The sequence below is a fragment of the Flavobacterium restrictum genome (assembly GCF_007097245.1).
Taxonomy (GTDB): domain Bacteria; phylum Bacteroidota; class Bacteroidia; order Flavobacteriales; family Flavobacteriaceae; genus Flavobacterium; species Flavobacterium restrictum.
Genome location: NZ_VJZT01000011.1, coordinates 1 through 115,343 on the forward strand (window position 1 = coordinate 1; position 115,343 = coordinate 115,343).

107 protein-coding genes and 1 other RNA gene (1 of these 108 running past the window's edge) are annotated in these 115,343 nt (G+C 35.3%); 36 read left to right on the top strand and 72 right to left on the bottom strand.

Features of this window, described 5'->3' with window-relative positions; all coding sequences use genetic code 11:
• Window positions 1-518: 518 nt before the first annotated feature.
• Window positions 519-1,562, bottom strand: coding sequence for a tyrosine-type recombinase/integrase (locus FNW21_RS10850; RefSeq protein ID WP_144256767.1), 1,044 nt, complete (start codon window positions 1,560-1,562; stop codon window positions 519-521).
• Window positions 1,563-1,659: 97 nt separating this feature from the next.
• Here FNW21_RS10850 and FNW21_RS10855 point away from each other — a divergent pair, with 97 nt between their 5' ends.
• A complete protein-coding gene (locus tag FNW21_RS10855) occupies window positions 1,660-2,100 on the top strand; it encodes a hypothetical protein (protein WP_144256768.1) in 441 nt (146 codons plus the stop codon).
• A gap of 104 nt (window positions 2,101-2,204) precedes the next feature.
• Here the strand turns inward: FNW21_RS10855 and FNW21_RS10860 are convergent, their stop codons facing one another.
• The 4 genes from FNW21_RS10860 to FNW21_RS10875 all read right to left on the bottom strand — a co-directional run bounded on the left by FNW21_RS10860 (window position 2,205) and on the right by FNW21_RS10875 (window position 6,714).
• A complete protein-coding gene (locus FNW21_RS10860) occupies window positions 2,205-3,299 on the bottom strand; it encodes an ABC transporter permease (RefSeq protein WP_317129300.1) in 1,095 nt (364 codons plus the stop codon).
• A 68-nt stretch (window positions 3,300-3,367) separates the two neighbouring features.
• Window positions 3,368-4,321: an HlyD family secretion protein gene (locus FNW21_RS10865; RefSeq protein WP_144256770.1), complete on the bottom strand. Its 954-nt coding sequence runs from the start codon at window positions 4,319-4,321 to the stop codon at window positions 3,368-3,370.
• A gap of 67 nt (window positions 4,322-4,388) precedes the next feature.
• Window positions 4,389-5,777 carry a TolC family protein gene (locus tag FNW21_RS10870; RefSeq protein ID WP_144256771.1) on the bottom strand — a complete coding sequence of 463 codons (1,389 nt, stop codon included), beginning with the start codon at window positions 5,775-5,777 and terminating at the stop codon, window positions 4,389-4,391.
• 109 nt (window positions 5,778-5,886) lie between these two features.
• Window positions 5,887-6,714 carry a DUF5692 family protein gene (locus FNW21_RS10875; protein WP_144256772.1) on the bottom strand — a complete coding sequence of 276 codons (828 nt, stop codon included), beginning with the start codon at window positions 6,712-6,714 and terminating at the stop codon, window positions 5,887-5,889.
• A 405-nt stretch (window positions 6,715-7,119) separates the two neighbouring features.
• On the opposite strand from FNW21_RS10875, the gene FNW21_RS10880 reads away from it, so the two are divergent.
• From FNW21_RS10880 to FNW21_RS10890, 3 genes are all read left to right on the top strand, one after another.
• Window positions 7,120-8,274, top strand: a complete 1,155-nt coding sequence (locus tag FNW21_RS10880) for a porin (protein ID WP_144256773.1) — start codon at window positions 7,120-7,122, stop codon at window positions 8,272-8,274.
• 25 nt (window positions 8,275-8,299) lie between these two features.
• On the top strand, window positions 8,300-9,730 hold the full coding sequence (locus FNW21_RS10885; protein ID WP_144256774.1) for an anion permease: 1,431 nt from the start codon (window positions 8,300-8,302) through the stop codon (window positions 9,728-9,730).
• Between the two features lie 253 nt (window positions 9,731-9,983).
• Window positions 9,984-10,649, top strand: a complete 666-nt coding sequence (locus FNW21_RS10890) for an alpha/beta hydrolase (protein WP_144256775.1) — start codon at window positions 9,984-9,986, stop codon at window positions 10,647-10,649.
• Between the two features lie 9 nt (window positions 10,650-10,658).
• Here the strand turns inward: FNW21_RS10890 and lptB are convergent, their stop codons facing one another.
• The 4 genes from lptB to FNW21_RS10910 are packed head-to-tail and all read right to left on the bottom strand — an operon-like array spanning window position 10,659 to window position 13,585.
• A complete protein-coding gene (lptB, locus tag FNW21_RS10895; protein ID WP_144256776.1) occupies window positions 10,659-11,399 on the bottom strand; it encodes an LPS export ABC transporter ATP-binding protein in 741 nt (246 codons plus the stop codon).
• A gap of 50 nt (window positions 11,400-11,449) precedes the next feature.
• On the bottom strand, window positions 11,450-11,812 hold the full coding sequence (locus FNW21_RS10900) for a carboxymuconolactone decarboxylase family protein (RefSeq protein WP_144256777.1): 363 nt from the start codon (window positions 11,810-11,812) through the stop codon (window positions 11,450-11,452).
• Complete coding sequence (tatC, locus tag FNW21_RS10905; RefSeq protein WP_144256778.1) at window positions 11,805-12,620, bottom strand: twin-arginine translocase subunit TatC; 816 nt, start codon at window positions 12,618-12,620, stop codon at window positions 11,805-11,807. The genes FNW21_RS10900 and tatC overlap by 8 nt, the downstream gene beginning before the upstream one ends.
• Window positions 12,620-13,585 (bottom strand): KpsF/GutQ family sugar-phosphate isomerase, encoded by a 966-nt coding sequence (locus FNW21_RS10910; RefSeq protein ID WP_185963924.1) that lies wholly within the window; start codon window positions 13,583-13,585, stop codon window positions 12,620-12,622. Before FNW21_RS10910 ends, tatC begins: the two co-directional genes overlap by 1 nt.
• An 85-nt stretch (window positions 13,586-13,670) precedes the next feature.
• Here FNW21_RS10910 and recQ point away from each other — a divergent pair, with 85 nt between their 5' ends.
• Window positions 13,671-15,866, top strand: coding sequence for a DNA helicase RecQ (gene recQ / locus FNW21_RS10915; RefSeq protein WP_144256779.1), 2,196 nt, complete (start codon window positions 13,671-13,673; stop codon window positions 15,864-15,866).
• A gap of 115 nt (window positions 15,867-15,981) precedes the next feature.
• Here the strand turns inward: recQ and FNW21_RS10920 are convergent, their stop codons facing one another.
• Window positions 15,982-16,275 (bottom strand): hypothetical protein, encoded by a 294-nt coding sequence (locus tag FNW21_RS10920; protein WP_144256780.1) that lies wholly within the window; start codon window positions 16,273-16,275, stop codon window positions 15,982-15,984.
• Window positions 16,276-16,446: 171 nt separating this feature from the next.
• Here FNW21_RS10920 and FNW21_RS10925 point away from each other — a divergent pair, with 171 nt between their 5' ends.
• Entirely contained in the window at window positions 16,447-18,009 is a 1,563-nt protein-coding gene (locus tag FNW21_RS10925; RefSeq protein ID WP_144256781.1) for an NAD(P)/FAD-dependent oxidoreductase, read from the top strand.
• Window positions 18,010-18,014: 5 nt separating this feature from the next.
• Here FNW21_RS10925 and FNW21_RS10930 read toward each other — a convergent pair whose 3' ends face one another.
• From FNW21_RS10930 to msrB, 4 genes are all read right to left on the bottom strand, one after another.
• Window positions 18,015-19,112 (bottom strand): glycoside hydrolase family 130 protein, encoded by a 1,098-nt coding sequence (locus FNW21_RS10930; RefSeq protein WP_144256782.1) that lies wholly within the window; start codon window positions 19,110-19,112, stop codon window positions 18,015-18,017.
• 51 nt (window positions 19,113-19,163) lie between these two features.
• Window positions 19,164-19,643 (bottom strand): nuclear transport factor 2 family protein, encoded by a 480-nt coding sequence (locus FNW21_RS10935; RefSeq protein WP_144256783.1) that lies wholly within the window; start codon window positions 19,641-19,643, stop codon window positions 19,164-19,166.
• Window positions 19,644-19,815: 172 nt separating this feature from the next.
• The gene (gene msrA, locus FNW21_RS10940) at window positions 19,816-20,439 is read right to left on the bottom strand and encodes a peptide-methionine (S)-S-oxide reductase MsrA (protein ID WP_144256784.1); all 624 of its coding nucleotides are present in this window, start codon (window positions 20,437-20,439) and stop codon (window positions 19,816-19,818) included.
• A 1-nt stretch (window position 20,440) separates the two neighbouring features.
• Window positions 20,441-21,001, bottom strand: coding sequence for a peptide-methionine (R)-S-oxide reductase MsrB (msrB, locus tag FNW21_RS10945; RefSeq protein ID WP_144256785.1), 561 nt, complete (start codon window positions 20,999-21,001; stop codon window positions 20,441-20,443).
• Between the two features lie 216 nt (window positions 21,002-21,217).
• Here msrB and FNW21_RS10950 point away from each other — a divergent pair, with 216 nt between their 5' ends.
• Window positions 21,218-21,775: a DUF4494 domain-containing protein gene (locus FNW21_RS10950; protein ID WP_144256786.1), complete on the top strand. Its 558-nt coding sequence runs from the start codon at window positions 21,218-21,220 to the stop codon at window positions 21,773-21,775.
• Between the two features lie 341 nt (window positions 21,776-22,116).
• Here FNW21_RS10950 and FNW21_RS10955 read toward each other — a convergent pair whose 3' ends face one another.
• The 21 genes from FNW21_RS10955 to FNW21_RS11055 all read right to left on the bottom strand — a co-directional run bounded on the left by FNW21_RS10955 (window position 22,117) and on the right by FNW21_RS11055 (window position 38,354).
• Window positions 22,117-22,611 (bottom strand): SRPBCC family protein, encoded by a 495-nt coding sequence (locus FNW21_RS10955; RefSeq protein ID WP_144256787.1) that lies wholly within the window; start codon window positions 22,609-22,611, stop codon window positions 22,117-22,119.
• Window positions 22,608-22,928 (bottom strand): ArsR/SmtB family transcription factor, encoded by a 321-nt coding sequence (locus FNW21_RS10960; protein WP_144256788.1) that lies wholly within the window; start codon window positions 22,926-22,928, stop codon window positions 22,608-22,610. Before FNW21_RS10960 ends, FNW21_RS10955 begins: the two co-directional genes overlap by 4 nt.
• A gap of 468 nt (window positions 22,929-23,396) precedes the next feature.
• Window positions 23,397-24,350 carry a Fic family protein gene (locus FNW21_RS10965; protein ID WP_144256789.1) on the bottom strand — a complete coding sequence of 318 codons (954 nt, stop codon included), beginning with the start codon at window positions 24,348-24,350 and terminating at the stop codon, window positions 23,397-23,399.
• A 399-nt stretch (window positions 24,351-24,749) separates the two neighbouring features.
• On the bottom strand, window positions 24,750-25,007 hold the full coding sequence (locus FNW21_RS10970; protein ID WP_144256790.1) for a Txe/YoeB family addiction module toxin: 258 nt from the start codon (window positions 25,005-25,007) through the stop codon (window positions 24,750-24,752).
• A gap of 1 nt (window position 25,008) precedes the next feature.
• On the bottom strand, window positions 25,009-25,263 hold the full coding sequence (locus FNW21_RS10975; protein WP_144256791.1) for a type II toxin-antitoxin system Phd/YefM family antitoxin: 255 nt from the start codon (window positions 25,261-25,263) through the stop codon (window positions 25,009-25,011).
• Window positions 25,264-25,475: 212 nt separating this feature from the next.
• Window positions 25,476-26,147, bottom strand: a complete 672-nt coding sequence (locus tag FNW21_RS10980; protein WP_144256792.1) for a hypothetical protein — start codon at window positions 26,145-26,147, stop codon at window positions 25,476-25,478.
• A gap of 165 nt (window positions 26,148-26,312) precedes the next feature.
• Entirely contained in the window at window positions 26,313-26,618 is a 306-nt protein-coding gene (locus tag FNW21_RS10985; protein ID WP_144256793.1) for a hypothetical protein, read from the bottom strand.
• A gap of 14 nt (window positions 26,619-26,632) precedes the next feature.
• A complete protein-coding gene (locus FNW21_RS10990) occupies window positions 26,633-26,992 on the bottom strand; it encodes a hypothetical protein (protein ID WP_144256794.1) in 360 nt (119 codons plus the stop codon).
• Window positions 26,993-27,214: 222 nt separating this feature from the next.
• The gene (trpA, locus tag FNW21_RS10995) at window positions 27,215-27,976 is read right to left on the bottom strand and encodes a tryptophan synthase subunit alpha (RefSeq protein WP_144256795.1); all 762 of its coding nucleotides are present in this window, start codon (window positions 27,974-27,976) and stop codon (window positions 27,215-27,217) included.
• Between the two features lie 56 nt (window positions 27,977-28,032).
• Window positions 28,033-28,353: a gamma-glutamylcyclotransferase family protein gene (locus FNW21_RS11000; RefSeq protein WP_144256796.1), complete on the bottom strand. Its 321-nt coding sequence runs from the start codon at window positions 28,351-28,353 to the stop codon at window positions 28,033-28,035.
• A 179-nt stretch (window positions 28,354-28,532) separates the two neighbouring features.
• Window positions 28,533-29,714, bottom strand: coding sequence for a tryptophan synthase subunit beta (gene trpB, locus FNW21_RS11005; protein ID WP_144256797.1), 1,182 nt, complete (start codon window positions 29,712-29,714; stop codon window positions 28,533-28,535).
• Between the two features lie 81 nt (window positions 29,715-29,795).
• Window positions 29,796-30,452, bottom strand: a complete 657-nt coding sequence (locus tag FNW21_RS11010; RefSeq protein WP_144256798.1) for a phosphoribosylanthranilate isomerase — start codon at window positions 30,450-30,452, stop codon at window positions 29,796-29,798.
• 74 nt (window positions 30,453-30,526) lie between these two features.
• Window positions 30,527-31,309 (bottom strand): indole-3-glycerol phosphate synthase TrpC, encoded by a 783-nt coding sequence (gene trpC, locus FNW21_RS11015; protein ID WP_144256799.1) that lies wholly within the window; start codon window positions 31,307-31,309, stop codon window positions 30,527-30,529.
• Window positions 31,310-31,323: 14 nt separating this feature from the next.
• On the bottom strand, window positions 31,324-32,682 hold the full coding sequence (locus FNW21_RS11020) for a Fic family protein (protein WP_144256800.1): 1,359 nt from the start codon (window positions 32,680-32,682) through the stop codon (window positions 31,324-31,326).
• 58 nt (window positions 32,683-32,740) lie between these two features.
• Window positions 32,741-33,733, bottom strand: coding sequence for an anthranilate phosphoribosyltransferase (trpD, locus tag FNW21_RS11025; protein WP_144256801.1), 993 nt, complete (start codon window positions 33,731-33,733; stop codon window positions 32,741-32,743).
• Window positions 33,734-33,798: 65 nt separating this feature from the next.
• Window positions 33,799-34,209 carry a GNAT family N-acetyltransferase gene (locus FNW21_RS11030; RefSeq protein WP_144256802.1) on the bottom strand — a complete coding sequence of 137 codons (411 nt, stop codon included), beginning with the start codon at window positions 34,207-34,209 and terminating at the stop codon, window positions 33,799-33,801.
• Window positions 34,210-34,265: 56 nt separating this feature from the next.
• Complete coding sequence (locus FNW21_RS11035) at window positions 34,266-34,832, bottom strand: anthranilate synthase component II (RefSeq protein WP_144256803.1); 567 nt, start codon at window positions 34,830-34,832, stop codon at window positions 34,266-34,268.
• 49 nt (window positions 34,833-34,881) lie between these two features.
• Window positions 34,882-36,282 (bottom strand): anthranilate synthase component I family protein, encoded by a 1,401-nt coding sequence (locus tag FNW21_RS11040; RefSeq protein WP_144256804.1) that lies wholly within the window; start codon window positions 36,280-36,282, stop codon window positions 34,882-34,884.
• A 366-nt stretch (window positions 36,283-36,648) separates the two neighbouring features.
• Window positions 36,649-37,212, bottom strand: a complete 564-nt coding sequence (locus FNW21_RS11045; protein ID WP_144256805.1) for a YceI family protein — start codon at window positions 37,210-37,212, stop codon at window positions 36,649-36,651.
• A 42-nt stretch (window positions 37,213-37,254) separates the two neighbouring features.
• Window positions 37,255-37,887 (bottom strand): NAD(P)H-dependent oxidoreductase, encoded by a 633-nt coding sequence (locus FNW21_RS11050; protein WP_144256806.1) that lies wholly within the window; start codon window positions 37,885-37,887, stop codon window positions 37,255-37,257.
• Between the two features lie 11 nt (window positions 37,888-37,898).
• A complete protein-coding gene (locus tag FNW21_RS11055) occupies window positions 37,899-38,354 on the bottom strand; it encodes a MarR family winged helix-turn-helix transcriptional regulator (RefSeq protein ID WP_144256807.1) in 456 nt (151 codons plus the stop codon).
• Between the two features lie 331 nt (window positions 38,355-38,685).
• Here FNW21_RS11055 and FNW21_RS11060 point away from each other — a divergent pair, with 331 nt between their 5' ends.
• Window positions 38,686-40,788 carry a PAS domain-containing hybrid sensor histidine kinase/response regulator gene (locus FNW21_RS11060; RefSeq protein WP_144256808.1) on the top strand — a complete coding sequence of 701 codons (2,103 nt, stop codon included), beginning with the start codon at window positions 38,686-38,688 and terminating at the stop codon, window positions 40,786-40,788.
• 69 nt (window positions 40,789-40,857) lie between these two features.
• On the opposite strand, the gene trxA is transcribed toward FNW21_RS11060, so the two are convergent.
• The 5 genes from trxA to FNW21_RS11085 all read right to left on the bottom strand — a co-directional run bounded on the left by trxA (window position 40,858) and on the right by FNW21_RS11085 (window position 44,458).
• On the bottom strand, window positions 40,858-41,157 hold the full coding sequence (trxA, locus tag FNW21_RS11065; protein ID WP_144256809.1) for a thioredoxin: 300 nt from the start codon (window positions 41,155-41,157) through the stop codon (window positions 40,858-40,860).
• A gap of 70 nt (window positions 41,158-41,227) precedes the next feature.
• Window positions 41,228-41,410, bottom strand: a complete 183-nt coding sequence (locus tag FNW21_RS11070) for a YgaP family membrane protein (protein ID WP_144256886.1) — start codon at window positions 41,408-41,410, stop codon at window positions 41,228-41,230.
• Window positions 41,411-41,474: 64 nt separating this feature from the next.
• Window positions 41,475-42,890 (bottom strand): MBL fold metallo-hydrolase, encoded by a 1,416-nt coding sequence (locus FNW21_RS11075; RefSeq protein ID WP_144256810.1) that lies wholly within the window; start codon window positions 42,888-42,890, stop codon window positions 41,475-41,477.
• Between the two features lie 77 nt (window positions 42,891-42,967).
• Window positions 42,968-43,753 carry a sulfite exporter TauE/SafE family protein gene (locus FNW21_RS11080; RefSeq protein ID WP_144256811.1) on the bottom strand — a complete coding sequence of 262 codons (786 nt, stop codon included), beginning with the start codon at window positions 43,751-43,753 and terminating at the stop codon, window positions 42,968-42,970.
• Between the two features lie 75 nt (window positions 43,754-43,828).
• Window positions 43,829-44,458: a Crp/Fnr family transcriptional regulator gene (locus tag FNW21_RS11085; protein WP_144256812.1), complete on the bottom strand. Its 630-nt coding sequence runs from the start codon at window positions 44,456-44,458 to the stop codon at window positions 43,829-43,831.
• Between the two features lie 521 nt (window positions 44,459-44,979).
• Between FNW21_RS11085 and FNW21_RS11090 the strand changes: the two genes are divergently transcribed.
• The 4 genes from FNW21_RS11090 to FNW21_RS11105 all read left to right on the top strand — a co-directional run bounded on the left by FNW21_RS11090 (window position 44,980) and on the right by FNW21_RS11105 (window position 54,477).
• A complete protein-coding gene (locus FNW21_RS11090; RefSeq protein ID WP_144256813.1) occupies window positions 44,980-45,294 on the top strand; it encodes a rhodanese-like domain-containing protein in 315 nt (104 codons plus the stop codon).
• Window positions 45,295-45,361: 67 nt separating this feature from the next.
• Window positions 45,362-46,942 carry an NADP-dependent glyceraldehyde-3-phosphate dehydrogenase gene (locus FNW21_RS11095; protein ID WP_144256814.1) on the top strand — a complete coding sequence of 527 codons (1,581 nt, stop codon included), beginning with the start codon at window positions 45,362-45,364 and terminating at the stop codon, window positions 46,940-46,942.
• 398 nt (window positions 46,943-47,340) lie between these two features.
• Entirely contained in the window at window positions 47,341-53,472 is a 6,132-nt protein-coding gene (locus tag FNW21_RS11100; protein ID WP_144256815.1) for a PKD domain-containing protein, read from the top strand.
• Between the two features lie 9 nt (window positions 53,473-53,481).
• Window positions 53,482-54,477, top strand: a complete 996-nt coding sequence (locus FNW21_RS11105; protein WP_144256816.1) for a PorP/SprF family type IX secretion system membrane protein — start codon at window positions 53,482-53,484, stop codon at window positions 54,475-54,477.
• Window positions 54,478-54,565: 88 nt separating this feature from the next.
• On the opposite strand, the gene ssrA is transcribed toward FNW21_RS11105, so the two are convergent.
• Both ssrA and FNW21_RS11115 read right to left on the bottom strand, forming a co-directional pair.
• Window positions 54,566-54,962: a transfer-messenger RNA gene (gene ssrA / locus FNW21_RS11110) on the bottom strand.
• A gap of 69 nt (window positions 54,963-55,031) precedes the next feature.
• Complete coding sequence (locus FNW21_RS11115; protein ID WP_144256817.1) at window positions 55,032-56,231, bottom strand: serine hydrolase domain-containing protein; 1,200 nt, start codon at window positions 56,229-56,231, stop codon at window positions 55,032-55,034.
• A gap of 243 nt (window positions 56,232-56,474) precedes the next feature.
• Here FNW21_RS11115 and FNW21_RS11120 point away from each other — a divergent pair, with 243 nt between their 5' ends.
• The 3 genes from FNW21_RS11120 (at window position 56,475) to FNW21_RS11130 (ending at window position 61,178) form a co-directional block, all read left to right on the top strand.
• Complete coding sequence (locus FNW21_RS11120) at window positions 56,475-57,701, top strand: NAD(P)-dependent oxidoreductase (protein WP_144256818.1); 1,227 nt, start codon at window positions 56,475-56,477, stop codon at window positions 57,699-57,701.
• A 368-nt stretch (window positions 57,702-58,069) separates the two neighbouring features.
• A complete protein-coding gene (lpxD, locus tag FNW21_RS11125) occupies window positions 58,070-59,068 on the top strand; it encodes a UDP-3-O-(3-hydroxymyristoyl)glucosamine N-acyltransferase (RefSeq protein WP_144256819.1) in 999 nt (332 codons plus the stop codon).
• 481 nt (window positions 59,069-59,549) lie between these two features.
• Window positions 59,550-61,178, top strand: coding sequence for an acyl-CoA carboxylase subunit beta (locus tag FNW21_RS11130; protein ID WP_144256820.1), 1,629 nt, complete (start codon window positions 59,550-59,552; stop codon window positions 61,176-61,178).
• Window positions 61,179-61,823: 645 nt separating this feature from the next.
• Here the strand turns inward: FNW21_RS11130 and FNW21_RS11135 are convergent.
• Window positions 61,824-62,873: an AMP-binding protein gene (locus tag FNW21_RS11135; protein ID WP_144256821.1), complete on the bottom strand. Its 1,050-nt coding sequence runs from the start codon at window positions 62,871-62,873 to the stop codon at window positions 61,824-61,826.
• A 38-nt stretch (window positions 62,874-62,911) separates the two neighbouring features.
• Window positions 62,912-63,826, bottom strand: a complete 915-nt coding sequence (locus FNW21_RS11140; RefSeq protein WP_144256822.1) for a CPBP family intramembrane glutamic endopeptidase — start codon at window positions 63,824-63,826, stop codon at window positions 62,912-62,914.
• A 104-nt stretch (window positions 63,827-63,930) separates the two neighbouring features.
• Here FNW21_RS11140 and FNW21_RS11145 point away from each other — a divergent pair, with 104 nt between their 5' ends.
• Window positions 63,931-64,275, top strand: coding sequence for an ArsC/Spx/MgsR family protein (locus FNW21_RS11145; RefSeq protein ID WP_144256823.1), 345 nt, complete (start codon window positions 63,931-63,933; stop codon window positions 64,273-64,275).
• A gap of 92 nt (window positions 64,276-64,367) precedes the next feature.
• On the top strand, window positions 64,368-66,836 hold the full coding sequence (locus tag FNW21_RS11150) for an outer membrane beta-barrel family protein (protein ID WP_144256824.1): 2,469 nt from the start codon (window positions 64,368-64,370) through the stop codon (window positions 66,834-66,836).
• 65 nt (window positions 66,837-66,901) lie between these two features.
• On the opposite strand, the gene FNW21_RS11155 is transcribed toward FNW21_RS11150, so the two are convergent.
• Entirely contained in the window at window positions 66,902-67,072 is a 171-nt protein-coding gene (locus tag FNW21_RS11155) for a hypothetical protein (RefSeq protein ID WP_144256825.1), read from the bottom strand.
• A 109-nt stretch (window positions 67,073-67,181) separates the two neighbouring features.
• A protein-coding gene (prfB, locus tag FNW21_RS11160) for a peptide chain release factor 2 (protein ID WP_144256826.1) occupies window positions 67,182-68,280 on the bottom strand; the annotation gives its coding sequence in 2 pieces (ribosomal slippage) (window positions 67,182-68,216 and window positions 68,218-68,280; 1,098 coding nt in all).
• A gap of 88 nt (window positions 68,281-68,368) precedes the next feature.
• Here prfB and FNW21_RS11165 point away from each other — a divergent pair.
• The gene (locus FNW21_RS11165; protein WP_144256827.1) at window positions 68,369-69,394 is read left to right on the top strand and encodes a threonine aldolase family protein; all 1,026 of its coding nucleotides are present in this window, start codon (window positions 68,369-68,371) and stop codon (window positions 69,392-69,394) included.
• Between the two features lie 70 nt (window positions 69,395-69,464).
• Here the strand turns inward: FNW21_RS11165 and FNW21_RS11170 are convergent, their stop codons facing one another.
• Window positions 69,465-69,785, bottom strand: coding sequence for a YbaB/EbfC family nucleoid-associated protein (locus FNW21_RS11170; RefSeq protein ID WP_144256828.1), 321 nt, complete (start codon window positions 69,783-69,785; stop codon window positions 69,465-69,467).
• A 62-nt stretch (window positions 69,786-69,847) separates the two neighbouring features.
• On the opposite strand from FNW21_RS11170, the gene FNW21_RS11175 reads away from it, so the two are divergent.
• On the top strand, window positions 69,848-71,983 hold the full coding sequence (locus tag FNW21_RS11175; RefSeq protein ID WP_144256829.1) for a S9 family peptidase: 2,136 nt from the start codon (window positions 69,848-69,850) through the stop codon (window positions 71,981-71,983).
• 72 nt (window positions 71,984-72,055) lie between these two features.
• Window positions 72,056-73,096: a PLP-dependent cysteine synthase family protein gene (locus tag FNW21_RS11180; protein WP_144256830.1), complete on the top strand. Its 1,041-nt coding sequence runs from the start codon at window positions 72,056-72,058 to the stop codon at window positions 73,094-73,096.
• Between the two features lie 206 nt (window positions 73,097-73,302).
• On the opposite strand, the gene FNW21_RS11185 is transcribed toward FNW21_RS11180, so the two are convergent.
• Window positions 73,303-73,968 carry a spermidine synthase gene (locus FNW21_RS11185; protein ID WP_144256831.1) on the bottom strand — a complete coding sequence of 222 codons (666 nt, stop codon included), beginning with the start codon at window positions 73,966-73,968 and terminating at the stop codon, window positions 73,303-73,305.
• A 64-nt stretch (window positions 73,969-74,032) separates the two neighbouring features.
• On the opposite strand from FNW21_RS11185, the gene FNW21_RS11190 reads away from it, so the two are divergent.
• Window positions 74,033-74,584 (top strand): 1-acyl-sn-glycerol-3-phosphate acyltransferase, encoded by a 552-nt coding sequence (locus tag FNW21_RS11190; protein ID WP_144256832.1) that lies wholly within the window; start codon window positions 74,033-74,035, stop codon window positions 74,582-74,584.
• A 4-nt stretch (window positions 74,585-74,588) separates the two neighbouring features.
• Here FNW21_RS11190 and FNW21_RS11195 read toward each other — a convergent pair whose 3' ends face one another.
• Complete coding sequence (locus FNW21_RS11195) at window positions 74,589-75,068, bottom strand: helix-turn-helix domain-containing protein (RefSeq protein WP_144256833.1); 480 nt, start codon at window positions 75,066-75,068, stop codon at window positions 74,589-74,591.
• A 312-nt stretch (window positions 75,069-75,380) separates the two neighbouring features.
• Here FNW21_RS11195 and FNW21_RS11200 point away from each other — a divergent pair, with 312 nt between their 5' ends.
• The 4 genes from FNW21_RS11200 (at window position 75,381) to FNW21_RS11215 (ending at window position 80,388) form a co-directional block, all read left to right on the top strand.
• Complete coding sequence (locus FNW21_RS11200; RefSeq protein ID WP_144256834.1) at window positions 75,381-76,535, top strand: M14 family metallopeptidase; 1,155 nt, start codon at window positions 75,381-75,383, stop codon at window positions 76,533-76,535.
• A gap of 77 nt (window positions 76,536-76,612) precedes the next feature.
• Window positions 76,613-77,092, top strand: coding sequence for an Lrp/AsnC family transcriptional regulator (locus FNW21_RS11205; protein WP_024981770.1), 480 nt, complete (start codon window positions 76,613-76,615; stop codon window positions 77,090-77,092).
• A gap of 99 nt (window positions 77,093-77,191) precedes the next feature.
• The gene (locus FNW21_RS11210) at window positions 77,192-79,777 is read left to right on the top strand and encodes a phosphoenolpyruvate carboxylase (RefSeq protein WP_144256835.1); all 2,586 of its coding nucleotides are present in this window, start codon (window positions 77,192-77,194) and stop codon (window positions 79,775-79,777) included.
• Window positions 79,778-79,872: 95 nt separating this feature from the next.
• Entirely contained in the window at window positions 79,873-80,388 is a 516-nt protein-coding gene (locus FNW21_RS11215; RefSeq protein ID WP_144256836.1) for a DinB family protein, read from the top strand.
• Window positions 80,389-80,528: 140 nt separating this feature from the next.
• Here FNW21_RS11215 and FNW21_RS11220 read toward each other — a convergent pair whose 3' ends face one another.
• The 4 genes from FNW21_RS11220 to FNW21_RS11235 are packed head-to-tail and all read right to left on the bottom strand — an operon-like array spanning window position 80,529 to window position 82,617.
• Window positions 80,529-81,332 carry an NIPSNAP family protein gene (locus FNW21_RS11220; RefSeq protein ID WP_144256837.1) on the bottom strand — a complete coding sequence of 268 codons (804 nt, stop codon included), beginning with the start codon at window positions 81,330-81,332 and terminating at the stop codon, window positions 80,529-80,531.
• A 17-nt stretch (window positions 81,333-81,349) separates the two neighbouring features.
• A complete protein-coding gene (locus FNW21_RS11225) occupies window positions 81,350-81,718 on the bottom strand; it encodes a VOC family protein (protein WP_144256838.1) in 369 nt (122 codons plus the stop codon).
• 49 nt (window positions 81,719-81,767) lie between these two features.
• Window positions 81,768-82,187 carry a MauE/DoxX family redox-associated membrane protein gene (locus tag FNW21_RS11230; RefSeq protein ID WP_144256839.1) on the bottom strand — a complete coding sequence of 140 codons (420 nt, stop codon included), beginning with the start codon at window positions 82,185-82,187 and terminating at the stop codon, window positions 81,768-81,770.
• 4 nt (window positions 82,188-82,191) lie between these two features.
• On the bottom strand, window positions 82,192-82,617 hold the full coding sequence (locus tag FNW21_RS11235) for a GNAT family N-acetyltransferase (RefSeq protein ID WP_144256840.1): 426 nt from the start codon (window positions 82,615-82,617) through the stop codon (window positions 82,192-82,194).
• A gap of 571 nt (window positions 82,618-83,188) precedes the next feature.
• Between FNW21_RS11235 and FNW21_RS11240 the strand changes: the two genes are divergently transcribed.
• Complete coding sequence (locus FNW21_RS11240) at window positions 83,189-83,416, top strand: VF530 family protein (RefSeq protein WP_144256841.1); 228 nt, start codon at window positions 83,189-83,191, stop codon at window positions 83,414-83,416.
• Here FNW21_RS11240 and FNW21_RS11245 read toward each other — a convergent pair.
• From FNW21_RS11245 to FNW21_RS11255, 3 genes are all read right to left on the bottom strand, one after another.
• Window positions 83,409-83,960 carry a DUF3575 domain-containing protein gene (locus FNW21_RS11245; protein WP_144256842.1) on the bottom strand — a complete coding sequence of 184 codons (552 nt, stop codon included), beginning with the start codon at window positions 83,958-83,960 and terminating at the stop codon, window positions 83,409-83,411. The genes FNW21_RS11240 and FNW21_RS11245 overlap by 8 nt on opposite strands.
• 118 nt (window positions 83,961-84,078) lie before the next feature.
• Window positions 84,079-84,630 carry a GNAT family N-acetyltransferase gene (locus FNW21_RS11250; RefSeq protein ID WP_144256843.1) on the bottom strand — a complete coding sequence of 184 codons (552 nt, stop codon included), beginning with the start codon at window positions 84,628-84,630 and terminating at the stop codon, window positions 84,079-84,081.
• A gap of 19 nt (window positions 84,631-84,649) precedes the next feature.
• The gene (locus FNW21_RS11255; protein WP_144256844.1) at window positions 84,650-85,501 is read right to left on the bottom strand and encodes an aldose 1-epimerase family protein; all 852 of its coding nucleotides are present in this window, start codon (window positions 85,499-85,501) and stop codon (window positions 84,650-84,652) included.
• Between the two features lie 171 nt (window positions 85,502-85,672).
• Between FNW21_RS11255 and FNW21_RS11260 the strand changes: the two genes are divergently transcribed.
• Window positions 85,673-87,919, top strand: a complete 2,247-nt coding sequence (locus tag FNW21_RS11260) for a M1 family metallopeptidase (RefSeq protein ID WP_144256845.1) — start codon at window positions 85,673-85,675, stop codon at window positions 87,917-87,919.
• Between the two features lie 69 nt (window positions 87,920-87,988).
• Here FNW21_RS11260 and FNW21_RS11265 read toward each other — a convergent pair whose 3' ends face one another.
• Window positions 87,989-89,029: an agmatine deiminase family protein gene (locus FNW21_RS11265; protein WP_144256846.1), complete on the bottom strand. Its 1,041-nt coding sequence runs from the start codon at window positions 89,027-89,029 to the stop codon at window positions 87,989-87,991.
• A 243-nt stretch (window positions 89,030-89,272) separates the two neighbouring features.
• Here FNW21_RS11265 and FNW21_RS11270 point away from each other — a divergent pair, with 243 nt between their 5' ends.
• The 3 genes from FNW21_RS11270 to FNW21_RS11280 all read left to right on the top strand — a co-directional run bounded on the left by FNW21_RS11270 (window position 89,273) and on the right by FNW21_RS11280 (window position 90,730).
• Window positions 89,273-89,869 (top strand): SusC/RagA family TonB-linked outer membrane protein, encoded by a 597-nt coding sequence (locus tag FNW21_RS11270; RefSeq protein WP_144256847.1) that lies wholly within the window; start codon window positions 89,273-89,275, stop codon window positions 89,867-89,869.
• A gap of 185 nt (window positions 89,870-90,054) precedes the next feature.
• Complete coding sequence (locus FNW21_RS11275; protein WP_144256848.1) at window positions 90,055-90,405, top strand: type II toxin-antitoxin system RelE/ParE family toxin; 351 nt, start codon at window positions 90,055-90,057, stop codon at window positions 90,403-90,405.
• On the top strand, window positions 90,395-90,730 hold the full coding sequence (locus FNW21_RS11280; protein WP_144256849.1) for a helix-turn-helix domain-containing protein: 336 nt from the start codon (window positions 90,395-90,397) through the stop codon (window positions 90,728-90,730). The genes FNW21_RS11275 and FNW21_RS11280 overlap by 11 nt, the downstream gene beginning before the upstream one ends.
• 106 nt (window positions 90,731-90,836) lie before the next feature.
• Here FNW21_RS11280 and FNW21_RS11285 read toward each other — a convergent pair whose 3' ends face one another.
• The 5 genes from FNW21_RS11285 to FNW21_RS11305 all read right to left on the bottom strand — a co-directional run bounded on the left by FNW21_RS11285 (window position 90,837) and on the right by FNW21_RS11305 (window position 96,798).
• Entirely contained in the window at window positions 90,837-91,724 is an 888-nt protein-coding gene (locus FNW21_RS11285) for a carbon-nitrogen hydrolase (protein WP_144256850.1), read from the bottom strand.
• A gap of 138 nt (window positions 91,725-91,862) precedes the next feature.
• Complete coding sequence (locus FNW21_RS11290; protein ID WP_144256851.1) at window positions 91,863-93,350, bottom strand: MFS transporter; 1,488 nt, start codon at window positions 93,348-93,350, stop codon at window positions 91,863-91,865.
• Window positions 93,351-93,492: 142 nt separating this feature from the next.
• Complete coding sequence (locus FNW21_RS11295) at window positions 93,493-94,152, bottom strand: response regulator (protein ID WP_144256852.1); 660 nt, start codon at window positions 94,150-94,152, stop codon at window positions 93,493-93,495.
• Between the two features lie 237 nt (window positions 94,153-94,389).
• The gene (locus FNW21_RS11300) at window positions 94,390-96,198 is read right to left on the bottom strand and encodes a sensor histidine kinase (RefSeq protein WP_144256853.1); all 1,809 of its coding nucleotides are present in this window, start codon (window positions 96,196-96,198) and stop codon (window positions 94,390-94,392) included.
• 12 nt (window positions 96,199-96,210) lie between these two features.
• The gene (locus tag FNW21_RS11305) at window positions 96,211-96,798 is read right to left on the bottom strand and encodes a DUF4202 domain-containing protein (protein ID WP_144256854.1); all 588 of its coding nucleotides are present in this window, start codon (window positions 96,796-96,798) and stop codon (window positions 96,211-96,213) included.
• Between the two features lie 247 nt (window positions 96,799-97,045).
• On the opposite strand from FNW21_RS11305, the gene FNW21_RS11310 reads away from it, so the two are divergent.
• Complete coding sequence (locus FNW21_RS11310; protein ID WP_144256855.1) at window positions 97,046-97,204, top strand: helix-turn-helix domain-containing protein; 159 nt, start codon at window positions 97,046-97,048, stop codon at window positions 97,202-97,204.
• Between the two features lie 75 nt (window positions 97,205-97,279).
• Here the strand turns inward: FNW21_RS11310 and nirD are convergent, their stop codons facing one another.
• From nirD to FNW21_RS11325, 3 genes are all read right to left on the bottom strand, one after another.
• Window positions 97,280-97,657: a nitrite reductase small subunit NirD gene (gene nirD, locus FNW21_RS11315; RefSeq protein WP_144256856.1), complete on the bottom strand. Its 378-nt coding sequence runs from the start codon at window positions 97,655-97,657 to the stop codon at window positions 97,280-97,282.
• A gap of 140 nt (window positions 97,658-97,797) precedes the next feature.
• The gene (gene nirB / locus FNW21_RS11320) at window positions 97,798-100,302 is read right to left on the bottom strand and encodes a nitrite reductase large subunit NirB (protein WP_144256857.1); all 2,505 of its coding nucleotides are present in this window, start codon (window positions 100,300-100,302) and stop codon (window positions 97,798-97,800) included.
• 602 nt (window positions 100,303-100,904) lie between these two features.
• The gene (locus FNW21_RS11325; RefSeq protein ID WP_144256858.1) at window positions 100,905-102,551 is read right to left on the bottom strand and encodes a reverse transcriptase domain-containing protein; all 1,647 of its coding nucleotides are present in this window, start codon (window positions 102,549-102,551) and stop codon (window positions 100,905-100,907) included.
• Window positions 102,552-102,926: 375 nt separating this feature from the next.
• Here FNW21_RS11325 and FNW21_RS11330 point away from each other — a divergent pair, with 375 nt between their 5' ends.
• From FNW21_RS11330 to FNW21_RS11340, 3 genes are all read left to right on the top strand, one after another.
• A complete protein-coding gene (locus FNW21_RS11330) occupies window positions 102,927-104,171 on the top strand; it encodes a hypothetical protein (RefSeq protein ID WP_144256859.1) in 1,245 nt (414 codons plus the stop codon).
• Window positions 104,172-104,319: 148 nt separating this feature from the next.
• Window positions 104,320-104,607 carry a nucleotidyltransferase family protein gene (locus tag FNW21_RS11335; protein ID WP_144256860.1) on the top strand — a complete coding sequence of 96 codons (288 nt, stop codon included), beginning with the start codon at window positions 104,320-104,322 and terminating at the stop codon, window positions 104,605-104,607.
• Window positions 104,597-104,941: a HepT-like ribonuclease domain-containing protein gene (locus FNW21_RS11340; RefSeq protein WP_144256861.1), complete on the top strand. Its 345-nt coding sequence runs from the start codon at window positions 104,597-104,599 to the stop codon at window positions 104,939-104,941. The genes FNW21_RS11335 and FNW21_RS11340 overlap by 11 nt, the downstream gene beginning before the upstream one ends.
• Window positions 104,942-105,058: 117 nt before the next feature.
• Here the strand turns inward: FNW21_RS11340 and clpB are convergent, their stop codons facing one another.
• On the bottom strand, window positions 105,059-107,665 hold the full coding sequence (gene clpB / locus FNW21_RS11345; RefSeq protein WP_144256862.1) for an ATP-dependent chaperone ClpB: 2,607 nt from the start codon (window positions 107,663-107,665) through the stop codon (window positions 105,059-105,061).
• A 151-nt stretch (window positions 107,666-107,816) separates the two neighbouring features.
• Here clpB and ytxJ point away from each other — a divergent pair, with 151 nt between their 5' ends.
• Both ytxJ and FNW21_RS11355 read left to right on the top strand, forming a co-directional pair.
• A complete protein-coding gene (gene ytxJ / locus FNW21_RS11350) occupies window positions 107,817-108,206 on the top strand; it encodes a bacillithiol system redox-active protein YtxJ (protein WP_144256863.1) in 390 nt (129 codons plus the stop codon).
• Between the two features lie 87 nt (window positions 108,207-108,293).
• On the top strand, window positions 108,294-109,883 hold the full coding sequence (locus FNW21_RS11355; protein ID WP_144256864.1) for an energy transducer TonB: 1,590 nt from the start codon (window positions 108,294-108,296) through the stop codon (window positions 109,881-109,883).
• Window positions 109,884-109,961: 78 nt separating this feature from the next.
• Here the strand turns inward: FNW21_RS11355 and argH are convergent, their stop codons facing one another.
• The 6 genes from argH to proB all read right to left on the bottom strand — a co-directional run.
• Window positions 109,962-111,242, bottom strand: a complete 1,281-nt coding sequence (gene argH / locus FNW21_RS11360) for an argininosuccinate lyase (RefSeq protein WP_144256865.1) — start codon at window positions 111,240-111,242, stop codon at window positions 109,962-109,964.
• A 52-nt stretch (window positions 111,243-111,294) separates the two neighbouring features.
• Window positions 111,295-112,365, bottom strand: a complete 1,071-nt coding sequence (locus tag FNW21_RS11365) for a M20 family metallo-hydrolase (protein WP_144256866.1) — start codon at window positions 112,363-112,365, stop codon at window positions 111,295-111,297.
• Window positions 112,366-112,462: 97 nt separating this feature from the next.
• On the bottom strand, window positions 112,463-113,248 hold the full coding sequence (argB, locus tag FNW21_RS11370; protein WP_144256867.1) for an acetylglutamate kinase: 786 nt from the start codon (window positions 113,246-113,248) through the stop codon (window positions 112,463-112,465).
• Window positions 113,238-114,188 carry an N-acetylornithine carbamoyltransferase gene (locus FNW21_RS11375; protein WP_144256868.1) on the bottom strand — a complete coding sequence of 317 codons (951 nt, stop codon included), beginning with the start codon at window positions 114,186-114,188 and terminating at the stop codon, window positions 113,238-113,240. The genes argB and FNW21_RS11375 overlap by 11 nt, the downstream gene beginning before the upstream one ends.
• Before the next feature lie 435 nt (window positions 114,189-114,623).
• Window positions 114,624-115,061, bottom strand: a complete 438-nt coding sequence (locus FNW21_RS11380) for a GxxExxY protein (protein WP_317129301.1) — start codon at window positions 115,059-115,061, stop codon at window positions 114,624-114,626.
• 62 nt (window positions 115,062-115,123) lie between these two features.
• A protein-coding gene (gene proB / locus FNW21_RS11385; protein ID WP_144256869.1) for a glutamate 5-kinase crosses the window boundary here: on the bottom strand, window positions 115,124-115,343 show its 3' portion. 542 nt of this gene lie beyond the right edge of the window; the window shows 220 of its 762 coding nt (coding positions 543-762); its start codon lies off the right edge, out of view; it ends in the stop codon at window positions 115,124-115,126.

Genomic DNA, 115,343 nt, shown 5'->3' on the forward strand with positions numbered 1-115,343 from the left:
TTTTCCATTAAGCCAAATCCCCAAATTGCTTGTAGCGTGTGTTACTGGAGGCTTGTTTTTGTCGAAATTACGATTAAACCGCAAATTTTCACGCTTCCATGGCAAAACCCAACTTTGACGTTTGTGATTTTCGGTTCGTAATTTCAATGCATACTTTCAATTATTTACTTTTCGCTTTAAAATTCTGCGCAAAAAAAGTCAAATTTCTGCTCGAGGATTCCAATTTTCACGCTTCCACGTTTCAAGTTCAACTTTTCAAGTCTGTGTTAGCAAATTCCAATTTTAACGCTTCGGTTTTTCAAGTTTCTGACGGCACAATCCAATTTTCACGCTTCTGCTTATAAACTTCTTGCGGAATCAATGCTTATTTTCTAATTGTTTTTATCTGCGTAATTTCGGCACAAGTCTCCAGTAACTAGTATACACCCCTGACAACATCCGACATATCAACCCAAAATTGGGTCGCTTTGTCTGACAAGTGTCAGTGTTTATTTCTTTTCAAATATAAGATATTTATTTCATAAATCATCAAAAGGACTTTTTATTTGTTGAATACTTTTGGTGCTTACATGCGTGTAAATTTCGGTGGTCTTGCTGCTGCAGTGCCCTAATAGTTCTTGGATATACCTTAAATCAGTGCCGCTTTCTAGTAAATGCGTGGCGAAGCTGTGGCGCAACCAATGCAAACTAACGGGTTTGGTGATACCCACTTTTTTGATCGCTTTTTTCAGTACGCTTTGTAAACTTTTTTCGGAGTAGGGCTCTCCCGGAATTACGCCTTCAAATAAATAGTTGGTTGGTTTAAAGGCGGTGTAATATACGCGAAGCATATCTAAAATTTTAGGAGATAAAGGTGCAATTCGGTCTTTTTTGCCTTTGCCATTTTTAAGCAATACAATATTTCTTTTGGAATCGATAAGAACGGGTTGCAATGCCAATAATTCGCCGCAGCGCAAGCCACAACTGTAAATCAAGGAAAGCATCATTTTGTGTTTGATGTTGCTGTGGGCATTCAAAATCATTTTTATTTCTTCCTTGCTCAATACATTAGGCAACAGTTTGGCTCTTTTGGGACGGTGTATTTTGTCAATATCAATTTTCTTTTCGTGTATGGTTTTAAAAAATAATTTGATGGCGTTAACAATTTGGTTTTGGTAGGAAGCCGATAGCTTATTTTTCAAAATATACTCATTATTGTACAAAATGACATCCTCATTGGTAATTTCGGAGATTGGTTTTTCGCGGTAAAAGAACAAGAACGATCTCAAACCTTCGCTATAGGTAGTAATCGTGCTTTCGCTATAGCGTTTGGAGCGCAGCCATTGCTTGAATTTTTCTATATTTAGAATAGCTTCCTCTGATGGAAGGGTGTGGGGTAGTGGTGCGATTTTGAACCGAATTCGGTTTTCTAGCGTATCTGGAAGGTGCCAAGCGACCAAGGATTGACTCCAGCGGGAATCGTCTAGTTTTTTGATACGCGTTATTAAGTCGGCATTTTTATCAAAATAAACGGCGATTCGGCTTTCTTTTTTGTGGTTGATTATTTGGGCATCCCATTTCATAAGCACTGATTTTGTGCCCCTAATATAAGAAAATTGTATCAAATAATAAAATACTTACTTTTGAATAAACTTTACGAACTTTGTTTAAAAATTGATTATGAAAATAAATTTAAAAAGTGGCATCGATAAACTCCTTTTTGGGATGAAACAAAATGATGTAATTGCACTTTATGGCAAACCCAATCGCAATTATAAGGACGAGGACAACAATGTTATTTTCTCTTATAATAGCTTAAAAATGCGTTTGACATTTTATCAGGAAGAAGAATTAAAGTTAGGTTACATCGTAGCTTCTAGTCTGGATTTGGAGTTGTTTGGGAATACCATCATCAATAAAAAAATTGCCGATGTCAAAAAAGAGGTTGCTCCCAAAGGCATAACCAAGTTCACACAAGAAGAGTTTGATACCTTTGAAAACTATTTTAACGAAGAAAATTGGTTTATTCTGCAAACGGAATTCGACGAAGTGGTAAAATTTGAATTGGGTGCTACCATCAATCAAAAAGATGAATTTGACTGGAAATTTGGTAAAAAATAATCCAATTTCTATAAAAAAAAACCGACAAATCTACTGCTGTTTGTCGGTTTTTTTAGGTTTAAAAGAGTGGAATAGTGTTCCTGTTTTTGAATAATTGCTGTCGATTATATTTCGTTTTTCAACACTTGTTTTTTCTTGAAATACAACGCAATATACGCCATTACGGCACAAACACTTCCTATAATAATCATGCTTTGTATGGGCGCTTTGGTTTGTGATAAGGTTCCGTTTTCTATAATTAATATTCTAAAAGCATTCAGGAAATGAGTCAGCGGAATCACATTGGCAACGCCCTGAACCCAACTGGGCATTTGGCTCAAGGGCCAACTAAAACCACTTAATATAAAACTAGGCGTGGCAATAACCATCAAAATTTCGGTGGCTTTGAGCTGACTTGGAATCAAAATACTTACTAATATTCCTATAAAAGAGACCGATAGTACAAAGACACCCGCCACAAAAGTGAGTTCTGGTAAATTATCGAAAAATGGGATTCGGAAATAAAAAGTAAACATCCAGTACAGCAACCAAACCCCAAAACTCATAATTAGATAGGGGATTATTTTGATACTCATCATTTGTAGAATCGAAGGCGATTTATCGACTAAAATTTTGAAGGTTCCATTTTCGAATTCAGAGGCAAACGACAAGGCTAATGCTAATAACATCACTTGTTGCAACACCGCCGATAATACGCCAGGCCACAAATAATACAAATAATTGCTGCTGCGATTGTTCTTTTTGACAACTGTAGTTTTAAAGGGTTCAAATTGCGACGCGAGCAGTTTTTCTGGAACGCCTTGCTTGCGTAAAGTTTCCATTTGAACGCCTACTTTTAAGGTTCCCAAACAAGCCAAAATAGCATTCGACGAAAAGTTAGCTGTCAAAATATTGGCGGTATTTACTATGGTTATGATTTCGGGATAGCGTTTGGTGAGTACCATTTTTTGAAAATCCTTTGGAATAATGACAATGCAATTGGCATCGTTGTCAATAGCAATTTTTGCGAGGTTATTTTTGTCGTACAAAACGGTTTTGATGGTCAGGACTTCGTTGTCGTTGAACATTTCGATGGCCTTGGCGCTCATTTCAGATTGATCCATATCGACTACAATAATGGGTAAATCCGTTGCTTTTCCTTTGCTGTATACATAGCCCAAAAGTACGGCGTAGAGTAGTGGTGCGCCTATAAAAAGCATTCGTAAGATTTTATTTTGCCAAAATAATTGGAATTCTCTTTTTAAGAGTGAAAAGAAATTTCGCATAATTATAAGGATAAAGTGACTGTTGTTTTGGTAATCAAATCTTTGGTTTCGCTTATGTTTAGCGGCGTTACGCGCACTTCGAACAAGCTTTCTTGCAATTCATAGTCAGGATAAGCGGTGGCAATGTTGCCGTAAGCACCCAATTGTTTGATGGTGGTTATTTTTCCTTTTATTTTGGTGTTCGAGTTTGGAATGCTCACCGTGATTTCTTGTCCTTTTTTGAACCCTTTCAACTGACTTTCTTGTAGCGTGAATCGAAAGTAGGTACTGTTGCTAATGTAACCGTTAAAAAGCGTGTACCCTGGCAACGCCAATTCACCTAAATTGAGCGTAATGGTTTCGATGCTCATGTCTTGAGGCGCAATTACATAGCGTTCTTTATTGGCGGTTTCTACTTCTTGCAAGGCGCCATACGCTCTGTCTTGTTGTCCCAAAGCCATCGTTTGTTGTTCGGTTCGAGCGCCTTTTCTAGCTTCGTCTAGTTCGGCTTGAACGGCATTGTATTGGGCGAGTGCGCCTTGGTATTTGGCAAAAGTTTCGTCATACATTTGTTGGGATACCAGCGAATCTTTGAGCATATTACCCAATCGCTTGATGGATTTTTGTGCAAATTCGTATTGCTCTTTTAGTCCTGTTTGTTTGGCTTCTAGCTGTTTGATTTGGTTAGCTGTAGCCCCTTTCAACGCCATCGAATACTGGGCTTTGGCACTAATAACGGCACCTTCGGCTTGACTCTTTTTGGCATCTACTTCAGGAATATCGAGTACGGCAAGTGTGTCTCCTTTTTGGACCAAATCGCCTTCTTTGACCAATAATTGTATGATTTTACCAGGTACTTTACTCACAATGGCCAGTTGCTCGTTTTCTACTTTTCCTTGCAAAATGTTTTCGTTTTTGGGTTTTTCACAACTGATAAGCAAAAATAAAAAGGACAGTATAAGGATTGTTTTTTTCATGTTTTTTGGTGTTTGTTCTTTTTTATAAAATGCCACTGCCTTTTGCAAAAAAGGATACATTACTAGATTATTTATTTAATTTTTTGGATAATTCTCCCGTTGCAATAATGGTTTCAATGGCTGCTAAACGTTGCTCGATTAGGGTATTTACTTTGGCAACAGCCGCTTTAAACGAATCATTTTCGGCTTCCAACCGCTCGGAAATGGTGATGAGTCCTTCTTTGTATTGCTTTACAGCCAAATTCAAATTGTTTGCCGCCACTTTTTCTTGTTGGGCTGTGATGGCTATTTTTTGATTTAAAACGGTATAATTAACATAATTGTTTTCTAGTAATAATTCCAATTTTTCTTTGGTATCATCAATTTGGTTTTGGACTTGTTCAATGTTGATCTTGGCTTCGTGTACTTTGTGTTCTCTCTCAAAACCCGCAAAAACTTCCCATTTTAATCCCGCTCCAATAACCCAATTGTTGCTTATGGTAAGCTCGTTTAATCCTAAATACAAGGCTTCGTTGATGCCTGTAATGACTTGTGTCGTGGCTTTGGCATTAAATAAACTCGAATAGGTTACGCCACCAAATGCGCCTAAAGTAGGTAAAAAAGTTCCTTTTTCTTTTTTTAATAAAAATTCGTATGCCGATTTAAAGGATTCCAAAGCTTTGATTTCTTGCTTGTTATCAGTGCTTAATTTTTGATCCGAAATAAGATAGGGTTCTAGAGTGTAGCTCACTTGGTCAATTTCGGATTGTTGGTATCCTGTTAAATATTCTAATTTTTTATAGACGAGTTTTCGCTTTCCTTCTAACTCGATTCCTTTGGATTCCAGTTCTAATGTTGCCAGTTTAATTTTGTCCCGATCATACGGAATGGCGAGTCCTTGCTCCACGGCTTTGGTTACGCGTTTGGTTTCGGTATTCAAGCGATTGTTGCTGTCGTGCAAGAGTTTTTCGATGGCATTTAGCAGTGCTAATTGGTCAAAAGTGTTAATGACTTCTTTGATAATTCCATCTTTTTCGGATTCTTTCAAGTATTCGGTTCCTTTTGTTTTTTCTTGTACGGCTTTGGCTGCATTTGGGATTTGGAAACCACTAAAAAGTACGGCTTTTGCAATCACACTTCCGTTGAATAAATTGCCGTAATTGCCAAAGGATGTTTTGCCGTCAAAAGGCGGAATATTAGGAATTGCAGGCAGTTGCGAGGCGGGTAAGTTAACCGAAAGTTTGTTGTCAAAATACGAATAGACAGCACTTGCCTCGATGCTTGGAATGTATTTGTTCCAGAGTCCTTTTTCCTGTAAATACAGTTTTTCTATTTCCAGCTCTTTATTTTTTATAGAACTACTCTTAATTATTGCTTTATTTATGGCTTCTTCAAGGCTAGTGGAAACTACAATTTGAGAAAAAGAATGGGAAAGCGTTAATCCAAAAGTGAGTATAAAAAGTATTCTTTTATTCATAAGAATTTTTTTAATTTTTGTGTTAAAAACACCAATTGGTAGGAGACGAATTTATGAAAAAAAAAGAATATTCCTTAAAATATTCTTTTTTAATTTTTCAAATTCATTATTAATTAACATGTATTTCTTGACCAAAACCAAAACGTTTCTCTTTAATCATTTTAGAGAAATGAATCCAAGCAAAAGCAGCATTGGCACCAAAACTGATTAGGCCTACAACGAGCATCATTGTTTCGTTATTAGACGGCATTATATACGTGTTTGGGTTGTCTACATAATAATTGAATGTGAATAAATACATCATCCAAGCGCTCAATGTAATGGCACGAGCCTGAAGCCAAGTCCCTTTTTTGATAAATAAGGCAGGAACGGTACACGAAAATAAAACGGCTACGTTATAAAAGGTATGTTGTGGCACACAAAAATAGATGTAAGCAAAGTTCCAAATATCATACGCAATGATCCAAAACACCAGCATATCAGGCCAAATCATGTCTTTTATGTTGTCCTTGGTTACATTGATGCCAACCCAACCCGAGATAGTTACAATAGAAAGTAGGCCTGCAACACCATTAAGATAATGCCAAATGCCACCGTTTTGTCCGCCAAGTTCAAAATCTCTAGCGACTGCTTCAAGAATGTTTACGGCAAGTATTAAGGCCGGAAAAATAAGTAGGTTTTTGTTTTCGCCCCATTTAGTATAACGAATTACTATAAAAATTAGTACGCCCGCAATCGCCGAATATAATTTGGCGGTATGAAACCAAGTATTGATGGTTGCATCAGGATGATCCGCTGCGGTAGGCCAAATGGTGAACGTTAATATACCCGCAATACCTACAAAAACAATAAGCGAAAGCCATTTGGATCTCCTAAATACCTCGTTGAGGATTAAAAGTCCAAGAAAAATTCCTATTACGTGAATAACTTTTTCCATAAAATTGATTTTTGGGTTTGTATTTTTATGATTTATTTATGTTAAAATTATAAATTTTATTAACTAGTTAGATTAAACAATTGTTAAGTTTTTATATTTTTTAATAAAAAGACATAAATTTTATATTTTTATGCTATAATTTTTTTGTTTTTTTAATAAAAATTTAAAGGATTGCGAGCGATTTTGATTGGTTTTATCTAACACAAACGATGTGTTAGGGTTATAATTTTTTAATCAGATTTTTTTTATTTGTTTATTCATTAAAAATTTATTTTATTTGTTTGGTCAAATTCGAAAGAGGACATTATAATGGAGTTCGTTTCTTTTGTTTTTGAAAAGCAATTTGGGGTTTGGCGAAGTTTTTTGGTTTCCATTTTCAAACAAAATTCTAAATACATTACTTTCATGAAAAAAATTAGTAGACTCTTTTTTAGCAAATTACTCTTTGCTATTTTTTTAGTTCCAGCACTTCTTTCTGCTCAAAACGAAATTGATACGGTTAAGAAAAAAGAAGTAAAATACCCGCAGTTTCAGTTCAAAGGACTTTTTCAAGCTCGTTATTTAGTAGGTCTCAACAACGATGTCGATTTATTAGGAGTACATCATGCCAATGCCGATGCTTTTTCGAGCAACTCATTTGATATCAAACGAATGCGAACCCAAGTAAAAGCGGCTATTGGGCCACATACCGAAGTCGTAGCCTTGATTAATCTCGCCGAGTTTAAAACGGATCCTAAAAATAAAGTTTTAGAAAATGCGTATATAAAATACACCTTCAACAAGCATATTGGGTTGACTTTGGGACAATTTAGGCCTTGGTTTGGGATTGAAGAGACCTACCCAATTGATATCATTAAATCATTGGATTTTTCGAATCAATATTATGAATTTGGAAAAAATGGCTGGTCTAGTTTTCAAATAGGAGCTACGGTAACGGGTGTTTTTGATATCAATAAAATTCCTGTAACCTACGCGCTTTCGGCCTTAAATGGCAATGGTCGCAACCAAGAAACGGATAAGGACAATGGCAAGCAATATATGTCTCGATTTGTTTTTGGTTTGTCTAAAAAGAACAATGTCAACTTTGGACTCAACGGTGGAATAGGGGAGGTTCAAAACCGAAAAGTCTATGCCGTGGGTCTCGATTTGACTACAGATGTAAAATTATCCGATTTGTTTTTTGTAGACATGCAACTGGAGGCGAAGCAAGCTACGAATCATAATTTGTATTTTACTATTCCTACAGCCAATAGAACCGCCCAAGTCAATGATTACTTGATGCGCGGTTTTTATTTTTTGCCCAACTTTAGGTATCAAATCAATTACAAAAAATTGACTTCGATAGAATTTTCTTGTCGGTATGAATATCTAGACACTAATTTCAGGTTGGATTCTAATGTGAAACAGAGCCTTGTTCCTATGGTAGGATTAGAATTTCTTAAGGATTATGGCGCCCGAATTCAAATGGGGGTACAAATAGATCGATTTGATAAAAACGTTCCCAATACGGCCAATTACAACAAAGAATTGTTTGTTTTACAAGTTCAAAGTAGATTATAAATTGTTATTTTAATTCCTAATTTTTATGAAAGAAGTCAGTACTATCCGCGTATTAATTACCCTAGCTGTTGGATTATTAATTTGGTTTATTCCGCCACCAACAGGCGTAGTTCCAGAAGCGTGGCATTTATTTGCAATTTTTGTCGCCACAATTTTGGGTATCATTCTCAAAGCAGCTCCTATGGGAACGATGTGCATGATGGCTATTTCTGTTACGGCTTTTTCTCAAGTTTTAGCCCCAGGTGAGGCAGGAAAGTCCATTACGCTAGCCTTAAAAGGATTTGGTGACAAAGTGATTTGGCTCATAGGGATTTCTTTTTTCATAGCAAGAGGTTTTATAAAAACGGGATTAGGCAACCGAATTGCTTTTTTGTTTATCCGAATTTTTGGCAAAAGTTCCCTAGGATTAGCCTACGGTTTGGGACTTGCTGATTTGTGTTTAGCCCCCGCTATTCCTAGTAATACCGCTAGAGGAGGAGGGATTATTTATCCTATTATGAAATCGATGGCGATTAGTTTTGGTTCGGAACCTGATAAGCCCGAAACACATCGCAAATTGGGTTCTTTTTTGACATTGAACAGCTACAATATGAATTTGATTGCTTCCTCGATGTTTTTGACAGGAACAGCAAGTAATCCCATGTGTCAAAAGTTTGCTGCCGATTTAGGAATAAAAATCACTTGGATGTCGTGGGCAGTTGCTGCGATTGTTCCGGGTTTAGTCGCTTTTTTTGTCATTCCATTAGTTTTATACAAAATATACCCACCAGAATTAAAGAAAACTGCCGATGCACCCGAAATGGCCAATCAAAAATTGAAGGAAATGGGACCTATTTCTAAAAACGAATGGCTGATGCTTTTGGCATTTGTTATTTTGTTAATCCTCTGGATAACAGGCGATATTTTCTCTATTGATGCTACAACAACCGCATTTATTGGTTTGGTGTTGTTATTGCTCACTTCGGTTTTGACATGGGAAGATGTAAAATCCGAGAAAGGAGCTTGGGACACGATAATTTGGTTTTCGGTTTTGGTAATGATGGCCAGTTCGCTGAACGAATTGGGTTTTATAAGTTGGTTTAGCGGATTGATCAAAGCTCAAATTGGCGGATTGAGTTGGCAAATTGCATTTCCCATAATTGTAGTAGTATACTTTTTTAGTCATTACCTTTTTGCAAGCGCCACAGCTCACGTGGCGGCCATGTATGCGGCGTTACTTGGAGTTGGTGTTTCACTAGGAATTCCTGGTTTACTATTAGCCTTTATGCTTGGTTTTGTGGGTTCATTGTACGGAACACTAACTCATTATGGGCATGGTCCTGCACCCGTTTTTTTTGGGAGTGGTTATGTAGATTTAAAAAGTTGGTGGTTAAAAGGACTCGTAACCGGACTCGTTCTATTAGTAATTTATATGGTTATAGGCGGATTTTGGATGGGGATAATTGGGTATTACTAGTTTTTTTAGTACCCTAATTATCGTTGATATAGTAGGCTGGTTTTTAGGAGTTGGTGTGGAATGAATGTTCAAAATAGTGTAAAGCGAATTAGGAGTTTGAAAATAATTACTTGAAAACACAAGTAGCCGACCAAGGATTTGTGAATAGATTCAAGGCAAAGTTGATTTTGTACGTAAAAGAATTCGGTTAAGTCCAAAAAATAAAGCTAATTTAGTCCCAAACTTTTGTTCCAACACTGCATTACCTTTAAAAATGAATACAATTCCTGTTTATTTCATGCCCGGATTAGCGGCAAGTTCTTCTATTTTTGAAAGAATTTTGCTTCCCGAGTTGCAGTTTAAAATGATTTTTTTAGAATGGGAAATCCCTCTAGAAACCGAGTCGTTATCCGACTATGCCAAAAGGATTTCGGCTAAAATTACGCTTGAAAATCCAGTATTAATTGGCGTTTCTTTTGGAGGTATTCTGGTTCAAGAAATAGCAAAATGGATTCCTGTTCGAAAAGTAATTATTATTTCGAGTGTCAAAAGTAATTTAGAATTTCCACTCCGAATGAAAATTGCCAAAACGACCAAAGCCTACAAGTTGATACCGCTGCATTTGATTTTGAATATAGAGAATTTAGCTAAATTTTCTTTTGGTAAAAAAGTAAATAAACGACTTCGATTGTACGAAAAATTTCTTTCTGTTAGGGATATTCGCTATTTAGACTGGGCTGTGGAGCAAGTAATTCTTTGGGATAGAGAGGTTGTAGACCCCAATGTTATTCATATTCATGGCGATTTAGACGATGTTTTTCCTATCAAAAACATTTCCAATTGTATGGTTGTAAAAGGGGGTACGCACATTATGATTTTAAATAAATACAAATGGCTCAACGAAAACGTGCCAAAAATAATTTTGGAACAACACGCTTAAACGAACTTTTTAAAACAATAATTTCTTTTTGCGCAATTCAAAATTTTGACCCAAATACACTCGACGTACCATTTCATCTTCTACTAATTCTTCGGGTATGCCGGCTTTTAGGATGCCACCTTCAAACATGAGGTAGGTTTTATCAGTAATAGCCAGTGTTTCTTGCACATTGTGATCCGTGATAAGGATGCCAATATTTTTGTTTTTTAGCTGTGCTACAATGCGCTGAATGTCTTCTACAGCCACGGGATCTACTCCGGCAAAGGGTTCGTCTAATAAAATAAATTTAGGATCTGTGGCCAAACAACGTGCAATTTCGGTACGACGGCGTTCTCCACCAGATAATAAATCTCCGCGGTTGGTTCGTATGTGTTCTAAACTAAATTCGGCTATTAAACTTTCCATTTTGGCAATTTGGGCTTCTTTAGAAAGTTTGGTTAATTGTAGGACACTCAAAATATTATCTTCGATACTTAATTTTCTAAAAACCGATGCTTCTTGTGCTAGATACCCCACACCTTGCTGGGCTCTTTTGTACATAGGATATTCGGTAATGTCTAAATCATCTAAATAAATATGACCAGAATTGGGTTTTACTAAACCAACAATCATATAAAAAGAAGTTGTTTTACCAGCACCATTTGGTCCCAAAAGTCCCACAATTTCGCCTTGGTTCACTTCTACCGAAATGCCTTTTACCACACTGCGACCTTTATAGGTTTTTACAAGATTTTCTGCTCTTAATTTCATTATTTGGGTTGTTTATGCTGGACTATTTAGTTGTAAAAAGGGTTCGAGAATTACAATTCCTCGGTGGTAGTTTGGTTTTCCAATGCTTCCCAAAATTCATAAGCTCTTCGCAAATGGGGTACTACAATTGTTCCGCCTACCAAAGTGGCAATTCCCATGGCTTCCATCATTTCTTCTTTGGTAATTCCTTCTTTAAAACTAGTTTCAAGATGGTATTTTACACAATCATCGCAGCGCAATACCGCCGATGCTACTAATCCCAATAGTTCTTTTGTTTTTACGTCTAATGCTCCTGCGGCATACGCATTGGTGTCTAAATTGAAAATGCGTTTCACAATTTTGTTATTGTCCGCCAAGAGTTTTTCGTTCATTTTAGAACGGTATTCATTGAATTCGGTTACGATATTAGGCATTTTTTTTGTTTTTAGATTTATAAACAAGCATAGATATAAAGATACTTACTTCGTAAATAAGCAGCATGGGTATAGCAACAATGGTTTGACTTACTACATCAGGAGGCGTTACTATTGCGGCCACAATCAAGATGATGACAACGGCATATTTCCAGTATGTTCTTAAAAAAGAAGGCGTTACCAACCCTAATTTGGTTAAAAAATAAATAATTATAGGCAATTCAAAAAACAAACCGCTGGCGAGGATACTCGTTTTTACCATTCCCATATAGGAGTCGAGTGTAAATTGATTTTTGACTACATCACTCACGGAGAAGGTAGCCACAAAATTTACTGACATGGGGATAACTACATAATAACCAAATAAAACGCCTAAAAAGAAAAGGAGCGAGGAGGTAAAAATAAAGACTTTGGCATTTTTCTTTTCCTTTTCATACAAAGCGGGGCCTATGAATTTCCAAATTTCCCATAAGATATAAGGAAAACTCAAGATAAAACCCGCCAAGACGCACATCCAAACAAAAATGTTGACTTGGCCTTCCATTTCGGTGTTTTGAATGATAAAATTCATTTCGGTGATGCAAATGCTATCGGCAAAACCCAATTGATGTGATAATTCACAAAAATATTGGTAGGTAAAAAAAGTGGGTCTTGTGGGGCCTAAAATAATGACGTCAAATAAATAGTCACTAATAAAATAGGTGGCACACGCCATAATAATAATGGCTGTTGTACTGCGAACTAAAAGCCATCTTAACTCTTCGAGATGGTCTAAAAACGACATTTCGTTTAAATTTTTTGCTGCCATTATACGATTCCCTCTTTTAAAATATCATGTAAATGTAGCACTCCTTTGTAGTTTCCGTTGTCTACAACGACTAATTGTGTAATCGAAAAATCTTCCATAATATTAAATGCGTCAATTACCATCGCATCGGATGCAATAAGTTTAGGGTTTTTGGTCATGATATCTTTGGCGGTCAAATCCATAAAAGTATCGCGGTCGTTGAGCATTCGTCGGATATCACCATCAGTAATGATACCAATTACTTTCTCGTTCTCGACTACAGCAGTAACGCCAAGTCTTTTTTCCGAAATTTCGAAAATCACCTTTTTTATAGGAGCATCTGGCGCTACCATGGGTTTCAAGGAGTTTTCTAGCATGTCGATTACACGAAGTAATAATTTTTTGCCTAGTGCGCCACCGGGATGGTACTTGGCAAAATCTTCGGGTTTGAAATCATTCATTTCCATCAAACAAATAGCGAGTGCATCTCCCATCACTAATTGGGCAGTTGTACTATTGGTAGGAGCCAAATTCATAGGGCACGACTCGGAAACTACGGTGGTATTGAGGACAAAATGGGCACCTTTGGCCAAAAACGAAGTCATATTTCCAGTCATGGCAATCAAAGTATTTCCAAAACGGGTCAACAGTGGCACCAAAACTTTAATTTCGGGGCTGTTGCCACTTTTTGAAATGCAAATAATGACATCATCGTCCTGAATCATTCCTAAATCACCATGTATAGCCTCCGAAGCATGCAAAAAAAGTGCTGGTGTTCCGGTTGAATTGAAGGTGGCTACCATCTTTTGAGCGATAATAGCACTTTTTCCAATCCCAGTTACAACGACTCTTCCTTTAGAATTGTAAATGGATTGCGTTGCGGCTACAAAACTCGCATCGATGAAATCAGTAAGTTTTGCAATCGATTCACTTTCGGATACAATCGTTTTTTTGGCAAGTGCCATTATATTTTCGTTGGTTATCAAAACAGAATGTTTAAAATTTGTAAGTGTAAAAGAAATTAGTATCTTTATGAAGTGCAAATTTATACAAAATACCATATAATCAAGAATGAATTCAAACGAAATTGACATACACAAAGAATTAAAAAAGTATTTTGGCTTCAGCCAATTTAAAGGCTTACAAGAACAAGTTATAAAAAGCCTACTCGACAAGCAAAACACGTTTGTGATTATGCCTACGGGTGGCGGGAAATCGCTTTGTTACCAGTTGCCAGCTTTGATTTTAGAGGGAACTGCTATTGTGGTCTCGCCTTTGATTGCATTGATGAAAAACCAAGTTGATGCCATCCGAAGCTTGTCATCGGAGAACGGTATTGCCCATGTTTTGAATTCCTCACTGAACAAAGCCGAAATTGCCCAAGTAAAAAAGGATATTACCTCTGGATTGACCAAGCTATTATATGTAGCTCCAGAATCCTTGACCAAGGAGGAGTATGTACAATTTCTTCAAAATGTACCCATATCTTTTGTCGCTATTGATGAAGCGCATTGCATCTCGGAATGGGGACATGATTTTAGACCTGAATATCGAAATTTAAAAAGCATTATTCATCAATTGGGTGACGTCCCTATTATTGGCCTTACTGCAACTGCTACGCCAAAAGTACAAGAAGATATTCTCAAAAATCTAGACATGGCGGATGCTACTACTTTTAAAGCGTCCTTTAACAGACCAAATTTGTACTATGAAGTGCGTACCAAAACCAAGAATATTGAGTCAGATATTATTCGTTTTATAAAACAACACAAAGGAAAATCAGGTATTATTTATTGTTTAAGCCGCAAGAAAGTAGAGGCCGTAGCCGAAGTCTTGCAGGTTAACGGCATTAGTGCTGTCCCATATCATGCCGGTTTAGATGCCAAAACGCGAGCAAAACACCAGGATATGTTCCTCATGGAAGATGTAGATGTGGTGGTGGCAACCATTGCTTTTGGGATGGGAATTGACAAACCCGATGTGCGTTTTGTGATTCACCATGATATTCCAAAATCATTAGAAAGTTATTATCAAGAAACGGGGCGTGGCGGTCGTGATGGTGGCGAAGGGCATTGTCTAGCTTATTATTCCTATAAAGATGTCGAAAAATTAGAAAAATTTTTATCTGGAAAACCAGTCGCGGAACAAGAAATAGGATTTGCCTTATTGCAAGAAGTTGTCGCTTATGCCGAAACGTCAATGTCACGGCGTAAATTTTTACTGCATTATTTTGGAGAAGAATTTAGCAGCGAAACTGGCGAAGGAGCTGATATGGACGACAATGTTCGCAATCCAAAAACCAAAGTCGAAGCCCAAGATCAAGTGGTCAAATTGTTGAGCGTTGTTCGGGATACCAAGCACATTTACAAATCCAAAGAATTAGTTTTTACCTTAATAGGTCGCGTCAATGCTGTTATAAAAGCGCACAAAACAGATTCTCAAACCTTTTTTGGCTCTGGTGCAGATCATGACGAAAAATATTGGATGGCCTTGTTGCGACAAGTACTGGTTGATGGTTTTTTGTCCAAAGATATTGAAACCTATGGCATTGTAAAAATCACCAAAAAAGGATTGGCATTTATCAAAAAACCTGAATCCTTCCTGATGTCCGAAGATCATGAATACAACGAATCCGAAGATGAAGCCATAGTTACGGCCGCAAAATCAACAGGAACTGCTGACGAAGCTTTGATGGGAATGTTGCGTGATTTACGAAAAAAAGTAGCCAAAAAATTAGGGGTACCTCCATTTGTCGTTTTTCAGGATCCATCGCTCGAGGATATGGCTTTGAAATATCCTATTTCATTAGAGGAATTAACCAATATTCATGGTGTTGGGGAAGGGAAAGCCAAGAAATATGGTAAAGAATTTGTCGATTTAATACAACGTTATGTAGAAGAGAATGACATCATTCGCCCAGAGGATTTGGTGGTCAAATCGACAGGTGTCAATTCGATAAATAAACTATATATCATTCAAAATATCGACCGTAAATTGTCATTAGACGATATCGCTTCCGCAAAAGGGTTAACGATGGACGCTTTAATCAAAGAAATGGAGCAAATTGTATATTCGGGCACCAAGCTCAATATTAAATATTGGGTTGATGAACTCCTGGATGATGATCAACAAGAAGAAATTCACGATTATTTCATGGAATCCCATTCGGATAATATTGAAGAAGCACTCAAGGAATTTGATGGCGATTATGATATTGATGAGTTGCGATTAATGCGAATCAAATTTATTAGCGAAGTGGCCAATTAATATCCTCCTAAATCTCATGGAGGAATTGAAAAACAGGATAAATTTCAGGTAATTACCAAAAAAACTTCGTTTACGAAGTTTTTTTGGGTTTTGAGAATCTGCTACTCTAATTTTTCTAGGCTTCCTCACTTTTGGGGAGAGTTGGGCAGGGGAATACTTCTCCTCGATGTGGTTTCAAAGCATCTCGCACCAGAATCATATTTTCTTGGGTAACCACCATAAAAGCGATGGCGTACATGTCATTTTTGATTTCAAAACCAGTTATATTCAACTCTAATTTTTCGATTGCAATGTATTCTTTGAGATGAATTTCGTGATGTTCCGCAATTTTTGCAGCGACAGGTCCACGAAAGTCCCAAATTAGTTTTATTTTTTTGATTGTTTCGTTTTGGCTTATAGATTCAGGCATTTTTTATCTTGATTGGAATGTTGAATGAATTAAAAACACAAAGATACGAAGTCTGATTTAAAAATGGATTTCCTATTTAGTTACAAGTTTCACTTCAAAATACTACTTTTGCATAGCTGATTTGGTTTTTCGAACGAACGAATAGCACAATCAACGCATAAATTGTATCAAATGCCTCAAGAACTCCTTTTACAAGTCACTCCAGAAATAGCTTCTAGCGAATCGCTACTCAAAGACCATTTGTGCAAACAAATTAAAGTGAATAGCAATGAAATCCAACATGTTTTGGTTTTAAAACGCTCGATAGATGCTCGTCAAAAAGCAATCAAAATCAATTTGAAAGTGGCTATTTATTTAAAAGGGGAACCTTTTCAGGAAACGAAAATTCAACTTCCAGAGTATAAAAACGTTGCAAATTCTCAAGAAGTACTTGTTATAGGAGCTGGGCCTGCTGGACTTTTTGCTGCATTGCAATTGATAGAATTAGGTTTAAAACCAATAGTTGTTGAACGTGGAAAAGACGTTCGTGGTCGTCGTCGCGATTTGAAATCCATCAATGTGGATCATCTAGTCGATAAAGATTCTAATTATTGTTTTGGCGAAGGTGGCGCGGGAACCTACTCTGACGGAAAATTATACACGCGTTCCAAAAAACGGGGCGATGTCACTAGGATTCTCGAATTGTTAGTCGCTTTTGGCGCATCGGAGGATATTCTTGTTGAAGCACATCCGCATATTGGAACGAATAAATTGCCGCAAATTATTCAGGATATTCGGGAAAAAATTATCGAATGTGGTGGAATTGTTTTGTTCGAAACGCGTTTGACTGATATTATCATAAAAAATAACGAAGTACAAGGTATAGTTACTCAAAATGGAGATACAATTACTGCTTCAAAAATAATTCTTGCAACTGGACATTCTGCTCGTGATATCTTTGAATTATTAGACAGAAAAAAAGTTTTTATCGAAGCCAAACCTTTTGCCTTGGGCGTAAGAGCTGAACATCCGCAGTCGTTAATTGATAGCATTCAGTACAATTGTGATTACCGTGGATCGCTACTTCCGCCAGCACCTTATTCAATTGTAAAACAGGTAAATGGTCGTGGTATGTATTCCTTTTGTATGTGTCCCGGAGGTGTAATTGCTCCTTGCGCCACGAGTCCCGGCGAAGTGGTTACAAATGGTTGGTCGCCTTCTAAACGGGATCAAGCCACTGCAAATTCGGGGATTGTAATTGAATTAAAACTGGAGGATTTTGCTCCTTTTGCTAAATTTGGTGCTTTGGCAGGAATGGAATTTCAAAAAAGCATAGAGCAAAAAGCATGGCAGTTAGCAGGTCAATCGCAAAAAGTGCCTGCACAGCGAATGGTCGATTTTACACAAAATAAAGTTTCATCCGAAATTCCGAAAACATCCTATGTTCCCGGAACTACATCGGTAGAAATGGGACAGGTTTTCCCCGGTTTTTTAACTCAAATTTTGCGAGAAGGTTTTACCGAATTTGGAAAATCCATGCGGGGTTATTTGACTAACGAGGCAATTTTGCATGCGCCAGAATCAAGAACTTCCTCCCCGGTACGCATTCCAAGAGATGCTTTTACATACGAACATCTTCATGTAAAAGGCTTGTATCCATGTGGAGAAGGTGCGGGTTATGCTGGAGGAATTATCTCGGCGGCTATTGATGGCGAGAAATGTGCCCAAATGATTGCGGCGGTTTTGAAATGTTAATTTTTCTAGTTTTCCGCTTTTACGGCTACAGCAATTTTAGAATCGGCTGTTCCGTAATACAAAAGCCATTTGTTTTTGAAATAAACCAATCCTTCAACAAAACAAACTTCATTGACCTCGCCTGATTTCTCGTACGGTTTATCAGGATGTATAAAATTAGTTTTGAGTCGGTTGATGAGTTTGTATGGATTTTCTTTGTCAAAAAGTGCTTGTCCCGCCGCATACGTATATTTAGGAAGTTTTGGGTCGTTATAATTTAGTGCATTGCTGCCGTTATAAATAAGGAGAATTCCATTTTCTTGAAGCAAAGCAAATGGCCCAGGCTCTACCAAACGGCTATCAAAATACCCCATTCGTGGGTGTAAAACGGTAATCATTTTTTGATTTTCTTCATTTACGGCAACTTTCCAATGGATTAAATCAACCGATGTCGCCATATTCAAATCCGAATCGCCAAAGTACATCCAATAAAGTCCTTTTATTTTTGTTGCAATGATTCGATTGTTGCTTACTTTACCCACAATAGCACCCGATTTTGACCATAAATCTTTGTATTTCTCGTCTTTTGCAACCAAACCCTGTTTTACCCAAGTTTTTAAATCTTTGGAACTGGCCAAACACAATCGAGCTGTTTTTCCATCATACGAAGTATAGGTCATAATATACGTTCCATCAGGGCTTTCTATAACTCTAGGATCTTCAACGCCACCTTTCCATTCGTATTGTTGCATAGCATCAACATCAGGAAAGAATATTGGTGCGGGTAATTTTCTAAAATGGAGTCCATCCTCGCTTACGGCCAATCCTAATCGGGAGGTCATTTCGTGATCTTGTGCTCTATAAATTAAGTAAACTTTGCCGTCTTTTATAATTGCCGATGGGTTGAGCACATTGCGCTCTTCCCAATGAACTACTTTATGACTTACAGGGCAATTAAAAATTTGATTGGAATCTGGAGCCAAAATAGGATTGATGCTATCCACTTTTTCAAAATCTAGCATAGCCCAATTTTGGGATGATTTGGATATTGATGTAACTACGGTATTGTTTTTTTTGCAACTAATAGAAAGCAAAATCAAAAAAATCAGTATTGTGTTTTTCATGGCGACAGAAGATTCGTTTAAAAGATTATTTTTTTGGTTTTAATACTAAAATTAATGGTCGTAACTGATGACTCTGGAAATTTTCCATTGGTTATTGACTTTTTTCCAAATCATTAGAAACTTGAAAGTACCTAATTCTTCTTTTCCATTTTCGATATGTCGAAATTCATGAATTCCTATTTCAATGGCGCCAAAATCTTTTATCGGATGCACTTCTAGCGTTCCTTTGACTAATTTTCGAGTAAGTTTGTTAACGTTTCCAAACATAGTCTCGAAATTTTTAAAAACAGTTTCATACGAAAGTAATCCGCCATTGTCTTGATACCATTCTAAATCTTCGGTAAATAATGCCTTGAATTTTTTGAAATCTTTAGTATTGAAATCTTCAAATACCACTTGATCCATTTGTTCAATTTCCGAATACAATTTTACCGTTGTAGGTGCTACTTTTTTTTCTTGTGCATCTACAGAATAGGCAAACATTACTAAAAGAACTAGAATAAATGGAACGCTATTTTTGGGAAATTTCATGACATTTTTTTAGTGTAAGGCTAATGTAATTGTTTTTATTCGATAATTGTGTTCAAAACCACCATTCCTTTTAATCCCGATCTTGATATAATTGGTTAATAATAAATAAGTAGCATATTTTTAAAATAAAAAAACCGCTCATTTTCAGAAGCGGTTTCATTTGAGTAGTTTATTATTTCTTTTTTAAACGATCCTTAAATAGTTTTTCGAATTTTTCTATTTTAGGCTGAATTACCATTTGACAATACGGTTGGTATTTATTGTTTTGATAATAATTTTGATGGTAATCCTCGGCTTTGTAAAATTGCGTTAACGGTTCTAGGGAAGTGACAATGGGAGCATCGTAAACCTTTGCTTTTTTTAAAGAAAAAATTATGTCTTGTGCCGCTTTTTTCTGTGTTTCGTTTTTATAAAAAATTGCCGATCGGTATTGTGTGCCACTATCCGCACCTTGACGGTTTAAAGTGGTGGGGTCATGAACGGTAAAAAACACTTTGAAAATTTCGTCCAGACTGGTTGTATTTGGGTCATACGTAATTTGAACCGCTTCGGCGGCTCCCGTATTTCCAGTACAAACTTCCTCATAAGTTGGGTTTTTTACTTTGCTTCCTGTAAACCCTGAAACAGCTGATTGTACTCCTTTTAGATTTTCGTAAACCGCCTCAACGCACCAATAGCAGCCACCGGCAAGTGTTATGGTTTCTAGGGATGTAGTTTTTGGAGTGTTTTTAGATTCTTTTTGTTGGGCAAATATTCCAGTACTTGCCAGTAAAATAAGGGCGATTATTTTTTTCATTTTAGTTGGTTTTAGTATCAGGTTCAAAATCCAAAGCGATAGAATTCATACAATATCTTTTTCCAGTAGGAGCAGGACCATCGTCAAAAAGATGTCCTAAATGCCCGCCACATCTGCCACAAAGTGCTTCGATTCGTTCCATTCCTAGCGAATTATCGGTTTTGTAGACTACGCTTTTTTTATTTTCTTGTTCAAAAAAACTGGGCCAACCACAACTGCTGGCAAATTTGGCTCCTGAACGGAAAAGGGTATTGCCACAAGCGGCACAATAATAGGTTCCTTTCTCGTCCGTGTTCCAATATTTTCCGGTAAAAGGGCGTTCGGTATCGGCATGTCGAGAGACTTCGTAAACCGCTTCGGGCAGTATTTTTTTCCATTCGGCGTCGGTCAAATTCAGTTTGGTTTGATCCGTGTGGGAATAGTAAGGATTGTTGGGCTTGCTGTTGTTTTCCATTGTAGCGGCTTGTTTAGTTGCATTAGTTGTCGTTGTTGTTTGTCCACATGCCGTTAGCATAACGAGTGGAATCATAAAGAGGAAGTGGAGTAGCGTTATTTTTTTCATGATTTTATTTTTATAATTCAAAGGTATGTATTCTGTTTTTTCCTAAATGTCGTGCACTTTACAATTGTAATTTATTTAACTATTGTTAGTTACGTTAAGAATTGTTTTTTGGTTTTCAAAAACGTTAAAATTGGGATTTAGCATTATTATTTGCAGGATAAAAATGCTTTTTTTATTCTCTAAAATCTATCTTTGGCATCCTTAAAAAAAATAACGATGAGCACAACTTGGTACGAATGCAAAGTAAAATATAGAAAAACCGACGATACTGGAAAACAAAAGGTCACCACAGAACCGTATTTGGTCGATGCCTTATCTTACACCGAAGCCGAAAAGAGAATTAACGAAGAAATGGCGACTTACATTAGCGAAGAATTTAAAATCACGAATATAAAAGTGGCCAATTTTAGTGAGATTCATCCCTTTGAAAATGCCGATCGCTGGTTTAAATCTAAAGTTTCGTTACTCGCCTATGACGAAGAAAGTGGCAAAGAACGCAAGACCAATATGTATATTTTATTGCAAGCCAATGATATAAAAGAGGCTTATGACAACACCGTTCAAGTCATGAAGGGCACGATGGGCGATTATAGTATTCCTGCTATTGCCGAATCACCAATTTTGGATGTTTTTCCTTATTTTTCGGGAGAAGAAGGGGAGCTGGAACAACTAGAAAAATTCAATGCACTTAAAGCCTCTGTGCCCGAAATTGCGTCTCCAGAAATAGAAGATACCACGGAATTTGATGCCGAGATTGTGGCGGAGTATAATTAATTAATTCCAACAATACTTAACGAAAAATTGCTTTTTGTTACAAAGAAACCCTTTCTGTCTAATTGTAGATTTGAAAGGGTTTCTTGTGTAGACACTTTGCGGTATCTGGATGTTTTTTGAGGCTTTGTTGGCTTGATAGTGTAGGTTTTAAAAACCTGACAGATGTAGATGAAAATTCCGTTTGATTATCAATTAAATATAAGCAAAATACCCTACGAAAATTCGATTTTTTGTATTTTAAAAAGCACCATAATACAAGAATTTACGGCTATAAAGAACGTTTTTAAACAAAAATGAATCAGCTATCCAGTCATTAACTATCTCGAAAACGAAAATCATTTTTAGGATACAGTTGTTAAAAGTGCTTCTAGATAGTTGAGCGTCATGGTAAAACCGCCTTGAAAACCCATTTCGATCATTTTCTCTAAACGGGCAAGCGACTCATTATAAATAGTGATTTTGACTGTTGTTATGCCGTTTTGTTCGCTAAAATGGTATTCCCATTGCGAACCAGGTAATTCAGGATTCTCGTCCTTGTCTGCAAAGGAATTCAACATTTTGAAATTGGTTTTTGAACTAATCGAAGTGAATTCTTGTATTGACCAATGCTCTTGTCCTTCTGGGCTGACCATGGCGTAAAATCTTTTTCCGCCCACTTCAAAATTCATGTATTTAGTTTTGGATGCCCAAGGTTTAGGTGCCCACCATTTATCTAGAATTTCTTGTTGGGTAAACGCATCCCAAACCACCGAAAGTTCCGCAGCGAATGCCTTGTTTATGAATACCGTTTTGGCTGTTTTGTCTACGGTAAAATCAAATTGCAACTTGTTTTTCATATTTTCTGATTTTTAAGAGTTACTAATACGTTATCCAATTGGTTAAATCGCGTTTCCCAAATTTTTCTGTATTGGGATAACCAAACATCTATTTCTTTCATTTTTTCAATTTGAAGCGAATAATAAATGGCTCTACCTTGTTGCTCTTGCTGGACTAACTCACATTCCGTCAAAATTTTGAGGTGTTTAGAAACGGCTTGTCTGGTGGTGTCAAAATGGGCAGCCAATGCGTTAGGTGTCATTGCTTGTATAGCAATAAGTGCAATAATTGCCCTACGGGTAGGATCAGCAATGGCTTGAAATACATCTCTTCTCATTTTGGAATATCTATATATGAAACTAATTGGTTGCAAATATATGCGCAACTTTTTGGTTTCGCAATTATTTTATGATTATTTTAATTGTATAGTAGTATTTTTTTGTGAAGGTTTGTTTTTGTTGTCTTGGGATGGGAGGTAACTCGGAAACTTGTACCAGCTAATTAAGAGATTTAGAAACAGGTTTTTACCTGTACTCAAAGTGGAATATAACATTGGCAAAACGGCACACCACAAAATCTCGCAAAATCGTATCTAAAGATTTTAATTAACGAAATTCGATAAAAATACTGTTGCCGAAATTGTAATGATATGCAGAATTGATAGGAAGTCTGGAGACTTGGTAGCGTACAGTTGCGACTTTATAAACGCTACTTTTTCTATTACTGCTAAACGTAGTTGTGTAAAATATGATTTCCATTAATACAAAGCGAGTAATTTTATAAAACGACTCTTGGCAACAGTAATTTATTTTATGATATATCTGGTTTTATTTAGATTTCCAATACTTTCAAATAGTTGTAATTCTATCCCTTTTTTAAGATCTCTACTTGCCGTTGCTGATGATATATCTTTAAAAATATTCATATACTCTTTTCTAGTAAACGCTGTTAAGCCAAGTTTTATGAAGTAATCTAATCGATCAACATCTTTTAAAATTCTATTGTTATAGTTGAGCAAACTTACTAAAGATTTGTTTATTACATCAAGCATGTATTCAATAAAAAATGTTGATTTTCCTGATTTATCACTTAACGAAAGTGATTTATAGTATTCATCTTGAGTTTGACTAATTAAAGTTTCGAAAGGAAGAAATTCAAATACTGGATATTCGTTCATGAGTATTAAAGTTTGCCATAATCTCCCCATTCTGCCATTACCATCTAGAAAAGGATGAATAAACTCCATTTCATAATGAAATACGCAACTTTTGATTAATGTTAATTCATCAGAATCTTTCAAATAGTGGAATAAATTTTTCATTTGATAGGGAACATTTTCAAAAGGCGGTGCCATGTGCTCCATTTTAGTTCCTTTAACTATTCCAACACTTTGCTTTCTGTATTTTCCAGCATTTTCAATTAATCCATTCATTAATTCGGAATGCGCTTTTAAAAAACTCACATCCGAATAAAATTTAAATTCATTTAGTTTGTCATAAACTGTAATTGCGTTTATTACTTCCAGCACCTCTTTTTTTGGACCAATTATCCTTTTGTTCTCTATTAATGCAGTGATTTGCTCTTCTGTCAAGGTATTCCCTTCGATTTGCAAAGAGGAATGAATTGTTTTTATTCTATTTTGTTTTCGTAATTTTGGGGATTGTTTATTTAGATAATTAGCATTTACTTCACCAAGTTTTTGTGAAATTGAAGTAATCAATTTTAAAATTTCCGAAGTAATGTCATAAGGTGGTTTCATTGATACTATCATTTGATAGTATCAAAAGTAGTTTTTTATCTCTAAATGTCCAAATAGTAGTGTTGGGATTGCTCTCGTTATTAGATGTTATGGCGGGTGTAAGGAAGCCTTAAATTTAGGTTACTGACAAATCTTCCAAATACAAAACTAACTTTCCATTAAGCCAATTGCCCAAATCCTTTGTAGTATCTATGTAAAAGCATAACTTAAAGTTACTAAAAACGAAGATTATGCCATTACAAGATGACTTATTAAAACCAAAGATATTCATTGGCTTAGATATTCACAAAAAAAGCTAGACAGTTTCGATTCAAACTGATTTATTTTTTCACAGAACGTATTTGATGCCTTCTGTTGCCGAGGATTTATTTCAATATTTGGCTGTTAGCGGTATTAATATTAGTCGTAATGATGTCTACATTTCAAAATTTGAATTTCATCATCGATAAACCTGTAAATTAATCTATGTTCATCATCAATTCTTCTTGACCAAAATCCAGCATACTTGTGTTTCAATGGTTCTGGCTTTCCTATTCCTTCAAAAGGATTTCTTGAAATATCTTTGAGTAGTTCATTTATTTTTTTAACTTTATTCTTGTCAATTTTTTGCCAATACAAATAATCTTCCCAAGATTCATCAACAAATACATATTTCATTTTATTCCTCAATTAAGTCTTTAGAAAATGACTTACCATTTTTAAATTTATCTACAGCAGAATCTAACCTACTTTCGTTAGTTCTGTTTGATAATTCATAATTTGTTGCAATTAGTGAATTATATTCTGCAAGTGAAATAACAACAATTCCTGAATCTTTTCCACGATTTATGATTAGAGTTTCAAAATTTATTGCCACTCTATCAAAGTAAGATTTAATATCTTTTCTGAAATCTGAAATATTTGTTACTACCATAATTATTATAATTTGTACAAATATATGTACAATATTTTTATTTTATGCAATATTCGTCAAAATATTACTGCCAACGTTCTCAGGCTTTTACGAGGTTGCGGACTAAAGAAGCCGAAACTTTCGGTTAAACACTAAACTCAAAGATACAAAACCAACTTTAAATTAAGCCTAAAACCCGCAATCTTGCAAAACCTGTGTTGGCAGATGGTTTTTTATTCTTTTTTGTTTCTGTTTTTTGTTCCAAAATATCCAGCCCAAAGTGAAAGTATTGGAGCAATTACAGCAATCAATTTTAAAGGCGGTATTCCTTTTCCTTTATATATTCCATAAATAACAATTATGACTACTGAAATTGTCATTATTATAAGAAATGGATAAATCCAAACTCTTTCAAAAAAAGTTTTTTTTCTAATTATAGTTATTTCGTTTACTTCTTTAAAATTCTGAATTTTAGTTTCTAAATCACCAGTAAATTCATCAAATTCTTTTGTATTGCAAAAATTTGAATTTGAGTACATTTTGAATTTTTCGCCATTCAAAAGTTTTATCTGTAATAATGTGCCATTGTAAACTTGAACTAAATAATTTTCAATTTGTTTAAATTCTATTTCTTTGATTTCATTGTCTAGCACAATTTTTACTTTTTCATTTTCTAATTTTGCTGAACCTGAATTTTTAATTTTTTTACGATTAAGCCAAAAAATAAAAAAAGGAATTCCAAAACATAAAATTAGAAACGTTGCAAAAAAAATCATTTTAGGTAAATGAATAAATTTTGCAATTCCAAGTATTCCAATGAAAGATAACATGAAAAAACCAAAACATATTATGAATAATTTAGTTGCAAATTTTTGATTAGAATATTCAAATTTATATTCTTGCATAATTTTAGTTTTCTTTAGTTTTCTTTGGCTCAAAATCTCTGCCAACGTCCCCGCGCTACAAGCAGTTTGGGACTAAATTAAGCCCATTATTCGGATTTGCCAAATCTTCCAAATACAAAACCAATTTCAAATTAAGCCAATTGCCCAAATTGCTTGTAGCGTGTGTTAGTGGCTGTTTTTATTTTTCCGTTTTATCTTTTCAATTTGAGACTTTTCCACATTGTCTAATTCTGGTGTTGCGCTTATTCTTGACAAAAAATTAATTGTTCCAGTTGTTTTAAACTTTTTTGTTGCCAAAACAATTCCAATAATTAAACCAATAACTGCAATCAAAATTCCAATTAGCGTTCCAGTTAGATTAGGAAACTTATGGTAAATTCCAAAACCGAATGCAATTCCAATTAAAGTTGGCGAGAGCACAATTTGTATCCAACCAACAATTTCTGTTATTTTATCAAGTATTTTAAACATCTCATTTATATTTATTAACCTTGACGAACTTTTATGTCAGTTACAATTCGTTTTGAATTTAGAATGATTGTTAAAAGTCCTGTATTAATCCCAGTTCCAGTATAACCCAAAGAATATGTTAATTCAGAGTTATTATTATCAATTGGTTTTCCCAATAACTTTATAATTTCAGATTCAGATTTGCCGATAAGCTCATGATTATTTCGCAAACTATTCATCATATCCCAACGTAAAGTCCAATTTTCTTCTGCGTTCAAATCAGAATTTTTCCACTTTTCGCTATTGAATTTCTCACCAGATATTCTTCCTCTTAAAGAAAATGCAATGATTAAAATAACGATAAAAGAGATTGATGTTTTATAAATAGTTTTCATTTCTGTTTCTGATTTTTTGGCAAAATAGCCACTAACTCCTAGATTAATCTGTCAAAATCATCCAAAGCCGCCCTTTTTAGGCTAACTACGTATGACAATACCAAATACAACCACCTCCGAAATATATAAAAATAATCTTATAATTAATTTAAAGTTTAGTAAATAAAAAAGCGGCGTTTAAAATACCTTTAAACGCCGCTTTGGTTTGATTACAAAAAGATATTATCGAATCGCTTCCACAAACTCCCCAATACTTCCAACTCCATTATTCGTAAGGTTTTGTATAAAAGCGCTGCCTATGATAGCGCCTTTGGCAAATTGTGTGGCTTGGTTGAAGGTTTCTTGATTGCTGATTCCAAAACCAATGATTTGCGGATTTTTGAGGTTCATAGCTGCTATGCGCTTGAAATAAGTTTCCTGCGTGCTACCAAAACCCGATTGCGAGCCCGTAACACTTGCAGAACTAACCATATAAATAAATCCATCCGAAACGCTGTCAATAAAATGAATACGCTCGTTTGAGGTTTGTGGCGTTATCAGGAAGATGTTTTTGAGTCCGTATTGTTCGAAAGTAGCTTTGAATTCCTCGGCATAAACACCAACAGGTAGATCGGGAATGATTAATCCATCGATACCAATTTCGGCACATTTCTGGCAGAATTTTTCTATTCCGTATTGCAACATTGGGTTGAAATAGCCCATGATTACCAGCGGTATGGCAACCGTTTTTCGGATATCTTTTAGTTGGTCAAACAACACTTGGGTGGTCATGCCGTTATGCAGGGCTTGGGTGGAACTTTCTTGAATCGTGGGTCCATCGGCTAATGGATCGCTAAATGGCAATCCAATTTCGATCATGTCGACCCCGTTTTTTTCTAAATCTTGGATGATTTGTACCGTATCATTCAAACTGGGATATCCTGCTGAAAAATAGATGGAAAGTATTTTTTTGTTTTCTTGTAGTTTTTGGTTGATGCGATTCATTGGGTATGTTTTATCAGGTTTTAAGCTGTTTTTTTGACGTTGTAATTGTATTGATTTTAGGTTGCTACACTATACACCCACACAATATCGTTGGATTGTAAATGTACTTCTATGCGTTTGTAATGCAATCCTTCGTATAAATCGGCTTGGCGGAGATCATTTGAAGTGATTTCGTAAAGGATGCCGCTAATGGTATCATTTGGATCGTTGGTCTCCACGATGATGGGGTAGTGGGTAATTCCAAATTCTTCTTCAATTTGAATTTCATTTAGCACATAACCAATGAGTGTTTCGGGTGTTCCTTGCAGGATGCGTCCAAAAATATTTTCCTGAATGTCTTCGTTTTGCAAGGTGCCGTAGGTGAATAATTTTTGCATAGTTTCTATTTTTTTTGAAAGTGTCAACCGTTCCTAATTCCTATTTTCGTGTGCGTTAGGGATGGCAGTGGAGCTCTTTTTTAGTTATTGCCGCGGGCTTAAACCTGCGGTAATGGATAAAAAAAGCGGGAACGTACAGCCCGACCCGACCTTTTCGGGAGGGTAACGCCCCAATTAGGTTACAATTTGAAATAATCGATATAGGTATTGAGGTCTTTGTCGCCACGACCGGAAAGATTGATGACTACAATGTCGTCTTTCTTGAATTTCATTTCGTCTAGCACGGCAAAGGCATGGGCACTTTCGATGGCGGGAATGAGGCCTTCCATTTTGGATAATTTCAAGCCCCAATTCATGGCTTGCTCATCCGTTATGGAAATGAATTGTGCTCTACCCGTTTCGAATAAATTGGCGTGCATGGGACCTACACCCGGGTAATCCAATCCTGCGGAAATGGAGTACGGCTCGGTGATTTGACCGTCTAGAGATTGCATCAAGAGGGTTTTGCTGCCGTGAATAACGCCTACTTTTCCTAGTGCAGAAGTGGCGGCACTTTCGCCCGAATCTACGCCTAAACCTGCGGCTTCGACAGCGATAATTTTCACGTCTTTTTCGTCCAAAAAGTGGTAGTAAGCTCCTGCGGCGTTGCTCCCGCCACCCACGCAAGCAATAACATAATCAGGGTTTTCACGGCCTTCTTTTTGTAATAATTGCTCTTTGATTTCCTTTGAAATAACGCTTTGAAAACGCGCTACCATATCCGGATAGGGGTGTGGTCCTACTACGGAACCAATTATGTAATAGGTGTCTACGGGGTTGTTGATCCAGTCCCGAATGGCCTCGTTAGTGGCGTCTTTTAAGGTTTTTGACCCTGAAAGTGCTGGACGAACTTCGGCTCCCAACATTTTCATTCGAGCCACATTGGGTGCTTGTCGCTTGATGTCGATTTCGCCCATGTACACGATGCATTGCAAGCCCATCAAGGCGCATACGGTAGCGGTTGCAACACCGTGTTGACCTGCGCCAGTTTCGGCAATGATGCGGGTTTTGCCCAAGCGTTTGGCAAGCAAAATTTGCCCTATAGTATTGTTGACTTTGTGCGCACCTGTGTGGCATAAATCTTCTCGTTTGAGGTAGACTTTGGTATTGTATTTTTCGGATAATCGGGTGGCAAAATACAAAGGTGTTGGTCTACCTACATAGTCTTTGAGCAGTGCCTCAAATTCTTCTTGGAATTCAGGTTCGGCGGTGACTTTTAAGTATTGTTGGCGTAATTCTTCTACATTTGGGTAAAGCATTTCGGGGATGTAGGCACCACCAAATTGTCCGTAATATCCTTTTTCGTTGACGTTGTATGACATTTTTTTATTTTTTTTATTTTAGACGTTGCAATGCAACGTCTTTATTTTGAATTTTTATTTTAGACAATAATTCAACGTTTTTTATTTTAGACGTTGCAATGCAACGTCTCTACATAATTGTACGTTTTTTAATCCGGGTTCTATTTCAAATTTACTATTTACATCGATGGCATAAATGGGTAATTTTTTTATTGACACGTTGCAATTGGTAGATACGTTGCATTGCAACGTCTCTACCAATTTTTTTATTTCCTCGATTCCAATGCCTCCGCTCAAAAAAAACGGTTTGGTTGATGGATAATTTTCTAAAACTTTCCAGTCGAAAGTGGTTCCGTTGCCTCCAGGTAATTTTCCTTTGGTATCAAAAAGAAAAAAATCACAAACCGATTCAAATGGTTTTAGTATCGTAAAGTCAAAGGTATCCAAAATTGAAAATACTTTTATGATTTCAATTCGGTTTGGTATACTTTTTTTTAATTTTTCGCAAAACGCAACCGATTCAGCTCCATGAAGTTGAACGGCTTGTAAATCGTGTTTTTCAATTTTTTCTAGAATTTCTTCAACAGTTGCATTGACAAAAACGCCTACTTTTTGGATTGATTTTGGCAATTCTGGAATGATTCCGTCAAAATAGCGTGCCGATTTCTCCCAAAATATAAAGCCCATATAATCGGGTAGGAGCGCGCCTACTTCGAGAATATTATCGGGGTATTTCATGCCGCAGATTTTGAGTTTCATTTTGTTTGTTTTTTAGCCACAGATTTTCACAGATTTTCACAGATTTGATTTGCGTTAATTGGTAAAAGTCGTGTTTAAATTAATTTTGAAATAAATTCGGTTGCCGCTTTTCCCGCATTATCGGTTTTCATAAAGTTTTCACCAATCAAAAATCCTTGGTAACCGTAGGATTTTAGTTCATTGATGGCTTCGATAGAACTGATGCCACTTTCGGAAACTTTTACAAAATCATTTGGAATTTGGTCAGCCAATTGTTTACTGAAATCCAAGCTGACTTCAAATGTTTTTAGGTTGCGGTTGTTCACCCCAATCATATCTAAAGTTGGCATGATTGATTTTTGCAATTCTTCGAGATTATGCACTTCGAGCAACACTTCCAATCCTAAACCTTTGGCAAATTCTGATAAGGATTTGATTTCCTCCCGAGTTAAAACCGCGGCGATTAGCAAAATCAAATCGGCTCCGTGTGCTTTGGCTTCTAGGATTTGGTATTCATCAACAATGAATTCTTTTCGTAAAAGCGGAATAGTTACTGAAGCTCTTGCCAATAATAAATCGTCCAATGAACCGCCAAAATACTTTCCATCCGTTAAAACCGAAATTCCGCAAGCTCCGGCATTTTCGTACCCTTTTACCACTTCTTCTACCGTGAAACTATAATTAATTTCGGCTTTAGATGGCGAACGGCGTTTGTGTTCGGCGATGATTCCAGAGTGGCTATTTCGTAAATTTTGACTTAATGAAATGGTCTTTTTTCCAAAAAATACCGAAGCTTCCAATTGTGAAACAGGAATGATTGATTTCTTGAGAATGACTTCTCTTTTTTTGTCGATTATGATTCTATCGAGTATGTTCATTTTGTTTTTTAAAATTATTGAATATCATTTTTGATATTATTAATTATATTTTTTCCTAAATCTTTTTTTACTTTTTCAATCTCTTCTTTATGAGGAAATTCGTTGTAGGCAAAATTGGTTTTCCAAATTTCAAGATGATTGACTGAAAGTTTCAAATTGTAACTTGTTGTTTCAAACGAAAGAGAAAAATTTATTTCATAGATAGTATTGTTTTTTGCCTTTTTTAAACCATATTTCAAATGATTCCATTCTACTTTATAAATATCATTTTCATAAATCTCGTGTCCAAATATTGTAATTTCTTTAGGTTTAGTAGATTTTTCAAACGGATTGAATATCGGTAATATTGATTTTGTAGGATATATTTCGCTTTGACGATTAACCAAATGTTTTGTTTTACTTTCACTAAATAAATCATCAAATTGATTTATAATAATAGATAATGGCTGCCAAACGTCGGTATTTATAAATTGGAATATATCATAAATGTTTATTGGAGATTTTGTGAATATTTCACCTTCAAGTTGTCGTTTTAACAAACTAATTTCTTTTTGCAAATCATCCTCTTCTTCAATATCAATATCCTGAATAGCCTTTAAAACTAATTGTTCTGAACGTTCAATTAATCCTGCACAATATTCAAAAAACAACTCTTTAGAACCTCCGTATCCTTGAATATCGCTGATGTAGTTGTAATAAATGGCACGGTCTTTTTCATTAATCCAAAACGGATTATATCCTAAAGAAATAAGAATTAGATTAGTTAATATTCTGGCTGTTCTACCATTTCCATCATAAAATGGATGAATGTCTAAATAGTCCAAATGAAATTCCATTGCAACATCAATTGGATGCGGTGCATTTTTTTTATTGGCATTAATAGCATCAATAGAAGCATTGGTTTTGTTTAAAAGAGCGTGAATTTTCTCTGGAACTTCTTCAGGAGCAACAAACAAATATTTTTCTCCTTTAGAATTAATGATTTCGTTAGCTTGCTCTTTCCACTGTCCAATTTTATTTTTCCTCTCTGGATTTTCTTCGTGCATAATACCAGAATGGATTTCTTTAATCCTTTTTTCTGAAAGCCTTAATTCTCCCTTTCCAATGCGTAAAATTTCAGCAATCACTTGATCGTGACCTTGCATTTCCAAAACGTCTTTTAATGGTTTGTCATTAACTGTAAGATTCCCAACCATTACACTACGAGTTTCTTCAATAGTAAGTGTATTACCTTCCATACTGTTGGAATTAAAATTCCATTCTAGTCTGAATTTGTAATTTATTTTCTTTTTTTGTTCAATAGTGAGTTCGCCAAAAGCAGCAACTTTAGCTTTTATAGCATCTATTGTGTCTTTTATCTTTTCGTAACTCATTATCTTTTGTTTAAAGGTTTATTTTACTTAAATTTTAAAGTTAATTAATTCCGAAACTTTATTTACTTAATTCCTGTAATTTGTTCAAAGCTACGAGTCCTTTTCCGGATAGTAAACTTTCTTGCGCTATTTGAAATCCTTCTAAAGTCGAGCATCCATTTACCGTTGCAATTGCCATTGCGGCATTGGCACAAACCACATTATTCTGGGCTTCAGTTCCTTTTCCCGATATGATATTCAAGAACATTTGAGCCGATTCATCTATAGTTTTTCCACCTTCGATTTCGCTTTGAAGCAATTGTCCAACTCCAAAATCTGCTGGTTTTAGTACGCCTTCCATTCTTTTGGTTATGGTTTTGGTCGGGCCAGTCAGCGATACTTCGTCATAACCGTCCAATGAATGCAAAATGGTGAAATTTACATCGGTATTTTGATACAAATACGCATACATTCTGGCGAGTTCCAAATTGAAAACGCCTACCAATTGGTTTTTAGGAAAGGACGGATTAATCATTGGCCCGAGCATATTAAAAAAAGTTCTTACACCTAATTCTTTTCTAATTGGACCTACGTTTTTCATGGCAGGATGAAATAATGGGGCGTGTAAAATACAAATACTAGCCTGATCCATACACTTTTCCAGAAAATTAGCATCGTTACTAAATTTTACACCCAGTTTTTCCATCACATTACTGGAACCTGAAATAGACGAAACCCCATAATTACCATGTTTTGCCACTTTTATTCCTGCTCCAGCCGCTACAAACGACGCTAAAGTCGAAATATTGAAAGTATCCTTGCCATCGCCACCCGTTCCGCATAAATCGATGGTGTTGTAGGCGGATAAGTTCACCCGAATGCACAATTCCAACAAAGCTTCTCTAAAACCAAAAAGTTCGTCAATGCTAATACTTCTCATCATGTAAACGGTCAAAAATGAAGCAATTTGACTTGGGTTATAACTTCCGTTGGAGATATTGACCAATACATTTTTGGCCTCTTCCTTGGAAAGTTGCTCGTGATTGATTAATCTATTTAATATTGTTTTCATTTTTATTGTTTGTATTACGGTAGAGACGTTGCATAGCAACGTCTCTACCGCACGTTTCTACATTTTTAATGTTCGTTTCCAGAATAAATCCACATGGGTGCTGTATTTCCAGCGCGTTCAAAACCATTTTTCTTATAAAAATCAATTGATTTCCCATCTGCGGTTAGCATTTGCATGTGGTAATGATTGTATTTCTCTTGCATTTTGTCCATTATCATTTTTCCAATTCCTTTGCCTTGATAGTCAGGAAGTACTAATAAATGTGGGTAATAAACGGTTAAATACCCATCAGAAATAGCGTTTCCCAGTCCCACTAATTTGGTTTCATCCCAAGCCGTAATCAAGGTTTCAGAATTCAAAAGACCATTGTACAATTGAGTTGGTTTATTTGCCGAACTCCATTCATTGGCTTTGTATAAATCTAAAATAGCTGCAATATTTAGATTTCTTGTTTCGGAAATTTGGATGTTTTTCATTGTTATTGTTTTTATTGTGTAGATATGTTGCATTGCAACGTATCTACGTCACGTTTTTATGATTTCAACCAATTCTCCAAAATCTTTTTCCCGTTTGGTGTCAACACGCTTTCTGGATGAAATTGTACCCCACGAACATCATATGTTTTGTGACGCAACGACATAACTTGTCCGTTTTCGTCAAATGATGTGGCTTCTAAAACATCGGGTAAACTGGCATCGACAACCCAAGAATGGTAGCGTCCCACTTCGAATTCATCTTCTAAACCTTCAAATAAATGTTCGTCTGTTACCGATTTTTTTACCATCGATGAAACCCCATGATACACTTTGTCTAAATTAGAAAGTGTTCCACCAAAGACTTCTCCGATGGCTTGTTGACCCAAGCAAACGCCAAGAATACTTTTGGTTGGTGCATATTTAGCAATCACGGCTTTCAATAAACCTGCTTCATCCGGAATTCCTGGCCCTGGAGAAAGTAAAATTTTGTCGAAATGGGCTATTTCGTCAATATCAAATTCATCGTTACGGTAAACGGTAACTTCGCAATCTAAATCTTCCAGATAATGCACTAAATTGTATGTGAAGCTATCGTAATTGTCTATGACTAGTATTTTTTTCATTTTTTTATCTTTCTTCTTGTCTCTTTCTTCTTGTCTCTTTTTTCTTTTTCTAAATTGTCTCCGCCAAATCCAACGCCTTATTCAACGCCAATAATTTATTATAAACCTCTTGCATTTCGCTTTCTTCGTCGGAGCTGGCTACGATTCCAGCTCCCGCTTGGCAGTGCAATTGGTGGTTTTTGCTCAAGAACGTCCGAATCATAATGGCGTGATTGAAGTTGCCTTCAAAATCCATAAAACCAATGGCACCTCCGTAAAAATTACGATTTGTTTTTTCGTAATCTTCGATCAATTGCATCGCTCTGTGTTTGGGTGCGCCGCTCAACGTTCCTGCTGGGAAAGTATCGGCAACGACTTGCATTGTCGTGGCTTTCTCGTGTAAATGTCCCGTTACTTTAGAAACCAAATGGATCACGTGGGAGAAAAACTGCACCTCTCTATATCGTTCCACTTCCACACCGTGTCCGTGACGACTCAAATCGTTTCGAGCCAAATCCACCAACATCACGTGTTCGCTATTTTCTTTTTTGTCTTCGGATAATTTTTTGGCCAAAACCGCATCTTTTTCGTCGTCACCTGTTCTTCTGAATGTTCCTGCAATAGGGTGAATTTCGGCTTTACGGTTTTTGACAATAATTTGGGCTTCGGGCGAAGAACCAAATATCTTGAAATCGCCATAATCAAAAAAGAAGAGGTAAGGCGAGGGGTTGATGCTTCGCAAAGCTCGGTAAACATTGAATTCGTCTCCTTTGAAGCCTTGGGTAAATCGGCGAGATAAAACCAGTTGGAATACATCTCCTCTATGACAATGTTTTTTTGCTAAAGCCACATTGTACTTAAACTCGTCGTCAGTTAGGTTGGAACTGCCTTCGCCATTGCGGGCAAATTTATAGGAAGCGATATTTCGGGATTGCAATAATTGTTCGATTTCGGCAATGTTGTTTTTTCCGTCCAAACTATGGCAGAAAATATAGGCTTCGTTCTTGAAATGATTGATGGCAATGATGTTTTGATAGACCGCATAATACACATCGGGAATGGTGGTTTCGGTGTCTTTTTTGGCGATAGTAACTTTTTCGAAATAACGAACGGCATCATACGAAATGTACCCAAACAAACCGTTATTGATGAATTTGAAATCGTTTTTCTCGGATTGGAACAAACCTGAAAATTCTTGAATTACTTGCGGGATATCGGTTTTGGTACCTATCAAAAGGGTTTCGGAAGTTCCGTTGGGAAAGGTTTTGAAAATAGTTTCGTTTTCGATTTTTATGGAAGCGATTGGGTTGCAACAGATGTACGAAAAACTGTTGTCGTTACCGTGATAATCGCTACTTTCCAAGAGTAAACTATTTGGGAATTTATCTCGAATTTTGAAATAAACGCTTACCGGAGTAATCGTATCGGCAAGGATTTGCTTGTGATGTGTATTTAGCGTAAATGTTTTCATTTTTATATTTTTTATTTGTGTACAAACAGGTCGAGAGCTGTATGTACTAAATGTTTTCATTTTATTATTTTGAAACGCAATAAATAGCGTTTATGCATAAAAAAAGGCTTGTCGTGATGACAAGCCTTTTATATATAGTTTAAAATGATACTACAGGTGCTTTGTTCACGACGTTTGACGTAAATTGTTCCACCACCAAGTATTATTTGTAATTGTTATCATGTTTTTTTTATTGGAACAAATATAGAAATGTAATTTGATTTTTCAAATAAAATATTCAAAAAACACTATTTTTTATGATTTTGTTAAAAAAAGAAACCCCAACAATTTCTTGCTGGGGCTTCTGAGTAGTATCTAGGATTGAAATTAGAATTTCAAAGCCACTGTCAATTCAAATTCATCAGAGATTGCTTTGTCACCAATGCTTTCAAAGAATGATTTAGAACCATATCTAATGTCGTATTTCGTACGATCTACATTGAATGTTGTAGTAGCTGAATCAGCTGTTGTAGTCAAGTCAAAAGTTACTGGATTTGTTTTTCCTTTGATGGTTAAATCAGCAGTTACAGTGTAAACATTAGCCGATTTTACAGCGATTTTTTTGAAAACTAATACTGCAGTTGGGTTTTTTTCAGTTCCAAAAAAGTCTTCTGATTTCAAGTGACCGTTTAATTTTCCTTGGTATTCTCCAGTCAAATCAGTAGCAGTCAATGAAGTCATGTCAACAGTGAACGTTCCGCCAGTTACTTTTTTTCCTTTAAAAACGATAGCACCATCTTTAAAGTTTACAGTTCCATTATGTTTTCCTGTTACTTTAGTTGCTAACCAGTTGATTGAACTTTTTGCAGCGTCAATTTTTTTAGTTTGAGCTGATACTGTGATTGTAGCGAAAGCTACTAATGCTACTGCAATTGATTTTAAGTTTTTCATGTGTAGTTTGTTTTAAATTAATATTGAATTTTGAATTAGTAATTATAAAGTGATAAATAAATCTTCGGTTGATTTTCTAACTTTTGCGTAATGTTGTGTGGCATCTTCTTCGCTACGGTATCCTATTGTTGCTACTAGACTAGCATTTAAACCACGTTCCGTTAAGCCCAGAATTTCGTTGTATTGTGCAGGAATAAAACCTTCCATTGGGGTAACATCAATTTTAAGTTCGGCAGCGGCATTTAGTAAATTCCCGAGTGCTAAATAGGTTTGTTTGGCTGTCCAAATTGGGATAACATCAGCGGGAACATTGCCTAAAAATCCTTTCATATAATCGCCATAGGGATTCACATCCGCTAGTGTTAATCCTCTCGTTGTAGCAATATTTTGAACATAACTATCAACATATTCAGTACTTACATCCGTTTTGCTAGCAAAAACAAGTAGGTGCGAAGCCTCAACAATTTGAGATTGTCCCCAAGATGCTGGTTGCAATTGTGCTCTCAATTCTGGGTTTTCAACAATAATTACTTGGTAAGGTTGCAATCCGAAAGAGGATGAACTTAAACGAATTGCTTCTTTTAAGGTGTTTAAATCTTCGGTTGAAATTTTTTTGGTAGCATCAAATTTTTTTGTTGCGTATCTCCAATTTTGATTTTCTAAAAAAGTGCTCATTTGTGTTTAATTTATTGGTTTCTGTATTTTTCTAATAATTCGTTTAATGATTCTAATTCTTGGGTATTCATGTTTTTTGAAAAAAAGATTTCGTGTTCCACCACTTTTGGATCTAATTCGTTTAACATATTCAATCCTTTTTTAGTGATTAACACTTCTATTTTTCGTCTATTTTCAGGGCAAACATTTCGAGTTACAAGCGCTTTCAATAACAACTTATCGACTAATCGAGTCGTGTTACTGGTTTTGGCAAGCATGCGTTCTTGAATGGAACACATATTGGCAGGACAGCCTTTTTGACCTCGTAATATTCGCAACACATTATATTGTTCTCCCGAAATATCATAGGGTTTTAGGATTTCGGCAAATTTATCGTTGATGACATTTTGAGTGTACAAAATGTTAAGAATGATTTTTTTTGAAATTGCTAATACCACTGTGCTTTTTATTTCTTCTTCAATTTTCATAACGGAACAATGTTATTTGTGGATACAAATGTAACACTTTTTATATTTGTATATACAAATGTGTGTTATTATTTTGTTAAAAATAGATTAATATAATGGTTGTGTTGTTTAATGTGTTGTAATTCAATTGTTTGATTTTTTGTTTAAGAGAAAAAATCGCTCCTGTAATTCCTTGGTTTCAAACCAAAACAAGCTTTTTTTTAAGTTAGGAAATGGGTTGAGGTTATTTTTTCAAATTAGAAACTCAATTTAATACAAGAAACAGCTGTTTATAAAACGAAATGCTTTGTTTTAAAGTATATTTTCTTTAGGTTTATTGCATTTTATAAAAATGATGATTTATTTGGCAACAATGGAAGAAGTTAAACCAACCTATAACGCTGTAATACAGTCTAAAGAATTGTTTCAAAATTTAATAGAAAGCAGGTCTGGAGTCTATTGGGTGTACAATTTAGACCTTTCGAAAACACTTTATATAAGTCCATCTTATGAGCTGATTTGGCAACGCAAATGTGAAGATTTGTATAGGGATTCCTCTGATTTTTTGAATGCGATTCATCCCGATGATCAACAACTCGTCATTCATGCCTACCAAAATTTGGTGCCTGAAACTCCAATGGTTATTTCGTATCGAATTCTTCGTCCTGATGGTAAAATACGCTGGATTTCGTCTAAATCAAATGCTATCATTGACCCGTATGGTGCTACCATAGAATACGGTTTTGCGGAGGATGTTACGGATTATAAGGTTTCGCAAGAGCAATTTATAGAAAATGAAAGCTTTTTGAACGAAACCCAAGTCATTGCTAATATTGGCGTTTACAGTATTGATATGAAAACATATCAATGGACACGAAATCCTATTTTAAATGAAATTTTTGGAATTGATTCTGATTTTGATCTAACCTCACAAAAATGGCTTGAAATCGTACATCCTGATTTTAGACAGTCCCTTATAGCGTATTTAATGGAGGAGGTAATTGCAAAAAGAACACTTTTTAACCAAGAATATAAAATCACCAGGGTCAATGATAATGCCGTGCGTTGGGTTCATGGTAAGGGTGCCATCAAGCGAGACGGTGTGGAGCAACCTAGTGTAATGCTGGGAACTATTCGAGATATAACTGTTCGAAAAGAACTGGAAATAGAATTGACTGTTGCCAAAGAAAAAGCCGAAAAAAATGAGCAAAATTTGCTTTTGAAAAACGAAGAATACGAAGAAATTAACGAAAGACTCATACAAACCAACACCGAATTATTGCTTGCCAAAAAACAAGCCGAAGGAGCAAATAAAGCCAAATCGGACTTTTTGGCCAATATGAGCCATGAAATTCGAACGCCTTTGAACGGAATAGTAGGTTTTAGCGAGTTGCTAATGGATACCAATCTCGAAAAAAACCAATTGGCATACATGTCTACCATTAATGAATCAGCAAATACATTGATGGAAATTATAAATAATGTGTTGGATTTTTCTAAAATTGAATCGGGAAAATTAGAACTGCATATCGAGAAAACAAATTTATTCGAATTAGCGGATCAAGTCATCGATTTGTTCAAGTACCAAGCCAATAAAATTGGAATTGATTTGTTCTTGAATATTGCTCCTGATGTACCGCAATTTATTCTAGCCGATTCCTTGCGGTTAAAGCAAATCCTAGTCAATTTATTAAGTAATGCGGTAAAATTTACTTCTTTTGGGCAAATACAATTGATTATAGATAGAGTGAAAACAACCAAAAAAAATCGAGCAATAATAAAATTTTCGGTTAAAGATACGGGCGTTGGAATCAAACAAAAAAACCAAAAGAAAATATTTAATTCCTTTGAACAAGAGGACAATTCAACGACTCGAAAATTTGGCGGATCTGGTTTAGGGCTTACCATATCCAATCAGCTTTTGGGTTTAGCCAATAGCAAACTGAATTTATTGAGTACGTATGGCGAAGGCAGTGATTTTTTCTTTTCGATACGATTTAAAGTGGCTAGCAATGAAAAAATTAAAAATAGTGATGTAATGGATTTATCAAAAACAGAAACCGTTTTTTATAATGACAGTGCGACCGTTTTCAAGATTCTAATTGTAGAAGACAATAAAATAAATATGTTGTTAGCCAAAGCTATGGTCAAAAAAGCCATTCCTAATGTCATTATTTATGAGTTATTTGACGGATTGGCAGCATTGGAGCAATTCCAAGAAATACAACCTGACTTGATTTTGATGGACATACAAATGCCTATTATGAATGGATATGAGTCCAGCATTGCCCTACGAAAACTAAATGTTACAATCCCTATTATTGCACTTACAGCAGGAATAATGTTTGGCGAAAAAGAAAAATGCCTAGAAGCAGGCATGAATGATTACATCTCGAAACCCATTATTAAATCGGATTTAGAACTTATGTTGTATAAATGGTTGGTAGCGAAGTAGTCTTGGTGCTAGCTAATTTATGGGCATCTAAATGATAGGTTCTATTTTTTTAAAGGAAATGTGAGTTGTTTAGTGACTCTTTTCTTCAATAATAGCAATCAATTCGTCTTTAGAAAGTACACCAGATTGCCGCCACAATTGTTTTCCGTTTTGAAATAAAAGCAATGTAGGGACACCTCTCACTTGGTATTGAGCCGCTATTTGTTGGTTTTTATCCACATCTATTTTTAGTATCGAAACACGTTCTCCCAAATGCTCTTTTACTTGTTTTAATACGGGAGCCAGCATTTGGCATGGGCCACACCAAGTGGCGAAAAAATCGACTAAAACGGGCTTTTCGGAATTGATAAGCGTATTGAATGCAGACATTAGATTTGTTTTTAGGATTACTATATAAAGGTAGTTTATTGTGCACAGTTACAGCCACTTTAAAATAGTATTATTGTTTTTTCTGGGTTGAAATTCCAAAAGGAACATATAGCGGACAAAATCCGATAAAACTGGTAGCCAAGAATATAAACGCCAAAACCAATAATAATATTGAAATTGAACCCGTTACAGTATTGGTAAAAAATAAAAAAGCAAGGATAAGGGCAATTAGTACCCGAATTAATTTGTCGATTTGCCCCTATTTTTTTTCTTGATACAACGTTTTAATTGATTTTTTGAATATTTTTTGAATTGAGTTAGGGTAGGATTTTACTTTGGCACACAATATCCGTTTTTGGAATCGTGGTTTTTGCAATAGCGGCAAAACCACCTTCGATTTCGGTAAAATTACGATACCCACGGGCTTGCAAAATGGACGCTGCAATCATACTGCGGTAGCCGCCAGCGCAGTGCAAAAAGAAATGTTCTTTTGGGTTAATGTCTTTTATCCATTCATTAATATACGCCAGGGGTTTGCTGTAGGCTTGGTCAATATGTTCAGCAGCGTATTCACTTTCTTTCCGAATATCAATAATGGTATCGTGTTCCAATGCTATTTTTTGTTCGAATTCTGGGGCAGTCATACGAGCAACGGTATCGGTTTCTTTGCCAGCATTTTTCCAAGTGGCAAATCCACCTTGCAAATGTCCCACGAGCGAATCAAATCCCACACGACTCAATCGGGTCACGGTTTCTGCTTCTCGACCCACATCCGTAACTAGAATGATAGGCTGTTTTACATCGGCAATAAGCGCACCAACCCAAGGAGCAAAATCGCCATCGATGCCAATGTTTATGGCTTGTGGAATGAATCCTTTACAAAAATCAGTGTTGTTTCTAGTATCCAGAATTAGTGCTCCGGTATCTGCAACAACAGCTTCGAACTCATTTGCCGATAAGGGGTTCATTCCTAAATCAAGCACGTTCTCGAAGGCGTTGTATCCTTTTTTATTCATGGCTACATTCATCCCAAAATAGGCGGGAGGGGGTAATAACCCAGTGGTTACTTCGGTTACAAATTCAGCTTCGGTCATGTTGGCGCGCAAGGCATAATTTGTCGCTTTTTGATTCCCAATGGTCGAAACCGTTTCCTTACTCATATTTTTGCCACACGCACTTCCTGCACCATGAGCTGGATAAACGATTACAGAATCTGGCAAAGTCATAATTTTATCTCGTAGCGAATGGAATAAGGTGGCTGCTAATTGTTCTTGGGTCATGCTTGCGGCTTTTTGAGCCAAATCGGGACGACCCACATCGCCTATAAACAAGGTGTCTCCCGAGAAAATAGCGTGCTCTTTTCCGTTTTCGTCCAATACTAAAAACGTACTACTTTCCATAGTATGTCCTGGCGTATGAAGAACTTTTAGTTGGATGTTTCCAATTTCAAAACGCTGATTGTCAAGAGCCACTGTAGCATCAAATTCTGGTTTAGCAGTTGGCCCATACACGATTTTTGCCCCAGTTTCCCGACTTAAATCAAGGTGGCCAGAAACAAAATCAGCATGAAAATGAGTCTCAAAAATGTATTTTAGGGTGACATTATCACGTTCTAAACGCTCCAAATAGGGTTGTACTTCTCGCAAAGGATCTATAATTGCCGCCTCGCCATTTGAAGTAATATAATAGGCGCCTTGCGCCAAACAACCCGTGTAAATTTGTTCTATTTGCATGTTCATTCTATTTTATATGGTAAAGATACTGTTGTTTTTGAGTAGCTAAAGTGACATTTGTTACACCTTCGTTTTTTTTATAAAAAGACTTCTTTGGAGAGTATATAAAGTCCCATAATAAGGATAAACCAGCCAAAGATAGGTTTGAGTTTATCGCCATTTATTTTTTTGGAAAGTTTTGTTCCAATGAGCATTCCTACAAAAGCAATTCCCGAAATGGTCAATAGAAACGAATAATTAATAGGCGTACCAAGGTATAAATCCCCCGCAAAACCTATGGAGGAGTTGATAAAAATAATGAGCAACGAGGTTCCAACGGCCTGTTTCATGGGCAAATTGGCAAAAAATAACAAAGCAGGAATGATTAAAAATCCGCCACCAGCACCCAGAAAACCCGTTACTATTCCTACCACAAATCCTATTAAGGCGAGTTGTGCGTAATTGGTTTTTGTAGTAGTAATTACAACATTTGTTTTCCGAATCATCGAAAGTGCCGCAGCCATCATTAAAACTGCAAAAACAATCATTATCAAGAAACTTTTGGATACTTGATACGAAGCAATAAAGAAAAGAGTAGCGGCAATTTTAGGAAAAATAACTTCACGAATCAATAAAATCGAAAAAACCGAAGGAATAGCAAAATATAGTGCCGATTTTATTTTGAGATTTCCCATTTTGTAATGGCTAATACAGCCTGATAAAGCGGTAAAACCCACAATAAACAACGAATAACTCGTGGCCTGTTCTGGATTTATTTTGAATAAATACACCAAAATAGGAATCGTCAAAATAGACCCACCGCCACCAATTAATCCCAATGAAATCCCAATTATAATCGAAGCAAAATAACCTATATATTCCATGCTATACTTTTTTGTTGGGTACAAAGGTCACGTAAGAATAGGATTTAAAATGTAATAAATGTCACATTGCAGAAACTAAATTTTTAAAAGTTCAATATGGTTGCGATGCAGTTGTACCAATCCGTGTTGTTCCATTTTTTTGAGTAATCTAGAAATAACTTCTCTTGAGGTATTCAAATCCGAGGCAATTTCTTGGTGCGAAAGCTTTAGATCATTGCAACCACAAGATTCTTTCTGGCGTTTTAGATAAAACTCCAATCGTTCATCCATGGCTCTAAAGGCAATGCTATCAATCACTTCCAACACTTCCTCAAAACGACTGCGGTAGGTATCGATTACAAATTCGTACCAGCTGCGGTGCTCCATCATCCATTTATCCATCAGCGGTAACGGAATGGCAATTAAGGTGGCCTCTTCGACTACTTTGGCCATGATTTGGCTCTTTTCGCTTTTGGTAGCACACACCATCGAAATGGCGCAAGCCTGTCCAGGTTGCAGGTAATACATAAAAAATTCGCCACCATCAGCATCTTCACGATAGATTTTTATTTTACCGCTGGTCACTAGAACGGTGTTTTTTATGTATTGTCCCGTTCGCATGAGCACGCTTCCTGCGGTGGCCGTTTGGTCAACCCCTTTGTCGGTAATAGCTTGAAGTAGGTCGGTTGAAAAGGATGGAAATAGTTGTTGTAGCCCGTCGTTCATTTTTAAATTTCAAAATTAAAAAACCAGTATTTTTTATATAAATATCGTTTATTTCTGTTATTTACTTCGGCAGTTGCAAAAGCTCGTTTGGGCGTGACCCTCCGTAAAAACTTCGGGTCGGGCTTTCCGTTCCCGCTTTTTTTTGACTGCCCTGTCAGGGTTCAAAACCCTGACAGGGTAGTCAAAAAAAGAGCTCCACTTCAATCCCTCACGCAAGCAAGAACCCAAAAAGGTATCGAATCAAATTCTGTAAATCATAGTATTAAGCCGTAAATATAATACAAATATATAACTGTTACGAATCGTTTTTGAGCTGCTCTTTTAGTCTTAAATGTAGTTAATAATCAAAATAGAGGTGTATAAATTAAATTTTGTTGATTTTTTTAAGAATAATTTGAGAAATACTCAATTTCATCGCTTTTTTTATTTCACTCAAACGTTTTCTTTGAATAATAATCCATTTAACAAAAAGAGCTTCTGTTGTTTGGCAAAAACATCGTATTTTTACCAAAAAACATACTATGAATTTAACACAAGAAGATTGGGTTTCTCAATTGGAAGCCGATCAAAACGCCGTATTACTTGACGTAAGAACCGAGGATGAATACAATGACGGAATTATTGAAAACGCCATAAATATTGATATTCATAAAGGGCAAGAGTTTATCGCTGCCATTGAAGCATTGGATAAATCCAAAAATTATTATGTATACTGTCGCTCGGGTGCTAGAAGTGGCAAGGCGTGCGAAATTATGAATGAAATGGGTTTTGAAAACGCTTATAATTTAATGGGCGGTATACTAGACTGGGACGGCGAAGTTGTTGCCCCAGAATAATACCATTTAATCATAGAATTTACCGCAATAAAGTTTTCTTTTTACTATTAATTGATACCAACCAAAGATGATTGCAATACCAGAAGAATACCAGATTAAAACGCTAGTAACACAAGATACGTATTTAGTTAATGGTGAGTTAAAACTATGGACAGGCAAAATGACTCCTGTATATTCCACTATATCTTCTACGGATGTCTATGAACCTACTTTATTAGGTTCTATCCCGTTTATGTCCGAGGCCGAAGCGCTAGAAGCGGTAGACGCGGCTCATGCTGCTTATAATAACGGACAAGGATTGTGGCCAACGATGAAAGTTGTGGATCGCATCAAGTGTATGGAAAACTTTGTCACTCAAATGAAAACCACCAGAACCGAAGTGGTAAAACTCTTGATGTGGGAAATAGGAAAATCATTGGGAGATTCCGAGAAAGAGTTTGATCGTACCGTAGAATACATTTATGATACGATAGAAAGTTTGAAAGAACTCAATTCTCGTTCGGCTCATTTCTCCAAAGTACAAGGCATTCACGCCATGGTACGCCGTGGCCCACTGGGAGTTGTATTGTGTCTTGGTCCTTACAATTACCCGTTGAATGAAACTTTTTCGTTGTTGATTCCTGCTTTGATTATGGGTAATCCCGTAATTTTTAAACCAGCAAAACACGGCGTTTTATTGATTTCCCCTTTGTTAGAAGCCTTTAGAAGTAGTTTCCCAAAAGGAGCCATCAATATTTTATATGGTAGAGGTCGTGAAGTAGCCTCGCCTGTAATGCAATCCGGTAAAGTAGATTTATTGGCCTTAATAGGCAATAGTAAATCAGCTATTGCTTTGCAAGATCAACATCCTAACAAAAACCGTTTGCGTTTAATTTTAGGATTAGAAGCAAAAAATCCAGCCATAATCCTACCCGATGCTGATTTGGATTTGGCCATTCAAGAATGTATCGCAGGTTCTTTATCCTTTAATGGACAACGCTGTACTGCCTTGAAAATTTTATACGTTCACGAATCCATTGCCGAAGAGTTCAACAAACGTTTTGCGGCCAAAGTGGATGGGTTGATTTTTGGAAATCCTTGGGAGAAATCAGTTGCATTAACGCCACTTCCAGAGAAAGAAAAACCAGCCTACATTCAAGAATTAATTGAGGATGCACTAGCCAATGGTGCCAAAGTTATCAATGCAAAAGGCGGCGAAACCACAGATAATTTTATATTTCCAGCCGTTTTATTTCCAGTAAATAAAGCGATGCGTGTGTATCAAGAGGAGCAATTTGGGCCTGTGGTGCCTATTTTGACTTTCAAGGATATTCAAGAACCACTCAACGATATGGCCGAATCTAATTACGGACAACAAGTGAGTTTGTTTGGTAAAGATATCAAAACCATTGCACCACTTATTGATACACTTGTAAACTTGGTTTGTCGTGTAAATTTAAACAGTTCTTGTCAGAGAGGCCCAGACGTTTTCCCGTTTACAGGACGTAAGGACTCGGCTGTGGGGACTTTGAGTATTCACGATGCATTGCGTTCGTTCTCGATTAGAACCTTTGTAGCTTCCAAAGATAATGAGTACAACAATGCGATTTTACAAGAATTGTTAAACAGCAAAGAATCTAATTTCATCAATACCGATTATATTTTGTAATTACTTTGGTTCTTCGCCATAATTAATGGAAAATCAATTTTCGGTAGCTACGGGATTCGCTAAATCTGCCAAATCTGCGGGATAAATTTTAAATTGCTTCCCGCAGATTTAGCAGATTTTTTTATGTTTCACTAATAAATTGCCTTTTTTAAATTCCACTGTTTTTGGCGAAGAACCATTACTTTATTTATAAATTGTAATTTTAAATACTGCTAACCGCCTCATTTTAGGTAATGAGGCGGTTTCTTTTTGTGGGGTAGGAGGGAATGAAAAACACTACGTTTAAAAAAAATAGTAAAAAAATAACATTGGCTTACGTAAATCCGTAAGGAAATGGATTTTATTAGCATTAGGTTTGTTGCCTATTGTATTAAAACTAAAAAACGAGCATTGCAGATATGAAAAAAATGTACATTATATTGAGTTTATTGACCGTTATCCAATTTGGATTTGCTTTAAATGTCAAAAACGTCCTACCAATCAATGAGAACATCATTTCGAAAAGTGTTTTGGCTACGCCCACAGCAAGTATTTCCGGTAGCACGAGCGTTTGTCAGGGTGCAGCATCGCCTCAAATAACGTTTACTGGAGCAGGAGGGACGGCACCTTATACTTTTACTTATAACGTAACTGGTGTACCTACAAATCAAACTATTACCACAAGTTCTGGAGATAGTGTTACTATTCCTGCTCCTACTAATGCAGCTGGTAGTTTTGTTTACACATTGGTTAGTGTGAAAGACAGCTCTAATCCATTACAAACTCAAAATCAAACAGGCACTGCAACGGTTACGGTTAATGCTCCGCCAACAGTTGATTTTACATTTACAAATGAAAATACCTGTTCTGGAACTGTGGTGCAATTTACATCTAATACTTTGGGTGCTGGGTATTCCTATGAATGGGATTTTGGTGATGGTACTAGTTCAAGTAGTCAGAATCCTAGCCATGTTTTTGAGGCTTTAGGATGTAGTATTTCGACTTTGTCAGTAAAGTTAACGATAACTGATTCAAACGGATGCTCTTCATCCATAAGGAAAAATATAATTGTAAAACAAAAACCGGATATAGGTTTTGAGGATGTAAATGCAACGAGTTCAGATAATCAATTTAGTAATTGTGAAAGAGATGCGTTATCAAACCAAGCATATACAATTAAGGTTGGAAATATTTCTAAATCTAGTAGTTGTATAACATCTTATTCTATAAATTGGGGAGATAACTCTGTTGAAAATTCTGTTGTTTTTCCAATATCACATACTTATAATTCTTTAGGTGTTTATAATATGGTAATTAGCGCAACTGCAAGTTATTCAAGTTATGAATGTATAACTTCAAAAACCTATGTTGTGAAAAATATTTCAAATCCAGCTGCGGGTATTCTTAGCCCTGGAAGTACTGCAAATATGTGTATACCGACTGATATTATTCAATATACCATTGGAAATTGGGGTCAGAATTCGCCAGGAACAACTTATTCAGTTGATTATGGCGATGGTTTACCAATTTTGTACCTTTCTCAAGATGAAATGGTTAAAACTGTATATTATAAGGTTTCAAATCCTTCTTTATCTACCAATTACCCAGTGCCCTATAGTTATACTACAAATAGTTGTCCAAAGGAAAAATTTACAATAAAGTTAGTTGTGACAAATGCTTGTAAATCTACTGAAGCACAAGTGGATGGTGGGAATACAATATCTAAAACAGTTGCCGATTTTACTGCTCCAAAAAATTATTGCTCAACTTCTCCAGTTACATTTATAAATAATTCTACTCTTGGATATGTTAATAGTTCTTGTAAAAAAGAAGCAAAATTCCTATGGAATTTTGGAGACCCAGTAAGTGGAACTTCAAACACCATTAATTCAGGATTTGTTGATAATAATCCAAATGTAAGTCATACTTTTTCAGGACCAGGGGTGTATATTGTAACTTTAACAGCTCAAAATTCTTGTGGAAAAACAACAAAAACACAACAAATCTGCATTGAACCCTCACTAACTAAACCAACAATTACTTTAACACCAGCCAATGCTAGTAATTGTGCTCCGTTAAAAATAAATGCGTCAACCCCTAATGTTGTGTCAAATTGCATTACACCCATTCAGTATTTATGGACAGTAACGCACACCGATTTAGACTGTGATGTTTTGGCAACTGATCCTACTTATTTAAATAGTACGACTTCGGCTTCTCAAAATCCAGTATTCAATTTTGCAACCCCAGGAACTTATTCTATACAGTTAAAAATGACTAATTCGTGTGGTGTAGTTGAGTCACTAGTTCAGACCTTAATTGTTAAAAAACCGCCAGTTGTTAGCGTTAACTCAATTACTGATTTATGTGCAGGTAATTCAGGTACAACAACAATAAGTCCAACTGCCAATGTTAAAAACTGTGGTTTTGCTACATCCGAATTAATTTATAATTGGAGTTTTCCAGATGGTACACCAGCAACTTCTAGTCAGGTTTCACCACAAGTAACATATACGACTGGAGGTTCAAAAACAGTTTCATTATTTATATCTACTACTAATGGATGCGCTAATTCTGTAATTAGTAATCAAAACTTTGTAATTGGCACTGCCCCTAATTTAAATACTTTAAGTCCGGTCACACAAGTCATTTGTTCCGGTTCAACTACAACAGCTCTGCCCTTAACTGCCCAAAGCGGTACAACTTTTTCTTGGTCTGCCACAACAGTTCCTGCGGGAGTAAATGTAAATCCTTTGTCAGGAACTACGAATTTAATCCCAGCTTTAACAATGACTAATTCAAATAGTCAACCTAAAACGGTTATATTGACTATTAATTCAACTTTAAATGGATGTTCTTCCACAAATACTTATAATGTTACCGTAAATCCTGCACCTTCAATAACGCAACCAACAGGGAGTTTAATTTGTTTGGGTGGAATAATAACTCCGCTATCTGTTTCAATATCGCCAACCCCAACAAGCGGAACTGCAACCTACAAATGGTATTTTAACAAAAATGGCGATACCAATATTGCAACTTCAACTTTAGTAAATACTTCCACAATTGATGGAAATTATACACCTTTATCCACTTTAGAAACTGTTTATTATTTTTGTGAAGTTACTTTTTCTTCTGTTGGAAGTTGTCAAAATTTAAAATCAAATGCCGCTTCGGTCATTGTAAATAGAGTTGTAAGCATAAGCACTCAACCATTAGCTACACAAAGTCTATGTGTGGGAGGAACAATTCCAACTCCGCTATCGGTAATTCCAACTGGTGGAACAGGAACCGCCAGTTACCAATGGTATTCTAATACGACCAATTTGAACACGGGAGGTACACTAATTCCAAGTGCTACCAACGCTATTTTTACGCCAACCGTTTTTGCAACAATCGGCAGTTATTACTATTATGCAACAGTATCTTTTTCAGGAAATGGTTGCGGTTCTATAGCTAGTAATACTGCCGAAATTATGGTGGTTAGCAACCCAATAGTTACTGTGCAACCTTTAGTTTCTCAAACCTTATGTCAAGGCGCTACTCCAACAAATTTGACGGTAGTAGCAACTGGAAGAATTGGAACTTATTCCTACCAATGGTTTTCTTCTGTTTCCAATTCAAATTCGGGAGGGATTTTAATTTCAGGAGCAAACAACGTTGTCTTTACACCTCCAACCGATGGTGTTGGAACACTTTATTATTATTGTGTGATTACCCAACCTGGTGTTGGTTGCGATGTAACAAGCGCAACTGCAAAAGTGACCGTAAATATCTCACCTGCATTTACAACAACGCTGTCGTCAAGTCCTATTTGTTTGGGTCAAACCCCGTCACCATTAACAATTGTTACCAATAGCGATTCATTATCACCCAATTATCAATGGTATTCCAATGCAACCAACTTAAATTCTGGAGGAACGCAACTTTCGGGTGCAAACAATGCTACTTTTAATCCTCCAGCAACTCCATCTGGAACAATGTACTATTATTGTCAAGTTACTTTTTCGTCAATGGTAGGAAGTTGTTCTATAATAACGTCAAGCCCAGCGGAAGTAATTATTAATCCAAATCCAGTTATTTCTAATAAAACTACTCTAATTTGTAGCGGTAATTCTTTTGCAATTTCTCCCGACAATTTAAGCGGAGACCTTGTACCCGTTGGAACTACCTATACTTGGTCGAATCCTACTATTTCTCCTGCTGGTTCTATAACAGGAGCTTCGGCACAGAACATACAGCAAAGTAATATTAGTCAAAACTTAATCAATACTACAACGAATCCTGCAATAGTTACGTATACGGTTAGCCCATTATCCGGAGTTTGTAAAGGAATTCCTTTTGCGGTAATAGTTACTATTAATCCGGCCATTTCGCCCAATGTAACTCCAACTAATTGTACTTGTTTTGGTGTCCATACTGGAGCTATACAAACCAATATTACGGGTGGAATTCCGCCATACATCATTTCTTGGACAAGTTCAAATGGATTTACTTCTTCTGCACCGAACATAACTAATTTATATCCTGGCGATTATACTCTTTCTATAACAGATCAGGGAGGTTGCCCAATTAATGAAACGTTCACCATCAAAGAACCCGCTGAAATCATCATTACCACCGATTTAGAAAAAGACATCACGTGTTTTAATGCAGCCAATGGTGAAATAAAAATAACCTTATCGGGTGGCACTTTAAATTATAAAATCAATTGGACAAAAAACGGAATCCCTTATGCCACTTCAGAATACCTCTCCAATTTAAGTCCCGGAACTTATGTAGTTACCGTTTCGGATGCCAATAATTGCAGCCTCAAAACGGCTACATTTACCATAACCGAACCGCCTGTTTTAGCAGTAAGTTTACTAAACAAAACTAACATATTGTGTTTCGGACAAGCCACTGGAGTTATCGATGTGGATGTTACTGGAGGAACGTTTCCTTATACTTATTCTTGGACAAACTCCAATGGATTTAGCAGTTTCAATGAAGATTTGACGAATGTTTTGGCGGGAACTTATACTGTATTGGTTACCGATAATTTGGGTTGCGCCAAAACAATAAGTATTACATTAACGCAACCAACCGAAATTAAAATTACAGCAACCACTACTCCAATCATTTGTTATGGAGGAAATGACGCGTCAATATCCTTAACCATAGCGGGAGGAATTTCGCCTTACAACATTGCGTGGAGCAATTTGGGAACGGGCACTTTTCAAAACAATCTTTCGGCGGGAGATTACACCATTACGGTTACCGACAACAATAATTGTTTGCAAACACTGAAGGTAAATATTCCCGAAGCTCCCATTTTTACGGTCAATCCAGTAGTCAAAAACATCAGTTGTTTTGGATTGAATAACGGCAGTATCAACCTCAATTTTGTGGGTGGTATTGCGCCTATAAAATTGACTTGGAGTGATGGCTCTACTGCTGGAACGACTCGAAATAATTTAAAACCAGGAACCTATACCGTAACCATTATAGACAGCAAACCCTGCACCATTGTTCGAACTTTTACCATTTTAGAACCGCAGGCCTTGGTGCTTTCGGCCAATTTAACCAATGCTTTAGACTGTAACAATGCCAATACTGGCGCTATAAATCTTTTGGTTTCTGGTGGTTCAGCGCCTTTTACTTATGCTTGGTCTAACGGCGCAACAACCGAGGATTTAGTCAACATTCCAGCAGGAAATTATTTGGTCACCGTAACCGATGTTAATGGTTGCTCCAAACAAGCCCAATATAGTATCAACCGACCTCCACCCATCGTTACTAGCGTGGTTACCAAAACTGATTTTGATTGTGATACCAAATCCGTAAAACAAACTTTTGTCGCCCAAGTTTCAGGAGGAGTTCCCCCTTATAAATTGAATTGGTCTAGCGGAATTGTTAGTGGAATCAATAACGAATTGATGAATACCACTCAAAACGGGACAGTGATTTTATACGTTACCGATGCTTTGAATTGCCCTGATAGCTATAGTTTTACTGTTGCTATTCCAAAACTTGGAGTGCCTTCCTTTGAAACTAATTCGTATGCTTACCTAACCTACGGAACGTATTCAATAAGCGACCCCATTCAATTTACCAACACCAGTTCCGAAACCTATGTAAGTATTGCTTGGGATTTTGGAGATGGAAGTGTTTCAAATGAAGAAAATCCGTTACACACTTTTGTAAAAGAAGGTAATTATTTGGTTACTCAAACAGTTACTTATGCCTATGGATGTGTGTATAAAAAGACGCTAACATTAAAATTAAATAAAGGCTATCAATTGATGGTTCCAAATGGTTTTACACCCAATTTAGACGGTATAAACGAAACTTTTAAACCTGTTTTTATGGGTATAACCAGCATAGAAATAGCCATTTATGACACTTGGGGTGAGTTGGTTTATTCCGAAAAAGGGGCGACACTAAAAGGTTGGGATGGTACAATAAAAAGTAAAGAATCCGAAAATGGCAACTATTATTATAAAATAAAAGCCACTACTTTTTACGGAACTATACTAACAGAAAATGGTCCTTTTACTTTAATCAAATAAAAATATTTCATGAAACTTAAACTTATAACCTTTTTACTACTTTGGAGTATTTCTTTAAAAGTAAACGCTCAAGATCCCATTTTTACACAGTCGTTTATGGTTCCTGAAACCTTGAATCCTGGTTTTACAGGTTTTTTAGAAACAACTACCACAGGAATATTACACAAAACGCAATGGCCAGATTTGAACTTTAGAGTAGAATCTGATTTTGGTTTTTTTAATACTTGGTTAGAAAAAGCCAATAGTGGTATTGGTGTGAGTATTTTAAATCACCGAGAAAAATTCACAAACTATAATTTTACACAAGTTAATATTAATTATGCTTATCGAGTACAACTTACTGACGAATGGTTTTTTAGACCTGCTATAGAAGTGGGATTTGGAAATAAATCTTATGGTTTTCAAAATATTATTTTAGAAGATCAAATGAATGTTGGTCTTGGAACAATTGCTAATTCAAGTATTGATCCACTGTTGTTAAATGACAAGGTGACGTTCTTTGATTTTTCGGCGGGAATGCTTTTTAATAAAGAAAATTCTTGGTTTGGAGCAACATTAAAACATATCAATAAACCTAATATATCTTTTGCTGCCAATGGAAATGTCCCGCTTGAAATGTTTTTTTCGGCTACTGCTGGCTATGAATTTTTGTTGGGAGATTATATTGATATTACATATTTTCCGTATGAAACAAAAATGCTTATCACTTCTAATTACATGAATCAAGGAAAATACAGCCGGTTTGATTTGGGAGCAGGACTTGTTTTTAAGAAATTCTTTTTTGGAGTTACAGCCGCTACAAATCCGAGTAAAAAAACAAATTCAAGTCATTTTTTAACCTCTATAAATCCCTATGGTGGCTTACAATACGAACATTTTAAGTTTGGGTATTCCTATGATTTTAATACTTCAAATATTGGTAATACAGGTGGGATTTATGAATTATCAGTTATTTATCAATTCGATTTAAGCGTAAAATGTTTTGGATGCCCTAATTATTATTAATTAAATAGCTTTATAAATCCAGATAAATAGTTTTTCAAAAAGCAGTTATAAAAAAAAACCTTTGTAAATCGAATGATTACAAAGGTTTAAGTGGAGTCGCCGGGAATCGAACCCGGGTCCAAACAAGCAACTAAAAGGCTTTCTACGCGTTTATTTCCTGATTGGATTTTCGATGTTGTGTTTGGCCAGAAACAGCCGCACAACACTTATCTTCTTAATTTCGAAATCCACCCGAAGCGCACGGAAATCTAGGTCTATTTTTACGGTTCCCCTGTATTGACCGCCACAAACCAAGGCTTTCAAGGAGAATCCAGCTTTCCTATCTGATAGGAACGTGGCGTAATCGTACTATAATTCGGATTATGCAGCTAAAGCGTAGTTATTTTCGCCGTGTAAATGTGTAAGATCTTATATTTACGAGCAAGGTCTCAATGCTCGACGTGCTTACTTCTCAATTCGACTTGCTGTCAAAACCAGTCGACCCCATTTTTTATTCAAGACTGCAAAGGTAACTCCTTTTTTATGAATTTTTCCTAATAGTTGTTGGCTAATTTTTACTCGTCACCAAAATTAAAAGGATAATCGCCAAACAGCTTTGATAATTTCCGAACCGCATAGGTTTGTTTTGTAAATTTATTTGAAAGCGCAATTATGGTTACCTTTTCCTTCATCAACGGGATGTACGATGAGGTGTTTCCGTGCCACCATCCGTTATGAAAATAAAAGTTTTGACCCGTATCCCAATTCACCATTCGGATGCCAAGACCATAATTTTTGGTTCCTTTGTGCTCATTGCTATATCCAGTATAGACTTGCGCCAATAATTTGGGCTCCAAGAAATCAGTAGCATTTCTAGCACGATCAAATTTTAATAAATCTCTTGGTGTTGAATAAATGTTTTTATCCCCATATACACCGTCTAAATAGTCAATTCCAATTTCGACACGATTGCCTTTATAGGACGGTACAATTGTTTTTTTATCCTTTTCGATATCAAAAACAAAGGTGTTTTTCATGCCCAATGGTTTAAAAATAATGGTATTCATGGCTTTTTTATACGGCATTTTAGTAATTTTTTCAATAACCAAAGCCAGCATGGCATAATTAGTATTGCAATACGCAAATCGAGTACCTGTTTTTTGTTCTAAACCAATATTTTTGGTGCCCATAATAGTCAACAAGTCTTGATTGGTTAGCGTTTTGTGGCGATCCCAAACATTTGGATCTCGATCCGTAAAATAGGAATAGCTACGCATTCCACTTCGGTGCGAAAGCAGGTTTCGAATGGTCACTTCTGGATACGGAAATTCTTTCAAAATGGTGGTTACTTTTTGATCTAAATCAAGTCTTTTGGCATTCACTAATTTTAAAATTGCTGTTGCTGTGAGCACTTTGCTTACAGAGGCGATATGAAGTGGTGTCTCGCTAGTGATGGAATCTTTGGTTCTAAAATTAGCGAGTCCTTCGTATTTTTCGTAAATAATTTGACCATTTTTAGCAACCAAAAAACTCCCATTCATACTATTATTAGGCCAGTTTTTACGGTAAAATGAATCTATTCGACCTCGCGTTTCGCTGATGTAAGCTGTTGTTAATTGGGGACTTTCGTTTGTTAAAGGCTTCATTGTAGGCAACATATTCTTGGGAAGTTGCGCATCACTCAAGACCGTAATTTTTTTCTCTTTGCTACAAGAACTTATCATCACGATAAGGACAAGGATTTGTAGTATATTTGCTTTTTTTATAAAATTCATTTGGCTGTATCTAGTAAAACAAATATATAGAATCAATCGCTTTTGAGATCCTTTTTTTTCGTTAAAGTACTCTTTATTTCCTTTCTTTTTTGCTTTGTATACTATAGTAGGTTGGTCATCAGGTTGTAATGGTTTTTGAATTTATTTTTTATGAAAAAAAAAGTAGTTATTTTGTTTTAAATGTTATATTTGTAACAAATAAACAAATTAAAGTTATATTTATTTATATTAAAAATGCAAAAAATGAAATTTGGAATTTTAAAAGAAAGAAAAAATCCGCCAGACCGTAGAGTTGTTTTTTCTCCAAATGCGGTAATTAGACTTCAAAAAGCGCATCCAGAAGTTTCGGTAGTGGTTGAACATGCCGATAATCGAGTTTTTTCGGATTTGCAATACCAGAGTATGGGAATTACCGTGACAGATTCGGTTGCTGATTGTGATATTTTGTTCGGAATAAAAGAAGTTCCCGTTGCTGATTTGATTCACAATAAGGCCTATTTCTTTTTTTCGCATACTTTAAAAAAACAACCTCATAATCAACAATTATTGCAGGCAATTTTAGCAAAAAACATTGATTTATACGATCACGAAACCATAGTCGACGATCAAAACAAACGATTAATTGGTTTTGGAAAATACGCAGGTATGGTGGGTACTTACAACAGTATTCGCGCGTTTGGAATAAAATTCGAATTGTTCAAAATGCCAAAAGCCGAAACCCTTTCGGGAAAAGAAGCATTGATTGTACAATTGAAGCGGGTAATTCTTCCGCCATTAAAATTTGTAATTACAGGAACAGGAAAAGTAGGGAGCGGTGTCAAAGAGATTTTGGATGCCATTAAAGTAAAAGAAGTTTCGGTCGAAAATTATTTGACCAAAAACTACACGCAACCTGTTTATACTCAAATCGATGTGTTGGATTACAACCAGCGTCACGATGCTCGAGTGTTAGATTGTAACGATTTTTACACAAATCCACAGGAATATAAATCTAATTTTGAACGGTTTACCAAGGTATCGGACATTTATATTACGGGGCATTTTCATGCCAATGAAGCCCCAGCAATCTTGACTCGTGAAATGCTTCAAGCCAATGATTGCAAGATAAAAGTTGTTGCTGACATCTCATGTGACGTCAATGGTTCTATTGCTTGCACGTTGCGATCAACCACTATTGAATCACCATTGTGCGGCTATTTGCCAAGCGAAAATAAGGAAGTTGATGTTTTTCATCCAGCGGCTATTGTGGTTATGGCAGTTGATAATTTACCATGCGAACTCCCCAAAGATGCCAGCGAAGGTTTTGGCGAAATGTTCCTAGAACATGTGATTCCCGCTTTTTTTAATGGTGATGCCAACGGAATTCTCGAACGAGCCCGAATGACACAAAACGGAAAATTAACGCCTCGATTTAGTTATTTGCAAGATTACGTTTCAGGAAAAACTAGTGGTATTTTAGAACAGATTTAGTAAAGTTCACACACAAAATAAAGTATTTTAGCCCAGCTTTTGTTGGGCTTTTTTATGGAAGTCAATCAAATAAGCAAGCTAAAAACGTTGATTACAAAACGAAATAACCGATGTGTATTTGTTAAAATCAGGATCAGCCTTGTACTAGTTATTCGTTTTCAATAAAAGAAATGCAATACTTTTTTAAATACAGTGTTCTAGAGTATTTGTGATGTAAAACCGATTAAAAATGTATTTGTTTAACCAAAAAATCTATTTTTAATTGGTTTTTAGGATATTTTGTTATTGTATTCTTAAGAACATTAGGTAATTTAAACCAAATTCACTTTATTTGAAGAATATACCACAACTCAATCCCAAATTATTAAATGAAATCCTATTCTATTCAAGAAATTAATGATGTATTAAAAGGCACTATTGTTGGCGCCTATTCTCAAAACATTACGGCACCAGAACAACTAGAAATGGCCACCGCAACCGAGATTTCATTTATAGGAAATAAAAAATATGAAAAATATTGGGAAGCCTCCAAGGCAGGTGTGGCAGTTGTAAACGATGATATTTCTATTGAACCAGGAGCGAACAGAGCTTTTATAAAAGTTCAAAATGCTGATTTGGCCATGTCGCAAATTCTAGCACTTTTTGCTCCACCAGCTCCCGTTTTTGCTACAGCAATTCATCCATCGGCTGTTATAGATCCTACTGCTAGCATAGGTAGCGGCACTCAAATAGGTGCTGGAACCTACATAGGACCCAAAGTAACTATTGCCGAAAACGTAATTATATACCCAAATGTTACTATTCTTGACGAGTGTACTATTGGTAAAAACACCATTATTTGGTCAGGAACTGTTGTTAGAGAACGTTGTCATATAGGTAGTCATTGCATCTTGCATCCCAACTCCACTATTGGTGCGGATGGTTTTGGTTTCCGTCCTTGTCCTGAAAGAGGCTTGGTCAAAATTCCACAAATAGGTAATGTTATTTTAGGAAATGGAGTAGAAATAGGAGCCAATTCGTGCGTAGATAGAGGTAAGTTTAGTTCTACCGTTTTAGGCGATGGCTGTAAAATTGATAATTTAGTTCAAATAGGGCACAATAGCAAACTAGGACGTTTTTGCATCATGGCGGGACACAGCGGATTGGCTGGTTCAGTGACCCTTGGCAACGGCGTTATAATTGGTGGTAGTGCTTCTATAAAAGATCATGCTACCATAGGTGATGGAGCCACAGTAGGAGCAGGGTCGGGCGTAACTTGTGATGTACCAGCTGGTAAAGTTGTTTTGGGATATCCTGCTGTCGAAGCTCGTGATGCGCTCAAACAATGGGCGATTTTAAAACGATTGGTCAATGATTCTAAAAAATAAACACTTTTTTCTAAAAAAAAATAACAAAAAACAGAAGTCCGCTTCTGTTTTTTGTTTTCAAATAAAAGGATTTTTATCAATCCATTTCGAATTTCAAATTTGAATTTTGTCTTTTACAACAATACTTTTTGAATTTGAAAAATTGAATTTTGAATTTTATTTGAAATTTGTTTTTTGAATTTTGTCTTTTTGCAATAATACCTTTTGAATTTGAAAAATTGAATTTTGAATTTTATTTGAAATTTGTTTTTTGAATTTTGTCTTTTACAACAATACCTTTTGAATTTGAAAAATTGAATTTTGTCTTTTACAACAATACCTTTTGAATTTTGTCTTCTACAACAATCCATTTAGATTTTGAATTTTTTAAAGAACTAAATTTTGGTATTGTTTTTATAATCTCCCTGCCGAATCGGAATTATCCCATTGCTTTTTTGTAAATTAGCATTACTTATTTTTATAAAAAAATCATTCTCTCAATATGGATTTAAACTTCAATAAAAACGAAGATCATAATAAACTGTTGCTTTCTAATTTGCGTCAAAAACTGACAAAAGTAAAATTAGGTGGCGGCGAAAAACGAATCGCCAAGTTGCACGCCGAAGGCAAAATGACAGCTCGAGAACGCATTGATTATTTATTAGACGACAAAGCCAAAAGTATTGAAATTGGCGCTTTTGTTGGTGATGGAATGTATGCCGAACATGGCGGTTGCCCATCAGGAGGAGTAATTGTAAAAATAGGCTACATCAGCGGCAAACAATGTGTTGTAGTAGCAAATGATGCTACCGTAAAAGCAGGGGCTTGGTTTCCTATTACAGGTAAAAAAAATCTTCGCGCCCAAGAAATTGCCATGGAGAATCGATTGCCTATTGTTTACCTTGTCGATAGTGCTGGGGTTTATCTTCCTTTGCAAGACGAAATTTTTCCTGATAAAGAACATTTTGGACGCATTTTTAGAAACAATGCCTTGATGAGCAGTATGGGAATTACCCAAATTTCGGCAGTTATGGGTAGTTGCGTTGCAGGTGGAGCGTATTTGCCTATTATGAGCGACGAGGCTTTGATTGTCGAAAAAACAGGAAGTATTTTTTTGGCGGGAAGTTATTTAGTCAAAGCTGCCATTGGCGAAAGCATTGACAACGAAACACTTGGTGGTGCAACTACACACTGTGAAATCTCGGGAGTTACGGATTATAAAGTCAAAGACGACGCCGCAGCTCTCGACAAAATAAAGAGTATACTAGCCAAAATTGGCGATTATGACAAAGCGGGTTTCAATAAAGTTAAACCTGAAAAACCTGCATTAGACGAAAATGAAATTTATGGCATTTTGCCAAAAGCCAGAAATGAGCCCTACGATATGATGGAAATCATCAAACGATTAGTTGATAATTCCGAGTTTGAGGCTTACAAAGAAGGATACGGGCAAACAATTCTTACTGGTTATGCTCGTATTGAGGGCTGGGCTGTAGGTATTGTGGCAAACCAACGAAAAGTGGTCAAAACCCAAAAAGGCGAAATGCAATTGGGGGGTGTTATTTATTCGGATTCAGCGGATAAAGCCACTCGTTTTATTGCCAATTGCAACCAAAAGAAAATTCCATTGGTTTTTATTCAAGATGTTACGGGTTTTATGGTGGGTTCAAAATCCGAGCATGGTGGCATTATAAAAGATGGTGCCAAAATGGTTAATGCTGTATCCAATTCGGTTGTGCCCAAATTCACAGTAATTGTAGGTAATTCCTATGGTGCAGGGAATTATGCCATGTGTGGCAAGGCTTATGATCCAAGACTTATTTTTGCATGGCCAAGTGCTGAACTTGCTGTTATGGGTGGCACTCAAGCCGCCAAAGTATTGGCACAAATAGAAGCTTCTTCGCTCAAGGCAAAAGGGGAAATCGTAGATGAAACCAAAGAAAAAGAATTATTTGACAAAATAAAAGCACGCTATGACGAGCAAGTTTCACCGTATTATGCCGCTTCACGCTTGTGGACGGATGCTATTATAAATCCGCTTGATACCAGAACTTGGATTGCTATGGGAATCGAAGCTGCTAATCATGCGCCAATCGAAAAGAAATTTAATATGGGTGTGATTCAGGTTTAAATAAAAATGTTGCTACGAATTTAAAGAAAATGGGAGTATTTTGACAAAGTGAAGCTAACTCGAATAGACACTAATTGTTTCTTTTCGCCACAAATTTAACAAATTAACACAAATTATGATTCTTCGCCTAAAACAGTGGAATTTTAAGAAGGCATTTGTTTTCAGGTATTAAAAGAATCTGCTGAATCTGCTAAATCTGCGTGAAAAATGGCACGCAGATTTAGCAGATTTATCTAATGAGTTGGTTATCGAAATTTGATTTTCCACTAATTATGGCGAAGAGCCCAAATTATATTGGATTGAAAATTACACGAATTCAATCGAAAATGGAAATTAAAACTGAAAAATACAATCAATAATTATCTGTAAAAGTTTGATTTTTAAGTATTTTAAAAGAGTTAGGCAGAATTAGCACAATTTTTTAATTTTTAAAATTGAATTAGCTGAATTTTAATGATTCTAATTGGATTTGTGTAATTAAAAACCATATTTTTTCTTGTAAATTAGTATAATTGCTTCGCCTATTCTATTGCTCGGGTCGTGGCAACTTTTTTTGATGATTTTTAGAAACCCACTCAATTCGTGTTAGAACAAAAAAAAAGAGATGAAATTGGTTTTCATCTCTTTTTTTAAAATCAAAAAAAATTATTTTGCAAGTGCAGCACTTTCGTTTCGCATAATTTTTCCAGTAGCAGTTTGTTTGAATTTTGGAACAAAAACAATTTCTTTTGGTTTTTCATATTTATCCAAAACGGCAAAAACAGATTCGTCAATTGGTAATGGTTCCCCTTCTACGAACAAAACTACTTTTTCGCCTAATTCGGTATCGGCTTCACCACGAACAAAATAGCGTCTTGGGATTAAGGTTGATAGTTTTTCTTCGATTTTTTCCGGAATTAATTTAATACCGCCACTATTGATTATGGTGTCAAAACGTCCCAACCAGATAAATTGCGTGTCCGAAACTAATTCTACGATATCATTAGTCACAATTGGCGCATCGTTAATGTATTTGGCCACAATGACTAAACATTGATTTTCGTTTATAGAAACGGTCACATTTGGCAAAACTGTAAAGGCTTCTTCCCCAATTTTTTTAGCAGCAATATGCGTAATAGTCTCTGTCATACCATAGGTTTCGTAAATTTCTATTGGCAATTTGACTAACTCTTGTACTAGTGATTTGTGTACTTTTACACCACCAATAATTACTTTTTTGATGTTGTGTAGTTTCGCAATACCGTTTTTGGCTTGAATGGGAACCATGGCGCAAAAATCATATTTCTCATCATTATATTCTAATGGGTTTGAATTTGGTGCGACAAAATCCATGTCTAATCCTAAAATAAAAGAACGAACAAACATCATTTTTCCAGCCACATAATTAGTTGGTAAACAATGCAAAACGCGATTGCCTGGTACTAGTTTAAAAAAATCACCTGTTGCCAAAGCTGATTTTACCATAGCATCTTTTTCGATACGAATCATTTTTGGAACTCCAGTAGTGCCTGAAGTATTCATATCAATATAGGATTTGTCATCAAACCAATCGAGTAAAAAGTCTCCTACGGCTTTTTGAAATTCTTCCCCTTCTTTGATATACGTATAGGCAACTCGACATAAATCTTCTCTGTTCAGATGGTATCCGTTTAGTTTAAAATGATTGTGTACGTTTTTGTAAGTGATTGCATTCATGTTGATTAATTTTAATTTAGTGCGTTGAAATTAGAGTGTTATTTTATTGAACCCGTTAGCTTTTCGATCCAGTTTGTCCAGTTGTATTTTTTTCCAAATATAATTAAAAGTATTGGGTAAATTACTACCACAGGCAAGATAACATCTAAACTTGCGGTAGGTTCAGAAATGTCTTTGAGAACTGAATTAGTTTGAAAAGCTGACCAATCCGAAGTGACTAATAAGGCGCCAATCAAGTTATTTGCGGCATGAAAACCCAATGCTAACTCCATTCCTTCATCCATCAAAGTGATGACTCCTAGCAGCAATCCCGTACCTATATAATAGACCATTATCCAATATCCCATTTTGGTCACTTCCGGATTGGATAAGTGCATTAAACCAAAAATGAGCGAAGTCATCAGTAACGGAAACCATTTATTTCCAGATAAATTAGCAAAACCCTGCATCAAATAGCCTCTAAAAACATATTCTTCGGTACTGGTTTGAATGGGAATTAACACCGTTCCAATGACCACCAAAAACAAAAAAGGGAGGGGTTTAAAATTGATTACAAAGTCATTTGGATTGCTCCAATAGAAAAATAAAGTCGAAGCAATGGTAAAACCAGACCATACCAAAAACGAGAATAAAACCCGATTCCAATCCATTTGAGCTCTCGAGGTGGTTACAGAAAGAAAACTTTGCTGGTGTAAATACCGCACTACAAAATAAATAGCGAGCATAGCAAATACAAACGAAATTAGAAGCAAAAACAAGGTTGAATTGGGTTCAAAAAAGTGCATGATTGCATCATTACTCGTTGGATACGGTTTTTTGTTGACAAAGGTTTCATAAAAAACTGCCACTAATAACGGAACCTGACCCACAACCGAGGCCGAAATAATAAGTACGGAACCCAAAATGTATTTCCAAAATGTATTTTCCTCTTTTATACCTTGTTCTAGAAACATATTTTTTTTGTTGAATTAAAGCTCCGAATTGGTTTTGTAACGTTATTTTTGCAACCACTAAAATACGCTTATTTAATCCAAAAACCGCTATAAATCTCAAAAAAATGATTCAAATTGTACACAATCCCCGTTGCGGAAAATCTAGAAGTTGTGTGGCTTTGGTAGCAAATGCCAAAATTCCCTTTGAAGAAATTCAATACCTAAAAAACAATTTTACTTTCGAAGAATTAAGCCGTATCATTGCCAAATTAGCCATAAAACCAATGGATTTAGTGCGACAAAAAGAAAAAATTTGGATTGCTAATTTCAAAAACAAATCGCTTTCGGATAAGGAAATAATTAACGCTATGGTTGCAAATCCTATTTTGATCGAAAGACCAATTGTAATTGACAATGATAAAGCAATACTAGGCAGAGATTTAGAACAGGTAGCCGCTTTTATTGCGTGAAATTTTCTCTTTGTTAACAATACTTTGTGATTTCGGGATTTAAACCATTCGTTTTATAAGCAGTCAAAGCATCATAATCAAACTATCAAAAAATGAAAAAAACTAAATTAATCGCCTCCTTTATCCTATTGTTGGTGAGTTACTTGAACTTTGCGCAAGGGCAACGACCTGACCAACAGCAAATTTTGCAGCCCACAACCAAATTAAAAATTACGGGTAAAGTAGTCGAAAAAGTGAGTAAACAACCACTGGAATATGCTACAATTACCTTCAAAAATCCAACAAATCCAAAAGCAATTGCTGGCGGAATTACCAATGCCAAAGGAGAATTTGATGTTCAAGTTGAACCAGGCATTTATGATGTGACTGTTGAATTTATATCCTTTAAACCCATCCAAATTAAACAAAAAGACATTCAAAAAAGCCTTTCTTTGGGCATGATAGCCTTGGATGAAGATGCTTCGCAATTGAATGAAGTGGTCGTTCGTGCCGAAAAATCAACTGTCGAAATTAAATTAGACAAAAAAGTGTATAATGTAGGACAAGATATGATTGTAAAAGGCGGTACGGTAAGTGATGTTTTAGACAATGTTCCGTCAGTATCCGTTGATACCGAAGGGAATGTGAGTTTAAGAGGTAGCGATAATATTAGAATTCTTATTGACGGAAGACCTTCGAATGCCATTAATATTGCCGAGGCTTTGCGCCAAATTCCAGCCGATGCCATCGATAAAGTGGAAGTTATTACCAATCCATCTGCGCGATATGACGCCGAAGGAGGTTCAGGATTAATCAACATTGTGCTCAAAAAAGGTAAAAATCAAGGACTTAACGGTACTTTTATTGCTTCAACTGGAATTCCAGAAACCTACGGATTGAGTGGAAATTTGAATTACAAAACCGAAAAATTTAATTTTTTTACTACTACAGGCTACAATTATAGAACCAATGAAGGAGGCGGTTTGACCAATTCGACCTACCTAAATGAGGATGGATCTATCAAAAGTTATTTGGACGAATCACGTGATACGCAACGTTTGCGAAAAGGATTGAGCAGTAGAGTAGGAGCCGAGTGGGCTATAACTCCTACCGCTTTCTGGACGAATGCTATCAATTATCAAAAAAATACAGGACACGATTACGACTTAATAAATTACAGCGCATTTGATGCGAATCATGCTTTTACATCTGATTCCTACCGATTGAATAATGCCAATAGCGATTCCAAAAACGTAGAGTTTACTTCGAATTTTATCAAAAATTTTAATGAAAACGGACATAAATTGACCCTTGACGGTTCTATTTCTAAAAACAATGATGATAATAATGGTATTGTTTCGGGGTCGCCACAACTAGACAAAACCTTGAACAATCAAGTGCAAAACCAGTTCCAAATTCAAGCTGATTATGTTTTGCCTTTTGGAAAAGGAAATCAGTTTGAGGCAGGATATAAAGGAAACTTTAGTGATTTGAACAACGAATATTATGTCAATAATGATGCGCAAGGCAGTGCAATTGACGGCTATTTATCGAATACCTTGCAGTACAAAGAAAAAATAAACGCACTTTACACCCAATACGGATTCAAAAAAGGCAAATTTTCATATTTATTTGGCTTGCGTTGGGAAGATACTACTATCGAAGTTAACTTGCTAGATACCAATAATTTTAACACCAAGAAATACAATAATTTTTTCCCAAGTACTTTCATAAGTTATGAGATTTCCAATCAAAGTAATTTGACAGCAAGTTACAGCAAGCGCATTTCTAGACCAAGAGGGCGTTTTATGAATCCTGCGACTAATTATGCTAGTAATGTCAATATTTTTAGAGGTAATCCTGATTTAGATCCTTCAATGACAGATAAGTATGATTTTGGTTTCATCAAGCGTTGGAGTAAAGTAACGTTTAATACTTCGGCTTATTTTGAAAACACGACTGATGTATTCACTTTTGTACGCTTACAAACGGGAGAAGAAGTAAATGGTGTTCCTGTTATTTTGAGTACGCCAATTAACCTTGGTAAAGAACAAAAAATGGGTTTTGAGTTTACTTTAAATTATACTCCTTTTAAATGGTGGAAATTGAACAGTAATTTTAATCTTTTTAATGTAAAAACGACAGGAGATTACACCTATAAGGATGCGAATAATTTGGCTATTACTCAAAATTTTGACAATACTACTTTTTCTTGGTTTGCTAGAATCAATTCCAAAGTGACTTTGCCTTACAAAATCGATTGGCAAACAACAGCCATGTATAACGGTCCTCAAACCAGTGCACAAGGTAAAGATTTGGGGCAGTTTGGTGCTAATATTGCTTTTAGCAAAGATATCTTGAAAGAAAAAGGAACACTGGCGCTTAACGTGAGCGATATTTTTAATTCTAGAATAATGAAAAAGTATACTTATCTAGAAAATGTTAATTCGTACAGTGAAATGCAGTTTAGAAAACGCCAAATCAATCTTTCGTTCACTTACAGATTCAACAAAAAGAAAGCAGAGCGAGAAAAACAACCTAAAAATGAAAATCAAGAAGGTGGTGGTGAATTTCCTGGATAAAAATTAAAAGCTATAAAAAAAAGGACTCCTGAAAAGGGGCCCTTTTTTTATAAAAAACAAATTGATTATACAGTTTGTTCTTCTTTCTTTTTAGCTCTTTTTTCTTTGTATGCTTCCCATGTTGCTCCACCTACCCAATAGGATACGAAACCAACTAGAAAAAACATTAACCAAAATCCCATAGTTAGGATGGTCAAGAAAAGTAAAAAACCTAAATACTGTGAAAAAGTAAACATATTTTCTGGGATTTTAATGTTGCTACAAATATAGTAGGATTTTCTTTTTTAACCAATTAAAAACAAAAAAACTGCAAGCTAATTTTTGATAACGAATTTGTATACTTATTTATTCTTCCTCACGTTGTCCCATCATCATCAAAAAGGCTTTCAAAAAAGCATCGATATTGCCATTCATTACGCCATCAACATCACTAGTCTCGTGACCTGTACGCACATCTTTGACTAATTTATAAGGCTGCATGACGTAATTCCTAATTTGCGAACCCCATTCGATTTTCATTTTTCCAGCTTCGATATCGCTGCGCTGTTCTTGTTGCTTTTTTAATTCAATTTCATAAAGCTGCGAACGTAACATTTGCATGGCTCGGTTTCTATTGTCGTGTTGCGAACGCGTTTCGGAACATTGAATTTGAATCCCTGATGGTTTGTGGTTCAATTGTACTTTAGTTTCTACTTTATTCACATTTTGACCACCAGCACCGCTAGAACGAGCGGTTGTAATTTCGATATCGGCAGGATTTATTTCAATTTCAATAGTGTCATCGACCAGCGGATATACATACACGGAGGCGAAGGAGGTGTGCCTTTTGGCATTGCTATCAAAAGGAGAAATTCGTACCAATCGATGTACGCCATTTTCGCCTTTTAAATACCCAAAAGAATAATCGCCTTCAATCTCGAGTGTTACCGTTTTTATTCCAGCGGCATCTCCTTTTTGAAAGTTGAGTTCTCGAATTTTGTACCCTTCTTTTTCGGCCCACATCATGTACATGCGCATGAGCATTTCGGCCCAATCGCAACTTTCGGTACCGCCAGCACCTGCCGTAATTTGTAGTACAGCACTTAAACTATCTCCTTCTTCCGAAAGCATATTTTTGAATTCAATGCCCTCAATATGAAGTTGCGTGATTGCATACTGCTCGTCTAATTCCTCCGGCGTAAGTTCACCTTCTTTATAAAAATCATAGGCAAGCTGCAACTCATCGGTCATTTCGACGGCTTTGTTGTAATCTTCAATCCATTTTTTTTTGTTCCGAAGGTTTTTTACTGTGATTTCAGCTTCTTTGGCATTGTTCCAAAAGTTTGGAGCAAAGGTTTTTTCTTCTTCGTTAGCGATTTCAATTAGTTTGGCATCAACGTCAAAGATACCTCCTCAACGCACCAAGACGCTCTACAATACCTTTTATTTGTTCGGTAGTTGTCATAAATTATGTAATTTTGTCCAGCAAAAATAGAAAAATTTTACGACGGGGGCAAATCACAGCTTGTTCCTACTTTAAATATAAAAAGAATATGGAAATAAATTTAGTAAGTGACACCGTAACTAAACCCACGCCAGAGATGTTGCAGTACATGTTTAAAGCTGTAGTTGGCGACGATGTGTACAAGCAAGACCCCACAGTTATTGCGCTAGAGGACAAAGTTGCCAAGATGTTTGGTATGGAAGCAGGTCTTTTTTTCCCGTCAGGAACTATGGCTAATCAAACGGCTATAAAGTTGCACACACAGCCAGGAGAACAATTAATAGCCGATAAATATGCGCACGTTTACCATTATGAGGGTGGTGGTGTTTCGTTCAATAGTGGTGTTTCTTGTTGTTTATTGAACGGTGATCGAGGCATGATTACTGCCCAGCAAGTAGCGGGTGCTATCAATGATCCTGAATTTTATCACAGTCCGTTAACGAGTTTGGTTTGTGTAGAAAATACCACCAATAAAGGCGGTGGCGCTTGTTATGATTTTGAAGAATTCAAGAAAATAAAACGTGTTTGCGAAGCCAATAATTTAAAATTCCATTTGGATGGTGCTCGAATTTGGAATGCTTTGGTTGCCACCAATGATGATCCAGCGGCTTACGGAAAAGTATTTGACACCATATCAGTTTGTTTATCCAAAGGACTTGGTGCACCTATAGGTTCTATTTTAGTATCTGATAAAAAAACAATACAACGTGCCCTTCGAATCCGAAAAATTTTGGGAGGCGGCATGCGTCAAGTTGGCTATTTAGCGGCAGCAGGAATTTATGCTTTAGACAATCATATCGAGCGATTGGCAGAAGATCATAGACGAGCCAAAGAACTTGCCGAAGTTTTAAAGAAAGTGAATTGGGTAGCAAGTGTGGAACCTGTAACAACTAATATTTTGATATTTTCATTGACACCGCACTATACGGATAGTGTTTTGATCGAAAAATTAAAACAAAAAAACATAGCCATTAGTACCATTGGCCCCGGAAAATTACGCATCGTTACGCATCTGGATTATCGGGAAGTGATGCATACTTATGTAATGGAAACATTAGAGCGATTGCACCTTTAATAAAAAAGGGTTTAGTAAATAAAAATGCTAAACCCTTTTTTTTGACTTTTTTTATAAACAGTAATTGGTATTACTTAAACAAATTATCCATTCCTGGAATCATTGGCATGTCCATTTTAGCTACTGCATCAAGTTCGGTTTGGTTCACTTTGGCAGCTCTTTCGATCGCTTTATTCAAAACCAAAATCAAATAATCTTCCAGTTGTTCCTTGTCTTCTAATAAAGAGTCATCGAGAACAATCGCTTTTATTTTGGTGTTGGCTGTCAGCGTCACTTTTAGTAAACCATCTGTGCTTTGCTCGTCAATAAGTACGGTGTCGAGTCTTTTTTTAGTATCTTCAATTTTTTGTTGGGTCTCCTTGAGTTTGCCCATCATTCCCATTAAATCCATATTTTTTATATTTTAAGTTACAAAATTAGTATATTGCAGAGTCATATTCAATAAAAATTTTTATGAAAAAATCACTCCTTTTGCGTTGTCTTTGTGTTATTTTTGTACTACCAATTTTTAAAATAAACGCCCAAAAAATGCCAAATACTACTGCTGCACCCGTTGCTAAAATAATTCCTAAAAATTTAGAAAAACACAACGATACAAGAATAGACAATTATTTTTGGTTAAACGATAGAGAAAATCCAGAAGTTATTGATTACTTAAATCAAGAAAATGCCTATTACAATACGCATACTGCTTCGACCAAAGATTTTCAAACGGCATTATTCGAGGAAATGAAAGGACGCATCAAAGAAGATGATTCCTCCGTTCCGTATTTATATAATGGGTATTATTACAATTCAAGATATGAAAAAGGGCAAGATTATCCTATTTATTCTCGAAAAAAAGGAAGTCTTACCGCTCCTGAAGAAATTTTATTTAATTGCAATGAATTGGCCAAAGGGCATTCGTTCTTTCAATTGGGCGGTATGAGTATTAGTCCAGATAATAAGTTGGCTTCTTTTGGGGTTGATACTTTTGGGCGAAGAATTTATACCATTCAAATAAAAAATCTAGAAACTGGCGCAATTCTACCCGATAAAATAGAAAATACAACTGGAAGTTCCGTTTGGGCTAATGATAACAAAACTATTTTTTATACCCACCAAGACAAAGTAACCTTGCGTGCGGATAAAGTTTTTAGACATAAAATGGCAACCGATGCAGCAACCGACTTTTTAGTTTTTGAAGAAAAAGACGATACTTTTAATGTTTCTGTTAGTAAAGAAAAATCAAAAAAATACATTGTAATAGGTTCCGAAAGTACGCTAACAACCGAATACAGTATTTTGAATTCCGATATTCCTGATGGTGTATTTACCGTTTTTCAGCCTAGAGTTCGCGGATTAGAATATAGTATTTCGCATTTTGGCGATTCCTTTTATGTCTTGACCAATAAAGATAATGCGACTAATTTCAAGCTAATGAAAACGCCTGAAACCGCTACTGCAAAAGAGAATTGGAAAGATGTAATACCACACCGAAACGATGTTTTATTAGAAGATATTGAGATTTTTAAAAATTATTTAGTCCTCGAAGAACGTTCCAATGGTTTGACTCATATTCGAATCATGCCTTGGGATGGCAAAGGCGAGTATTATTTGCCTTTTGGAAGTGAAACCTATGCAGCTTACACGACAACTAATGTTGATTTTGATACTGATATTTTGCGTTACAGCTACCAATCGCTTGCCACACCCTCATCGATAATTGATTTTAATATGCTGACCAAAGCCAAAGAAATCATGAAAGAGCAACAAGTAATGGGTGGCAAATTTGATAAAAATAATTACACCGAAGAGCGTATTTGGGCCACCGCAACAGATGGTACCCAAGTGCCAATTTCTATGGTATATCGAAAAGGCTTGAAAAAAGATGGAACCAATCCGGTCTTGCTTTACGCTTACGGATCCTACGGTATTACTATGGATACTTATTTTTCTTCAACCCGTTTGACATTATTAGATAGAGGATTTGTTTTTGCAATAGCACACATTAGAGGAGGAGAAGACCTAGGAAGGCAATGGTATGAAGATGGTAAATTATTGAAAAAGAAAAATACGTTTACTGATTTTATTGATTGTTCGACCTATTTAATCAATCAAAAATATACCGCTCCCAATCATTTATATGCCGAGGGAGGTTCCGCTGGAGGCTTGTTAATGGGGGCAGTAGTCAATATGGCGCCACAATTATACAATGGTATTATTGCGCAAGTTCCTTTTGTAGATGTGGTTACTACAATGCTGGACGACAGCATTCCGCTTACAACTGGCGAATATGATGAATGGGGGAATCCAAACGAAAAAAAATATTATGATTATATGTTATCGTATTCGCCGTATGATAATGTAAAAAAACAAAAATATCCTAATATGTATGTGTCAACGGGCCTGCACGATTCGCAAGTACAATACTGGGAACCCGCTAAATGGGTGGCCAAATTGCGAACAATGAAAACCGATAACACCGTTTTATACCTAGTTACAAATATGGATGCTGGTCACGGAGGTGCTTCTGGTCGTTTTGAAGCCATCAAGGAATTAGCCAAAGAGTATAGTTTTTTATTAGATTTAGAGAAAATTAAAAAGTAATTCCATTTTTTTTGCTAAATTTGCAACTTGTCAAGGTAAAGTTAAAAAATTGTCTTGATTAACTATTTTTTTATGAAAGAAGAAATAAATGCTTATAATAATGTTTTAGAATTAATAGGGAACACTCCTCTTATTAAACTAAATAAAGTCACCGAAGAGTTAGAAGGTAATTTCTATGCAAAGGTAGAAGCTTTTAATCCTGGACATTCTTCAAAAGACAGGATCGCATTATATATAATTGAGGAAGCTGAAAAGAAAGGGATTTTATCACCTGGTGATACTATAATTGAAACTACTTCTGGTAATACAGGATTCAGTTTAGCAATGGTAAGTATCATAAAGGGGTATAGCTGTATTCTAGCAGTTAGCTCAAAATCATCCAAAGATAAAATCGATATGCTTCGCAGTTTAGGTGCCAAAGTATATGTTTGCCCAGCGCATGTCTCTGCCGATGATGAACGCTCGTATTACAGCGTAGCTAAACGTTTGCATGAGGAAACCAAAGGATCCGTTTACATTAATCAATACTTTAACCAACTTAATATAGATGCCCATTATTTATCTACGGGGCCAGAAATCTGGAAACAAACTAACGGTAAAATAACACATCTTGTTGCCTGCAGTGGTACTGGAGGAACTATTTCAGGTACAGCTAAATTTTTGAAAGAGCAAAATCCCAATATTAAAATTTTAGGTGTTGATGCTTTTGGTTCGGTTTTAAAAAAATACCATGAGACCAAAGAGTTTGATAACAAAGAAATATACCCGTATCGTATTGAAGGTTTAGGCAAAAACCTAATTCCATCAGCAACTGATTTTGAAATTATTGACAAGTTCATGAAAGTTACGGATGAAGAAAGTGCCCATTCAACACGCGAATTAGCACGTAAAGAAGGCTTGTTCGTAGGATACACTTCTGGAGCAGTAATGCAAGCCATCAAGCAATATGCCGATGATGGGGAGTTTGACGCTACTAGTAATGTAATAGCCATTTTTCCTGATCATGGTTCCCGTTATATGAGTAAAGTTTTTAGTGACGATTGGATGAATGAACAAGGATTTTTTGACAGCATCAACGAAGCCGAAGCTCAAAAAATAGAGTTTATTAAATAGTTTAGTAGACTATATTTTACAAACGATAATTTTTCTAAAAACTACAATTACTTTCGTAATAAAACTTTTTCAAGTATTTTTTGAGTTTTAAATTGGTTGAATTTTTTATTTTTTCAATTTGTAAAAATCAATCAAGAGTAGTCTATATAGTTTGAGTAGTTTTTGCTATTATAATTTAGATGTCTGTTTTCTTTTCAAAAAAAGGCTTAAATCAATTTTTCGATTACAATTAACTCATTGTGGACTTCAACTCTTGGGATTGTTCTTATTTTGAATTGATTTTCATAAAATTCCCCTACGTATTTTTTATTTCTCAAATTCGATTCGGAATCGAGGCACATGGTGTTAAAAAGTACAACTCCTTTGCTTTTTAATAAAAAACAAACGCGATCCGTAAAAAACTTTTCGAATAAAAAAGCAGGCATGGTAGTGTCCTGAAAAATATCAATAATAATGAGGTCGTACTTGTCTTTGGTTTTCAAAATAAATTCGAAAGCATCATCAATCACTATTGTTAAATTGGGTATTTCATTTATTTTAAAATAAGTATTGGCAACAGTTATGATTTCAGGATCTATTTCGACACCCGTTATTTTTCCAGTAAATCCAATTTCATCTACCAATGTTTTTATAACACTCCCGCCTGCTACGCCAAGAACGAGCACATGTTCCATTTTTTTGATGCGCTTAAAACCAATGGTTTTTAAACCTTTTCGTAAAATGCGTTGCAAACTTCCATAGGAATAATTAGTATTTTCGGAATCCAATACTAATTCTCCGTTAGCCCAAGTTACTTCGATAGATTTGCTCCAAGCCGATTTCGATTGATAAATTTTGATAGGGAGTAGATAGCTTACAATTTTTTTGAGCATTAGCGTGCGTTTTTTCTCAAAAATAAGATATAAATTATTTATTTTGCACAAATAAATCACAAGAATGAAAAAACAATTGTACAAATGGCTTTTTTATGACCTAATGGGTTGGAGAATTGTAGGTTCTATAGACAACGACGTAAAAAAGTGTGTTATGATGGTCATGCCACACACGAGCAACCATGATTTTTATTTAGGAATCTTTACTCGAGGCATTACAGGATTAGACATGCATTGGGTTGGAAAAAAAGAATTGTTTCAGTTTCCTTTTGGATTTTATTTCAAATACATGGGTGGAGAGCCTTTAGATCGTTCAGGAGGGTTAAATAAGGTAGATTCGATTGCAACTATCTTCCAGAAAAAAGCCGTTTTTAGACTTGCCGTTGCTCCCGAGGGAACACGCAAAAAAGTAACCGAAATTAGAACTGGGTTTTATTATATCGCTTTGAAGGCAAATGTTCCTATAATTCCTGTCGCATTTGATTTTGGTAAAAAACAAGTTCGTTTAGGAAGTCCTATGTTGCCAACAGGAAACATAGAGGCAGACTTGAACAGTCTCAAACAACACTTTGTAGGGGTAGCGGGTAAAATTCCGGCAAATGGATTTCAACTCTAAATTTTCAGGTGTTGGGATGGAAAACTTTGAAAGTTCCATTTGTATAAAAGAACACTATTTTTTCAACTTCATTCAAAGGAGTCTCGTTAAGTTGGGGCTCCTTTTTTCGTTTTTCTACGTCCACATTATTTTGTGTTATCCCGTTTTGTATTTCCGAAAATAAATTTTCTGGCTCGATTTCTTTTGGAGTTGGAGTAGGTGCATTAGGTTTATTTTGTGCGACCAATACGTTATCATCCGGACTGGTATTGTGTTTGTTTTTAGGAAAAATTCCTTTTCCGTTTAAGATCCAATACAAATCAACTTCTGGAAAAACATCTAAAATTTTAAGTATAAAATCCAAACTCGGCTTGTTCCTTCCGGATAAAAGGTGGGACAAACTAGAGCGTTGTACTCCAATTTTATCAGCAAACGAAGAGGCATTTAGGCTGTAATAATCCAATAGAATTTCGATTCTTTTTATAAAATCTTCGGTGTTTACCATTGTGAAATTGCTTTAAAAAATAACTATTTACAAATGTAATTAAAATTAAATAAAGAAGCAAAATTACAAGTGTAAATTAGTAAAAGCATAACATTTAGTATAAAGTAAAATATAAGATTAAGTATTTTAAAATACTGATTAGCAATGATTTTTGTTTTATTTTAATAATTAATAACAATTGTCAATTTTTTGTAAACCGAATACCGCTTTAAGTACCATAAACGTGTTTACAAAATTAAAATATCGTTTTACAATTTCGTTTACAATTGTAAATATAAAGATGTTTACTTTTGTAAAATCATTTACTACGCTATGAATTTAGAACATTTATTTACAGAATTTAAAGAGCAAGCAATACAAGGTCGTTACCTTACGCTCGAAAATATTGAACCGTTATTACAGCAATTAAATACGAATAATCAAGTTTCGATTATAGGAAAATCGGTTCTTGAAAAACCTATTTATAAGTATCAAATAGGTCAAGGTGCGACTAGAATTTTTCTTTGGTCGCAAATGCACGGTAACGAAAGTACGACTACCAAAGCCTTGTTTGATTTTATAAACCTCTTGAACAGCGGTTCAAATCTGGCAAATCAATTGCTTGAAACCTTTACTTTTTGTTGTATTCCTATTTTGAATCCTGACGGTGCGGCATTGTATACTCGTGAAAATGCCAATAAAGTGGATTTGAACAGAGATTCGCAGAATTTGACACAGCCCGAAAGCATTGTCTTGAGAGCAACATTCGAATCCTTTAAACCCGATTATTGTTTTAATTTACACGATCAACGCACTATTTTTGGGGTTGGAGCAACAGGAAAGCCAGCTACAGTATCGTTTTTGGCGCCATCTTATAACGAAGAGCGAGAGGTAAATGCGTCCCGTTTAAAGGCTATAAACTTAATTGCGGGCATTAATAAAGTCTTGCAGGAGTATATTCTTGGGCAAATAGGGCGATTTGACGATTCGTTTAATATTAATTGCATAGGAGACACGTTTCAGTATCTAGGTGTTTCTACTTTATTGTTTGAAGCAGGACATTTCTCTAATGATTACCAGCGGGAAGAAACTCGAAAATATGTTTTTATGGCTTTGCTCTCGAGTTTTACATTGCTTTGCGAAAACGATATAGTTAGCAATGGAATTACTGATTATTTGAATATTTCACAAAATAAAGTCGTTTTTTATGATTTTATGTTTAAAAATGTCAAAATAAATTATGATGGTATTGAAATAATAACGAATTTTGCAGCACAATACAAAGAGGAGTTATTTGAAAATCAGATTTTTTTCAATGCCTACATAACTGAAGTAGGGGATTTGGAAAATTATTTTGGTCATTATGAGTACGATGCTAAAAAAGCATTATATGAAGATGATTATGATAATTTTCCGAAATTGAATCAAAAAGCAAATTTTTATTTAGATAAAAAGATAGAATTTGTTAACGGATTGATAAAAAGTTGATTTTTTCATCGTTTTATTGTTTTTTATGTATATTTTTATCCTTTGTTATAGCAAATAGTAATATTAATTAAAGAGTTATGAGTAAGTTTCGTTTAGATGAAGTAGATCACCAGATTTTAGATATGTTGATTGACAACACAAGAGTTCCATTTACGGACATTGCAAAAAAATTATTAATTTCTGCAGGAACTGTTCATGTTAGGGTAAAAAAAATGGAAGATGCTGGAATTATAATGGGTTCCTCATTGGTGCTTGATTATGATAAATTGGGGTATTCTTTTATTGCTTATGTAGGTGTTTTTCTAAACAATACCTCCCAAACTAAATTTGTTTTGGAGCGTATTAATGAAATTCCATTTGTAACTGTGGCTTCTGTAACAACAGGGAAATTTAATATTTTTTGTAAAATTAGAGCCAAAGACACGAAACACGCCAAAGATGTAATTTTTATGATCGATGATATCGAAGGAGTTTATCGTACAGAAACGATGATTTCATTAGAAGAAAGTATCAATGATAAAAAGCGTTTGATGCATACCATTTTCAAAGAAATGTAATACTGCTTGAATGCTATATTTTTAAAAAATATAACCTCAAGTTTATTCTTGGGGTTTTTTTATGAAGAATTAACTAAAATAAACCAACTATAACTCATTATGTACACGCTTCCTAAAATTGAACGTTTTAATCAAGATGTTCTTTCTAAATATCACATTTACAACAGTGTATTTATTACTTTGCCCTTTGATTCTATCGATAATACAGGTGTATTGTTGCCTATTTTTACTGATATTTGTGACAAAGGCTTTAGAAAACAAGAAACGCCAAAGGAGATTGTAAACTTCTTTTCAAAAAAGTACATGCACAGTGCTTCTGAAACGGATAAAATCAATTTGATGTTTCATTTTATTCAATACATTGAACGTCAGATTGTTTTGTTTGATGCTATCGAAGACGCCGCTTTTCCAGTAGTTAATAATATGGAAGGAAGAGGATCGCTACGAGATATTAAAGAAAAAGCAGATGCCAAAAATAAAGAAGCCGAATTGATAGATTTTTTAGAAAATTTTAATGTTCGTACGGTTTTAACGGCACATCCTACTCAATTCTATCCTGGTGCTGTATTGGGAATTATCAATGATTTGACGGAGGCTATTCGTAAAAATAACTTGCTAGACATCAAACAATTGTTGGCTCAATTGGGTAAAACGCCTTTTATACAAAACGAAAAACCAAATCCTTTTGACGAAGCGGTTAGTTTAATTTGGTACCTCGAAAATGTATTTTACAACACTTCGGGTGAAATGGTGCATTATTTAGAGAAAAATATTTTTAATGGCAATTCAATTCAAAATCCGTTGATAAAATTAGGATTTTGGCCTGGAGGCGATCGTGATGGAAATCCGTTTGTGACTACCGAAATTACATTAAAAGTTGCGGAACGGTTGCGTACCTCAATTTTGAAGTGTTATTATATCGAAATGAGAAGTTTAAAAAGGAAGTTAACATTCTCTGGTGTTGATGTTTTGGTAACCGAATTAGAACATAAGCTTTATCGTTCTGTTTTTTATTCAAAAGGAGAAATATTCCTTACTTTGGAAGAGTTCAAAGAGCAGTTGAATAAAATAAAAAATATTATTATCGACCAACATCAATCGCTTTATTTAGACGAATTGGATTCTTTATTGATTCGAGTGAATCTTTTTGGTTTTCATTTTGCCACTTTGGATATTCGTCAAAATAGTAAAATACACGATGCTGTTTTTAATGATGTTGTTGGATATTACTTAAATTCAGGCACTACGGTTTTTCCTGAAAATTATTTTCAATTATCCGAAGAGGAAAAATTCACAGTATTGTCAAATGTAACTGGAGATTTAGATCCTAATGTTTTTGATAATGAGATGACTCGTTTGACTATTGAGTCGATTCAAGCCATCAAAACCATTCAGTCCAAAAATGGTGAAGCGGGTGCCAATAGGTATATCATTAGTAATAACGAAAGTGCTTTGAATGTTATGGAGACTTTTGCGCTCTTTAAATTAAGTAATTGGGAAAATGCTACTGTGGATATTATTCCGCTTTTTGAATCTGTTGATGATCTTCAAAATGCACATGAAATAATGGAAAAATTGTATACTAATCCAGCTTACGCAAGCCATTTGCAGGCCAGAGGAAATAAGCAAACGATTATGCTTGGTTTTTCTGACGGTACCAAAGATGGTGGGTATTTAATGGCGAATTGGAGTATTTATAAAGCCAAAGAAGAGTTGACGGCTATTTCTAGAAAATACGGTATTAAAGCTATTTTCTTTGATGGACGTGGTGGACCTCCTGCTCGTGGTGGCGGAAAAACGCATAAATTCTACGCTTCATTAGGACCCAATATCGAAAATAATGAAATTCAAGTTACGGTTCAAGGGCAAACTATTAGCTCTAATTTTGGAACTTTAGATTCTTGCAGATACAATCTCGAAAATTTGTTGAGTGCTGGTGTGACTAATCAGGTGTTTAACAAAGGACAAAATGAATTGACAAAAAACGAAAAAGATATTCTAGATCAATTGGCCGAATTGGGGTATAACAAATATTTGAATTTCAAAAATCACCCTAAATTCATCCCGTATTTAGAGCAAATGAGTACGCTGAAATACTATGCAAAAACCAATATTGGTAGCCGTCCGTCCAAAAGAAGTAAGTCAGAACATTTAGACTTTGCTGATTTAAGAGCAATTCCTTTTGTAGGTTCTTGGAGCCAATTGAAGCAAAATGTTCCTGGTTTCTTTGGGGTAGGTTCTGCTTTGAAATATTTTGAAGAAAACAATCGTTGGGACGAAGTGCAAGATTTGTATGACAACTCTTTATTTGTAAAAACATTACTAGAAAATAGTATGATGTCGTTAGCAAAATCATTTTTTCCTTTGACGGCCTATATGAGAAATGATCCCGAGTTTGGTGATTTTTGGCAAATTATTTACGATGAGTTTTTAGAAACCAAACGATTATTACTTAAAATAGCGGGTCATAAAGAGCTTATGGAGAATTATCCTGATGGTAAGGCTTCTATTCAAATAAGAGAGCGTATTGTGCTGCCATTGTTGACAATACAACAATATGCTTTACTTCGAATAAATGAAATTAACAAAGAAGTGAACCCCGATTTAGAATTGATTAAAACCTATGAAAAAATCGTAACTCGTTCTCTTTTTGGAAATACAAATGCCAGCAGAAACTCGGCTTAATTCCTATTTTATTGCAACCAATTTGAAACCAATAAGTACTAACAATCTTTTTTGTTAGTACTTTTTCATTTAATCATATTTTAAAATCAATACTTATGACTACCAATCAATTACCAGAAAATGAATATTCTGTTTTCAATGCTACTTACATCAAAGCTGCTGCAAATGTTGAAATGATCGAAGAATTAGAAATTAGTTTGCATGATTTTATCAAGTTTGTTCAAAACATTCCAATGGATAAATTTGATTATCGTTATGCCGAAGGAAAATGGACAATCAAAGATATTATTCAGCATGTAATTGATACGGAACGCATTTTTAGTTACCGTGCTTTGCGAATTTCTAGAAACGATACAACACCTTTACCGGGTTTTGAAGAAAATGATTATGTAGCCAATACTCATGCTAATTCGAGAAGTATTCAAGATTTATTAGCCGAGTTTTCTGCAGTTCGGTATACGACTTTGTTTCTTTTTAAAAGTTTTTCGGCGGAACAGTTAACTAGAATGGGAACGGCATCAAATACTCAAATTTCGGTTCGGGCAATTGGTTTTATACTAATTGGGCATCAAAAACACCATCAACGAGTTTTTCAAGAGCGGTATTTGTAGCTCAATTTCGTATAAACTACGAAAAATAATCAGTTAATACTAAAACTTAAAAAGTGAGCTCTATTAGGCTCAATTTTAATGAATTAGAAAAATTGTTGAGGCAGTCTGCAACTAGATTTTTTAACAAAAAGTGTAATTTATTAATAATCTGAGTAATCAGTTGGGTATAAAAATAAAATATCCATGTGGGAAATATTGTTTTTGTATTTTTCCATAGCGATGAGTGCTTTCCATTCGGGTGAGGCTACAAAAGATTTCCAATGTTCTTCCCTGCTTTCTTGATTTTCGAAAGTGGTCATGTACATAAGATTTGGCATTTTTGGACCAGAAATCACTTCAGCATAAAAAACAGCATTGAATCCCAAAAGGTCAAAAAGTTTGATTTCGCCACCATCGTTAAACATAGTTACTTTGTTTTTATAAATAGCTTCGGTCGCTGACTCGTAACTTCTTAATTCGTAAACTCGATTGGCTCTGGAATTACGCAATGGCGTAGGGTTCAATTTGGGATGATCTACAAATGCTTTCAAAATAATAGATTCAATACGAACATAAGGTGGCTGGTTGTATACTGCTTCGAGATACGTTTTGCCTGATGTCAAGTAGCTTTTGTCCGTGTTCAATTTACTTTCAATCGAAAGGAATTGCTCCATGGATTGTAGCGGTAGGAGAACAATAATTTTTTTGATAGAGTCTGTAGGATTTGTTTTTGGTTTGAATACTCCAATAGTGGTAATCCCAATTTTTTTTAGCGCAGGCAAATAAGCATCTTTCAAATAGTTATCCACGATTTGTTCTTGCATTACTGAATGTAAAACATAGGTTTTGAGTTGGTACAATTGGCTACTTTGTTTGGACTTTTTAGTCAGTGTGGCTGTTTGCGAAAAAGCAATAGCGCTAAAAAAAAATACCAGTGCGAATAGGACTGAAGTTGATTTTTTCATAAATGTTTTTTTTTTGATTATTTAGAATAGAACTCTCCAAAATGCCATAAATTCCCCGCTGGATCGTGCAAGAAGCATTCTTTCCCCCAGTCGAGTTCAACAATGGGGACTATTTTTACGTTTTTGTAAGTAGCAGTAAGGTTTAATGCTACTAATTGATTCCAAAAAGCAGTTACATCCTCCACTTCCATAAAAACCATGGTGTTGTCTATCCAATCTTTGACATAGGCATCTTGTAAATAAAAACCAAAACCTTCGGTATTAAAATAACTCATCGTTGCTCGAATAGGAATTTCTTGAAATCCTAAATCCCGATAAAAATGGCGGGATATGTCATAATTTATGGTTCCTAAAAAAGGACGAATTGATTTGGGTTTGAATTCCATTAGTCAGTTTTATTACGGTTTATTAGTTTAATTGATTTTGTGATTGTTTTTATACTGTTTCCTTTTTGGGCTTATTAACAAGTATGCTCAAGGCAAATGCGCCAGCTGCTGCCGAAAACACCGAATAATCCAGCGGTGCTTTTATACTTCCTGACAACGTCATAGACAAGGCGAACAACACAAGTAATCCGCAACTTGCTTTGGCTACCCAATTGGTTTTGAATGGTGTGAGTAACAAAATACCTAAAGCAATTTCTAAACCTGTTGCTGCGAAAGCTAAAAACGGAATTAAACTATCTGGTGCATACGGATTTAAGGTTTTGGTATAATTGACAAAATTTTGCCAATTTCCCCAAGCGGATAGTTCTTTAGGCCACATTCCCAATCGGTCAGCCGAGGCGGACAAAAATCCAGCACTCAATGCGATGCGTAAAAACCATTCCGCTATTTTAGTTTCTGATATTTTCATATTGCTACTGTATTGATTTACTAAAGTGAAAAGCATTGATGACGAAGTTTTCTTTAAAATAGAGTTTGTGAGCTGTAGTTCTCAAGTGTCCGCTATCTAAATGTATGGTTTTGCAGTTTTCTTGTTTAGCAGTTTCGCATAGATGGTTTAGTAAAATAGATGCGTAGCTTTTGCCACGGCAAGTGACCAAAGTAGAAAGGTCGTCAATATATAACATTTTACCACAATAAAGCATCGAAAAAATACGGTATCCTGCTATTGAAACTACGATGCCATTTTCTTCAATGTAAAGTAAGGAGTAGCCCTCTTTTTGCATTTCTTGTATTTGTGCTACAAATTCATTTTGGTTCAACATGGGGCGTAAAAGAAACAGGGCTTCCCAGCAAGAAGCAATTTCATGAGGGGTATTTGCTTTTTTTATTTCAGTCATAAGTTGTTTTTGTTAGATTAAAAAAAGAATTATTTTAGTCTTTTATGCGATACAGTATTTTTTGAAAATCCGATTTGAATTTTTCTTTGTTTTCCAATGATCCCCAGCAAAGTAGAGTATAATATGCCAACGGTTTTACTCATGTATTCTGGCAAATTAACATAAAAATACACATCCTGTTTTTTGCTCTTTAAATACCGTTTGTGAAAATACTACTGTGCTTATAAAAAATAAAGTTATTATTAGAATTGAGGGTTTTTTGTCATTTTGTATCCAATTAAGAATTTGTATTCTAACTAAAAGAACGATTCTGCATCGAAAAATAGTTGTTAGAATACTCAAAAATAGCACAAAAAAACAATTGGGTGAGAAGTATTTTGAAAAATCCAGAATGAATAGAGGTGTAGGATAGTATTTATTGACTATTTGAGATTTTTAGGATTAATATCTGGATTCTTTTAGTGCAATTGGTTTCTTTCAAAGTGCTGTTTTAAGTTAGAATTTACGGTATAGAAAATTTAGATTTTTTTCATACGGTAAATTATAGCTTAAAATAGTATAATTTTGCAAAATGGAAAAGCAGCAATCAAAAGATCCTCTTCACGGAATTACACTCCTTATAGTTGTAGAAACATTGGTCAATCATTATGGTTTTGATACTTTGGGCGAATTGATTAAAATAAAATGTTTTAATGAAAATCCCAGTATAAAATCAAGTTTGACTTTTTTGAGGAAAACAGCTTGGGCTAGAAAACAAGTCGAAGAACTGTATTTAAAGTCGATTCCTAAATTTAATTGAGTTTGTATGAAATCATAATCCCACCTCTAAACGGAAGCCATTCGCCACTTTTGTTCCAATGTACGGCATGTTCATAACTGGCGTCATCACTTATTTGATAGCCGTGATAAAATCCTTGATGCCAGCCTCCGCCAACAAAATAATCGATAGTAAATTTATCGTTCCATTTTTTTTCATAGCCAATGGTAGCTCCAAAAAAATAGCCAAACCCTTTTTGGTATTTGTCTAAATGTTCGTAATTCCATTTTTGAAAATTATATTTTGACATTCCAGCATTCGCTCCGGCATAAAAACCATTGAATTTTTCGTTAAAATGATACCGAAATTCATTAGTAACGGTGTAAAATTGTCTGGGTTTACCATTGATTGACTTCCACGGAAAGGCGAGAATATCAAATTGGAAAGTTGTTTTTTTGCCAATACTAGTTTCGATACCAAAATTAGGCATCAAAGCCAATGCAGTCAAAGCATTTCCTTTTATATACGTTTGTCCAAAAGAAGCAATAGATAAAAAAAGAAGGACAACAAGTATGGATTTTTTCATGTTTTTAGGGCTTTTAAAACAAAAGAATTATTCGAATTTTTTTGGCAAATGTAAAGATAATTCGTTCAATTTAATGGTGCGTCACCTTAATAAATTGTTGTTTTAAAAATAAGTAGGATTAACTGTTAATTAAAAGCGAATAAATGACAGTATCTAGGAATTTATCGTTGTAAAATTCATTTTCTTTCAAATGAGCTTCTTTTACAAAGCCATTTTTGAGGAGTACTTTTTCTGATGCTGTATTTTCTGGAGCTATAATTGCTTCAATTGAGTGCAGTTTCATATCGTCAAAACCATAAGCGATTAGTCGTTTTACTGCCTCGGAAACAATTCCTTTTTGATGGTATTCAGGAAGTAACATGTATCCAATTTCGGCCCGAAAATGTTCTGGTTTTATTTTGTAAAAACCTATAATTCCAATAAGTTTAGGCGAATCCTTCATGGTTATTGCCCAATTAATGCCTTCATTATTTTCGATTTTAGCATCAATTAGAGCAATATGAGTCAAGGCTTCTTCAAGTGTTTTTGCTAATGGTCTTGGAATGTATTCCATAGTTTTAGCATTGGAACGCAACTCAAAAATTTCATTGACATCATCATTAGAAACTCGTCGAAGCACCAGCCGCTCGGTTTCTAAATCAGGAAAAGGATTAAAATTAAGTAATAACATTGTTTTTTTGTTAGGTGAATTAAATGATTTCGATGCTAAAACGCGACTCAAAAGTGGCTTCTTGTTCTAGAATTTGAATGCCTTCTTTGTCAAAAAGGTTGCCGTTGCTTTCCCTGGTATCCGAGTAACCAAACCAAGGTTCGATGCAAAGAAAAGGCGCATTGGGCTTTGTCCACAATCCTAAACTCGGAAAATTTTCAAACGAAACTTTTAGAATTGGTTTTGAATTTTCTAAAATTGAAACCGCATTTGAGTTGAGTTTTTTCAAAATTAACGCATCGTTTGCAAACAATTCATACGCAAGCGGCAATTGGTTATTGTGCAAAGAAATGGTTTTTGTTGTATTCGAAATTAAATCATTTTCTAATAAATAATAGTCTAACGATTCGTCAGTTGCAAATTCAAGTGCATAGTTCTCGAATGCGTTGGGCAATGCAAATGCGGGATGCGCACCTATGGAGAAGGGCATTGCAGTATTGGATGTGTTACTTACTTTGTATTCAATTATTAATCTGTTTTTACTTAAAGTATAAATGAGGTCTAATTCAAATTCAAAAGGGTATTTTTTTACCGTTTCAGCATCGGATGTAATCCTAAAAGTGGCGCTTGTTGCTGATTTTTCTACCAATGTAAATTCCATTTCACGAGCAAATCCATGACGGGATAAATGGTAATCAACACCTTGGTAGTGAAAGGAATTGTTGTTTAAAGTTCCCACAATTGGAAAAAGAATAGGGGAGTGCTTCCCCCAGAAATCAGGATTTCCATCCCAAATGTATTCTTTGTTTTGGTTGTTTTTCAAGGAAAATAATTCGGCTCCCAAATGATTTATTTGCGCTGTAAGTATTGAATTTGTGATGGTTGTTGTCAAAACAGTATGTATTTTATTAAAAATGGTTACTAAATGTAAATATATTTATTTAAAACTAAAAATAAAACAAATTGTACGGTTTAAGGTATTTTTTATAAATTTTAATCAATTTGTAGAATTTAATCTACTTTGGTTTTTTTTTCATTTATTTGCTAAATAAAAAGTAAAATAATGAAAACGAAAGGCTTTAAAATCCTGCATGTATTGACTTTACTATTTGGTTTTTGCACCATTTTTGCGCAACAAACAACAAAGTCTATTTATAATTATCAAGATGTATTTGCGTCCAATTTTTATACGCAAAACGGAACAGCAACTCGCTCCGCAAGCGGTCAACCGGGGGCTGAATATTGGCAAAACAGAGCTGATTACCAATTGAATGCAAAATTAGTTGCAGAAACCAATGAAATTATTGGTTCAGAAATTCTTACCTACACGAACAATAGTCCGGATAAAATGGCATTTGTTTGGATGAATTTAGATCAAAATTTATTCAAAGCCGATTCTCGAGGGAACGCTTTAGTCCCTTTGAAAGGAAGTCGCAATGGTGCGCAAGGGCAAGTTTTTGATGGTGGTCATAAAATAGTAGCTGTAAAAGTACTGTCAAATTCTAATGGAAAAACTGTTGAAACTCCTGTAAAATATAGTATTAATGACACAAGAATGCAGGTTTTCTTGCCACAAGAATTAAAATCCAAAGGCGGAATCGTAAAAATTAAAATCGATTTTTCATTCATAGCACCTCTTGAAGGTTCAGACCGAATGGGAGTTGTTGCGACCAAAAACGGTAAAATTTTTACCATTGCGCAATGGTATCCTAGAATGTGTGTGTATGACGATGTACGCGGTTGGAACACGAATCCGTATTTAGGAGCTTCTGAATTTTATTTGGAATACGGTGATTTTGACTTGAACATTACCGTTCCGTCCAATCATATTGTGGCTTGTTCAGGTGAGTTAATGAATCCTACAGCGGTATATTCTCTGGAAGAGCAAAAACGATTGAATGAGGCCAAACAAAGTGATAAAACCATTGTTATTCGGTCTGAAAATGAGGTGAATGCGCTGGCTAATACTGCGACTAGTACAACTAAAACATGGAATTTTAAAATAAAAAATGCCCGTGATGCTTCTTGGTCTTCCTCGGCTGCTTTTGTTATGGATGGGGCAAAAATCAATTTACCAAGTGGCAAAAAATCCTTGGCACTCTCCGTATATCCAGTCGAAAGTGCTGGTAATACTGCTTGGGGTCGCGCAACGGAATACACTAAAACGTCGATAGAAAATTATTCCAAAAGATGGTTTGAATATCCCTATCCTGTGGCGACAAATGTAGCGGGAAATGAGGGCGGAATGGAATATCCTGGCATCGTTTTTTGCAGTTGGGAATCAAAAGGAGAAGATTTATGGGGAGTTACGGATCATGAATTTGGTCACAACTGGTTTCCAATGGTAGTGGGGTCTAACGAACGATTATTTGCTTGGATGGACGAAGGTTTTAATACCTTTATCAATTCAATAAGTTCTTTTGATTTTAATAATGGCGAATATAAAATGAAGACCGCTGACCTTCATGCAACTGCTGATTACCTTACAAATCCAGCAATTGAGCATATTATGAGTTCTCCTGATAATATGAAAGAGGCTAATATTGGACTTTTGTGCTATACAAAACCAGGTTCAGGATTGACCATTTTACGGGAACAAATTTTGGGCAAAGAGCGATTTGATTTGGCTTTTAGAACCTATATCGAGCGTTGGGCTTTTAAGCATCCTACTCCAGATGATTTTTTTAGAACTATCGAAAATGTTGCTGGCGAAGACTTAAGTTGGTTTTGGCGGGGGTGGTTTATCAATAATTGGCGTTTAGACCAAGGAATCAATTCGGTTAAATATGTAAAAAATGACCCGAAATTAGGTGCTATTATTACGATTGAAAATTTCGAAAAAATGGCAATGCCAATAGTATTAGATGTAAAAACCAAAAGCGGAAAAATAACACGAGTAAAATTGCCAGTTGAAATTTGGCAGCGCAATGTAGATTGGTCTTTCAAACACAATTCAACCGAAGAAATTGCGAGTGTAACTTTGGATCCAGATCACGTATTTCCTGATGTTAATGAAGCCAATAACAAATGGTCATCAGAAAAAACCGCTGTCGAAGTAGATCAAGTGCTGGACGGATATGCAGGAACTTTTTCGAATAAAAATGCTCAAATTAAAATTGTAATTACCGAAAAAAGCAATGTATTATCAGTTTTAATTCCGGATTACCCTCAATTTACAATCGAATCAACTGGAAAAGATACTTTTGAATCGAAAGAAGCGGGACTTAATTTTGAATTTAACAGTGCCAAAAACGGATTTGATATGGTACTCTCGGATGGGAAAAAGATAAATTTTTCAAGGATTAAATAGTATTGGTATCATTTTTAATTTCAAAAAAAGGACTTGTAGTAGCAACTGCAAGTCCTTTTTTTGTAAAAGTTATTCTGGAATTTGCTGGCTTAAACAGTGCAAAGTACCAAAGCCCCAAATCAAATCGATAGCGTTTATCCCAATGATTTCTCTATCTGGGAAACAATCCGCAATGATATTCAAAGCAATTCTATCGTTTGCATCGTTAAAAGTTGGAACTAAAACACAGGTATTCAAAATCAAGAAATTAGCATAACTAGCGGGCAGTCGCAACCCATCAAAATCGATGCGTTTGGGCATGGGTAACTCCACTATTTTTGGCGATTTTCCGTTTTCTAATTTGGCATTTTGCAAACGTTTTAAGTTGTCTTGCAAAGGTTTGTAGTTGTTATCATTTGGGTCTGATTCTACAATGGTAATAATGGTGTCTTCGTTTATAAATCGGCATAAATCATCAATGTGACCGTGCGTATCATCGCCTTCAATGCCGTCTCCTAGCCAAATCACATTGGTAATTCCCAAATATTCTTTGAAAACGGCTTCATAATCAGCTTTGGTAAAACCCGGATTCCTAACTTGGATTGATGGATGCATCAAGCATTCTTCGGAGGTTAGTAAAGTCCCTTTTCCGTTACTGTCAATCGCTCCGCCTTCTACAATTACGGGTTTTCCGTTGTATAAAACTTGGGTAACAGGAAGTTGTAGCAATTCGCCCACTTTGGCAGGAACGTGCTTGTCTAAATTGATGTTTTTATATTTTGCCCAACCGTTAAAATTGAAATTTAAAGCCTCTCTTTTCGTTCCGTTTTTCACAATAATAGGTCCTGAATCCCGCATCCAGCTTCGGTTGGTTTTATAAACAAGAAACGAAATTTTTTCTAAATCAACGTGAGCCGTTTCGAGCATTCCTGTTACTTTGGTTTTTACATTTTCATCGGCAACGACCAAAAAAACGGTTTCAAAAGAGGCTACTTTTTTTATAAATTCTACAAAAGCCCATTGAATGGCTTCGTATTTTCCGGGCCAATCCTTGCCATTGTGCGGAAAACACAATAGGATTCCTTGTTGTTTTTCCCATTCGGCGGGGAAACGTCTGTTTGTAGTTGTCATAAAATGTAGCTAAAATGTATGACAGCAAATATAAACATTCGTGAGGATTATAAAAATGGAGGAATTGATAAATGTGAGGGGATTTTTTTTAGGTCGAACATTTGCTTTGTATGAAAAATCTTTTCTTAAGTAGTGATTTGTGAGACCGTTTCTATACATTTGCTATTAAATTTTTGCTTATTCAATAACTAGATTTTTATTTAAAAAAAAATCACTTTTGTATTAAACCATTAAACAAATTATATGAAAAAAATTATTCTTGGATTTATCATTTTTTTATCATTTTCGACATATTCACAGAACCGATATGAGCTTCTTGATAAAGGGAAAGAAAAATTATTTCTTTCAGATTTTCTTTCAAAAATGACAGAAAGTGGGTCAATCACAAATGAGCCTGTTGTTGTGGTGGATGGAAAGCCTTATCGGTATCAAGATTTAGAAAATCAAAAATTACCATTGTCAAAATTCGCTATTGAAAAAATTGAATTATTAAAAAAGACCGTAGGAATTGCTATTTATGGAAGTTATGGAGAGGCTGGGGTGCTGATAATTACAACTACAAAATCAAAAATATTTTTGTTAGAGAATGAAGATGATTCGGTGTATTATTTGGTTGATAAAATCAAAACTGCGTTTCAAAGTGAGCAAATTGCAAATTCACCATTAATCGCAATAGATGGTGTCCCTTTTGAATACGATAAAACACTAAATACGATAATTTTGCCTATAAAGAAAGAGGAAATAACGGATGTTACTATTTTGAATAAAAACAGCAGTCCTGTTATTTATGGAAAAGACGAAATTTATGGAGCAATTATAATTTCTACGTCAAAAAAATAAGTTATTTACAAAAAAAACAATTTAATTGTTAAATCAAAACCCAACAAAAAAGGACTAAAACACCATCGTTTTAGTCCTTCTTTTAAAGTATTTCAAAAATTCCAAAAAACATTTTCTTTAAAAAACGAAAAAACATTTTTACTCGAAACACTTGTGTATCTTTGTATGGAAACAAAAAAAACAGAGTGGATAAATTTAAAGTATTGTTTTTGACCGAAGCAAGGGAATTTCTTCTTGAATTAGACGAAAAAAGTCGAGACAAGATCATTTTCAATATAGACAAATCGAAAATTAAAAATGATAATGAGTTATTCAAAAAACTGAAAGGTGAAATTTGGGAGTTCAGAACATTATATAATAAAACGCAGTTTAGAATTTTTGCTTTTTGGGACAAAACAGATAAAATAGCAACTTTAGTTTTAGCAACTCACGGAATAATAAAGAAAACCGGAAAAACTCCTGAAAAGGAAATAGAAAAAGCTGAAAATATACGATTAAGATACTTTGAACTTAAAAATAAGAGCAATGAAAAATAAAGAAAATGAATTAGAAATGTTCTCTTTTGATGCAATAAAAGACGAATTTATTGGCGAAGTTGGAACTGTAAAAAGAACGCTTTATGAACAAGAACTTCAAATGGAAATTCTGGGTGATTTAATAAAAAAAGTTCGTTTGGAAAGAAATATGACGCAAGAAGAACTAGGAAAATTAATTGGTGTTCAAAGAGCGCAAATCTCAAAATTAGAGAATAATACCACTAACGTCACTGTTGAAACAATATTAAGAGTTTTTAGTGCATTGAAAGCAAAAGTAAATTTTAATGTAGAAATTTTGAATAGCAACATAAAAATTGCAGGTTAAAGTACTACTAGCTGATTTCGAACTTTGATAATTCCCAACAAAAAAAGGACTAAACGCCATCGTTTTAGTCCTTTTTTTTGAATAAAATACCTGTAAATCTTTACATTTAATCAATCGCTCTTTTCGTAATATCCCCAAAAGCGTCAATGCGTCTATCTCTAAAAAATGGCCAATTCTGACGCACATTTTCTTGTAAATCCAAATCGACTTCGGCAATCAGGATTTCTTCTTTATCGTGGGAGGCTTGTGCCAAAATTTCGCCTTGTGGGCCAGCAATAAACGAGGAACCCCAAAACTGAATTCCAGCGGTATCAGGTAAGTATTGTTCTAAACCAATGCGGTTAGCGGCGGCTACATACACGCCATTGGCCACAGCGTGCCCTTTCATTACATTCATCCAAGCACCATGTTGGTTTTCGCCATATTGCTCTTTTTCCAATGGATGCCAACCAATAGCTGTTGGGTAAAACAAGACATCAGCACCTTGCAAAGCCGTTAATCGTGCGGCTTCGGGATACCATTGATCCCAACAAATAAGTGTTCCAATTTTTCCTTTTTGAGTCGGAAACGCTTTGAAACCTAAATCACCAGGAGTGAAATAGAATTTTTCGTAAAAATGAGGATCGTCAGGAATGTGCATTTTGCGATACAATCCCGCTTCGGAACCATCAGTGTCGATGATGTAAGCGCTGTTGTGGTAAATTCCTGCCATTCTTTTTTCGAAAAAAGGAACGATAATTACCACGCCTAACTCTTTTGCCAAAGCACTAAAAGCAATAAACGAAGTGCTGTACAAAGGTTCTGCTAAAGCAAAATTATCTACATCCTCGCTTTGACAAAAATAGTGACTGCTGTATAATTCGGGTAACGAAATCACTTCGGCACCTTGATTGGCGGCATCACGAACCCAAGACAAACATTTTTTGAGGTTGTTTTCGGCAATGTCATTCAGATTCAATTGAATAACCGCTATTTTGTATTTCTTCTTTGACATAAGGCAAAATTTTAGACTGCAAAAATAAGAATTTTTATAACGAGTAGCCGCAATACCCAATAGTTTTTCGATAGTATTTGGAACAAAAAAAAGCTTTTGAAACGATTCAAAAGCTTTTTAGAGTAGGCATTATGTTGTTTATTTAGATGATTTTCGCTCCATTACTTTGGATAAATCAGGTTGTTTTTCGTTCATTATTTTGGTTACTGTACGGTGCATCCAAATTAAACAAATAGCCGAAAAGAGCAACACAAATATCCAAGAACTGGACCAAATACCAGTTGCAGTTAATAAATATCCAAAGATAATTGGCCCAAAGAAACCACCTAAACCACCTATCATTCCTACCATTCCGCCCACAACACCTACTTCGGTTGGGAAATATTCTGGAATGTGTTTGTAAACGGCTGCTTTGCCAATTCCCCAAGAAATACCGATTAGAATAACCAAAATTAGGTACACCCACATATTGGCATCAAAATGAATAGCCGTAATTCCTTTGGCTACTAATTCTTTTTTCTTCACTTCTTGGTTTTCTTTTACAATGACTTCTTGCCAAGAATTTTTGGTTGGAAAAATAGTACTTTCAATTGGTTTTTCTACCTTTTGATTGATAGCAAAATCTTTATCGCCAATTTTCACATTCGTATCTGATACAGAAGTAATTATACCTTTTTTACCAGCCATAACCCCAGGACCAGCTGTTGTAATATCCATTTTTGGAATCATTAATAACGAACTCAAAATAACAGAAGAGCTTAATACCCAGTACATTACTTTTCTAGCGCCATATTTATCAGATAAAAAGCCACCAAAGGCACGAATAACACCTGAAGGCAAACTGAACATGGTGGCAAACAAACCTCCCATAACCAAACTCGTTTGGTAGACATTCATAAAGTTAGGCAACAACCATTGCGAATACGCTACAAAGCAACCAAATACTAAAAAGTAGTAGGCTCCAAATCGCCAAACACGAACGCTTTTTAAAGAGCCAAGCATTTGTGAAACGGTTTTGGTTTGGTTTTCTATTTTTTTGTTTTTGGCAAAAATCAAGAAGATAATACCAATGATTACTAAAGCTGCACCATAAAGTAAAGGCAATAATTTCCATCCGTTTTGTGGATCTTCAATCGAAAAGTGATTCAATAAGGAAGGGGCAAGGAAGGTTGTAATGGCTGCACCCGCATTTCCCATTCCGAAAATCCCCAAGGCTCTACCTTGCCATTCTTTGGGATACCAAATGGATGTAAATCCAATTCCTACTGCAAAACTAGTTCCCACCATTCCAAAAAAGAAGCTCAAAATGGCAAACATGGTAAAGCTATCCGCTAATGGTAGTAAAAATAAAGGAATAGAACAAAGTAGTAATAGGATAGAAAAAACGTATTTCCCTCCAAATTTATCGGTCAAAATACCAATGGGTAACCGCATGATGGAACCAGTAAGAATGGGAATTCCTAAAAGCCATCCTACTTGAACAACGCTCCATTTGAAAATGCCATTATCGACCAAAAAAGTGACTAATACACCATTTAAAGTCCAACAAGCAAAACATACGGTAAACGCAAGTGTGTTTAAAAATAAAATCCTATGGGATTGGGATAAAGAGTTTGATTGTGACATAATACTTATATTTTTTTACAAAATTAAGTACTAAAGTCTTTTGAAAACCTGCGTTTTCGCAGTTTAGATAAAATAATTACGTATTTATACTTAATTTTATAAAAATATACGTAGTTGTCATTTGATTAATGGATGTCTAGTGCTATAGAAGCGCATATTCAGTAGCTTTATTAGAAAGCTCCATTAGGTTTTTGACTTTTAGTTTTTTCATTAAATTAAAACGGTGTACCTCCGCAGTTCGTTTGCTGATGTCTAATGCCTCGGCAATTTCCTTATTTCCTTTTCCAGATAAAAGCAATTTTAGGATTTCTTTTTCTCGTTTGGTAATCATCATTTCTTCGTCTAAAACGGGTTTCGTTTCTGTATTTAAGGACGGATTTGTTAATTGTCCTATCAAAATAGAGGAAATATCGCCACTAAAATACTTTCCGCCATTGGCAACTGTATGCAAGGCTTTCAAAAATTCATCTTTACTGGATCCTTTGAGCAAATAGCCATCGGCACCGGCTTTAATGGATTTCAAAACATATTCCTCGGATTCGTGCATGGACAACACAACTATTTTTACGGTATTGTTCTGACTACGTAATTTTTCAACCACTTCGATTCCCGTAAGGTGGGGCATTCTAATGTCAACAATCAACAAATCAGGTTTGCAATTCTCAACGACTTTCAGCGCATCGAGACCATCAATTGCTTCGCCTACAACGATTATATTGGCTTCGTTTTCTAGCAATGATTTGATACCATCTCTTACAAAAACATGGTCATCGGCCAGTACAACTCGAATTATATCACTCATAATTACTTAATTTTGGAATCTAAATTTTTACGTAGTATATGCTATTACAAACCGCTAATATACGTATTTCAATTGCAAAAGTCAAGTTCAATTTCAATGGCAAAAATCAAGTTCAATTTCAATTTAAAAATACAATTTTGTTTTTATTAAAATCTACTATTGCCATTGACTTTTGCCATTGAAATTGATTTTTGTCATTGCCATTGATTTTGAAATTGATTTTGGCATTGTCACTTTTTAGATAGGAATATTAAAGGTAATGCGGGTTCCTTCGTCTATAATCGAGTTGATAAAAACGCGTCCGTTAATGTATTCCATGCGTTCTTTCATGAATAAAAGTCCCATTCCGGATTCGCTATTTCTCTTTTTCTCGGCAGCAATCATGTCAAATCCTTTGCCATTATCGTCAATAATAATGCTCAAAAGATTGCTGCTGTGGGAGAGTTGTACGATTATATGCGTTGATTCGGCGTATTTTATGGCGTTGTTAATGGCTTCTTGCGTTAATCGATAAATATTTATTTCGGTTAAGGAATCCAGTCGTTTGTCGAAATTGGTTTTGTTGTAAAACAAAATGTTTTTTCCGGTGAGTTTGGATAATTCAAGCGTAAGTTTGGCCAAAGCCGAATTTATACCGTGATCGCTCAATTCTGGTGGCATCAAATTGAAAGTTGCCGTGCGAACTCCTTTTATAATATCTAGCGACAGTTTTTTCAGGTATTCAATTTTTTGACTTGCTTTTTCTTTGTCGTCCAGATTAATGCTTTCTAGGCTAAACTTGAGTCCTGTGAGCATTTGCCCAATTCCGTCGTGAATTTCTCTAGCAATTCTGTTTTGTTCGTTTTCTTGGTTTTCGACAATCTTACTTGAAATGATTTTTTGCTGATTGATTTTATCGGTAATGTTTTCGTTGTTCAACCGCTCGACTTCTTGTTTGGCATTTTTTCGTTCGGTAATATCAAAACAGATAATCAACAATTCCGATTCGTCTTTCTTGATCGTAACGGGAACCATAGACAAATCTAGCCATAATGATTGTCCGTTTCTACTGGTAATATTGAGTTCGCCTTGCCAGCCACTTCTTTGTTTTTCGGCAATAATAGTGTCAATAATCACTTGCTCTTTTTCGATGGGAGTGAGTGCTTGTGCAAATGTTTTGACGGAAATGAACGAATTGTAATTTAGTAATTTAGAAAATTTTTCACCAATATGAATGATAGAACCATTGGGAGCAATCCTAGAATAGAGTAGGGTATTCTCCATGGCATAATTGAGCGATTTCAACTCTTTGACGGAGTTTTCTTTGATTTCGCTAATGATTTCAGTGTCATAAGCCAGTTTCAAAGCCTTTTTTTCCGAATACAAAAGCTTGGTAATTAAGGTTTCAATTTTTTTATCGGTAGGTTTAAAAATAAAGAAAAATTCGAGTAATAAAACCAGTAAGGTAAAAGCTAAAATAGCATATTCGGTCTTGCTTTGAAGCGTCACTTTTTCTAATGCTTCTTGGTCGTATTGGCTTACGATTTGATTCATTTTGGACAAAAAAATACTTTCGTTTGCCAGTACAATTGCAATGAGTTTTTGGTTTTCTTTTGGATTATTAGTGTTGGTATTATTTTTTAAAAAAAGTGTGGTAGCCGTAATTATTTGGTTAAAATTGGGATTGATATTAGCAAATAATGTCTTGATTGTCGGGCTTTTTATTTTAGGAAAACCAAGGCTGTCATTCCCGTTTTCAAGAGCATAATGATTGAATTTCCAGAATGAAATTATCTCATTAATCCTATCGATTTGAACCTTTTTTTGCTCGGGATTGGTAATGAAATTGAGGATCAAAATCTCTTTAGTTAATTTTTGACTCAACATACGTTGTCTCCCCGAAAAATTGATTAATCTGGAGTCACTTAACTGACTAGTAAGGTTATGCTGGATTAAAAGCTGACTCAAAAGCACCGTTACCGCAATGGTCAATAAGGCGAAAAGGTACATTCGTCTTAACTTTTTGAAATTGGACGTATCAATCGATTCTTTTAAGATTTTTTTCATAACCAAAGGCAATTATAAACTAAGTGCTTCTTTTATCAATGCCAAATTCGATGCGCTAAAATTGATTTTTAAGGCAGCTTGATGTCCATTTTCCGACATTTTATGCCATGTTTTTAGGATGATATTTTTGAGTTTTTCGGCATCGTGTTTTTGTACAAAATCCTCCAGATAAAATTCTAAAAACACCAAGCAAATCACATCTTCAAGGAGTTGTGTTTCGGCATCTTTTTTGAGTAATTTTTTTTCTATTAAAAAGGAAACTCGGGCAATAAAAGTGGCGTCATAACCCGCTTTTTCAAGAATGGTAGCGGTAGTTTTGGCATGAAATTTCTTGAGGTCTTCTCGCCATTTTAAATAGCCTACACGATCCATAGGATAGGATTCACGGCTGCTTTTCCACCTGCAAATGTGTTGTGCTTTGGCAGCAATTTGCACTTCTTGAGACGCTTCGGGATAAAAATCCATTAGCCTGGCATACATTCTATTAGAATATAATAATTCTTTTGGATAGGATATAGATTGGTAAATTTCTTGATTGGGATCTTGAGCATTTTCGGCATCAATCCAAGTACAGGCATTTTGAAAAGCGGATGTTGTCATTTGAAAAAGTATATTTTCAAAGGTACATAATTAGTCCAAAAGGTACAAATGTTAATATATGCAGGGCATTCGCTTTTAAAAAAGAAAAAAAGTTAGCCACGACCCGATCGATAGCGAATAGGCGAAGCAATTTCACAAATTAGCACTAATTTTTTCGAAATTTAAAATTGAATTGCCCGAATTTTATCTATTTTAAGAATTCGTGTAATTGAAAACGAATTGTAATTGGTGTTTATTAGTGTAATTTGTGGCGAAAACTTTTAAAAGCGAATGCCCTATCCTCAAACACAGTTCGTGGGCTGTTGCCGAAATTGCATTTGGTTTGGGCTTTACCGAAACGACTCATTTTAACAACTTTTTCAAAAAGCATATCGGCTGTAGTCCGTTGCAATTTAGAAAAGAATAAAACCAAAAATCCTCGTAAAAACGAATACAATTAGTTTTTACGAGGATTTTTAGTTGTATATTTTAAACTTTAGAATTAATCTAAAAACCCAACAAATACTTCGTTACCTTCTATTTTTACAGGATAAGTCGCTATTTTTAAATCATCGCCATTAAGGTTTGATCCGTCAACTAATGAAAATGTTTTTTTGTGCAACGGGCAAGCAATTTTAGGAATATCTTCCATAGAACCAATCATACCGCGAGATAAAACCATTTCCATTTTATGGGGACATAAGTTTTGGCAGGCATACCATTCGTTTCTACGATCAAATTTTATAACGGCAATTTGCTTGTTTTTGTATTTGATGCAACCGCCGCCATTACTGGGGAAGTCTGCTGTTGTTCCTGCTTTGAACCAAACTTTTACATCGTTCAAATGTACCGTTCCGTATTGATTTAATATATCTTCCATGCTTTGTATTTTTTGTTTCCACTCCAAACTCCTTTATACTATTCTATGCGAAAGAATGAAAAGAAAAGAGTCAGAGTTAACGGAAACGTATTGAAAAAAGTTTGTTTTTACAGTAATTTATTTTTGCCAAAATCTTGTTTTTACCAAGATTTAGGCATTTTTTGATCTCGTAATGCTACAAATTCGATGTTGTCATCCGTCTCGTCAGAATTGGTAAAATGACTAAAACGTTGCATCATTTCTGGACTTTCGATGGCTTGTTTCCACTCACATTCAAAGGTGTCTACCAATCCTTGCATTTCTACTTCTAGCGCGTCAACGATTCCTAAACTGTCCTCGATAACTACTTCTTTCAGGTAATCCATACCACCTTCTAGTTTTTCTAACCAGGTAGAAGTACGTACGAGTGGGCCAGCAGTACGTATGTAATACATCAAGAAACGGTCTAGGTATTTGATACAAGTCGCACGGTCTATTTGTTCTGCGAGTAAAATGGCATGTTTTGGATTCGCACCACCATTCCCACATATGTATAAATTCCAACCGCCTTCTACAGCGATTAATCCAAAATCTTTTCCTCTAGCTTCGGCACATTCCCGAATACAGGCCGAAACACCGCCTTTTATTTTATGAGGCGATCGCAATCCTTTGTACCGATTTTCTAATTCGATAGCAAAACCAGCACTTTCGTCCATTCCGTAGCGACACCACGCATTTCCTACGCAACTTTTTACGGTACGCAATGATTTTCCGTAGGCGTGACCGCTTTCAAAACCAGCATCGATTAATAATTTCCAAATCGCAGGCAAATCATTTAAGTGTGCACCAAATAAATCGATACGTTGTCCGCCAGTAATTTTAGTATATAAATTGTATTTTTTGGCTACTTCGCCAATGACGATTAATTTCTCGGCAGTGATTTCGCCACCAGCAATTCTAGGCACTACAGAATACGTTCCGTTTCGCTGAATATTGGCTAGAAATCGATCGTTAGAATCTTGAGCGGTAACGTGTTTGTTAGCCGTATCGTTATAAATACTAGAAAATATAGAAGATAAAAGTGGCTTACAAACCTCACAACCATCGCCTTTTCCTACGATTCCTAAAACTTGATTGTAGCTTGTATATTTATTTATTTTTACAATGTCATATAATTCTTGTCGGTTGTAAGCAAAATGTTCACAAATCACATCTTTCACTTCTTTGCCTAATGATTTTTGAGTTGCTTTTACAATATCAACCACCATTGGTTTACAGCCACCACAACCTGTTGTTGCTCTGGTATGTTTGACAACGTCGCCAAAAGTGGCGCAAGTTCCCTCGGTAATCGAACAACAAATAGCACCTTTGGTCACATTCTCACACGAACAAATCACCGCCGAATCTGGTAAATCATTGGCTCCAAGAGCAGTAGATTCGCCACCACGAGAACCTAGAATTAAGTCTTCTGGATTTTTAGGCAATGGTAAAGCGTTGCTGTAAATTTGAAATAACGAATTATAATCGCTAGAATCTCCTACAAGGATTCCGCCAAGGAGTGTTTTTCCGTCTTTGGTAACGTTGATTCGTTTGTAAATCCCGTTGAATTTATTTTCGTAAACGATAGCGGTAACCGAATGATTTTCGATAAAAGGATCCCCAAAACTCGCTACTTCAACCCCAATTAATTTCAATTGTGTCGACATATCTATGGTGTCTCTCATGGTTTTATTCCCATTCAAGATTTGCTCGGCAGCCACATCGGCCATTTCGTAACCTGGGGCTACAAGACCGTAAATCATGCTGTTGTATAAGGCTACCTCACCAATAGCATAAATATGAGGATCTGATGTTTGCATCTGATTGTTTACTACAATTCCGCCTCGTTCGCCTACTTCAAGTCCGGAAACTCTCCCTAGTTCGTCTCGAGGTTTTATCCCAGCAGAAATAACCAACATATCTACTTTTAACAATTCCTCTTCTGCAAACATCATTCCCGTAATGCGGTCTTCTCCATCAATATATTGAGTCGCTTTATTAAGGTGAATGCCTATATTGAGCTCCTCAATTTTTGCTTGTAACATATCGCTCGCACCTTTGTCCAGTTGTCTTGGCATCAAGCGGGTAGCAAATTCTACTACGTGAGGGTTTAATCCTAAATCGTACACCGCTTTTGCAGCTTCAAGACCTAGTAAACCACCACCAAGTACGGCAGCTTGGGTAGCACCATTCTTTTTTATTTTTTTGGCGTAGGCCATAATCGCATCCAGATCCTCGATGGTTCGGTACACAAAAACACCTGCTTTATCAGCACCTTTTATAGGAGGCACAAACGCAGAAGATCCTGTTGCTAACACGAGATAATCATACGGATAGGATTTATCAAGGTGTGTAGTTACGGTTTTGTGTTCTTTATCTATTTTTAAAACTAATTCAGACGTATTGAGTATAATATTATTGTCTTGATACCATGATAAAGTAGACATGGATAAGTCATCGGCACTTTTACCGCCGAAGTACTCACTCAAGTGAACGCGGTCATAGGCACGCCTTGGCTCTTCGCCAAAAACGGTAATTTGATAGTGTTCTTGTCCTGATTTTGCGATGAATTTTTCGCAGAATTTATAACCAACCATGCCGTTTCCGACTACTATTACATTAATCATTAGCTCTTTAATTAAGTATTATTACGCAAATATACGTATTAATACTTAATTTTAGTACTTAATTTAATTTTTTTTAAAAATTTTGGCGAACAGGAATTAAGTAGCGAGTTTGGGAGTAGGATAGGGGATTGCGCTATTGTTTTGTAGTAAAGAATAAAAAGGGAGTCTACCACGAATTGCATGGGTGAAAATTTTCGCCACGACCCGATTGATAGCGTATGTGCGAAGCAATTACACGAATTAACACAAATTCTTCATTTTTAGAATTGAACTAAACAAATTTTAATGATTCTAATTGGATTTGTGTAATTAAAAACCATATTTTTTGTGGAAATTCATGGCAACTTTTTTGATGATTTTTAGAAACCCACTCCATTCGTGGTAGAATCAAAAAAATAGAAAAAAATTAATCCTCATCGTCATCGTCGGACTCACTTTCAAAATCAAAGAACGCATCCCGATTGAAAGGAATATCCGCATCTTGGTACTCGTCGCATACGAGCACCAGAGGGGAAAAGAAGTTGCTAAAGTTGTAGCGGCATATAATTATTGGTACGAAGTCAGGAGACTTCGCACAGCTGGTTTGCAAGTTTATTATCTGTTTATTTGTTTAAAAATTTATTGATAGAACTATATAAAATATGTTTTGATTTTCTTAATTGCTTTTCAATCTTATCTTCATTCATAATTTTTGATACTCTTTTCAGGTAAGAAAAATAATTGCTTTGTTTTTTTACACTTCCTTTATCTTCCTTAAAATTAAATTCGCCTTTAATATTTGGTACTAATATTTTTCTTGAACGAATTAATTGTATGTTTTCATTTTCACTATCTTTTTTCTTTGGGATGGTTTGAAATAGTTTTTTAATTTGATTGATAAAGATTGCTTTATGTTGGTAAGGGTCTTTTTCAATTCCTAAAATAGTTCTTCTAGCTCTTCTACGTATTATGCTTTTCATCCTTCTATAAAACTTGGCGATATTAGTAGATTTTATTAATGTATTATATCCCCTGAATTCAAAACCTAAATATGTTAAAGGGCTATCTAAAGTTTGAGTTCCGTCAATATTTATTTTTATAGAAGTTAATCTTGTTTCCTTGTCTTTATTAAATTCAATATTTTTAAAAATGAAAATTTCTGTTTTATCATTACTGATTTCAACTATGTTTTCTTCCATTTGTAATTCTACAAATTCTTTTATCTCATTAATTTGTTCGACTTTGCAGACTACAATAATATCATCCGAATACCTACGATAGTAACAACCTTTATTTTTTACCAAGTTTTCGAGTATATTCAAATCGAAATGATAGAGATACATATTTGCTAGAATAGCACTAATAGGTAATCCTTGAGGAATGCCCATTATTTGTTTTGTTTTTTTATTCCTAAATGGAAATTTATGGATTTTTAGCTTTCCAGACTTAATATGATTTCTGAAATCTTGGTTGGATTCAAAAAAACATTTAAAACCTTTTGTTTTTCTTATATTGGACAGCTTTTTTTCGTCAAACCCAGCTTTTTTACCTTTTGTTTTTTGATAAATTCTTAAATCATCTAATAGGACATAACTAAATTCCGTACTCGCCTTAAATACATTCAAATGGTGTTTAGGTAATGTTTTCACATTTAGGATTTCTTCCCAAATATGTTTTAGTCGTTTATGATTTAAAGAAGAAAAGAAACTTTTAATATCAAATGCTAAAACAGCTATATTTTCATTTTGAGATCGAATAGAAATTGTGTCAAAAATTTCTTTTGCAAAATGAATTGTACTTTTTCCATTTCCTTTTGCATTATCGGGTAAGTTTGGATTTATTTTTAGCTTTCTATATGCTGTGACACATTCAGAAAGACCTACGTGAGAGTCTAGTTTCTCTTCATATTTTGTTTGAAGTAAAGAAGCGTAATAAGCGTAAATTAAAGCGTCAAAATGTGAGGCGTAATGTAGAGGTCTGTTTTTTGCAGCACTTTCAGTTTTTCCAGTTTTTAAACTTTTTAATTTATGAGCACGAATTTTGTCATTTTTTATTTCAAATTTTTTGGCATCAATTTTTTTGTATTTTCTTTCTTTTATTGTAGAATGAATAAGAGGGTAAAAAGCATATTTTTCAATGAAGTTTGGGTTTTCAATTTTTGATTTAATTTCACGCCAACGACCAATAACATTAATATTAGGAGTAAGATGCAAATATCCTTTTGCTTTTATCCAATTTGGAATTTGTTTTTCTTTATTTGTAGAATTCATAATAAAAAATGCCTTGTGATAATTTGCTCTAGCAATAATGATTTGTCTTTTACATACTTCTCTTTCGAGCCAGACTAGTACCCAATTAATGAGTCATTGTAAAACTTATAAATAGTAAACAAATGATGAACATATCAGCAACGGTATTGCTTTCAATGGAAATATTAGTAACTTTGATGAATCTTATCCAATCGCTCTTAAAGGCGGCTGAATTAATAAATTCATTACCTAAATGAATAAATTTCATTTAGTGATTTCGTAAAGTAATTAATACTTTAGAAATTTATAGTCCTGTCCAAATGTAAAAATCCGCTTATATCACAAAGCTGCCAAATGTAAGTATTTTTAACTATATTTACTAAAAAAATATAGGTTATGGAAAGTTTTACATTAGGAGAAATAGTTACATTAAATAATCATCCTTATTATTCTTTAAATAGTAAAATACTTATTACTGCTGATGCCACTATGACACCGCCATTAATGGTAGTTATAGAAGTACTAAATGATTATAAAACAAAATTTGATTTTGATGAAAAGACGGCTATTAAGGGAACTAATTCGAGTATGGTAAAATGTGTTTTTTATTCAAACAAGACACATAAGTATGAAAGTAATTGGTTTTTGATAAATCAAATTAAAAAGATTGATGATGAAAATGTTCTTGAAAAAAATCAAAATTCGTCTATAGAGAATTCGATTATCCTAAAAAAGGAAAGTGACATAAATGAATTGATTAATAAAAATGTCATTCTTAAATCTTGGGAAATCGAATTAGGAAAGAAAAAATCAAGTTTTAGTTACGATACATATTCAAATAAAAATAGTAATAAAATAACTTCTTATTTGAGTTTTTTGCCACCAGTAATGATTATTATTGGTTTAAAAAAACTTGATGAATCAAAAGAGTCAAATTTTGATAAAAAAACAGGAGAAACGAAAAGGGTATTTTCTAAAATATTACTTAAATGCAAATGGTTTAATCCTTTGACTAATACTTTTTCAGAAGATTTTTTCGCTCCAGAATCTTTAAATTTTGTAAAAGATCCTGATATAGAATTAATTAAAGGAATTCAAAATTTCATAAAACTGAAGAGTTATTTTAAATTTAACAATCCTAGTTTAAGTGATTATAATAATGGAAATACTATTGGTCAACCATCAAAAATCAATTTTAACCATTGTTATTATGAGCTTGAATATTTTGATTTCTTGACTAATAAGAAAGAATTAATAAAGCTAACAGATTTTAAAATTGAAATGTTTGAATCAATAGCTTTTTATTCAAAAGAATACGCTCCTTTTTATGGTAGTTTAGTTACTGCAAAAACAATAAAACAATTTCTTAAAGAAGAAATTGAAAAACCAAAGAAGAGTGATAAGATTTTCAGAATAAAATACAAGTCTAAAAAAGGAATTCCATCCATTAGGACAATTTCAAAGTGTGAATTTCTTGACCTTCGTTTAGATGATGAAAAAGATTCAGATTCAAAAAAAAATAAATATATCAAAGCTAAATGTTTTAAGAGAGAAGGGAAAGAAAGGCATTTTAGGTTTAAAGGAATTAAAAAGATTGAAATTTTGAACTTTAGCGATAAAGAAGAAATAATTGTGCAATGATTTAGATTTTTTTGTTTTTAATAATAAATAACACCAATCTCTCGACTGGTGTTTCTTGATACCCCTGTCAGAGTACTTAAAAAGGACTATTTACTCGGTAACCCTCCATCTTCTTAATTTCCAAACTTATTTTATTTATATTTGTAGTATGTTATCAAAAAGCCAATTGCATATCATTATAGAGACTTTAAAGCCGTATCATCCCAAAAGGATTGGGTTGTTTGGTTCTGTGGCTAGAAACGAAGCAAGCAACGACAGCGATATTGACATTCTTTTTTCCTTGTATCAGCCTATTGGGTTATTTACGTTGTCTAAAATTCATTTTGAGTTAGAAGAAAAACTGCATAAGAAAGTAGATTTAATATCTGAAAATGGCTTGAATAAATTTATCAAGGAGAAAGTACTGAACGAAGTACGCTATTTTTATGAAAACTGAAAAACATAAAATTTATTGCTGCCATATCCTTGAAGCCATTGACAAATTAGAGTTGGTAGCAAGCACGACTACTAGGGAAGAGTTTCTAGGTGATTGGCTCAAACAAGATGCGGTTCTTAAAAACTTCATTGTAATTGGCGAAGCTATTTCGCAAATTGATGAAGAAATCAAACAAAAATTTCCTAATGTTGATTGGCGTGGCGCTAAATCCATGCGCAATTTTATTGTTCACGAATATTTTTCAGTAGACAACAACTTTGTTTGGGAAACTATTTTTGAAACGATTCCCATCTTTAAGATTCAAATAAACGAAATACTAAATTCGTTTGAATAATAACAGCACCAATCTTCCGACTGGAGCTGTTATATAATTTAAAATTATTCTCTACACATTTTATTTTAAAAAAAACTATCGTATTTTTAACAGAACACTCGAACTGAAAAACTTCGATTATTGCACCACCTCACTCTGATTCCTAAACACCAATTTCCCATCAAAGGCATCAATTAAAACAATGCTGTCGGTAGTTATTTTTCCAGAGAGAATTTCCTTGGACAATTCATTAAGAACGTCTCTTTGAATCACACGTTTTACTGGTCGAGCACCAAATTGTGGATCATATCCTTTGTCTGAAAGATAGTCGATCGCTTCGGGCGTGGCATCCAAAGTGATGCCTTGTAAAGCCAACATTTTTTTGACACTTTTTAGTTGCAAACCTACGATTTGGGCAATATTCGCATGGGTCAGCGGCGTAAACATCACGATTTCGTCAATACGATTGATGAATTCGGGACGAACGGTTTGTTTCAGCAAGCCTAAAACTTCCACTTTAGCGAGTTCTGTAGCGGCTTCGACACTTCCTTTTAAATTCTCGAATTTATCCTGTATAATCTGGCTTCCCATATTCGAAGTCATGATGATAATGGTGTTTTTGAAATCGGCCAAACGTCCTTTGTTGTCCGTCAAACGCCCTTCGTCCAAGACTTGCAACAAGATATTGAACGTGTCGGGATGCGCTTTTTCGATTTCGTCCAACAGAATAACAGAATATGGTTTTCTGCGCACAGCTTCAGTCAATTGTCCGCCTTCGTCATAACCCACATATCCTGGAGGCGCACCCACCAATCGGCTCACGCTGTGGCGTTCCTGGTATTCGCTCATATCGATTCGGGTCATGGCGTTTTCATCGTCGAATAAATATTCTGCCAAGGCTTTTGCCAATTCGGTTTTTCCAACTCCTGTCGTTCCAAGGAAAAGGAAGGTTCCCACCGGTTTTTTCATGTCTTGCAATCCCGCACGACTTCTACGAACGGCATCGCTCACGGCTTCGATGGCTTCTTCCTGACCCACAACACGTTTGTGCAATTCTTCTTCTAGATGCAAGAGTTTTTCTCTTTCGCCCTGTAACATTTTCATCACGGGAATTCCAGTCCATTTGGCTACGACTTCGGCAATGTCTTCACGAGTTACTTCTTCTTTTATCAAGGAAGTACCACCTTTTTGATCTTCGGCTAATTGTTTTTGGAACCCATCCAATCGTTCTTGGGCTTCTTTTATTTTTCCGTAACGAATTTCGGCTACTTTTCCGTAATCGCCTTCGCGTTCGGCACGTTCGGCTTCGTATTTGAAGTCTTCGATTTCAGTTTTTACAGCTTGGATATTATCGACAACATCTTTCTCGGATTTCCATTTGGAGAATACTTCGTTTCGTTCGTCTTTCAAATTGGCCAAATCCATTCCCAAAACTTTGAGTTTGCTTTCGTCTTTCTCCCTTTTGATGGCGGCAATTTCGATTTCCAATTGCATAATTTTTCGATCCAAAACATCGAGTTCTTCTGGTTTCGAATTGATTTCCATTCTAATTTTCGAAGCCGCTTCGTCCATTAAATCAATGGCTTTGTCCGGTAAAAATCGATTGGTAATATAGCGTTGCGATAATTCGACAGCCGCAATAATGGCATCGTCTTTTATCTGAACTTTATGGTGTGTTTCGTATTTTTCCTTGATTCCACGAAGGATAGAAATCGCACTTTCTGTATCGGGTTCCTCAATTACTATTTTTTGGAAACGACGTTCGAGTGCCTTATCTTTTTCGAAATATTTTTGGTATTCATCCAAAGTTGTAGCACCAATAGCACGCAATTCGCCACGAGCCAAAGCAGGTTTTAGGATATTAGCAGCATCCATCGCACCTTCGCCACCACCTGCACCAACAAGCGTGTGGATTTCGTCAATAAAAAGCACGATGTCTCCTTCGGCAGCCGTAACCTCTTTCACGACTGATTTCAAGCGTTCTTCGAATTCTCCTTTGTATTTGGCACCAGCAATTAAAGCGCCCATATCGAGCGAAAAAACGATTTTGTTTTTTAGATTTTCGGGAACGTCGCCATCCACAATTCGGTGCGCCAATCCTTCGGCAATAGCAGTTTTACCCACGCCGGGTTCGCCGACCAACATGGGATTATTTTTGGTTCTACGGGTCAATATTTGCAAAACTCTACGAATTTCCTCGTCACGACCAATTACGGGATCGAGTTTTCCGTTTCGAGCCAATTCGTTGAGGTTTTTGGCGTATTTATTCAAAGAATTGTAGTTTTCTTCGGCAGAGGCAGAAGTCACTCTTTCGCCTTTGCGTAATTCTTCGATAGCGGCTTTGAGTCCTTTTTGGGTTACGCCTTGGTCTTTTAAAATCTGGGCAACCTTGCTTTTAGAACCAAAAATAGCCAGAAGTAAATGTTCGATAGAAACGAATTCATCGTTAATTTTCTCGGCAATAATTTCGGCTTCGTTGAGTGTGGTGTTGGCGGTTCGAGACAATTGAATTTCGCCCCCAGAAACCTTTGGAAAGTTCTGAATGGTGCTGTCTAGAATTTGAAGAAACAACGGTACATTGACGTTGAGTTTTTTCAAAATAAACGGTGCTACATTTTCATCGACTTCAAAAATAGCTTTGAAAATGTGTTCGTTTTCTATTTGTTGTTGTCCCAAACGTTGCACCAATTGCTGCGAAAGCTGAATGGCCTCCTGCGATTTGATTGTAAATTTATTGATGTTCATGATGAAAGGATTTTATGTTTATTACTGTTTAATACCTAACTTTGCAAAAGAATTGGCAATTGTTATTCCAACTCAAAAATAAAGACAAAATGACCGATTTACTATGATTTTCATCATGTTATAAAGACAAAAAGACATAAAATAAGACAAAATGAGTATATTCAATTCCCTATTTGGTAGTTCAGAAGAAACAAAGAAAGTAGAAAGTAAAATCAATTGGATTCCGTTAACAGATTTAGGTCAACTCGATGCTATTGTAGCCTTATCGAATGAAAAATCAGTGGTAATTTTCAAGCACAGCAACCGTTGTAGCGTGAGTAGAATGGCGTTGAAACAATTTGAAAATGAATATGATTTGGACGATGCGGTTGCGGTATATTTTCTAGATTTATTAGAATACCGTGATATTTCAAATGAAATTGCATCTCGTTTTAACGTTTTTCATCAATCGCCACAATTGTTGTTAATCAAGGACGGAAAATCCGTTTATGATGTTTCGCATAGTGACATTGATGCTGGGGAATTGAAGGGGAAAGTTTAAGTTGTGATTTATACGATAAATTGGCTATATTTGGATTCATTATTTAAAAAACTTTTGAAATTTCAATAAGCGAAACAAAACATTAATATGAAAAAACTTTTTTATCTTTTAGTAATTACTTTTAGTTGCAGTTCATTCGGGCAGAATTTAATCCCTAACTATGAAATAGGTTGTTTTGTAGATTATAATAAGAAAATTATTAATGGTTACTATGATTTTGAATATGAACCCAAAACATCACTTAATGTAAGCTATCAAGCAAGTGAGAATTTTACCAAAGGCTATTATTTTGATAATAATGGATTGAAAGTAAATGGATTGTTAAAATATTCTCAAAGTGATAGAGAATTGAAGTTTAAAATAAATGAAAAAGATGTTGAGAAATCCATTAGAGCTAGTGAATCTAAAGGATATATAATTGGGATAGACACCTTTTCCGTAGTGAAAAATGTTATTGTTATTGGAGTTTTTGGAGATAAACTTTCAGGCAAAAGTGAATTTGCAGAAAATATTGAAAACATCGGTGGAAAACAATTTTATAAATTTATTGCAGAAGCTGCAAATCGAAGTTCTTATGCTAAATATATTGTTAAACAATCTGAAGCATCAGATTTTGAGACTTTTCAGTCAAATAAAGGTAAATTTAAAAAGCTTGCAGCCGATATTTTTGGAAGTGATCCTATCCTTAAATCGGATATTGAAAATGGGAAATATGATGAAGAGGACATTCCTTCAATGATAAAAATTTTTAAGTACAGAAAACTTTATGGACGCGACCAAAAGATTTTCTATAATTCTTCTTGGGATGAAACGGATAATCATGATGAAGGCGCTTATTATGCAAAAATAGAATCCGTTCAGGATTCCATTTTTCATTTGAGTTATTTTTTTAAGAATGATATAAAAATATATGAAGGAGATTTTACCTCATTTTATCCCCATAAAAAAAAAGGTGTTTTTGTTTTTTATTATCCAAATGGAAAGATAAGAAAACAGATAAATTATATCAATAATAAGCCTAAAAATGTGATAGAATATTTTATCAATGGTGGAATTCATAGACGGTATTTTTATTTAGAGGAAGATAAAATTATGTATACCCAGGTAAACAATGATCAAGGTGTAAGTATTTTTGGTAGTAAAGGAAGTATGGGAAAAGAGACTTTTAACGATGTAATTACCGGTAAAGATGTCACCTATGAATTTAAAGACCAACAGGTTAAAAATGTTTATTATAATGATGTGAATGGGGATAAGGTTTATCAACTTTGCGAAAAAAATGCAAAACCGGATGATTTTAAAGATTTGCAAAAATTAATAAATGACAAATTAAAATATCCTACAGAATCTGTTCAAAAATACAATCACGGATATGCTTTAATGAAACTTATAGTCGAACCAAGTGGATTGGTTTCCGAAGTTGAACTAGTAAAAGGAGTTGATATGTTTTGTGATGTTGCTATCAATGAATTTTTATCTCAATTTAAAAATCAGATTATTTGGAAGCCTGGAAAAGTGGATGGAGTAAATGTGAGACAAGAAATTATTTTACCAATTGATTTTTCAATCATTGATACTTCATCCTATAAGAATCATTATTATAATTTTAATCCTTGGTTTTTTCAAAATATGATGATGCAACAAAATATGATGAGAGCTCCAATGGGAAGATATTAATTTATTTATTCCAAAAAAGATAGCCACGAATTCACTTATTAAACTAATATAATTCGTGGCTTTAAAATTTTATTGATATTAGTAAGAATCGCTCATCTTATCCTTAATCTCCTCCAAACAAAGGTTGTTAATACTTCCCTCATGAGTATGTTGGGTTGCTTTTGGCGATTGAAAAGTACCGTTTTCAAGTTGTTCGGCAACCGCTTTATAGGCATCTCTAAACGGCATTCCAGCCACTACCATTTCGTTCAATGTATCCACCGTAAAGAGGTAATCGTATTTTTTATCAGCAAGAATATTGTCTTTTACTTTGATGTCCTTGATAGAGAAAATGGCAATATCCAAACACGCTTTCAGGTTTTGAATCGCAGGAAACAATCCTTCTTTCAGCAATTGTAAATCACGGTGATAGCCACTTGGCAAGTTGTTGGTAATTAGCGTGATTTCATAAGGCAAGGCTTGGATTTTGTTGCATTTTCCACGAATCAACTCAAAAACATCTGGGTTTTTCTTGTGCGGCATAATGCTCGAACCCGTCGTCAAATGAGCAGGCAAAGTGATAAAATCAAAATTCTGACTCATATACAAACAAACGTCCATTGAAAATTTTGCCAAAGTAGCTGCAACACTACTCATAGCGAAAGCTACTGTTTTTTCTGATTTTCCACGGCTCATTTGCGCGGCAACCGAATTGAATTTTAAGGTTTCAAAACCCAATTCGTGAGTGGTAAAAGTTCTGTTGATAGGGAAGGAGCTCCCGTAACCTGCAGCGGAACCCAATGGATTTTGATCTACGATTTTCAGGGCGGCGTTTAGCATGGTAATATCGTCAATCAAGGTTTCAGCGTAAGCAGAAAACCACATTCCAAAGGAAGAAGGCATTGCAATTTGCAAATGGGTATACCCTGGCAACAATACATTTTGGTGTTTCTCTGCCGATTCCATCAACAAATCGAATAGGGTTTTTACTTGCGATTTGAAATCTTTTACGACATCTTTTAAATACAAATTCACATCTACCAAAACTTGATCGTTACGAGAACGCGCCGTGTGGATTTTTTTCCCAGCATCGCCTAATTTTATAGTTAAAAGATACTCGATTTTGGAATGTACGTCCTCAAAACTGTCTTCGATTTCGAATTTGTCGTTTGCAACATCTTCAATAATTTCTTCCAAAGCCAGAACCAAAGAATCTGTTTCTTCGGCGGTCAAAAGCCCAATTTGTCCCAACATTTTGGCGTGTGCGATAGAACCTAACGCATCGTATTTGGCGAGAACCAAGTCTAATTCTCGGTCGTTTCCAACGGTGAAATGTTCGATTTGTTTAGCTGTTGGTATTCCTTTTTCCCAAAGTTTCATAGGTTTATTTTTTATTTGTAGGGACAGGTCGCGACCTGTCCGTACGATATAATTATTGTTTCAAAAAATCGCCTAGTATTTTGATATACAAATCGATTCCTTCTTCTATTTCGTTTACATATATAAATTCGTCTGCCGAGTGCGACCGCAAGCTTTCTCCTGGCCCTAATTTCAAAGATTTACAATACAATACCGATTGATCCGAAAGGGTAGGCGAGCCATAGGTCGTTCTTCCCAAAGCGATTCCGGCTTGCACTAATCCGTGTGTAACGGGAATGGAAGACGCATTCAAGTGCATGGAGCGTGGCGTTACTTCGGCATTCACATTGGCTCTTACGGTTTCTAAAATTTCGGTATTGTTGTAACAATCATTCACCCGAATATCGACAACCAAATGGCATTCGGCAGGAACAACATTGTGCTGTTTTCCTGCGGTAACTTGGGTTACGGTCATTTTTACAGGACCTAAAACCTCCGATATTTTGTCGAATTGAAAAGTTTTAAACCATTCAATCACAGGCATTGCGTTGTAAATAGGATTGTCGTGATTGTGGTGCGCGGCGTGGCTTGCGGTTCCTTTTACAACAACATCTAATACTAATAAACCTTTTTCGGCTACTGCTAATTGCATTAATGTAGGTTCACCAACAATAGCACAATCCAATTCAGGCAGATGTTTTAAAACGCTGTTTAATCCATTTTTTCCACTGCTTTCTTCTTCTGCCGAAGCTACGATTACAATGTTGTAAGGTAAATTTTCATTGGCATAAAAATGCGTGAATGTGGCTATGAGCGATACCAAACAACCACCGGCATCATTACTTCCCAATCCAAATAATTTTCCGTCTTTTACAATCGCTTCAAACGGATCGTTGGTATAACCTTGGTTAGGTCGCACTGTATCGTGATGTGAATTCAGTAAAAGTGTCGGTTTGGATGTATCAAAATGTTGATTGAAAGCCCAAATATTGTTGTTTTCTCTTTCGAAAGGAATATTATTCTGGGTAAACCAATTTTCGATTAAAAGTGCTGTTTGCTCTTCTTCGCTAGAAAAGGAAGGCGCTTCAATCAACGATTTTAATAGCGCAATGGCTTCTTGGGTTAGGGTTGCTGTGTTTTTCATTTTTTACTTTTTTGCCACGAAGGCGTAAAGTCACAAAGTTTTTTTAATTTCTTTTTTAATTTTTTCTTTGAGTCTTCGTGCCTTTGTGGCAAATTAATTATAATTCAATACTTGTACAAATTGCATTAGCATCTTTCAACATTCGATGATGTCCAATTTTTATTTTCTGAACGCCTTTAGACAAACTATTGAAACAGTTATCCAATTTAGGAATCATTCCAGAATGAATGGCACCCTCTTCTTTTAATTTTGAATAAAGAGCTGAATTTATTTGTTCAATTACCGAATTTTCATCTTCAACATCCGCTAAAACACCCGCTTTTTCGAAGCAATAATTCAACGTTACCTCAAAAACTTCTGAAGCGGCAATGGCCAATTCACTCGCAATAGTGTCGGCATTGGTGTTCAATAATTGCCCGTTTTTATCGTGCGTGATGGCACAAAATACAGGAACAATTCCGTTATTGATTAAAGTTTCCAACAATGGTGTATTCACTTTTTGTACATCGCCCACAAAACCGTAATCAATCGTTGGATGGTTTCTTTTGGTGGATTGAATCAAATTCCCATCGGCACCCGAAAACCCCATGGCGTTGGTGTTATTGGCTTGTAATTGCGCCACAATATTTTTATTAATCTCACCCGCATAAATCATCACAACAACGTCGAGCATAGGTTTATCCGTAATGCGTCGTCCATCAATCATTTGTGGAGTCAAACCAATACTTTGCGCCATTTTGGTAGCCGATTTTCCGCCTCCATGAACGAGAATTTTTTTGCCTTCAATATTCGAAAAATCAACTAGAAATTGTGACAATTCCTTTGGATTATCAATGATGTTGCCTCCAATTTTTATGATGGCTAATGGTTTCTTATTTGACATTTTCCAATATTTTCTGCAACACTAATTGCGCCGAATACGTTCTATTATTAGCTTGTTCCATGACGATAGAATTTTCGCCATCGATGACTTCATCGGTTACAATTACGTTTCTACGAACGGGCAAACAGTGCATAAATTTGGCATTGTTCGTCAATTTCATTTTATCGGCTGTGATTGTCCAATTGGGGTCGGAATTGGTAATTTTTCCGTATTCTTTGTAATTGCTCCAGTTTTTGGCATAAATAAAATCGGCATTTGCGAAAGCTTTGTCCTGATCGTACTCAATTATGGAATCTTTAGTAATTTCTGGATTCAGTTCATAACCTTCGGGATGTGTGATTACAAAATCCATTTCGGTTTGCAATTGCATCATTTCCACAAAGGAATTGGGAACAGCTTGCGGCAAAGCTCTTGGATGTGGCGCCCACGAAAGCACTACTTTAGGACGGTGATTGGTCTTGTTTTCTTCCATGGTGATCGCATCGGCAAGGGATTGCAAGGGATGTCCCGTAGCACTTTCCATATTCACGATAGGCACTGTGGCGTATTTCATGAAACCACTCATCACGGTTTCGGCATTGTCTTTTTCTTTGTCTAGCAATCCTGCAAAAGCTCTGATGGCAATGATATCGCAGTATTGCGAAACCACTTCGGCGGCTTCTTTAATGTGTTCCGATGCGCCTTGGTTCATAATGGCGCCGTCTTCGAATTCTAGCGTCCAGCCTTCGCTGGTAAAATTCATAACCATCACGTTCATTCCCAAATTTAAGGCGGCTTTTTGGGTACTCAAACGGGTTCTCAAACTCGAATTGAAAAACAACATTCCTAATGTTTTGTCGTTTCCTAGTTTTTTATTTTTAAGCGGATTTTGCTTGATTTTTATCGCTTGTTTCACCCATTTTTCGAGCGAATCTATGTTTTGTATGGAGGTAAAGTTCATGGTTGTATGTAATTTGTACGCTGATTAAACGGATTCGCTATCGCAAAGACACGGATAAGAGCGGATTTTTTGTTATTACTTATTTTGTATGCTGATTAAACGGATTCGCTATCGCAAAGACACGGATAAGAGCGGATTTTTGGTTATTACTTATTTTGTACGCTGATTAAACGGATTCGCTATCGCGAAGACACGGATAAGAGCGGATTTTTTGTTATTACTTATTTTGTACGCTGATTAAACGGATTCGCTATTGCGAAGACACGGATAAGAGCGGATTTTTTGTTATTGCTTATTTTGTACGCTGATTAAACGGATTCGCTATTGCGAAGAAACGGATAAGAGCGGATTTTTTTCTAATTAATTTCAGTATCAATAAAAAAAATCAGTTTTTATCTGCGTTTGCGGAGCATCCGTGTTATCTGCGTTCTATTTTTATTTTCTATAATTTTCAAATATTTTTCGTTTGAATTCTGGTTTTTTTCCAAAGTTTAAAAGCAAACCTACTTCACAATCGGTGGCTCTTAAATAATTTAAAATTTGATTTTCAAAATCTTTCACAATACATTCGGCGGCTTTCAATTCAAGTATAATTAAATCTTCAACTAGCAAATCTGCATAATATTCTCCAACTTCAGTTCCTTTATAGAAAACCGCAATTCTCTTTTGAGCTTCTACTTTAAGCCCTTTGTTTTTTAATTCTAGACATAACGAATTTTGATATACTTTTTCTAAAAATCCATAACCCAACTCATTATAAACTTCGTAAAAAGTTTTAATAATTGCATTTGTTAATTCTTCGTGTAATAATTCCATATCAAAAATTTGTTTTAAACTTGATCTATACTTCAATTCTTTCAATTTTTTTATCAATTAAAAAAATCCGTTTTTATCTGTGTCTTCGCAAAGCGAATCCGCATCATCCGTGTCCCAATTTATACAATTTTGGTAAACGCAATCTCGTTTTTCAAAGCCTTCAACATAAAATTATCTTCGAGTCCGTTTACAATCCAGGTTTCGATATTGGCTGCTTTGGCTATCGCCGCCGAATCGATTTTAGACTGCATTCCGCCCGTTCCATGAGAGGATTTTGCATCGCCAATTTCTTTTTGCAACAGCGATAAATCAGTCACTAATTGGATTGTTTCGGGCACT

Bases quoted from the DNA above. Each gene is read 5' to 3' on its own strand.
- FNW21_RS10870 (WP_144256771.1), bottom strand. From the start codon at position 5,777: ATGAATAAAAGAATACTTTTTATACTCACTTTTGGATTAACGCTTTCC.
- nirD (WP_144256856.1), bottom strand. From the start codon at position 97,657: ATGGAAGATATATTAAATCAATACGGAACGGTACATTTGAACGATGTA.
- FNW21_RS11285 (WP_144256850.1), bottom strand. From the start codon at position 91,724: ATGTCAAAGAAGAAATACAAAATAGCGGTTATTCAATTGAATCTGAAT.
- FNW21_RS11290 (WP_144256851.1), bottom strand. From the start codon at position 93,350: ATGTCACAATCAAACTCTTTATCCCAATCCCATAGGATTTTATTTTTA.
- trpD (WP_144256801.1), bottom strand. From the start codon at position 33,733: ATGAAAACAATATTAAATAGATTAATCAATCACGAGCAACTTTCCAAG.
- FNW21_RS11265 (WP_144256846.1), bottom strand. From the start codon at position 89,029: ATGACAACTACAAACAGACGTTTCCCCGCCGAATGGGAAAAACAACAA.
- argB (WP_144256867.1), bottom strand. From the start codon at position 113,248: ATGTCAAATAAGAAACCATTAGCCATCATAAAAATTGGAGGCAACATC.
- FNW21_RS11335 (WP_144256860.1), top strand. From the start codon at position 104,320: ATGTTATCAAAAAGCCAATTGCATATCATTATAGAGACTTTAAAGCCG.
- FNW21_RS10955 (WP_144256787.1), bottom strand. From the start codon at position 22,611: ATGAAAAACAAGTTGCAATTTGATTTTACCGTAGACAAAACAGCCAAA.
- FNW21_RS10965 (WP_144256789.1), bottom strand. From the start codon at position 24,350: ATGAAACCACCTTATGACATTACTTCGGAAATTTTAAAATTGATTACT.
- FNW21_RS11305 (WP_144256854.1), bottom strand. From the start codon at position 96,798: ATGACAACATCCGCTTTTCAAAATGCCTGTACTTGGATTGATGCCGAA.
- FNW21_RS11210 (WP_144256835.1), top strand. From the start codon at position 77,192: ATGTACACGCTTCCTAAAATTGAACGTTTTAATCAAGATGTTCTTTCT.
- FNW21_RS10985 (WP_144256793.1), bottom strand. From the start codon at position 26,618: ATGTTTAAAATACTTGATAAAATAACAGAAATTGTTGGTTGGATACAA.
- FNW21_RS11225 (WP_144256838.1), bottom strand. From the start codon at position 81,718: ATGGAATTCAAACCCAAATCAATTCGTCCTTTTTTAGGAACCATAAAT.
- FNW21_RS11055 (WP_144256807.1), bottom strand. From the start codon at position 38,354: ATGAAAATTGAAGAAGAAATAAAAAGCACAGTGGTATTAGCAATTTCA.
- FNW21_RS10890 (WP_144256775.1), top strand. From the start codon at position 9,984: ATGAATACAATTCCTGTTTATTTCATGCCCGGATTAGCGGCAAGTTCT.
- FNW21_RS11280 (WP_144256849.1), top strand. From the start codon at position 90,395: ATGAAAAATAAAGAAAATGAATTAGAAATGTTCTCTTTTGATGCAATA.
- FNW21_RS11030 (WP_144256802.1), bottom strand. From the start codon at position 34,209: ATGAAAAACATCCAAATTTCCGAAACAAGAAATCTAAATATTGCAGCT.
- FNW21_RS11240 (WP_144256841.1), top strand. From the start codon at position 83,189: ATGGAAAAGCAGCAATCAAAAGATCCTCTTCACGGAATTACACTCCTT.
- FNW21_RS11195 (WP_144256833.1), bottom strand. From the start codon at position 75,068: ATGGTAAACACCGAAGATTTTATAAAAAGAATCGAAATTCTATTGGAT.
- FNW21_RS11080 (WP_144256811.1), bottom strand. From the start codon at position 43,753: ATGGAATATATAGGTTATTTTGCTTCGATTATAATTGGGATTTCATTG.
- msrB (WP_144256785.1), bottom strand. From the start codon at position 21,001: ATGAAAAAAATAACGCTACTCCACTTCCTCTTTATGATTCCACTCGTT.
- FNW21_RS10950 (WP_144256786.1), top strand. From the start codon at position 21,218: ATGAGCACAACTTGGTACGAATGCAAAGTAAAATATAGAAAAACCGAC.
- FNW21_RS10935 (WP_144256783.1), bottom strand. From the start codon at position 19,643: ATGAAATTTCCCAAAAATAGCGTTCCATTTATTCTAGTTCTTTTAGTA.
- FNW21_RS11105 (WP_144256816.1), top strand. From the start codon at position 53,482: ATGAAACTTAAACTTATAACCTTTTTACTACTTTGGAGTATTTCTTTA.
- FNW21_RS11095 (WP_144256814.1), top strand. From the start codon at position 45,362: ATGATTGCAATACCAGAAGAATACCAGATTAAAACGCTAGTAACACAA.
- FNW21_RS10900 (WP_144256777.1), bottom strand. From the start codon at position 11,812: ATGCCTAATATCGTAACCGAATTCAATGAATACCGTTCTAAAATGAAC.
- clpB (WP_144256862.1), bottom strand. From the start codon at position 107,665: ATGAACATCAATAAATTTACAATCAAATCGCAGGAGGCCATTCAGCTT.
- ytxJ (WP_144256863.1), top strand. From the start codon at position 107,817: ATGAGTATATTCAATTCCCTATTTGGTAGTTCAGAAGAAACAAAGAAA.
- FNW21_RS10855 (WP_144256768.1), top strand. From the start codon at position 1,660: ATGAAAATAAATTTAAAAAGTGGCATCGATAAACTCCTTTTTGGGATG.
- FNW21_RS11365 (WP_144256866.1), bottom strand. From the start codon at position 112,365: ATGAAAAACACAGCAACCCTAACCCAAGAAGCCATTGCGCTATTAAAA.
- FNW21_RS11175 (WP_144256829.1), top strand. From the start codon at position 69,848: ATGAAAAAATCACTCCTTTTGCGTTGTCTTTGTGTTATTTTTGTACTA.
- argH (WP_144256865.1), bottom strand. From the start codon at position 111,242: ATGAAACTTTGGGAAAAAGGAATACCAACAGCTAAACAAATCGAACAT.
- FNW21_RS10960 (WP_144256788.1), bottom strand. From the start codon at position 22,928: ATGAGAAGAGATGTATTTCAAGCCATTGCTGATCCTACCCGTAGGGCA.
- FNW21_RS10880 (WP_144256773.1), top strand. From the start codon at position 7,120: ATGAAAAAAATTAGTAGACTCTTTTTTAGCAAATTACTCTTTGCTATT.
- trxA (WP_144256809.1), bottom strand. From the start codon at position 41,157: ATGTCTGCATTCAATACGCTTATCAATTCCGAAAAGCCCGTTTTAGTC.
- lptB (WP_144256776.1), bottom strand. From the start codon at position 11,399: ATGAAATTAAGAGCAGAAAATCTTGTAAAAACCTATAAAGGTCGCAGT.
- FNW21_RS11205 (WP_024981770.1), top strand. From the start codon at position 76,613: ATGAGTAAGTTTCGTTTAGATGAAGTAGATCACCAGATTTTAGATATG.
- FNW21_RS11325 (WP_144256858.1), bottom strand. From the start codon at position 102,551: ATGAATTCTACAAATAAAGAAAAACAAATTCCAAATTGGATAAAAGCA.
- FNW21_RS11180 (WP_144256830.1), top strand. From the start codon at position 72,056: ATGAAAGAAGAAATAAATGCTTATAATAATGTTTTAGAATTAATAGGG.
- FNW21_RS10865 (WP_144256770.1), bottom strand. From the start codon at position 4,321: ATGAAAAAAACAATCCTTATACTGTCCTTTTTATTTTTGCTTATCAGT.
- FNW21_RS11145 (WP_144256823.1), top strand. From the start codon at position 63,931: ATGATTCAAATTGTACACAATCCCCGTTGCGGAAAATCTAGAAGTTGT.
- FNW21_RS10885 (WP_144256774.1), top strand. From the start codon at position 8,300: ATGAAAGAAGTCAGTACTATCCGCGTATTAATTACCCTAGCTGTTGGA.
- FNW21_RS11220 (WP_144256837.1), bottom strand. From the start codon at position 81,332: ATGAAAAAATCAACTTCAGTCCTATTCGCACTGGTATTTTTTTTTAGC.
- FNW21_RS11150 (WP_144256824.1), top strand. From the start codon at position 64,368: ATGAAAAAAACTAAATTAATCGCCTCCTTTATCCTATTGTTGGTGAGT.
- FNW21_RS11200 (WP_144256834.1), top strand. From the start codon at position 75,381: ATGAATTTAGAACATTTATTTACAGAATTTAAAGAGCAAGCAATACAA.
- FNW21_RS11075 (WP_144256810.1), bottom strand. From the start codon at position 42,890: ATGCAAATAGAACAAATTTACACGGGTTGTTTGGCGCAAGGCGCCTAT.
- FNW21_RS11230 (WP_144256839.1), bottom strand. From the start codon at position 82,187: ATGAAAATATCAGAAACTAAAATAGCGGAATGGTTTTTACGCATCGCA.
- FNW21_RS11215 (WP_144256836.1), top strand. From the start codon at position 79,873: ATGACTACCAATCAATTACCAGAAAATGAATATTCTGTTTTCAATGCT.
- lpxD (WP_144256819.1), top strand. From the start codon at position 58,070: ATGAAATCCTATTCTATTCAAGAAATTAATGATGTATTAAAAGGCACT.
- FNW21_RS10850 (WP_144256767.1), bottom strand. From the start codon at position 1,562: ATGAAATGGGATGCCCAAATAATCAACCACAAAAAAGAAAGCCGAATC.
- FNW21_RS11340 (WP_144256861.1), top strand. From the start codon at position 104,597: ATGAAAACTGAAAAACATAAAATTTATTGCTGCCATATCCTTGAAGCC.
- FNW21_RS11100 (WP_144256815.1), top strand. From the start codon at position 47,341: ATGAAAAAAATGTACATTATATTGAGTTTATTGACCGTTATCCAATTT.
- FNW21_RS11245 (WP_144256842.1), bottom strand. From the start codon at position 83,960: ATGAAAAAATCCATACTTGTTGTCCTTCTTTTTTTATCTATTGCTTCT.
- FNW21_RS11060 (WP_144256808.1), top strand. From the start codon at position 38,686: ATGATGATTTATTTGGCAACAATGGAAGAAGTTAAACCAACCTATAAC.
- FNW21_RS11170 (WP_144256828.1), bottom strand. From the start codon at position 69,785: ATGGATTTAATGGGAATGATGGGCAAACTCAAGGAGACCCAACAAAAA.
- FNW21_RS11115 (WP_144256817.1), bottom strand. From the start codon at position 56,231: ATGAATTTTATAAAAAAAGCAAATATACTACAAATCCTTGTCCTTATC.
- FNW21_RS11260 (WP_144256845.1), top strand. From the start codon at position 85,673: ATGAAAACGAAAGGCTTTAAAATCCTGCATGTATTGACTTTACTATTT.
- FNW21_RS10920 (WP_144256780.1), bottom strand. From the start codon at position 16,275: ATGCCTGAATCTATAAGCCAAAACGAAACAATCAAAAAAATAAAACTA.
- FNW21_RS11140 (WP_144256822.1), bottom strand. From the start codon at position 63,826: ATGTTTCTAGAACAAGGTATAAAAGAGGAAAATACATTTTGGAAATAC.
- FNW21_RS11270 (WP_144256847.1), top strand. From the start codon at position 89,273: ATGAAAAAAATTATTCTTGGATTTATCATTTTTTTATCATTTTCGACA.
- recQ (WP_144256779.1), top strand. From the start codon at position 13,671: ATGAATTCAAACGAAATTGACATACACAAAGAATTAAAAAAGTATTTT.
- nirB (WP_144256857.1), bottom strand. From the start codon at position 100,302: ATGATTAATGTAATAGTAGTCGGAAACGGCATGGTTGGTTATAAATTC.
- FNW21_RS11040 (WP_144256804.1), bottom strand. From the start codon at position 36,282: ATGAAAACATTTACGCTAAATACACATCACAAGCAAATCCTTGCCGAT.
- msrA (WP_144256784.1), bottom strand. From the start codon at position 20,439: ATGAAAAAAATAATCGCCCTTATTTTACTGGCAAGTACTGGAATATTT.
- tatC (WP_144256778.1), bottom strand. From the start codon at position 12,620: ATGGCAGCAAAAAATTTAAACGAAATGTCGTTTTTAGACCATCTCGAA.
- FNW21_RS10980 (WP_144256792.1), bottom strand. From the start codon at position 26,147: ATGCAAGAATATAAATTTGAATATTCTAATCAAAAATTTGCAACTAAA.
- FNW21_RS11190 (WP_144256832.1), top strand. From the start codon at position 74,033: ATGAAAAAACAATTGTACAAATGGCTTTTTTATGACCTAATGGGTTGG.
- trpC (WP_144256799.1), bottom strand. From the start codon at position 31,309: ATGAACATACTCGATAGAATCATAATCGACAAAAAAAGAGAAGTCATT.
- FNW21_RS11035 (WP_144256803.1), bottom strand. From the start codon at position 34,832: ATGAAAAAAATACTAGTCATAGACAATTACGATAGCTTCACATACAAT.
- FNW21_RS11250 (WP_144256843.1), bottom strand. From the start codon at position 84,630: ATGTTATTACTTAATTTTAATCCTTTTCCTGATTTAGAAACCGAGCGG.
- FNW21_RS10975 (WP_144256791.1), bottom strand. From the start codon at position 25,263: ATGGTAGTAACAAATATTTCAGATTTCAGAAAAGATATTAAATCTTAC.
- FNW21_RS10930 (WP_144256782.1), bottom strand. From the start codon at position 19,112: ATGAAAAACACAATACTGATTTTTTTGATTTTGCTTTCTATTAGTTGC.
- trpA (WP_144256795.1), bottom strand. From the start codon at position 27,976: ATGAATCGCATCAACCAAAAACTACAAGAAAACAAAAAAATACTTTCC.
- FNW21_RS11010 (WP_144256798.1), bottom strand. From the start codon at position 30,452: ATGAAACTCAAAATCTGCGGCATGAAATACCCCGATAATATTCTCGAA.
- FNW21_RS11295 (WP_144256852.1), bottom strand. From the start codon at position 94,152: ATGAGTGATATAATTCGAGTTGTACTGGCCGATGACCATGTTTTTGTA.
- FNW21_RS11020 (WP_144256800.1), bottom strand. From the start codon at position 32,682: ATGAGTTACGAAAAGATAAAAGACACAATAGATGCTATAAAAGCTAAA.
- FNW21_RS11090 (WP_144256813.1), top strand. From the start codon at position 44,980: ATGAATTTAACACAAGAAGATTGGGTTTCTCAATTGGAAGCCGATCAA.
- FNW21_RS11000 (WP_144256796.1), bottom strand. From the start codon at position 28,353: ATGCAAAAATTATTCACCTACGGCACCTTGCAAAACGAAGACATTCAG.
- FNW21_RS11050 (WP_144256806.1), bottom strand. From the start codon at position 37,887: ATGAGCACTTTTTTAGAAAATCAAAATTGGAGATACGCAACAAAAAAA.
- FNW21_RS10970 (WP_144256790.1), bottom strand. From the start codon at position 25,007: ATGAAATATGTATTTGTTGATGAATCTTGGGAAGATTATTTGTATTGG.
- FNW21_RS11165 (WP_144256827.1), top strand. From the start codon at position 68,369: ATGGAAATAAATTTAGTAAGTGACACCGTAACTAAACCCACGCCAGAG.
- FNW21_RS11355 (WP_144256864.1), top strand. From the start codon at position 108,294: ATGAAAAAACTTTTTTATCTTTTAGTAATTACTTTTAGTTGCAGTTCA.
- FNW21_RS10875 (WP_144256772.1), bottom strand. From the start codon at position 6,714: ATGGAAAAAGTTATTCACGTAATAGGAATTTTTCTTGGACTTTTAATC.
- FNW21_RS11375 (WP_144256868.1), bottom strand. From the start codon at position 114,188: ATGAACTTTACCTCCATACAAAACATAGATTCGCTCGAAAAATGGGTG.
- FNW21_RS11300 (WP_144256853.1), bottom strand. From the start codon at position 96,198: ATGAAAAAAATCTTAAAAGAATCGATTGATACGTCCAATTTCAAAAAG.
- FNW21_RS11130 (WP_144256820.1), top strand. From the start codon at position 59,550: ATGGATTTAAACTTCAATAAAAACGAAGATCATAATAAACTGTTGCTT.
- FNW21_RS11235 (WP_144256840.1), bottom strand. From the start codon at position 82,617: ATGACTGAAATAAAAAAAGCAAATACCCCTCATGAAATTGCTTCTTGC.
- FNW21_RS11185 (WP_144256831.1), bottom strand. From the start codon at position 73,968: ATGCTCAAAAAAATTGTAAGCTATCTACTCCCTATCAAAATTTATCAA.
- FNW21_RS11330 (WP_144256859.1), top strand. From the start codon at position 102,927: ATGGAAAGTTTTACATTAGGAGAAATAGTTACATTAAATAATCATCCT.
- FNW21_RS10925 (WP_144256781.1), top strand. From the start codon at position 16,447: ATGCCTCAAGAACTCCTTTTACAAGTCACTCCAGAAATAGCTTCTAGC.
- FNW21_RS11120 (WP_144256818.1), top strand. From the start codon at position 56,475: ATGAAATTTGGAATTTTAAAAGAAAGAAAAAATCCGCCAGACCGTAGA.
- trpB (WP_144256797.1), bottom strand. From the start codon at position 29,714: ATGTCATACAACGTCAACGAAAAAGGATATTACGGACAATTTGGTGGT.
- FNW21_RS11155 (WP_144256825.1), bottom strand. From the start codon at position 67,072: ATGTTTACTTTTTCACAGTATTTAGGTTTTTTACTTTTCTTGACCATC.
- FNW21_RS10860 (WP_317129300.1), bottom strand. From the start codon at position 3,299: ATGCTTTTTATAGGCGCACCACTACTCTACGCCGTACTTTTGGGCTAT.
- FNW21_RS11085 (WP_144256812.1), bottom strand. From the start codon at position 44,458: ATGAACGACGGGCTACAACAACTATTTCCATCCTTTTCAACCGACCTA.
- FNW21_RS10990 (WP_144256794.1), bottom strand. From the start codon at position 26,992: ATGAAAACTATTTATAAAACATCAATCTCTTTTATCGTTATTTTAATC.
- FNW21_RS11045 (WP_144256805.1), bottom strand. From the start codon at position 37,212: ATGAAAAACTTAAAATCAATTGCAGTAGCATTAGTAGCTTTCGCTACA.
- FNW21_RS11135 (WP_144256821.1), bottom strand. From the start codon at position 62,873: ATGAATGCAATCACTTACAAAAACGTACACAATCATTTTAAACTAAAC.